Origin of the sequence: Nocardia sp. NPDC051833 (assembly GCF_040681225.1) — a bacterium.
GTDB lineage: Bacteria > Actinomycetota > Actinomycetes > Mycobacteriales > Mycobacteriaceae > Nocardia.
The window spans coordinates 1-115,343 of the sequence record NZ_JBFAYK010000006.1; the positions used below are offsets into that span (position 1 = coordinate 1).

Here is a 115,343-nt window from a genome sequence, read left to right on the forward strand (position 1 = left end):
CGTCAACCGGGGGGTATGAGAGGCCGGAACCAATAATAATATTGGCACTGACATTCATCGACACACTATTGAGTTCTCAAAGAACACACGCACAAACATCCACCCGCAACATTTCGTAGGGGCTTCAGCAGGGCAAGGGTTCAAACTTTAGCGCGGGCGATCCACCGAAGCAAGTCCGGAAGACAGTGAGCCCGCACACATGATCAGTCAGGCGCTCATCGTCCTACCTCGTTTCCCTGTGCGATCCGCTAGCCTCGAGGGGCTCGGCGGTTCGGCACCGGGTCGGTGTCCGTGTCGCTCTGACTCGAATTAAGTTACGCATCGCCGATCATGAAGTCAAATCGGCTGGTCAGCGGGCGTTTCGTCGACGATCGGTGATCATCGGGGCGCCACTCAGGGCCGCCAGCCGGCGGGGAACCAGCTCGGGGCGGTCGCGGTGAACCGCTCGCGGTCCCATCCCCCGGCGCCCGCGGGGATCGCGCCGAGCAACGGGGTCTCGGTGACGCGCGGCAGATCGTCGCGATTGCACTGCGAGGCGAGGTCGGGCTCGGCCGGCCAGGAACCGATGACCAGTCCGGCGCACGGCACACCGGCGGCGGACAGGGCGCGGGTCGTGAGTTCGCTGTGGTTGAGGGTGCCGAGTCCGGCGGCCGCTACGACGAGGACGGGGGCGCCGAGTTTCTGCGCCAGGTCGAGGAGGGTGAACTCCCCCATCCGTACGAGCAGGCCGCCCGCGCCTTCGACCAGGACCAGGTCGGCATCGCGCTGCGCGTCGATCGCGGCGACGGTCTCGTCCAGGGACAGCAGCGGCATACCGGCGCGGCGGGCGGCGGTGTCGGGGGCGAGCGGTTCCGGGTAGCGGGCCAGCTCGACGGTGCGGGTCAGCCCGGTGAGGCGGGTGACCTCGGCGAGGTCACCCGGGGCGCCGGGGGCGACGCCGGTCTGCGCGGGTTTGCAGACCGCGACCGAGCGGCCCGCGGCGTGCGCGGCGGCGGCCACGGCCGCGGTGACGACGGTCTTGCCGACGTCGGTCGAGGTGCCACTGATCAGCAGGAGGCTCATGCCGTCACCGGTTCCTTGCCACGGGCCGCGGCGAGCACGTCGCCGAGGACCTCGGCGATGGTGTCGAGTTCGGCGGGGGTGAGGTTGGCACGCGCGGTCAGCCGCAGGCGCGAGGTGCCCTCGGGGACCGACGGCGGGCGGAAGCAGCCGACGTCGAGGCCGCGGGCGCGGCAGGCCTGCGCGGCGTCGAAGGCGAGCTGCGCTTCGCCGAGGACCACCGAGACGACGGCGGAGTCCGGTTCGGATACCCCGGCGATGCGGGCGATATCGGCCGCGCGGTCGAGCACCCGCGACGCCATCGCGGGATCGCTGCGCAGCAGACCGAGCGCCGCGCGGGCCGCGCCGACCGCGGCGGGCGCAAGGCCGGTGTCGAAGATGAAGGTGCGGGCGGCGTCGATGAGGTGGGCGCGGATGCGCGCGTCGGCCAGGACGACACCACCCTGCGCGGCGAAGGCCTTGGACAGGGTGGCGGTGATGACCAGGTCGGGCTCACCGGCCAGGCCCATCTCGTGCACCAGTCCGCGACCACCGGCGCCGCGGACGCCGAGCCCGTGCGCCTCGTCGACGATCAGCACCGCGCCGTGCGCCCGGCACACCCGGTGCAGGTCGGCGAGCGGGGCGAGGTCACCGTCGGCGCTGAAGACGGAGTCGGTGAGGACCAGCGCGCGCTCCTCGGCGCGTTCGGCGAGCAGGCGTTCGACGGCGGCGACATCCCGGTGCGGGGCGATCTCCACCCTGGCTCGGGACAGCCGGCACGCGTCGACCAGGGACGCGTGACTGCCCGCGTCGGAGACGACGAGGGTGCCGCGACCGGCCAGCGCGGTCACCGCGCCGAGATTGGCGGCGTAGCCGGAGGCGAACACCAATCCGCTTTCGGCGCCGACGAATTCGGCCAGTTCGGCCTCGAGCTGGGCGTGCTCGGCGGTGGTCCCGGTGACGAGGCGCGAACCGGTGGACCCGGCGCCCCAGCGGCGCAGGGCCGCGATGGCGCCCTCGACGACCTCGGGATGGCGGACCAGGCCCAGGTAGTCGTTGGACGCGAGGTCGATCGCGGACGACTCGGCGGCGCGCGGGCGCAGGTGTCGGCGCAGCCCGGCGTCGACCCGCTCGGCCGCGCGCTCGTCCAACCAGCTCAACGGATCCGTACTCACAGCTGGGGAGCTTACTTGAACGCCGTTCAGGGGATGCGGTCGCGGCGTCATCCGAGGCTCGCCTTCACCGCGGCGCGCACGGCGCCGGTGATGGTGGCGATGTCCTCGGTGGTGCTGATGAACGGCGGCATCGTGTAGACGAGGGTGCGGAACGGGCGCAGCCACGCGCCCGCGTCGACGGCCGCGTCGGTGGCGGCCCGCATGTCGACGGGGTCGTCGAGCTCGACGACCCCGATCGCGCCAAGCACCCGCACGTCGGCGACACCGGGCAGCGCGGCCAGCGGCTCCAGACCCACCCGCAACTCGGACTCGATCCGGGCGACCTCGCCCCGCCAGTCCCGCGAGCGCAGCAGCTCGATCGAGGCGATCGCCACGGCGCAGGCCAGCGGATTGCCCATGAAGGTCGGCCCGTGCATGAGCCCGCCGTGCGCGGCGCTGATCGTCTCGGCGATCCGCGCGGTGCACAGGGTGGCGGCCAGGGTGAGATAACCGCCGGTCAGTGCCTTGCCGACGCACATCACGTCGGGGGCGACGCCGACGTGGTCGGCGGCGAACAGCTCGCCGGTGCGCCCGAAGCCGGTGGCGATCTCGTCGAAGACGAGCAGCACGTCGTTCTCGTCGCAGATCCGGCGCAGTTCGGTGAGATAGCGCGGGTCGTGCCAGCGCATCCCGCCCGCGCCCTGGACCACCGGTTCGACGATCACCGCGGCCAGCTCGTCCCGATGACTCGCGACCGCCCGTTCGAGCTCGGCGACATAGTCGGCGTCGAAGCCGACGGGCGGCGCGGGGACGAAGACCTGCTCGGTGAGGACGTCGGTCCACAGCGCGTGCATGCCGCCGTCGGGGTCGCACACGCTCATCGGGGTGAAGGTGTCGCCGTGGTAGCCGCCGCGCCAGGTGAGCAGCCGGTGCTTGCCCGGCTTGCCGACCCCCCGCCAGTACTGCAGGCACATCTTCGCGGCGACCTCGACCGAGACCGAGCCGGAATCGCAGAGGAAGACCTTGTCCAGACCGGCCGGGGTCAGCTCGACGAGCAGCTGGGTGAGCCGGGTGGCCGGGGCGTGGGTGAGGCCACCGAACATGACGTGGCTCATCCGCTGCGACTGCGCGAGCAGCGCCGCGTCGAGGACCGGGTGCCGGTAGCCGTGCACCGCCGCCCACCACGAACTCATCCCGTCGACCAGCTCGCGGCCGTCGGCCAGCGTCAGCCTGGTGCCCGCCGCGCTCGCGACGACCAGCGGTTCGGTGGTCGCCGGGAAGCCGCCGTAGGGATGCCAGACGTGCTCGGCATCGAGGGCACTGATCTGCTCGGGGGTCAGGTCCACAGGGTTTCCTCGTCGTCGCCCGGTTGCCGTCGCCGACGGCCTTGAACACCGTTCAAGTTAGCACTCTCGCTCAGGGGTCGAGAGGCCGATCGGCGATCGCCGCGGGAATGCGCGCCAGCGCCGCCCGCACCGCGGCGAGCTCGGGACCGCCGAGCGCCGCCGCGACGGCCGCCTCGATCCGGCGGATGTGCTTGCCCGCCAGCGCGAGCGCCGCACCGCCCGCCGCAGTGGTCACGATCAGGCGCGCCCTGCGGTCGGCGGGATCGGGGCGGCGTTCCACGTAACCGCACCGCTCGAGGTGGGTGACCAGCTCGCCCATCGACTGCTGGGTCATCCCCGCCGCCTCGGCGAGGGCGGTCACCCGGGAGCCGGCCGGTTCCAGGTACCGGAAGACCGCGTAGTGCGCGGGCCGCAGCTCGGGACCGAGTACAGCGCACAGTTCCCGGTCCAGCTCGCGTTCATAGGCGTCGGCCGCATGGACCAGCAGTTTCAGCAGCGTGGGCGCACTGTCCGTTGACATAATAGGAAGGTTACCTTTATACCTGGACTATGGCTGACATCGGCACCGTCCTCACCTTCCGCAACGGGCACCGCGTGACGCTCGTCGACCGCGGCGCCGACGCCGAAGGCGCCTATCTCCGGCTCGAGCACGTGCTCCCCCACCCCGGCAGGCAGGCGGGCCCGCACTGGCATCCCGAGATCGCCGAGACCTGGACCGTGCGGGCAGGCCGCATCCGGTTCCGCGTCGACGGCACCGAGATCGTCGCCGGACCGGGCGACACAGTGACGGCGCCGCCGCGCGCCGTGCACGAGTTCTGGAACGAGGCCGAGAACACCGTCATGGACCACGTCATCCGCCCGCCGCTGCGGCACTGGGCGATGTTCGAGTTCTGGAGCGGCCTGGACAACAGCGGCCGGACCACCGCGAGCAGACTGCCGCGCAATCCGCTCGCCCTCGGCCTGCTCTGGGAGTACCAGGACGGCTACCTGGCCGGGCCGCCCGTTCCGCTGCAACGGCTGATCTTCGGCGGCCTGGCCGCGCTGGCCCGGCGCACCGGCTATGCCCGGCGCCTGCTCGCGGCCGCTGACCAGGGGTGACGAAGCACCCACGCGCACCGCGCGCGGGCGGGGACCGGATTCCTCTACTGTCGTAGCATGTCGAGCCCGTACGACCGATCCGGTGAGGTGACCCCACTGGGCGTGTGGCCGGGCACCGCGTATCCGCTGGGCGCCACCTACGATGGCGCGGGCACGAATTTCTCGGTGTTCTCCGAGGTCGCCACGAGGGTGGAACTGAGCCTGATCGCCAAGGACGGCGCCGAGACCCGGGTCGAGCTCGACGAGGTCGACGGGTACGTCTGGCACGCCTACCTCCCCGCGATCACGCCGGGTCAGCGCTACGGTTTCCGCGTCCACGGACCGTACGAGCCCGAGCTCGGACTGCGCTGCGATCCCAGCAAGCTGCTGCTCGATCCGTACGGGAAGGCCTTCGACGGGCAGTTCGTGAACGATCCGTCGCTGTACACCTACGGCCTGGATTCGCTGGGCCACACCATGACCGGCGTGGTGATCAACCCGTTCTTCGACTGGGGCGCCGACCGGCCGCCGAACCGGCCCTACCACGAGACGGTGATCTACGAGGCGCACGTCAAGGGCATGACGATGACCCATCCCGACGTGCCGGAGGAACTGCGCGGCACGTACGCGGGTCTCGCGCATCCGGCGATCATCGGGCATCTGAAGAGCCTGGGCGTCACCGCGATCGAGCTCATGCCGGTGCACCAGTTCTTCCACGACCACGTGCTGACCGATCAGGGACTGCGCAACTACTGGGGCTACAACAGCATCGGCTACCTGGCCCCGCACAACCAGTACTCGGCCCGCCCGCGCGGCGACGCCGCGGTCGCCGAGTTCAAGGCGCTGGTGCGCGCGATGCACGCCGAGGGCATCGAGGTGATCCTCGACGTGGTCTACAACCACACCGGCGAGGGCAACCACCTCGGGCCGACGCTGAGCCTGCGCGGCATCGACAACGCCGCCTACTACCGCCTCGACGAGACCGAGCCCGCGCACTACAAGGACTACACCGGCACCGGCAACAGCCTCAATGTGCGGCATCCGCACACCCTGCAGCTGATCATGGACTCCCTGCGCTACTGGATCCTGGACATGCACGTCGACGGCTTCCGGTTCGACCTCGCCGCCACGCTGGCCCGCGAATTGCACGATGTGGACCGGCTTTCCGCGTTCTTCGACCTGGTGCACCAGGACCCGGTGGTGAGCCAGGTCAAGCTCATCGCCGAACCGTGGGACGTCGGCGAGGGCGGCTACCAGGTCGGCAACTTCCCGAGTCTGTGGACGGAGTGGAACGGCAAATACCGCGACACCGTGCGCGACTACTGGCGTGGTGAGCCCGCGACGCTGGGCGAGTTCGCGTATCGGCTCACCGGATCCTCGGACCTGTACGAGTCGACCGGACGCCGCCCGAGCGCCAGCATCAACTTCGTCACCGCGCACGACGGCTTCACCCTGCGGGACCTGGTGTCCTACAACGAGAAACACAACGACGCCAACGGCGAGGGCAACCGCGACGGCGAGAGCCACAACCGGTCGTGGAACTGCGGCGTCGAAGGGCCGACCGACGATCCGGCGATCCTGGAACTGCGGGCGCGCCAGCAGCGCAATCTGCTGGCCACGCTGATCCTGAGCCAGGGCACGCCGATGCTGGCGCACGGCGACGAGATCGGGCGCACCCAGCTCGGCAACAACAATGTGTACTGCCAGGATTCGCCGCTGTCGTGGATGGACTGGTCGCTGGCGGACACCAACGCCGATCTGCTCGAGTTCACCCGCTCGGCGATCGCGCTGCGCACCGCGCATCCGATCTTCCGGCGCCGCCGCTTCCTCGCCGCCGGGCCGGGTGACGGCGAGGGCCGCAATCGCGAGATCGCCTGGTTCACCCCGGCCGGGGCCGAGATGACCACCGACGACTGGCACAGCGGCTTCGGAAAGTCCCTGGCCGTGCTGCTCGACGGCGACGGCATTCCCGAGCCGGGACCGCGCGGCGAACGGATCAGCGACGACTCGTTCCTGCTGTGCTTCAATGCGCACGACGAAGCACTCGATTTCGTGCTGCCAGGACCGGAGTTCGGTGCCGAATGGACACCGGCCCTGGATTGCTCGACCCCCACCGGAACGGCCGACGGGGTCTTTCCCGCGGCCGCGACCCTCCCCGTCCCCAGCCGCTGCCTGCTCGTCCTGCGCCGAACCGCCTAGCCGAAACGATGACCGAGACCTACGTGACCGATCCGCTGACCCTGCTGCACCGCGCGCCCATCCGGCCGAGCACGGTGCGCAGCACCTACCGGCTGCAACTGCGCCCGGACGCGCTCACCTTCGCCGATGCCCGCGCCATCGCCGAATACCTGCAGCAGCTGGGGATCTCGCATCTGTATCTGTCGCCGATCCTGACCGCGGCGCACGGCTCGACGCACGGCTACGACGTCACCGATCCCACCACGGTCTCGGCCGCGCTGGGCGGGCCGACGGGGCTCAAGGCACTCTCGGACGAGGTGCGCAGTCGCGGGATGGGCTTGATCGTCGATCTGGTGCCCAATCACGTCGGCGTGGCCGATCCGCGGCAGAACCCGTGGTGGTGGGATGTGCTGCGCAACGGTCAGCAGTCCAAGTACGCCAAGTACTTCGACATCGACTGGAGTCCGGGCAACGGCGCGGGTGGACGGCTCGCGCTGCCGGTGTTGCAGAGCGAGAACGATCCGGCCGCGCTGTCGGTCGACCGGTCCGGTCACGAACCGATGCTGGCGCTGCACGATCTGCGCTTCCCGATCGCACCGGGCACCGACGGCGACAACGCGTTGCGCATCCACGATCGCCAGCACTACCGGCTGGTGAGCTGGAAGGCCGGCGTGTGCACCTACCGGCGATTCTTCGCGGTGAGCAGCCTGGCCGCGGTCCGGCAGGAGGATCCCGAGGTCTTCGAGGCGACCCACCGCGAGCTGGCCGCCTGGTGCGAACACGATCTCATCGACGGTGTGCGGGTGGATCACCCCGACGGGTTGTCGCACCCGAGCGCCTACCTGACCCGGCTGCGCAGGCTGATCGGCCCGCAGCGGCTGCTGCTGGTGGAGAAGATCCTCGCCAACCGGGAGCCGCTCGACGCGACGCTGCCGGTCGACGGCACCACCGGCTACGACGCGCTCGCCGATCTCGGCGGTGTCCTGATCGATCCGGCCGGCGAGGCCGCGATGACCGAGCTGTCCCAGCACGTCGCCGGGCACGGCAGCGACCGCGCCTGGTTCGGTGAGACCGAGCACCGGATCAAGCGCGCCGTCGCGGAAACCATTCTGGCGCCGGAGATCCGGCGGCTGGTCGCGGCGATCAAACGCGACGGCAACGCGGGCAGCTTCGACACCCTCGCGGTGAGCAACGCGACCATCGAGGTGCTGGCGTTCATGCCGGTGTACCGGGTGGACTACGCGCCGCTGGCCGGGATCACCGCGGCCGTCGTCGCGGAGGTGGAGAAGCGCAACGCCGAGCTGACGGCGCCGCTGTCGGTGCTGGTGACCGCGCTGTCGGTGGGTGGGGAGGCGGCGATCCGGTTCTCCCAGGTGTGCGGCGCGATCACCGCGAAGTCGGTCGAGGACACCATGTTCTATCAGGGCGCGCGGCTGGTGTCGCTGCAGGAGGTGGGCGGCAATCCGGCGCGCTTCGGCCACACCGTCAACGACTTCCACCTGTCCAACAGCGAGCGCTCGCAGCGCTGGCCCGCCACCATGACGACGCTGTCGACCCACGACACCAAGCGCGGCGAGGATGTGCGCGCCCGGATCGGGGTGCTGTCGCAGGTCGCCGAGATCTGGTCGCAGCGGGTGCGCGGCTGGCTGGAGACGACGCCCGCGCCCGACGGCGCGACGGCGCTGTTCCTGTTGCAGAACATGTTCGGGGTCTGGCCCGCCGACGGGCGGCCCGCGTCCTCGGTGCCGGGCTTGCGGGATCGGCTGCATCTGTTCGCGGAGAAGTCGATTCGCGAGGCCGGGACCAAGACGTCCTGGGAGGAACCGGACGCGGAGTTCGAATCGTCGGTGCACGGCTGGCTGGACGCGGTGATCGACGGCCCGGTCGGCACCGGCATCGGCGACCTGGCGCACGAGCTGGCCCCGCACGCCTGGTCGGACGCGGTGTCGCAGAAGCTGTTGCAGCTGTGCGGGCCCGGTATCCCGGACATCTATCAGGGCACCGAACTGTGGGAGGACTCCCTCGTCGACCCGGACAACCGCCGCCCGGTGAACTTCGCCGTGCGCGCCGGTCTGCTCCAATCCCTCACCGAGCCACCGACATTGGACACCACCGGGGCGGCGAAGATGTGGGTCGTCGCCTACGCGCTGTGGTTGCGCCGGGAACGGCCGGAGTGCTTCGTCGGCGGGATGTACCGGCCGCTCTACGGCGCCGGGGAGCACGCGCAGCGGCTGGTCGCCTTCGGGCGCGGACCGGCGGGTGAGACGCCCGAGGTGATCGTCGCGGCGACCAGGCACTCGGTCGGGCTGGCCGCGACCGGCTGGCTCGACACCACCCTGCATCTGCCGGAAGGCACGTGGGTCGACCGGCTCACCGGCTCCACGTTCGCGGGCAGTGTCCGGCTGGACAAGCTGTTCACCCGGCTGCCGGTGGCCCTGCTGGTGCGCTGAGCGGCGTCACGGCCGGTGCGCGAGCACCGCGAACATGGTGACCGACATGTGGTAGTCGCCGGTGGCGACGCCGTGCGCGATCGCGGCGGTCAGCTCGTCGGCCTGCGCGGCGGTGATCACGCCCGTGGCGCGGCCGGTTGCGACCATCTGCCCGACCAGCGGTATCGCGGTGTCCGCGTCCCAGATCACCGCCTGGGAGGCCTGGTCGTCGATGACGAATCCGGCCCGGACCAGCAGCCCGCGCAGGCGGCGGCCGGAGCCCGGGTTGGCGGTGTCGGCCCGCATCCGTTCCGACAGCGCGGCGACCACGGCCGGGTCACCGGGGTGCAGGATCGCGGTGTACCAGTCGCTGTCGACGAGGCAGACCCGGCCGCCAGGACGCAGGACGCGGGCGATCTCGGCGGTGGCGGCGGCGGGGTCGTCGAGGTGCTGGAAGACCCGCTCGCAGCGGACCAGATCGACGGAATCGTCCGGCAGCGGGAGCGCGGCGGCGGTGCCCTCGGCGAATTCGGCGGCGGTGCCGCGCGCCCGCTCGCGGGCGATCGTGAGCATGGCCGGGTTCGCGTCGACGCCGACGGCCCGGCCGTGCGGGCCCACCCGGGCGGCGAAGGCGAGGACCTCCGAGCCGGTCCCGGAGCCGATGTCGAGGGCGGTGTCGCCGGGTCGCGGTGCCAGGACGTCGAGCACCCAGCGCCGCATCCGGACGACGCCGGACAGCTCGGCCTGCCGGTCCAGCAGGGTGATCAGCAGGTCGTCGGCCGCACCGGCGGCGTCGACGTGGAAGGACGGTAGCTGATCGTCGGGAACGGCCATACCTCCGACGCTACGCCGCGCGAAACGCGAGGCCACGATGGTCGTGGCCCCGCGTTTCGAGATTCGCTGCTCAGTGGCCGGTGCCGCGCAGACCGCGGTACTGCAGGGCGGCGAAGGCGCCGACGGTGACGGCTTGCAGCACTCCCCACACCGACCCGGCCACGGTCAGTCCGAGGACTCCGGTGACCACGGCGACCAGGCTCGCGACCACCCAGGTCGCGTTGCCGATCGCGACCGCCGCCGCCTGGTACCGGACCACCGGCGACTTCCGGCCGACCACCGCGACCGCGAGGCCGTAGGCGGTGAGGAAGGCGCCGATCGCGAGGCCGGCCCGGGTGTCGAGACCGAGCAGCCGCTCCAGCAGCGGTGCCAGGGCGAGGTAGGCGACGCCGTTGACGGTGGTGACGACGGCGTCGAGGCGCAGCGAGAGCAGCAGCAGCGGCTCGCCCGGGGTGAGCAGGGTGGACAGGCGGGACGGGGCGGTGGCGGTGGTCATGGCGGATCTCCTTGGCGGTGTCGGAAGTATCAGGCGGACGCGGGGACCTGGTCGAGGAAGCCGTAGACGCTGTCGATGCGACCGTCGGCGAGGACGGCGACGTCGAAGCCGATCACCACGGCGTCACCGTCGGCGGGGCCGAGTCCCCAGGTGAAGCGCACCTGGTCGTGGTGGGCGTCGACCGGGCCTGCCAGGCGGAAGGTCCAGTCGGGGAACTGGGTCTGCACGCCGGCGATGGCGGCCTCGAGTTCGGCGTGGCCGGTGACGGCGACCAGCGGGTCGACGTAGCGCGCCTCGGGGGTGAACAGGCGGGTGACCGCGGCGCGGCGGGCACCGGGCTCGCGGGTGTTCCATGCCTCCAGGTACTGCGCGACGACGGTGTTCATCTCGACCTCCGAAAATGTGCTGTGAGCTGGTGTTTCGCGGGTTGTTCCTGCGATGACACCTACGTTATGGCGCGACGGGGGTAGGTCGAATCAGTCGTCTATAGGTACTTCTCGCGACACGCGAACCGCCGGTACCGGTACGGCGCTACCGTGGTGCGCATGCTGCACGGACGCGAACCCGAACAGGCCACGATCGATGACCTGCTCACGGGCGCGCGCGCCGGGCGCAGCGGGGCGCTGGTGCTGCGCGGCGAGGCCGGGATCGGCAAGTCCGCCCTGCTGGAGTACGCGGCGGCGCAGGGCATTCCGGCGATTCGCAGTGCCGGGATCGAGTCCGAGGCCGAATTGCCTTTCGCGGCACTGCATCTGCTGGTGCGCCCGGCGATGGAGCTGGTCCGGCGGCTGCCGCCACGGCAGCGCGACGCGATGGACGCCGCGTTCGGCCTGGGCGACAGCACGCCAGCGGACCTGATGCTGATCGGCCTGGCCGTGCTGACGCTGCTGGCCGAGGAAGCGGCCGACGGCCCGCTGCTGGTCCTGATCGACGACGCGCACTGGCTGGACCGGGCAACGGCGCAGACCCTGCTGTTCGCCGCGCGCCGGCTCGACGCCGAGGGGGTGGTGATCCTGTTCGCCACCCGGTCCGGCCCCGATGACTTCCCGGCGCCGGGACTGCCCGAACTGGCCCTGTCGGGGCTGCGCGCCGAGGCCGCCGCCGCGCTGCTCGACGCGGGCCCGACCCGGCTCTCGCCCACGACGCGCTATCGCCTGCTCGCCGAATCGGGGGGCAATCCCCTTGCCCTGCTGGAACTTCCGGCCGCGGCGGGCAACGCGGAGGATCCGAATCCGCTGCCGCTGACCCAGCGGCTCCAGCTGGCCTTCCACGGCCGGGTCGCCCGGCTGCCCGCGCCGACCCGGACGATCCTGCTGATCGCCGCGGCCGCGGGCGCCGAGGATCTGGCGCCGGTCCTGCGCGCCGCCGCGACCCTCGGCGCGGGACTCGACGACCTGCAGCGGGCCCAGGACGCCGATCTGGTGCGCACCGACGGGCAGGTGCTGACCTGGCGTCATCCGCTCTCCCGGGCCGCCGTCTACCAGGGTTCGGCGCTCACCGAGCGGCTGGCCGCGCACCGCGCCCTCGCCGCCGCGCTCGACGACGCCGACTCCGCCGACCTACGGGCCTGGCATCTCGCCTGCGCCGCGACCGGACCCGACGAAGCCGCGGCGACCGCGCTGGAGCGCACCGCCGATCGGGCCAGGCGGCGCACCGGATTCCACGGCGCGGTCGCCGCCTACGACCGGGCCGCGGCACTCAGTGCCGACGCCGACGCCCGGTTGCGCAGGCTCGTCCTGGCCGCCGAGACCGCCACCGAGGCCGGGCTCACCGACCAGGCCGCGCGGCTGGCCGAGCGCGCCGCGTCGATGTCGACCGACGCGGCGCTCGAGTCGCGCCTCGAACTGGTGCGCGCGCAGGCCGAATTCGCCGCGGGCAAGCCGGGTTCCGCGCATCGGCGGCTGATGGCGGTGGCGGCGCGGGAGACCGATCCGCGGGCCGCGGCGCGCATCGTCACCCGGGCGGTGCACACCGCCTGGTACCTCGGTCCCGCCGAGCTCGACGAGGTGGCGGCCTTGCTCGCCACGCTGCGGCTCGACGCGGGCGATCCGGTCACCCCGATCGTGCGCTACCTGACCGGCTCGGTGGCCGGGCTGCGCACGGTCGACCTGCGGACGGCGGCGGACGCGGCCCGCGCGAACGGCGCCGACAGTCCCGCCGACCTGGTCCAGCTGTGCGGCAGCGGACTCGTCGTCGGTCAGGACGACCAGGTCGGCGAGCTGGCCGACGTGCTCATCGGCGAAGCCAGGGAGCAGGGCCGGATCGCGCTGCTCGCACCGCTGCTGTTCTTCCGCGCCGAAGCCGAACTGTTCGGTGGCCGCCCCGGCGAGAGCCGGATCGCCGCAGAGGAGGGGCTGCGGATCGCCGAGGACATCGGCCAGCCGCAGTGGATCAGTCAGCTCACCGCGTTCTTGGCATACGCGGCCGCGCTGCGTGGCGACGAACAGTCCTGCCGTGACTACGCCGATCGCGCGGTCGCCGAGGCCTTCGGCGGGGCCCAGGCGGTGGGCGCGCCGTGGGCGCACGCGGCGCTGGCGCTGCTCGCGCTCGGGCAGGGCAGGCTGGATCAGGCGCAGGCCGAGCTGGACCACATGACCGTCGAACCGGCCCGGCATCACGTCAGCGGGCTGCGCACCCTGGCCGACCAGGTGGAGGTGGCCGCGCGGCTCGGCGACACCGGCCGGGCCGTCGCGGCGCGGGAACAGCTCGACGCGTGGTCGGCGCGCGCCGGTCAGGAGTGGATCGCGGCCCTGGCCGCCAGGGCCGCGGCGATCCTCGCCGAGGGCGCCGACGCCGAGCGGCACTACCTCGCCGCGCTCCCGGCCCAGCGCCCGTTCGACGAGGCCCGCACCCGGCTGCTCTACGGCGAGTGGCTGCGCCGGGACAAACGCAAGGTCGACGCGCGGACCCAGCTCGAACAGGCACTGGAGCTGTTCGACCGGCTCGACGCCGCGCCGTGGCGGGAACGCACCCGCACCGAACTCGCCGCGCTCGGCGTCGGCGCCGCCGCCCGCCCGGCGGGCGGCCCGCTCAGCGTGCTCACGCCGCAGGAATCACAGATCGTGCGGCTGGCGGCGCAGGGCCTGTCGAACCGGGAGATCGCGGCGCGGTTGTTCCTGAGTCACCGCACGGTCGGGCACCACCTGTACAAGGCGTATCCGAAATTGGGGGTGCTCTCCCGCGGGGAGCTGCGCGAGCTCGACCTAGCGGAGTGAGTGTGCCCTGGCGGCACCGACCGACCAGCGCAGCGCGGCCACGGCGGCCGCGGCGAGCACGGCCGACTGGGCCGAGCCGAGGATCAACAGCAGCAGGGCGCCCACGACGAGCCCGGCGACCAGCGCCTCGAGCTTGTAGACCGGCCAGGCACTGCCCGCGATGTCGACCGTCGCGGTTGCTGCCGATGGGGTGACCACTGCCATGCACACAGGATAGACGGACATCGAAGTTCGGGCTACCGAACTTTCCCGTCCGGGCCTATCGGGAACATCACACCGCGACGGATCGTTGTGCAGGTCATGCCACTGACAGGAGAGTACGCACCGAGCACTTCGGACTGGGCTCGCACCCAGGCCGAGACCTACGAGAACTCCGGCGGAGCCGAGGGCACCTCACTACAGGGCAAGCCGGTCATCCTGCTGACCACCAAGGGCGCCAAGACCGGCAAGCTCCGCAAGACCCCGCTGATGCGCGTCGAGCACGACGGCGAGTACGCCGTCGTCGCCTCGCTGGGCGGCGCGCCCAAGCACCCGGTCTGGTACTTCAACATCAAGGCCGAGCCGCACGTCGAACTGCGCGACGGCACCGTCAGCAAGGACTACACCGCCCGCGAGGTCACCGGCGACGAGAAGGCGCTGTGGTGGGACCGGGCGGTCGCGGTGTGGCCCGACTACGCCGAGTACCAGAAGAAGACCGATCGCCAGATCCCCGTCTTCGTCCTCACCCCGCGCTGACGCCCCGGTCGCCGGGCCCGTCGTCGCGGCGGATCCGGCGACGGGAGGCGCGCTCTCGGCGCGCCCGACCCCCTCGGTAGCATTTAGCGGGTGTCCCCCATCGCTGACGTCGCCGAAGTGTCCGTAACCCGTCCGCCGCTGACCGCGGACGAGATCGACGCTGCCGCCAAGCGAATTTCCGACATCATCGAGCCGACACCGCTGCAGTACTCCGCGCGGCTGTCGGCGAGCACCGGTGCGCAGGTCTACCTCAAGCGCGAAGACCTCACCGCGGTGCGCTCGTACAAGCTGCGCGGCGCCTACAACCTGATGGTCCAGCTCACCGCCGCCGAACGCGCGGCCGGTGTGGTCGCGGCCAGCGCGGGCAACCACGCCCAGGGCGTGGCCTTCGCCTGCCGGGCCATGGGCGTGCGCGGGCGCATCTACGTGCCGACCACCACCCCGAAGCAGAAGCGCGATCGCATCCGCGTGCACGGCGGCGAGTTCGTCGAGCTGATCGCCGTCGGCGAGACCTACGACGCGGCCGCCGCGGCCGCCGCCGACGACGTCGCCCGCACCGGCGCGACCATGGTGCCGCCGTTCGACGATCCGCGCACCGCCGCGGGCCAGGGCACCATCGCCGCCGAGTTCCTCGAGCAGCTGGGCGCCGCGCCCGATCTGGTCATCGTCCCGGTCGGTGGCGGCGGGTGCCTGGCCGGCATCGGCACCTACCTGCGCGAACGTGCGCCGCAGGCCGGCCTGCTCGGCGTCGAGCCCGCTGGCGCGGCCTCGATGACCGCCGCGCTGGTGGCGGGTGGCCCGGTAACGCTGCCCGAGATCGACCCGTTCGTCGACGGCGCCGCGGTGCGCCGCATCGGCGACCTGCCGTACCAGGCGGCGTCCTCGTTCGGCGGCCGGGTGGTCTCGCACGCCTCGCTGCCGCTGCTCACCACCACCGAATCCCCCACCGGCACAGCCTCTTTCCGGATGATGCAGGTCGACGAGGGTGCGATCTGCACCGCGATGCTCGACCTGTACCAGAGCGAGGGCATCATCGCCGAACCCGCGGGCGCGCTGGCCACCGCGGCACTGGCCGAGATCGAGATCGAGCCCGGCTCGACCGTGGTCGTGCTGGTCTCCGGCGGCAACAACGATGTCTCCCGCTACGGCGAGATCATCGAGCGCTCGCTGGTGCACCGGGGCCTCAAGCACTACTTCCTCGTCGACTTCCCGCAGGAACCCGGCGCGCTGCGCCGCTTCCTCGACGACGTGCTCGGCCCCGACGACGACATCACCATGTTCGAGTACGTCAAGCGCAACAACCGGGAGACCGGGGCGGCACTGGTCGGCATCGAACTCGGCGCCACCGACGATCTGGCGTCGCTGCTGCATCGCATCGAGGAGTCCCCGATCCAGGCCGAACGCCTGGAACCGGGTTCTCCGGCGTATCGCTACCTCACCTAGGCGGGGCTCGCCCAGGCCCGGACTACGCCGCGACGCGGTCCGGGCGCTGCGTGCCGGAGCGGGACGCGCGGGCGCCCGCCACGGCCAGCGGCAGCAGCCAGCTCATCGCCAGCTGGTCGTAGGGCAGCAGGCCCTGGTCGAGCCGGTTGTGCACGAAGGCGATCGAGAGTCCCGACTGCGGGTCGACCCAACCGAAGGACCCGCCGAGCCCGATATGGCCGAAGGCGTTGCGCGCGCCGGGCACCGGCATCGAGTGGTAGCCGAGGTGCCACATCATCGGGATGTAGAACAGGGCGTGGTCGAGGCGGTAGGTCTGCACGCGCCGGATCGACCGGTGGGTCCCCGGCGTCAGGAACGGCCTGCCGTCGACGGTGAGCCCGTCGGCCAGTGCCGCGTACATCCTGGCCAGCCCCGGCGCGGTGCACACGCCGTTGCCCGCGGGCATCTCGGAGTCGAGGATCGCCGGGTCGTCGCCGTCGAGGATGCTGTCCAGGCCGGGCACGAACAGGCAGCGGGCCGCCGCGCCGAGCGGGCCGGGGATCCGCTGGCCGATCCGGTCCAGGAATCCGGCGGCGATCGGGTTGCCCAACACGCTCAGGTGCGTGCCCGCCAGCCGCGCGTACTCCGTCGGCGAACCGGCGGCCGGACGACCCAGGTGGATGCCGTCGATGCCGAGCGGATCGGTGACCTCGCTGCGGATGAGCTCGCTCATGCTCTGCCCGGTGACGGCCCTGGCCAGCCCGGCCAGCAGCCAGCCGTAGGTCAGCGCGTGGTAGGTCGGGGTGCCGAGCAGCCGGTCGGGCGTGGCCAGCGCGAGCCGGTCCTCCATGAGTTCGTGATCGAGGGATTCGGCGGCGGTGGTGGCGACCGAGGGCAGCGAGGACAGGCCGGCGCGGTGGGTGAGCACGTCGGCGACGGTGATCGCGCCCTTGCCGTGCGCCGCGAATCGGGGCCAGTACTCGGCGACCGGAGCCTGGTAGTCGATCAGGCCGCGATCGGCGAGCCGGTGGATGACGGTGGCGGTGACGCCTTTGGTCGCGGAGAACACGATGGGCGCGGTGTCCGCGGTCCACGGCCGTTCGCCCGCGCTGCCGGTCCACAGATGGGCCAGGGGTTCGCCGTGCCGATAGATCGCGATGGCGCCACCCGCGGCGCGGCGATGGCCGATCAAGGTGACGAAGGCGCGCACCAGCGGACCGAATCCGGCCGCGGCGAAACCGCCGACACCCGCCGGAAGGGCAGCACTGTCCTGCCCGTAAGCGTCGTTGCTCATCGTTCAACCGTACGGACGTCTGTTCGCTTGGGCAACGGTCGGCCGCCGACCGTGGCCGAGCCGTGCCCTGGCCGGATCACTCGGTGACCACGGCCCCCGCGCCGTCACCCTCCTCCAGCACGGCGAAGCTGTGGCCCGAGATGAGTATTCCCGCACCGGATTCGGTGGCGGGCGCCCAGGCCAGCAATACCCTTCCGTGCACCGGGATCACGGCCTCGTCCTCGGACAGGTTGCAGACCACCGAGATCCGGCCGCGCCGCAGCACGAACCAGCGGTTCGCCTCGTCGTAGTCGGCCCAGACCCGTTCCAGCCAGGGGTCGGTGAACTCGGACCTGGCCGCGCGCAGCGCGAGCAGGGCGCGATAGCAGGCGAGCAGCCGGGCGTGCGGTTCGCGGGTCGGTTCGGTCCAGTCCAGCTTGGAGCGGGTGAAGGTGTCCGGGTCCTGCGGGTCGGGGACGTCGTCGGCGGCCCAGCCGTGGTCGGCGAACTCGGCCCGGCGTCCGGCCGCGGTGGCCGCGCCGACGGCTGGGTCGGTGTGCGAGGTGAAGAACTGGAACGGGGTGCGCGCGCCCCATTCCTCGCCCATGAACAGCATCGGCGTGCTCGCCGAGAGCAGCACCAGCGCCGCCTTCACCGCGAGCTGCCCCGGCGTGAGGTAGGCGCTGGGGCGGTCGCCGACAGCCCGGTTGCCGATCTGGTCGTGGGTGCAGGTGTAGCCGAGCAGGGCGCTGCCGGGGATCAGGTCGCGCGGGATCGGCGTGCCGTGGGTGCGGCCCCGGAAGCTGGAATAGGTTCCGGCGTGGAAGAAGCCGTGGGTGAGGGTCTGGGCCAGGCAGGCCAGGGAGCCGAAATCGGCGTAGTAGCCCTGCCGTTCGCCGGAGACGGCGGTGTGCACGGCATGGTGCAGGTCGTCGTTCCACTGGCCGGTCAGGCCGAAGCCGCCCGCCGCGCGCGGCGTGATCAGGCGGGGATCGTTGAGGTCGCTCTCGGCGATCAGGCTCAGCGGACGGCCCAGATGCGCTGCCAGCGCGGTGGTCTCGACGACGAGTTCCTCGAGCAGATGGGTCGCGGTGCGGTCGACCAGCGCGTGCACGGCGTCGATGCGCAGCGCGTCGATGTGGAAGTCGCGCAGCCAGCGCAGGGCGTTGTCGATGATGTGGCGGCGGACGGCGTCGGAGCCGGGACCGTCGAGATTCAGGCTCTGCCCCCACGTGTTCCGGCCCGCGGCGAGGTAGGGACCGAAGCGGGGCAGGTAGTTGCCGGACGGGCCGAGGTGGTTGTAGACCACGTCCAGGCAGACCGCCAGACCACGCGCGTGGCAGGCGTCGACGAAGCGCTGCAGGCCGTCGGGACCGCCGTAGCTCTCCTGCACCGCGTACCAGAGCACGCCGTCGTAACCCCAGTTGTGGGTGCCGTCGAAGGCGTTGACCGGCATCAGCTCGACCGTGGTGACGCCGAGGCCGACCAAGTGGTCGAGCCGTTCGATCGCCGCGTCGAAGGTGCCGTCCGGCGTGAAGGTGCCGATGTGCAGTTCGTAGAACACCGAACCGGCCAGCTGCCTGCCGGTCCACCGCCGGTCGGTCCAGACCGCCGGATCGAGGTCGTGCACGGCGGAGAGTGCGTGGACGCCATCGGGCTGGCGCGGGGAGCACGGGTCGGGCAGCACGGTCGGGTCGTCGTCGATCAGGAACCCGTAGCGGGCGCCCTGACCTGCGTCGATGGTGACCGACCAGCGCCCGCCCCCATTGCGCCGCATCGCATGGGTCACCCCGTCCAGTTGCAGCCGCACCGCCCCCGCCGCCGGCGCCCACACCCGAAACTGCCTCATCGCCCCAGCATCGCACGCGCGCGGTCATCGGGCAGGGCGACCGGTGTCTCCGCGCTGCCCGGCTCCCGCCATGCCCGGCACGGGTCTGCTCGGGCGCTCGGTACGAACCGGCCGCCGGTGCGTCTTCGGTGTCACCCCGCACGAGCAGTCGGCGGTCAGTCGTGGGCGACGACTCCGACCGGCCCCGCGCCGAAGCACAATTCGAGGCCGGGAGTCAGCGCGCGGACGCGCAAGGCCGTGCCACCGCCGAGCATGCGGACGTAGACCGGGTGCAGCCCGGACCTGACCTCGGCGACGGTCTCGGCGGCGCCCTCGAACGAGACGGCGATGGCGCCGTCGCGGTCGGCCAGGTAGTTCAGCTGAGCGGTCCACTCGCGGATCTGCATCGGCCCGTCCAAGGGCAACCGGACCGCCTCGCCGGGCGTCATCCGGTAGCCGCAGCCGGGTTCCGGGGCGGGCACGATCGAGCGGTTCCACCACACCTGCGCGTCGACGAGTTCCCCCTCGTCGGTGAACATCCGCAGGTGCGGTGTCGACCGGGCGAAGGTGTCCGGCCCGGCGAGCGCGGCGAATACCTGGTCGGTCATGTTCTGCGGAAAGGCCAAGGGGTTCAGCACATTCCACGGAACCTCCTGCGGCAGCAGCGGCGCGTCGGCACCCGGCAGTGCGGTGCGTACCCCGGTGACGTAGGCGCGCGCCGGACTCGGCTCCCACGAGCGGGTGAAGGTGACGGTCGAATACACGCTGCTCACGAGGAAGATCACGGTCGCCACCACCGCCACGACAGCTCGCACCGGAAGACCCCGCGCCAGGAGCAGGCCACGTGCAGTGGCACCGCTTCGCATGTCGCGGGGCGCGCGGTGTGGGGCGGTCATGATCAGGGCGAGGCCGAGGCAGGCGATGACGGCGACGTCCGCGAAGTAGCGGATGGATTGGAGCAGCAGCGCGGCGGTGCCCGGGCCGTCGCGGAGGACCACGACGGGCGCGACGGTCACGACGACGTAGGCGGCCGCGCACACCCAGATCACGCCGACCCGGGCGCGGGTGCGGATCGTCCACGCCGCGAACAGGATCAGCGCCGTCCAGCACAGGGCGACGGCCACGCCGGGCGGGTCGGCCCACGGGGTGGCGGGCTGCCAGCGTTCCCATCGCCAGGGTCCGCCGGACAGGGCGGGGACCAGTCCGTCCGAGAGTGCTCGGCTCAGCAGGGCGGTGGGTTGTTCGGGGCGCGACAGTCCGCGCGGACGCTGGATGACCAGCAGGAAGAACGCCGACCAGGCCAGCAGCACCGCACCCGCCGCGGTCCACAGCGCGGCGCCGCGGCGGACGGCAGCGCGCACCGATTCTCCGGCGACGTAGGCCGACAGCGCCACCACCGCGACCGCGACCGGCAGCACCACCACCGCCTTCTCGAAGCACAGCAGCGCCACCGCGGAGACCGCGGCGCCCGAGACCGCGTACCGCCCGCGCCCGGTCCGCACGAGCTGGACCGCGTCCGCGCTCACCCAGGCGAGCGCGATCTGCAATGGCAGCGCGTTCACCGCGGCCGACCACCAGGCGAAGGCGGGCACCGTCAGCGGAACGAACAGGTAGCAGGTCAACGGGACCAGCAGCCGCGGCCCGGTCCCGAGCAGCACGACCGACAGCCGCAGCACCGCGAGTGAGGCGAGCAGCTGCAACAGCACCAGGACGGCCGCCGCCACACCCCACTCGAACGGCGCGATCGCGGTCACCGCCCAGGTCAGCGCGAACGCCAACGGCATCACGTGGCCGTCGTGGCTGGTGAACAGCAATTCGGTCGACCACAGCGGATGCCGGCCCACCTCACCGATCAGGATGAAGTCGTCCCAGTAGAAGAATCCCGACGCCGCGACCCAGCCGCGCAGGACCAGCTGGGCCACGATCAGCGCGGCCGCGACGAGCAGCACGGCCCGCGGCGGTACGCGCGGGCGCGGGCGTCGCACGGGGTGTGGGGGCGAATCGAGCCGAGTCGCTGACGTCACGCCTCTCGACGCTAGCCCGTCGCCCGCCGGGTTTCGATCAGCACCCGCCGAGACACCGCGAGCGCACCCGGCCCGACCGCGCTCCCAGCGCTACCCGACCACCGGGAACGCGACCGCACTGCGAGATCCTCGACCGCGATCGCCTCCGGCTCAGCCCAGGCAGCCGGGACCGAGCAGTGCCTTCAGGTCACCCATCAGCGCCGAGGACGGGCTCACCCGCCAGCTGTCGTCGAGCTTGAGCAGGGTGGTCTTCTCCCGTGCGCCGACATGGCGGACATGCACGTCGGAGGTGCCGGGATGGCGGGAGAGCACCTTCTTGAGCTCACCGATCTTGTCCGGCGTGCACATCCGGGTCGTCATGACCACCGCCACCGGCTTCGCCACCCCGATCGCCGAGAGATCCGGCACCACGAGGTCGTTGGCGATCAGCGAGATGCGGTCGTCGCGCACCGACACGCGCGCCTTGACCAGCACCACCGCGTCTTCGACCACGTCCATGCCGTAGACCGAGTACGACTGCGGGAAGAACAGCACCTCGACGCCACCGGTGAGGTCCTCGAGCTGGGCCGAGGCCCAGGCCAGGCCGTTCTTGTTGATCCGCCGGTTGACCGAGGCGAGGATGCCGCCGATGGTCACCTGCGCGCCGTCCTTGACGTCGCCTTCCAGGATCGCCGGAATCGGGGTGTCGACCTGGGCGGCCAGCACGTGCTCGACGCCGTTGAGCGGATGCCCGGAGACGTAGAGGCCCAGCATCTCTCGTTCGAGGGCGAGCTTGTGCTTGGTCTCCCATTCGTCCTCGGGGACCTTCACGTTGAACACCGAGGCGACCGAGTCGTCGCCGTCGTCCAGGCCGCCGAACAGGTCGAACTGGCCGATCGCCTCGGCCTTCTTCGTCGACATCACCGCGTCGATCGCGTCGGAGTGGATCAGCAGCAGGCCCTTGCGGGGATGCCCGAGCGAGTCGAAACCACCTGCCTTGATGAGCGATTCGGTGACCTTCTTGGAGCAGGCGATCGCGTCGATCTTGTTCAGGTAGTCGGAGAAGTCGGTGAACTTCGACTTCTCCTTGCGCGCGGCGATGATCGAGGACACCACGTTGGCGCCGACATTGCGGACCGCGCCCAGACCGAAGCGGATGTCCTTGCCGACCGAGGCGAAGTTCTGCTCGGACTCGTTGACATCCGGCGGCAGCACCGTGATGCCCATCTTGCGGCAGTCCGACAGGTAGATCGCGGCCTTGTCCTTGTCGTCACCGACGGAGGTGAGCAGACCGGCCATGTACTCGGCCGGGTAGTTGGCCTTGAGGTAGGCGGTCCAGAAGGAGACCAGGCCGTAGCCCGCGGCGTGCGATTTGTTGAACGCGTAGCCGGCGAACGGGAGGATGGTGTCCCACAGCGCCTTGATCGCGGGCTCGGAGAAGTCGTTCTTGAGCATGCCCTCGCGGAAACCCGCGTAGGCCTCCTCCAGCACCGAGAGCTTCTTCTTACCCATGGCGCGGCGCAGGATGTCGGCCTGGCCGAGCGAGTACCCGGCGACCTTCTGCGCGATCTGCATGATCTGTTCCTGATAGACGATCAGGCCGAAGGTGTCGGCCAGGATCTCTTTCAGCGGCTCTTCGAGCTCGGGGTGGATCGGTTTGACCTCTTGGCGGCCGTTCTTACGGTCGGCGTAGTCGTTGTGGGCGTTCATGCCCATCGGGCCGGGGCGGTACAGCGCGAGGACGGCGACGATGTCCTCGAAGCCGGTGGGCTGCATGCGGCGCAGCAGATCGCGCATGGCACTGCCGTCGAGCTGGAACACGCCGAGGGTGTCGCCGCGGGCGAGCAGTTCGTAGGTGGCCGGGTCGTTGAGCGGCAGGTGATCCATGTCGAGATCGACGCCGCGGTTGGCCTGGATGTTCTCCAGGGCGTCACCGATGACGGTGAGGTTGCGCAGACCGAGGAAGTCCATCTTCAGCAGGCCGATGGCCTCGCACGACGGGTAGTCCCAGCCGGTGATGATCGCGCCGTCCTGCGCGCGCTTCCACACCGGGATCGCGTCGGTGAGCGGCTCGGAGGACATGATGACCGCGCAGGCGTGCACGCCCGCGTTGCGGATCAGGCCCTCCAGGCCACGCGCGGTCTCGTAGATCTTGGCGACATCGGGGTTGGAGCCGATGAGCTCGCGGACCTCGGCGGCTTCCTTGTACCGCTCGTGGTCGGGGTCGGTGATGCCCGAGACCGAGATGTCCTTGGCCATGATCGGCGGCGGCAGCGCCTTGGTGATCTGGTCGGCGATGGCGAAACCGGGCTGGCCGAACAGGACTCGCGCGGAGTCCTTGATCGCGGCCTTGGTCTTGATGGTGCCGAAGGTGATCACCTGGGCGACGCGGTCGCTGCCCCACTTCTCGGTGGCGTAGCGGACCATCTCACCGCGGCGGCGATCGTCGAAGTCGATATCGATATCGGGCATCGACACGCGCTCGGGGTTGAGGAACCGCTCGAACAGCAGGCCGTGCGGGATCGGGTCGATATTGGTGATGCCCATCGCGTAGGCGACCAGCGAGCCGGCGGCCGAACCACGGCCGGGGCCGACGCGGATGCCGACGTCGAGGGCGTGCCGGATCAGGTCACCGACGACGAGGAAGTAGGCGGGGAAACCCATCTCGCAGATGACGCCGAGTTCGTAGTCGGCGCGGGCGAGGTAGTCCTGCGGGGGGCCGTCGGGGAACCGGCGGTCGAGGCCGTCGAGGACTTCCTTGCGCAGCCAGGTGGCCTGGGTGTGGCCTTCGGGCACCGGGAAGATCGGCATCCGGTCGCGATGGGCCCACACGTCGTCGTAGGACTGCACCCGCTCACCGATGAGCTCGGTGTTGTCGCAGGCGCCGGGGACCTCCGCGTCCCAGATGGCGCGCATCTCCGCGGCCGACTTCAGGTAGTAGCCGTCACCGTCGAACTTGAAGCGGGTCGGGTCCGAGAGCGTCTTGCCGGTCTGGATGCACAGCAGCGCTTCGTGATTGGTCGACTGGTCCTTGGTGACGTAGTGGCAGTCGTTGGTGGCGATCGGCGGGATGTCGAGCTGCTTGCTGACATTGATCAGGCCCTCGCGGACCCGGCGCTCGATCGATAGACCGTGGTCCATCACCTCGAGGAAGAAGTTGTCCTTGCCGAAGATCTCCTGCCACTTCGCGGCGGCCTCGAGCGCCTCGCGTTCGTGACCGAGGCGCAGCCGGGTCTGCACCTCACCCGACGGGCAGCCCGTCGTGGCGATGATGCCCTCTGCGTACTGCGCGATGATCTCCTCGTCCATGCGCGCCCACTTGCCCAGCTGGCCCTCGATGGAGGCCAGGCTCGACAGCTTGAACAGGTTGCGCAGACCGGTCGCGTTCTCGGCGACCATCGTCATATGGGTGTAGGCACCCGAACCCGAGACGTCGTCGCTCTTCTGGCCGGGATCACCCCACTGCACCCGCTTGGTGTCGAACCGCGAGCCCGGTGCGATGTAGGCCTCGATGCCGATGATCGGCTTGATGCCCGCCTTCTTGGCGCTGTTGTAGAACTCCGAGGCGCCGTACATGTTGCCGTGGTCGGTCATGCCGACGGCGGTCATGCCCAGCCGTTCCGCCTCCGCGAACAGCGGCGAAATCTTCGCCGCACCATCGAGCATGGAGTACTCGGTGTGGTTGTGCAGGTGAACGAACGATCCGGACGGAGCCAAGACGGTCCTTCCTCCCATGGTGTCGACGGGGGTTGGCCTAGGCATTCTAGGCACGTGGGTCCGACAACTTTTCGCGTGCCACACGGGCATCGCGCCCCCGCCCTGGCCTGGTTCGGCGTGTCGTGGCGAACGTCACCGGCGAGTCCTCAGCAACCGTCTGTTTTCCGCTAGTTCATGATCGGAAACCCGGCGCGCGCGCCCGTCGGCGATCATCGGACCACCGAGACCGCGGGCGGCGATAATCGGCGGATGTCCGCGCGAGGGGTGCGGCCGTCGTCGAACCGGGCCGGTTCGCGGCGCGAGTAGACGGGAGTGACCGGTGACGACCACGGCGGTGGTGCTGGCGGGTGTCGCGATCGTGCTGGTCGTCGCGTGGCTGGTGTGGCGGCGGACGCAGCGGGTGGTGACCACGCCCGCGCAACGGGCGGTGCATCAGGCCCTGCACACCGCGTCGCTGGCGGCGGTGCCGTTGCGGCGGGGGTTGACCGAGGAGGCGGCCCGGGAGGCGGCGCCGCATCTGCGGGCGCTGGCCGGGGCCGAGGCGCTGGGGGTGATGGACGCCGACGCGACGCTGCTGGCGTGGGACGGGCCGCACGCGGGGATGGCCGCAGTGTTCGACGAAGCGGCGCGGCGGGCGATCGCCGAGGAGCGGGCGGTGCTGGTCAGCGGGGACGAGCATTCGCTCATCGCGCAGCCGCTGCTGATCGACACGGGGGCGGCGGTGGGGGCGCTCGGGATGGTGACCACCGGGAAGCCGGGGCCCGGGATGCTCGGGGCGGCGGGCGAGGTGGCCCGGTACGCGTGCGGGCAGCTCGAGCTGGCCGAGCTGGACGCCTCGCGGGCCCGGGTCGATCGGGCCGAATTGCGGGCGCTGCGGGCGCAGATCAGTCCGCATTTCATCTACAACGCGCTCAATACGATCGCGTCGTTCGTGCGGACCGATCCGGATCGGGCCCGGGAGCTCATTCTCGAATTCGCCGACTTCACCCGCTACTCCTTCCGTGCCGCGGGCGAATTCACCGTCCTCGCCGACGAACTGCGCAATATCGAGCGCTATCTGGCCCTCGAACAGGCCCGCTTCGGCGACGCCCTGGAGGTCCGCCTGCGGATCGCGCCGGAGGTGCTCGGCGTGGTGCTGCCGTTCCTGGCGCTGCAACCCCTGGTGGAGAACGCGGTGCGGCACGGGCTCGGCGGCGGCGGGCGCGGCGGCCAACTCAGCATCGTCGCCACCGACGCCGGGACCGACTGCCTGATCAGCGTCGAGGACGACGGCATCGGCATGGACCCCGACCTCCTGCGCTCCGGCGCCTTGGACGCCGTCGACACCGACACCGGCCCCGCCCGCACCGGCGAAGCCGCCCACGTCGGCCTCGCCAACGTCGACGACCGCCTCCGCGCCGCCTTCGGCAACGACTACGGCCTGGTCGTGGAAACCGCCCCCGGCGCGGGCACCAAAGTCAGCATGCGCGTCCCGAAATTCCGCCCGGGCATCCACGCCTGACCGCCCCCGAACGACATCGCTCACGGGCGCACGCTCCCCTACCCGGCGCCGCCGAGGGTTCCGGCGGAGTTCGGCGACTCGCCCGGTTACCATGGACAGGTTGTGACCTGGAACACCGATGAGAACTCGACCGCACTGCGGGTGCTCGCTGTCGATGACGAGAAGCCGGCGCTCGACGAGTTGGTGTATCTGCTGAGTACGCAGGTGGGGGTCGGGGAGATTCATCGGGCGGGGGAGGCTACCGGGGCGCTGCGGTTGTTGCGGGCGCATCCGATCGACGCGGTGTTCCTGGATATCGATATGCCGGGGCTCACGGGGATGGAGCTGGCGGGGATTCTGTCGGAGTTCGCCGAGCCGCCCGCGGTGGTGTTCGTGACGGCGCACGACGATCACGCGGTGGCGGCGTTCGATCTGGGGGCGGTGGATTATCTGCTCAAGCCGTTGCGGGGGGCGCGGCTGGCCGAGGCGGTGCGGCGGATCGTGGCGGCCCGGGTGCCGGTGCCCACGGCGGCGCCGCCGGAACCCGCGCATCCGAGCGAGGTGATCCCGGTCGAGCTGGGCGGGGTGACCACGCTGGTGAACCGGGCCGATGTCGCGTGGGTCGAGGCCGACGGTGACTACGCGCGGCTGCACACCGGCACGGGCTCGCATCTGGTGCGGATTCCGCTCTCGGCGCTCGAAGCCCGGTGGGAGGACGCGGGATTCCTGCGCGTGCACCGGTCGTACCTGGTGGCCTTGCGGCTGGTCACCGGGATGCGCAGCACCGGAACGGGGACCGTGGTCTGTCTGCGGGCCGAGGGCGCGGGCGGCGCAGTGGAACTGCCGGTGAGCAGGCGCCAGGTGCGCGAACTCAAGCAGCGGCTGGTGCACGGGCCGCGGCAGAACTGGTCCCAGCGGTGACGGGTCCGCAGCGGCCGCCCAGGGAACGGGTGGTGCTGGCGCAGCGGCGAGGTGCCCGCCAGATCCGCACCCGGACCGAGGTGGTGGAGCAGACCGATCTCGGTGCGGCGCTCATCGGGGGCCTGATCCGGGCGCAACTGGGGTTGGCCCTGCGCCTGAGCCTGGTCGTGGTCGCGGTGTTCGGCTCGCTGCCCGTGCTGTTCGGGATCGACGCGATCGCCGCGACGACCGTCCTCGGTATCCGGCTGCCCTGGATCGTGCTCGGCGCGCTGGCGTTCCCCGCGCTGTATGCGGTGGGCCGCCTCTACGTGCGGCTGGCGCAGCGCAACGAGGACGACTTCCTCGAACTGGCCGGGGACTGACGCGTGCGGACCACGAGGCGACACCGATGACACCGGACAGTCCGGCGCTCACCATCGCGGCCCTCCTGCTGGCCGCGCTCGCCACCATCGGGATCGGCTTCTACGGAGTCCGGCTCTCGCGCACCACCTCCGACTTCCTGGTCGCCTCGCGCACGGTGGGTTCGCGGTGGAATGCCGCCGCGATCTCGGGCGAATACCTGTCGGCCGCTTCGTTTCTCGGCGTCGCGGGCCTGATCGCCAAGTACGGCGCCGACGCGCTCTGGTATCCGGTGGGTTTCACCGCGGGATATCTCGGCCTGCTGATGTTCGTCGCCGCTCCCCTGCGCCGCTCCGGCGCCTACACCGTCCCGGACTTCGCGGAGTTCCGGCTCGGGTCGATCCGGTTGCGGCGCATGGCCGCCGGGCTGGTCGTCGTGGTCTGCGCGGTGTATCTGATTCCCCAGTTCCAGGGTGCGGGGCTGACCCTGCACCTGCTGCTCGGGGCCCCGCCGTGGGTGGGGGCCGTCGCGGTCGGAGCGATCGTGCTGGCGAATGTGATCGGCGGCGGTATGCGGTCGGTGACCCTGGTGCAGGCGTTCCAGTACTGGCTGAAGCTGACGGCGGTGGCGGTGCCCGCCCTGGTGCTCGGTCTGCACTTCCTGGCCGACGAACGGCCGGTCGGCACCCCCGCGCCACCGACGGTAGACCAGCGCACCACCGTCGACATCTCGACCGATGTGGTGGTGCACCTGGATGTGTCGCAGCAGGTGCGCGTCACCGGCACCCTCGACGGCCGGGCCGAGGACGGGCCGGTCCTGCTCACCCCCGGCGACCACACCCTGACCGAGGGCTCCGAGCTGATCCTGGAGCCGGGCTCGGCGGTGCCGGTGGTCGCCGGCGCGCCCGCCGACGGCGCGAGCTGGGTGGCGCCGGGCGGTGGGTTCGGTGGCGAACATCCGCAGTACCAGGTGTTCTCGCTGATCGTGGCGACCTTCCTCGGCACCATGGGCCTGCCGCATGTGCTGGTCCGCTTCTACACCAATCGGGACGGTCCGTCGGCCCGCCGGACGGCGCTGACGGTGATCGGGCTGGTCGGGGTCTTCTACCTGTTCCCGATCCTGCTCGGCGTCTTCGCCCGCCTGTACGTGCCGCAATTGCTGATCACCGGCGCCTCCGACGCCGCGGTGGTCCTGTTGCCGGGCGCGGTGCTCGGCGGACTCGGCGGGCAGCTGCTGGCGGCGCTCGCGGCGGCGGGGGCGATCGCGGCGTTCCTGTCGACCTCGTCGGGGCTGCTGGTCAGCCTCGCCGGCGTGCTCAGCACCGATGTGCTGCGCGGGCGGATCCGGGATTTCCGGGCCGCCGCGCTGGTCGCCGGGCTCGTCCCGCTGACGCTGGCGCTCACCGTCGCCTCGCTCGACCTGTCCCGCACGGTCGCGCTCGCCTTCTCGGTGGCCGCCTCGACCCTGTGTCCGCTGCTGGTACTCGGCATCTGGTGGCGCGGGCTGACCGCGGCGGGCGCGGCGAGCGGGCTGCTCACCGGCGGCATCACCGCGGGTGGCGCGACGGTGCTCGCGGTTCTCGGCGGCGTCTCGCCCGAGCTGGCCGGTGGCTGGCCGTCGGCGATCGTGGACTATCCGGGCGCGGTCAGTGTGCCGCTGGCGTTCGCGGTGACGATCGTGGTCAGCCTGGTGACCCAGGGGCAGGATCAGCGCACGGTCGCGGGGATCTTCCTGCGCCTGCACGCACCGGAACGCCTCGGCATGAGCGCCGACCGCGAGCCGGAAACCGCCGTCGACCGCTGATCTCACCCCGACCGTTCGTCGCGCCACAGCGACCGTTCACCGCACCGGCGGCCACCTTCACCGAGTGACCCACGCCACATCATTACACGCTCATACTCCGCGTTCTACGGTCATCGCACGCACGACACTCCGCACGCTAGGACATCACCGCATGACCGAAACCGACACCGAAGAAGCGCCCGACCGGCGCACGCCGAGTGCCGACGAATGGCTCGCCGTGCAGGCGAGCCCGCAGTTCCAGGATCTGCGCAATCGCCTGCGCCGCTTCGTCTTCCCGATGACCGCGCTGTTCCTGCTGTGGTACCTGAGCTATGTGGTGCTCGGCGCGTATGCGCACGACTTCATGGCCACGAAGGTCTTCGGCAACATCAATGTGGGTCTGCTGCTCGGCCTCGGGCAGTTCGTCTCCACATTCCTCATCACCGGGCTCTACGTCCGTTTCGCCAATCGTGAGCTGGATCCGCGCGCCGCGGCCATTCGCGAATCTCTCGAGGAAGGCCGCGCGTGAACCTCCTTGCCGCGGACACGACGGTGGGTAACCCCGTCGCCAATATCGCCATCTTCGCGCTGTTCGTCGCGGTCACCATGGTCGTGGTGATCCGGGCCAGCCGCAACAACGCCAGTGCCGCCGACTATTTCACCGGCGGCCGTGGCTTCTCCGGTCCGCAGAACGGCATCGCCATCGCCGGTGACTACCTGTCGGCGGCCAGCTTCCTCGGCATCGCGGGCGCGATCGCCGTCTACGGCTACGACGGGTTCCTGTATTCGATCGGCTTCCTCGTCGCCTGGCTGGTCGCGCTGCTGCTGGTGGCCGAGATGCTGCGCAACACCGGCAAATTCACCATGGCCGACGTGCTCAGCTTCCGGTTGAAGGAGGGCCCGGTGCGCACCGCGGCCGCGCTGACCACGCTGACCGTGTCGCTGTTCTATCTGCTGGCGCAGATGGCGGGCGCGGGTGGCCTGGTCGCGCTGCTGCTCGACATCTCCAGCCGCGCCGGTCAATCGGTCGTGATCGCGATCGTCGGCGTGCTGATGATCGTCTACGTGCTGGTCGGTGGCATGAAGGGCACCACCTGGGTGCAGATCATCAAGGCAGTGCTGCTGATCGCGGGCGCCGCGCTGATGACGGTGCTGGTGCTGGCCAAGTTCGGCTTCAACTTCTCCGACATCCTCGGCGCCGCCCAGGAATCGGTGAGCGAGTCGACCAACAAGGCCGTCGCCGCGCGCGATGTGCTCGCGCCCGGCGCCCAGTACGGCGGCAGCGACACCTCGAAGCTGAACTTCCTGTCACTGGGTCTGGCGCTGGTGCTGGGCACCGCGGGTCTGCCGCACGTGCTGATGCGCTTCTACACGGTCCCGACCGCGAAAGAGGCGCGGCGCTCGGTGGTCTGGGCGATCAGCCTGATCGGCGCGTTCTACCTGTTCACCCTGGTGCTCGGGTACGGCGCGGCGGCCATCGTCGGCCCGGACAAGATCCTCGCCGCGGCGGGTGGCCAGAACTCGGCGGCGCCGCTGCTGGCGTTCGAGCTCGGCGGTGTCATCCTGCTCGGCGTGATCTCGGCGGTCGCGTTCGCGACGATCCTGGCCGTGGTCGCCGGTCTGACGATCACCGCGTCGGCCTCGTTCGCCCACGACATCTACGCCAGCGTGATCAAGAAGGGCAATGTCGACGAGCGCAAGCAGGTGCGGGTCTCGCGGATCACCGCCGTGGTGATCGGCGTGCTCGCGATCGGGCTCGGCATCCTCGCCAACGGCCAGAACATCGCGTTCCTGGTGGCGCTGGCGTTCGCGGTGGCGGCGGCGGCGAACCTACCGACGATCCTGTACTCGCTGTTCTGGAAGCGCTTCAACACCACCGGCGCGCTGTGGTCGATGTACGGCGGCCTGATCTCGACCATCGTGCTCATCGTGTTCTCCCCGGCGGTGTCGGGCACCAAGACCTCGATGATCACCGGGACCGATTTCCACTGGTTCCCGTTGTCCAACCCCGGCATCGTGTCCATTCCGCTGGCCTTCGTACTCGGCATCGTCGGCACCTACGCCGGTGGCCGCGGCGAGCAGGTCGACACCGCCAAGGCCGCGGAGATGGAAGTCCGGGCACTGACCGGCGTCGGTGCGGAGAAGGCGATCTCGCACTGACGTTGCCCCAGCCCGTGCCGGTGCCCTCCCACCACCGGCACGGGCTTCACCCCTGTTCGTTCGAAGGAGATTTCTTGTGACCGGTGCAGTCACCGACCCCACCCGGCCCGACCACGCGACCAGCTACCCGCCCGCCGCGGAGTTCGTCGCGCAGGCGAATGCCGATGCCTCGCTCGCCGAGCGGGCCACCATCGATCGTGCCGGTTTCTGGGCCGAGCAGGCGAACCGGCTGCACTGGCACACGCCCTTCACCCAGGTACTGGACTGGAGCGACGCCCCGGTCGCGCGCTGGTTCGCCGACGGCGAGCTCAATGTCGCCTACAACTGCGTCGACCGCCACGTCATCGACGGACACGGCGACCAGGTCGCCATCCACTGGGAAGGCGAACCCGGCGACTCACGCGACATCACCTATCGCGAACTGCTCGAGGAAGTCTCGCGCGCCGCCAACGCGTTCACCGCGCTCGGGCTGGTGGCGGGCGATCGCGTCGCGATCTACATGCCGATGGTGCCCGAGGCGATCGTCTCGATGCTGGCCTGCGCGCGCCTGGGGCTCACCCATTCGGTGGTGTTCGCCGGGTTCTCGCCGACGGCCCTGCGGCAGCGCGTCGACGACGCGCAGGCGCGCCTGATCGTGACGACTGACGGGCAGTGGCGGCGCGGCAAGCCCGCCCCGCTGAAGTCGGCGGTGGACGAGGCCCTCGGCGACGAGCCGACCTCGGTCGAGCACGTGCTGGTGGTGCGGCGCACCGGGCTGGACGTGCCGTGGACGCCGGTGCGCGACCTGTGGTGGGACGAAACCGTCTCGCTCGCTTCGCCCTCCCACGAAGCCCAGCCCTTCCCCGCCGAACACCCCCTGTTCATCCTCTACACCTCCGGCACCACCGGAAAACCCAAAGGCATCCTGCACACCACCGGCGGCTACCTCACCCAAGCCGCCTACACCCACCACAACGTCTTCGACCACAAAGCAGGCCAGGACGTCTACTGGTGCACCGCCGACATCGGCTGGGTCACCGGACACAGCTACATCGTCTACGGACCCCTCGCCAACCGCGCCACCCAGGTCGTCTACGAAGGCACCCCCAACTCCCCCAACGAACACCGCCACTTCGACATCATCGAGAAGTACGGCGTCACCATCTACTACACCGCCCCCACCCTCATCCGCACCTTCATGAAATGGGGACGCGAGATCCCCGACGCCCACAATCTGTCCACCCTGCGCCTGCTCGGCTCGGTCGGTGAACCGATCAACCCCGAAGCCTGGCGCTGGTACCGCGACGTCATCGGCGCGAACAAGACCCCCATCGTCGACACCTGGTGGCAGACCGAAACCGGCGCCATCATGATCTCCCCCCTGCCCGGCGTCACCGACACCAAGCCCGGCGCGGCCACCGCACCGCTGCCCGGTATCTCGGCGAAGGTCGTCGACGACGACGGCACCCCGCTGGGCAACGACGCCTCGGGCTTGCTCGTGCTGGATCAGCCGTGGCCGTCGATGCTGCGCGGCATCTGGAACGACATGGATCGGTTCCGTGAAACCTATTGGCAGCGTTTCGCTTCCGAGGGCTGGTACTTCGCCGGTGACGGCGCCAAGCTCGATGCCGACGGCGACCTGTGGATCCTCGGCCGGGTCGACGACGTGATGAACGTGTCCGGCCACCGGATCTCCACCGCCGAGGTCGAGTCCGCGCTCGTCGGGCACCCGGCCGTGGCCGAGGCCGCCGTCGTCGGCGCCAGCGACGCGACCACGGGCCAGGGCATCGTCGCCTTCGTCATCCTCACCGGGTCGGCCGAGCGCACCGACGCGCTGGTCACCGAGCTCAAGGCCGCCGTCTCGCTGGAGATCAGCCCGATCGCCCGGCCGCGCGAGATCCACCTCGTCCCCGAACTGCCCAAGACCCGCAGCGGCAAGATCATGCGACGGCTGCTGCGTGACGTGGCCGAGGGCCGCGAACTCGGTGACACGTCCACGCTGGTCGACCCGACCGTGTTCGAAGCGATCGCGAAGGGATGACCCGGCGATCCGTCGCGCACGCATGTCGGAGGGGCACGGTGTCCGTGACAGCGGGCATGCTGTGAGGGTGGAGATCCCTATGTTCCCGCTGGGCGCGGTCCTGCTGCCCGGCGAGCCGCTGTCGTTGCAGATCTTCGAGCCGCGCTATGTCGCGCTGGTCGAGGACTGCCTCGACGGCAGGCGGGAGCCGGAGTTCGGTGTGGTCCTGATCGCGCGGGGGCACGAGGTCGGTGGCGGTGAGGTTCGTACCGATCTCGGCGTCTTGGCCCGGATCACCGATGTCGTCGAGCTGTCGGGCTCACGGTTCCGGTTGCGCTGCGCGGGCACCGAACGGATCCGGGTCGACGAGTGGCTCCCCGACGCGCCCTACCCGCGCGCCGAGGTGACGGCGTGGCCCGACGAGATCGGCGCCGACGACAGCGAACTGCTGGCCGACCTGCGCAAACGCGCCGATCGGCTGCACACGCTCACCGCGCAGCTCGCGCGCCGCTCCGGGATCCGGCGGCCACCGCCGTCGGCGTCGCTGGAGGACCTCTCCGACGACCCGACGGTGCGCTCCTACGAGCTGGCCGCGCGCCTGCCGATCGGGCCGACCGACCGGCAGGCGGCGCTGTCGGCGCCCGACCCGTACACCCGGCTGGAGAATCTCATCGTCGCGGTCGACGACGCGATCGCGATGATGGAGTTCCGCCTGCAGTGACGGCGCTCAGCCGACGGTGATCGCGACCTTCGCCCTGGCGTGCTCGGTCTCCAGGTAGTGGATGGCGGCGGGGACCTCGTCGAGGGGGTACGCCCGGTCGATGATCGGCCGTACCCGGCCCGCGTCGATCAGGGCACGGAGTTCGTCGAGCGCCGCGCTGCTCTGCTTCGCCGTCGGCACCCGGACGGTGGGGCGCACGAACGGGCGGCTGAGCTGGGCGCGGGCCATGAGCCCGAGCGGACCGAAAAGGCTGCCGCCGGTGTAGTTTCCGCCACCGGACAGCACCAGGGTGCCGGTCGGCTCGACCAGGCGCAGCAGCTCGCGCAGACCCCGGCTGCCCGCCAGATCGAGGACGGTGTCGTAGCGGCCGGTCACCGTGTCGCGGGTGTAGTCGACGACCCGGGCGGCGCCGAGCCCGCGGATCAGCTCGACATTGCGGGTGCTGCACACCCCGGTGACCTCGGCGCCCGCGGCGAGCGCGAGCTGCACGGCGAAGGTGCCGACCCCACCGGACGCCCCGATGATCAGCACCCGCTCCCCCGCTGTCACATGCCGCAGGCAGGTCAGCGCGGTGTTGGCGGCCAGCGGCACGGCCGCCGCCTCCGCGAAGCTCAGCCCCGCGGGTTTGCGACCCACCACCGACCGGTCCACCGCCAGGTACTCGGCGAACGCGCCGCTGGTCGACTCGCCGTACACCTCGTCACCCGGCCGTAGATCCGTCACCCCGGCGCCGACTGCCTCGACGGTCCCCGCGAAGTCGCCGCCGTGGATCGGCCGCGCGGGACCGCGCCGCCCGAACACCGACCGGTCCACCCACCGCACGATCTTCGGATCGCCCCGCATGATGTGCCAGTCCCGCGCGTTCACCGACGCCCCGCGTACCCGCACCAGCACCTGCCCGTCCCCCGCCACGGGCCGCTCGACCTCCGCGACCTCCAGCATCGCCGAAGATCCGTATACCTGCTGCACGATCGCCTTCACGTGCGTGACAGTAGGCCCGTGCCGGTCCCACCCACATCGGGGAAGTCCCCGAGAAATGGTCCCGGATCATCCGCCGGGAGTTCGAACCGGGGACCCGCCGATCCCGTTGAACCGATAAGGAGCGGTCGGACCGCCCGGCCACCGCCTACGTCGCTAGTTCCGATCGGAGTTCCACGATGACCAGTAACGAGATACAGCTCGACCGCAGGACCGTAGTCGTCGGCGCGGGGGTGCTCGCCGCGGCCGCGACCGTGGCCGCCTGCGCGGGCAAGGACGAGAGTGCGCCCGCGGCGGCGCAGGCCCCCGTCGGCGGGCCGACGGGGGCGTTGGCGAAGACCGCCGATGTGCCGGTGGGGGGTGGGGTGATCGTCGGGGACACGGTGATCACCCAGCCGTCGGCGGGGACCTTCGTCGGATTGTCCTCGACGTGCACGCACGCGGGCTGCCGGGTCGGCTCGGTCGCCGACGGCTCGATCAACTGCCCGTGCCACGGGAGCCGGTTCGGCCTCGACGGCAGCGTCACCGCGGGTCCTGCCACGGCGCCGCTGCCGGCGAAACCGGTACGGGTGGAGGGTGATTCGATCGTGCCCGCCTGAGGCCGCGATCAGCCCGCCGCGTTCATCATCTCGTCCATGCGGCGCTGCATCTCTTCCGGCGTGACGTCTTCGATGTGGGTCGCCACCGTCCAGCGGTGGCCCCACGGGTCCTCGAAGGAGCCGCTGCGGTCGCCGTAGAACTGGTCGGTCATGGGGTTGATCTCGGTGGCGCCCGCGCCGAGGGCGGCGGCGAACGCGGCGTCGGCATCGGGGACGTAGACCATCAGGTTGACCGGCGAACCACCGACCTCTTTCGGATCGGGGAACCCGATCTCCGGCGCCGGGTCGCCGACCATGAGAACAGAGTCGCCGACGAGGAGTTCACAGTGCGCGACGGTGCCGTCCGGACCTGGCATGCGCATGCGCTCGGTGGCGCCGAACACGGCGATGTAGAAATCGATCGCGGCACCGGCGCCCGCACACGAGATGCCAGGACAGATACGCGGATAACCAGCGGGAAACGGGGAAACATCAGACATCGGATACCTCCGGGTCGAGGTTGATGCTCGGACCGTTCAGAGCCTATTCCCCTCCACTCGCCGGGGAAAGGTCATCCGGTGAACGGTCTTCCGGCAGGCCCGAAAGACTGGTAGAACTTGTTTCAGTTTTGTTGTCTGATCCGGAGGGCCGGAACATGCGCTACGGGCTCGTGTTGTTCACCAGTGACCGGGGCATCACGCCCGCCGACGCCGCGCTGGCGGCCGAGAACGCGGGCTTCGACGCGTTCTACGTCCCCGAGCACACCCATATCCCGGTGGTGCGGGCCGCGGCACATCCGCAGACCGGAGACTCCTCACTGCCCGACGACCGCTACCTGCGCACCCTCGATCCGTGGGTCGCGCTGGCGACGGCGGCCGCGGTGACCGAGCGGATCACCCTGTCGACGGCGGTCGCGCTGCCCGCCGAGCACCATCCGATCACCCTCGCCAAGACCATCGCCTCGCTCGATCATCTGGCCGGCGGCCGGGTCGAGCTCGGCGTCGGATTCGGCTGGAACACCGACGAACTCGCCCACCACGGCGTCCCGCCCAAGAAGCGGCGCACCGTGCTGCGCGAGCACCTCGACGCGATGCGCACGATCTGGTCGCAGGAGGAAGCCGAGTTCGAGGGCGAATTCGTGCGGTTCGGGCCGAGCTGGTCGTGGCCGAAGCCGACCAGCCCGACGATCCCGGTCCTGCTCGGCGCCGGCGGCACCGAGAAGTCCTTCGGCTGGCTGGCCCAGCACGCCGACGGCTGGATCACCACCCCGACCGAGGGCGACCTCGGTGAGAAGATCGCGCTGCTGCACCGGGTCTGGCGGGAGGCGGGCCGCGAGGGCACGCCACGCGTGATCGCGCTGGCCGGCCGCTACGACGCCGCTCAGCTCGCGCAGTGGGAAGAACTCGGCGTCACCGAGGTGGTCTTCGGGATGCCGGACCGCTCCGCCGACGAGGTGCGCGGCTACATCGCCCATCTCGGCGGCAAGATCGCGCCGCCGGTGCCCGCCGCCAGCTGAGGCGCCTCAGCCGCGCAGCTTGCGCACCTGCGCGGCGGTGAGGTCGGCGAGCACCCCCGGGTCCACGGTCTCCGGCGCGGTGACCACGACCTGGACCAGGGTGTTGCCGACCTGCACCAGGGCCGTCGCGGAGGTGAGCGTCAAGCCTTCGCTGGTGGCGGTCAGGGTGAAGGCCGAGCTCGCGTCACCCGCGGGCGGCTGGCTGAGGGCGGTGGTGCGGTAGTCGATGTGCACGCCCGCGTCGTCGCCGGTGTAGGCGGCGCAGCGCCGCGGCTGCGCCTGTACCGCGTCGAAGGCGGCCGCCAGCGCGGCATCGGGGTAGCTCGCGGCATCGATATCGATCGTGGCGTAGCTCGGCCCGGCGAACTGGACCGACGCGGCCGCCGACGAGCCGGGCCGCTGCTCGGCGATCGAGCTGAGCAGCCGGCCGCAGTCCGGCGGATCGGTGGGCGCCGCGGGCGGCACGGCCGGGCCGTCGTCGCCGGTGCGCGGCGGGACCACACTGAAGTCGCCGGGCAGATCCGGTGCCGCCAGCAGCCCGGCCGCGAGCTGGGCGGGATCGCGCATCACCGTGCCGCTGCCCGGCGCCGCCGTGGCGGCCGCGGGGAAGGAACCGGCGGGCTCGTCGTCGGAACCACAACCGACGACACCGGCGAGCGCGGCGCAGGCCGACGCGGCCGCGCTCGCGCGCAGCAGGGTCGACCGCATCATTCGGTCCAGGAGACGCGCGTCGACTGGGTCTGCACGAGGGTGCTCACGCTGCGCGCGTCGCGGTAGATCTGCTGACCGCCGACATCGATGGCCCCCGAGACCGGCAGCGGGAGGCCGAGATCGACGGTGATCGTGCCGGTGCCCTCCATGACGTAGCCCTCGATCTCGAGCGAGCCCGCGTTGTTGGGCAGCATCCACACCTTCTCGGTCGGGGTCTGGGTCACCTGCAGGTCGATGGTGAGCCGGTCGCCGTCGCGGCTGGTCAGGGTGGCGGTGGTGATCTGGTCGAGGGTGACGCCGCCGGTGATCTCCTGGTGCACCGTCCATACCGCACCCACGCCGACCGGCGCGTCGGGGAACGCGATCGAGCGGTACACGGCCTGGTAGAAGGCCTGTTCCAGGGCGGCGCGCGCCGTGTTGGGGGTATCCGGCGACGGCGCGAGGCGCAGTTCGGTGATCGCGCCGAGGTCGCTCATCTCCAGGCCCGCGTGCGAACCGTCGGCGGTGGTGAACGCCTTGTTCAGGACCGGGTCCGGCGTGGTGACGGTGCCGACGGTGACGTCGACCCCGTCGGTGCCGGCGCGGGCGGTCATCGGGATGGTCAGCGCGGCCGGCGAGAAGTCGCGGGCGGGCTGATCGTTGACCTGCTGCTGGATCCGGTAGTCGGTGCACAGCGTCACCTCCTGCGTGGTGCCCGCCGGGTAGCGGGGACGCAGCAGATCGCGCGGCTCGTCGCCGGCCGAGACCAGGGTGGTGACGGCGGCCGTGATCGGCACCGTCACTTCCTTACCGATGCCGAGCGGCTCGGTGCCCTCGACATCGGCGGGCGATGCCGACCGGTCGGCGCACCCCGCGCCGAAGGTCGCGAACCCGAGCACGAGCGCCACGAGTAACACCCCGGGACGCGCGATGCGGGGTAAGCGAGAACTAGACAACACCGTCACAGCCATCAGGGTACGACCGCTTCCTGAGTAACAGCTGGGACTCCCGGGCACCGCGGCGCAGCGCGGATCGCCACTAGGGAATGATGGTCGCGTGAGTGAAGACCGGCCATCCGACAACGCTGCCGTTCCCGAGACGGGCGACGACTCGGCGGCACCGGCCCCCGACGCCGCGCCCGAGCCCACCGGAACGGACAAACCCGCTGGTCGCCGCCGGTTGACGACGCTGCTGATCATCGCCGTCGTGCTGTTCGGCCTCGACCTGCTGACCAAGTGCCTCGCCGTGGCCTTCATCGATCCCGGCGAATCGGTGCCGATCATCGGCGATTTCGCGCGGTTCACCCTGGTGCGCAACCCGGGCGCGGCGTTCTCGATGGCGACCGGCATGACCTGGCTCCTGACCCTGATCGCCGCGGCCGTGGTGATCGGCGTCATCCGGATCGGGCGCACGCTGCGCTCGCTGTGGTGGGCGATCGGCCTGGGCATGGTGCTCGGCGGCGCGCTGGGCAATCTGGTCGACCGGATCTTCCGCTACCCCGGCCCGCTGCAGGGCCATGTCGTCGACTTCGTCGCCGTCGGCTGGTGGCCGGTGTTCAACGTCGCCGACTCGGCCATCGTCTGCGGCGCGATCCTGCTCGTCGCACTCACCGTGTTCGGGTTCGAGCCGGACGGCACCCGCAGCGGTCGCAAGCACCCAGAGGAGACCGCGTGAGGGAAACCAGGACGATGCCCGTTCCCGACGGGCTGGACGGGATGCGGGTCGACGCGGGCCTGTCCCGGCTGCTCGGGTTGTCGCGGACCGCGGTCGCCGCGCTGGCCGAGGAGGGCTCGGTGCAGCTCGACGGCGTCGCCGCGGGCAAGTCGGACCGGCTGACCGCGGGCGCGTGGCTGGAAGTGGTGTTCCCCGAACCGAAGCGCGAGCTGACGGTGGAGGCCACCCCGGTGGAGGGGATGAAGATCCTCTACGCCGACGACGACATCGTCGCGGTGGACAAGCCGATCGGCGTCGCCGCGCACACCGGTGTCGGCTGGACCGGCCCGACCGTGGTCGGCGGCCTGGCCGCGATGGGCTACCGGATCTCCACCTCGGGCGCGCACGAGCGGCAGGGCATCGTGCATCGCCTGGATGTCGGCACCTCGGGCGTGATGGTGGTCGCCCAGTCCGAACACGCCTACACGATGCTCAAGCGCGCCTTCAAGCAGCGCACGGTGGACAAGCAATACCATGCGCTGGTGCAGGGACATCCCGATCCGAGCAGCGGCACCATCGACGCGCCGATCGGGCGGGCGCGCGGCAACGACTGGAAGTTCGCGGTCACCGGCGACGGCAGGCCCAGTGTCACCCACTACGACACGATCGAAGCCTTCCAGTCGGCCAGCCTGCTCGATGTCCACCTGGAGACCGGCCGCACCCACCAGATCCGGGTGCACTTCTCGGCCGTCCGCCACCCCTGCGCCGGTGACCTGACCTACGGCGCCGACCCGACCCTGGCCAAGCGCCTCGGGCTGGAACGGCAGTGGCTGCACGCGCGTCAGCTCGGTTTCCACCATCCCGCCGACGGTCGCTGGCTGGAGATCACCAGCGAGTACCCCGACGACCTGGCGGGCGCACTGGACGTACTGCGCAATGCCTGACGACCCGCGGTCGTCCGAACCGGTGCCGGACCCGGCACCGGACGACCGCGGGAGCGCCGGGGATCGCCGCGTAGCGGGGCGGACGGCGCTGTTCGTCGCCGCGGCCGTGGTGCTGGCTGTGGTCGTCGTCGTGCTCGGCATCCTCAATCCCCGCCCGCCGATGGGCGTGACGACCGATCGGCTCGGTCCCGCCCAGGGCGAGCAGGTCGAGGACTATCTGCGCGAGGCGCGCGCCTCGCTCGACGGCGCCGACACCGATCCGCACTGGGCGCTGGTGTCGTTCACCGACTACCTGACCGCGCAACAGATCCCGGCCGCCGCCGACGGCCTGCGGGTCGCGGGTGTGATCCAGCACGTCCCGATCGACCGGGTCCAGACTCCGGTGATCACCGTCGCGACCCCGGCCGGTGACGAACCGGCCGTGCGCTCCGCCGACGCGGCGGCGGGACTGGTGGCCGCCCAGCGGTTCCGGGATCAGCGCAGTGCCGATATCGCCCGGGTCACCGAGGCCAGGTTGCGCGCGGGCTGCGCGTGCACGGCCGGGCTGGTCGTGCGCGGTACCCTCCCCCAATTGCGGGAGCTGGCAACGCGACCCGGTGTCCGCGCGGTGCAGGCGCTGCCCGCCGACGCGATCGCGGGCCGCTTCGCGGTGGCTCCGCTGCTGCCGGAGTCGACCGGGGTGATCGCGCCGACGCCCGACGACGGCCCGGTCCCCGCCGAGTAGCCCGAACCGGTCGGCGACAGGCGCCACCGGCCAGCGGGGTCACGCCGCGACGGCGGCGTGACCGATGGTGATGTTGCCGTACATGTTCCGGGCGAAGACGCGCACCGCGTGCTCGCTCTGCGTGGGGACCGCGGCGATGTCGTTGGCGACCGAGCCGCAGGCCGCGAAGGTCTCCAGGTGCGCGGCGGTACCGGCCCGGACACCCACCACCAGCTCGCCCATCGACGTCTCCAGCTGGAACACCCCGCGGGCGGCTTCGCCGATCCGGATGTCGCCCTTGGCCGTCTTCGCGGTCACCGACCCGCGCGGGCGCTCGACCGTGATGTCACCGGCGGCCACTTCCAGGTCGCACTCGCCGAGATCGCCCGCGCCGACCAGGCGACCGAGCGCGGTCGAGGCCTTCACTTCGGAACCGGCCGGAACCTCGATGCGCACCTCGACCGAGGACTTGCCGCTGAACGCACCGGAGTACCACTTGCTCTTCGGCGAGCGCACGGTCAGCGCACCCGCGGCGAACTCGACCCGCACCTGCTCGGCGGCGCGGACGTCGCTCTTGCTGGACGGGTCGGCGGGACGGACCTCGACGACGGTGTCGGTGCGGTCGGAGGCGGTGACGACCACGTCACCACACGGCACGTCGACGGTGACGGTGATCGGGTCCGGGGTCTGAAAAGTAGACATGGCGATACTCCTGGGAAGGGGTGGAAGGAACGTGCCGGGCTGACTCCGATGCGGTTCCGCTCCGGCTACGTCCAACTATATGTAGAAGTATACGTATACACAAGGCTGAATCGGAATCGTTCCTGTTTTCGCAGATGAGGCAGGCTTTTCGTGACCGGCCTAGCCCGGACCCGGGATGACCAATCCGGCTTCGTAGGCGGCGATGACGAGCTGTACCCGGTCGCGGGCCAGCAGTTTGGCGAGGATCCGGCTCACGTGGGTCTTCACCGTCAGCGGGCTCACCACCAGGGTCTCGGCGACCTCGGCGTTCGACATCCCCTTGGCGACGAGGATCAGCACATCGAGTTCGCGGTCGGTGAGAGTGCCCAGCGACGGTCGCGGCGCGGGATCGGGCACGGCCCGGACCCGGGCGATGACGGCGGCGGTGGCGCTCGGCGAGAGCAGCGACTCCCCCGCGGCGACCGTGCGGATCGCGGCGAGCAAGGCGGCGGGCCTGGTGTCCTTGATGAGGAATCCGCTGGCGCCCGCGCGCAACGCGGCCAGGACGTTGTCGTCGGTGTCGTAGGTGGTGAGCACCAGCACGCGCACCCCGGCCAGGTCCTCGTCGGCGGCGATCCGGGCGGTGGCGGCGATGCCGTCGAGTTCGGGCATCCGGATGTCCATCACGACCACATCGGCGCGTTCGGACCGGGCCAGCGCGATCGCCTCGGCGCCGGTGGCGGCCTGCCCGACGACGGTCAGGTCCGGTGCCGAGTCGACCAGCAGCGCGAAAGCTTCGCGGACCAGTGCCTGATCGTCGGCGAGCACGACACGGATCATGGTGCGCCCCTGCCGGATTCGACAGCCGCCGAGGACAGCGGCAGGTCCGCGGTCACCGTGCAGCCGGTGGCCGTGCCGTCTACCCGCAAGGTGCCACCGATCGCCTCGGCGCGCTCGGCCATCCCCCTGATCCCGAATCCGGTGGTCGTCGACCGTGTTCCGCGGCCGTTGTCGGCGATGGTGACGATCAGCCGGGTGTCGCGATAGTCCAGGCCGACCCGGACAGCCTGCGCGCCCGAATGTTTTACGACATTCGTCAGCGCCTCACCGATGATCCGGTAGGCGACCAGTTCCACGGTGCGCGACAGAGCCCGGACCCGGCCGGTGCCGGTCGTGGTCACCACGACACCCGCAGCCGCGACCGTGTCGGTGAGCACCGGGAGGTGCTCGAGCGTCGGCAGCGGCGAGCGCGAATCGCCGCCGGGCGCGCGCAAGACACCCACGGTGGCCCGGAGTTCGGCCCTGGCGTCGACGCACGCGTCGGTGATCGTGTCGAGCGCGGCGCCGAGCACGGCCGGGTCGTCGTGCCCCTCGGCGAGCAGGTGCCCGGCGACCCCGGCCTGCACCTGGATGACGGTGATCGTGTGGGCGAGCAGGTCGTGCAGATCGCGGGCGATGCGCAGCCGTTCCTCGGCGACCCGGCGCTCGGCCTCCTCGTCGCGCGACCGCTCGGCGCGTTCGGCGCGGGCCAGTACCTCACCGAGGTAGGCGCGATGCAGCCGGACGGCCTCGCCCGCCACGCACGACACCACGATCCAGCCGGTCGTGCCGAAGGCCTGCAGCGGCAGGTTCTCACCCAGTTCGGGCGAGGCGAGCATGCCGCCGACCCCGAGCAGGACCACCGCCGTGATCACCACGAACGTGCGGCGGCGATTCCCGTCGGCCGCCACGGTGTAGAGCGCGACCATCGTCGACGGGAACGCGGCCTCGTGCGGGTACTCGAGCGTGTGATAGCCGAGCGCGAACAGCACGTGCACGGCCAGCACGATCATCGGCGCCCGGCGCCGGGCGACCAGCGGCACCGTCGTGCCGGCCAGCAGCGCCACCCCGACCACGTCGAGCGGGCGCTGTTCGGCGAACGCCCGCGCGAGGACCAGCTCCCCGACGAACACCGCCGCGGCGAGCGCGCCGTCGGTCCACCATCGCCTGTGCATCGCCGTTCATTGTCCGGCAGCCGCGAGCACCGTGCGTACTCCGCGCGGAGTATCCGCGAGACCGGCCCGTGGGCGGACGATTCGGCGCGGATCCGGCGCGACGCTGCTCGCATGAGATTCCTGTTCCCCTCGAAAGCACGCGCGTGGCTGCTGATCGGGCTGTGGGTCGCGGCGGTACTCGCCCTGTTCCCGCTGGCCGGTTCGCTCGACGCGGCGAAGTCCGACAAAGAAACCGACTATCTCCCGGCGGCGGCGCAATCCACCCTGGCCGAAGAACTCTCGGCGACGCTGCCCGGCGGCACCGAGAACACCTTCCTGGTGGTGTATCACCGGCCAGGCGGGCTCACCGAGGCCGATCGGCAGGCGGCGACCGGCCATTACGCCTCGCTCCGTGCGGAATACGGCAGCACCGCCGGTCCCGAGCAGCCCGTGACCGCCGAGGACGGCGCGGCGGTGATGTATCCGCTCCTGGTGGCGGCGACCCATGGCGAACCAGCCGAGTACCTCGCCGATCTGCGGTCCGTGGTCGCCGAACATCCTGCGGGACTGTCAGTTTCGGTGACCGGTCCCGGCGCTCTCGACGGCGACTTCGAGGGCGCGTTCGACGGGATCGACGAGCGGTTGCTGATCGTCACCGTGCTCGTCGTCACGGTGATCCTGCTGCTGACCTACCGCAGTCCGCTGCTGTGGCTGCTCCCGCTGATCTCGGTGGTGGTGGCGAATGTGGCCGCGATGGCGGCGGTGTACGGGCTGACGCGCGCGTTCGGCATCACCGTCAACGACCAGAGCGCGGCGGTGCTGACCATCCTGGTGTTCGGCGTCGGCACCGATTACGCGCTGCTGATCGTCGCCCGGTATCGCGAAGAGCTGCGCACCACGGCCGAGGTCGGGGCGGCCATGGTCGCGGCGTTGCGGCGCACCGTCCCCGCGATCGCGGCCTCGGCGGCCACGGTGAGCCTGGGCCTGCTGTGCCTGCTGGCGGCGGACATGAACAGCGCGGCGGGCATGGGGCCGGTCGGGGCGGCGGGCATCGTCTGCACGGTCGTGGTGATGGTGACGCTGTTCCCGGCGATCCTGGTGGTGTGCGGGCGGTGGATCTTCTGGCCGCGCATTCCGCGACCGGGCACCGCCGCGCCGACCACCTCGGGGCTGTGGGTCCGGATCGGGACCGCCATCGCCGACAGGCCCGCGATCAGCGCGGTCGCCGCCCTGGCGGTGCTGGGCGGGCTGAGTCTGGGCCTGCTCGGCAACACCGACTCGCTCTCTCGCGCCGACCAATTCGTGAACGCGCCCGAGTCGGTCACCGGCCTGCGGGTGATCGCCGAGCACTTCCCGGCCCGCGCGGGCACCCCGCTGACCATCGTGAGCCCCACCGGATCACGGGACGCGGTCGTGGCGGCGGTCCGCGCCGATCCCGGCATCGCCGAGGTCGAGGACGGGCGCAACGGCGCCGGGATCAGCGAAATCACCGCGCTCCCGCGCGATCTCGCCGGCACCCCGGCCGAGACCGCGACCATCGACCGGCTGCGCGGTGCCCTCGCCACGACCGCGCCCGGCACCGTCGTCGGCGGGCCGAGCGCGGCGAACCTGGACACCGCCGAGGCCTCGGCGCACGACCGCAGGGTCGTCATCCCGCTCGTGCTGCTGGTGGTCACGGTGGTGCTCGCGGTGCTGCTGCGCGCGCTGGTCGCGCCGATCGGGTTGGTGCTCACCGTGGTGGCGTCCTTCGCGGCGGCGCTGGGGGCGAGCGTGTTGGTGTTCGAGCACGTCTTCGGATTCCACGGCCTGGATTCCGGATTGGTGCTGATGGCGTTCCTGTTCCTGGTCGCGCTCGGCGTCGACTACAACATCTTCCTGGTCAGCCGGGCGCGCGAGGAAGCGGCGGACGTGGGAACCAAGGCGGGCATGCTGCGCAGTCTCAGCGTCACCGGCGGGGTCATCACCTCGGCGGGCATCGTGCTGGCCGCCACCTTCGCCGTACTCACCACGCTGCCGGTGGTCTCGCTGGCGCAGCTGGGCTTCACGGTCGCGTTCGGGGTCCTGCTCGACACGCTGCTCGTGCGCACGGTGCTGGTCCCGGCGCTGACCTTCCTCGCGGGTGATCGGGTGTGGTGGCCGCTGGGCAGGCCGACCCGATCGGAGCTACGGGAGGATCGCCGGGAGCCGGTGGCGGACAGCCTGTCCCGGGTCACCTAGCGGCACCAGCGCGGTACGACGGCGCCCGTCCCGGCCGGAGGGGCGCCGCTCGTGTGCGTGAGATGCGGCGCGCGACCAGGCTCAGTCGGGCAGGGTGACCACACCGTCGAGGTAGCGGCGGCAGCGTCCGAGCAGCAGCACCCGGTCGTCGGCGAGCTCGGCGCGCAGCGTGCCGCCCCGCCGGGACAGCTGACGGGCGGTCAGCGTCGTGCGGCCGAGCTCGCGGCTCCACAGCGGGACCAGCTGGGCGTGCGCCGAACCGGTGACGGGGTCCTCCGGGATGCCGACACCGGGGGCGAACAGGCGCGAGACGACATCGGTGGCGGTGCCGGGCGCGGTGATGATCGCGCCACGGGCCAGGGCCGGAAAGGCACCGAGATTCGGTGCGGCGGAGCGGACTTCGTCCTCGGAGGCCAGGACGATCACCTCGTCCTGGCCGGTGAAGGCGCGGACCGGGGTGACGCCGAGCGCGGCGACCAGGGCCGGATCGGGGTCGACCCGCACCGAGGCGAGCGCGGGCAGATCCAGGACGTACTCGTCGTCATCGGTGCGGTCGACGTGCAGCCAGCCCGAGCGGGTGTAGAAGCTGACCCGATCGTGCTCGGGGTGCAGGTCCTCGATGATCTGGGTGGCCGAGGCCAGCGTGGCGTGCCCGCACATGTCCACCTCGACCGCCGGGGTGAACCAGCGCAGGTGGAACGCGGGCCATTCGCCGGGCGGGCCGCCGGCGTCCGGGGGTAACTCGGAGGTGTAGAACGCCGTCTCGGCGAGGTTGTTCTCCTCGGCCAGCTGTTGCAGCAGCGCGTCCGGCAGCCAGCGGGGCAGCGGCATGACCGCGGCCGGGTTGCCCGAGAACGGTGCGTCGGCGAACGCGTCGATCTGGTGCAGCAATACCTCCATAGTGCGCAAAGGTACTCCAACACCGAATGTGCGTCCGGCGCAAGGGTTCTCGAGGCAAACCCGGCCTGGTCAGCGCGGTCTCAGGCGCCCTGGGCACCCACCGCGGGCGCGAACTTGCCCGCGTTGCCGGACAGTCGCGCCTGCACCCACCACGCCAGCTCCACCAGCACGATGCCCACCGCGCCGCAGACGAACGCGGCCAGCGTCAGCCGGGGGTTCGACGGGTCGAGCTTGAAGAACTCCCGGGTGAACGGAATCGTGAACAGCGCGATGTAGGCGAGCACCGACACCGCGATCAGCACCACCTTCCACCAGGTGTACGGCCGGGCGACCAGCGCCAGCACCCACACCGCGATCATGATCAGGGTGATCAGCGCGGTGGTGCCCGCCTGGATCTTCTGCGTCTCCGTGGCTTCCGGCCCGGCGTAGGCGATGAGGTAGGCCACGAACGTCGCCACGCCGATCACCACGCCCGAGGGCACCGCCAGGCGCATGACCCGGCCGACGAACCCGGTGCGGGCGCGCTCGTTGTTCGGCGCCAGCGACAGGATGAACGCCGGGATGCCGATGGTGAACCAGGCCGCGATGGTGACGTGGCGCGGCAGGAACGGATAACCGATCGGGTCGTAGCCGAAGATCTGCGAACCGACCCCGGCCAGGCCGACCAGGAACGCCAGCAGCACCGAGTACACGGTCTTGGTGAGGAACAGATTCGAGACCCGCTCGATATTGCCGATCACCCGGCGGCCCTCGCCCACCACATACGGCAGCGTGGCGAACTTGTTGTCCAGCAACACGATCTGGGCCACCGCGCGCGTCGCCGGGCTGCCCGCGCCCATCGCGACGCCGATATCGGCGTCCTTGAGCGCGAGCACGTCGTTGACGCCGTCGCCGGTCATGGCGACGGTGTGCCCGCGCGACTGCAGCGCGCCGACCATGGCGCGCTTCTGATCCGGGCGCACGCGGCCGAAGGTGGTGTCGCGCTCGAGGACGTCGGCGAGTGCGTCGCGGTCCTCGGGCAGCGAGCGCGCGTCGACGGCGTGATCGCCGCCGGGCAGGTCCAGCGAGGAGGCCACCGCGCCGACCGAGACGGCGTTGTCGCCGGAGATCACCTTGATCGAGACGTGCTGGCTCGCGAAGTATTCCAGCGTCCCCTTGGCGTCGGGGCGGACCCGCTGTTCGAGCACGACGAGGGCGGCGGGCTCTACCCGGCCGGGCGCGTCGTCGGCGTCGACCGGGCGATCGGAGCGGGCCAGCAGCAGCACACGCAGGCCCGAGGAGCCGAGGTGTTCGGCCCGCTCGGCGTCGGCGGAGCTGGGATCGAGCAGCACGTCGGGCGCGCCGAGCAGCCAATCACCGTGGGCGCCATAGGAGATGCCGCTCCACTTCTTGGCCGAGGAGAACGGGGCGATGGCGGTCTGCGACCAGTCCGGCGACTCCGGGAAGGCTTCGGCGATGGCCTGCACGCTCGCGTTCGGGCGCGGGTCGTCGCCGGCGAGGGCGGCCAGCACCTGCCGCACCTGGTCCTCATCGAAGGCGCCGAGCGGTTCGATCTGCGACAGCCGCATGCCGTTCTCGGTGAGGGTGCCGGTCTTGTCGGCGCACACCACGTCGACGCGGGCCAGGCCCTCGATCGCGGGCAGTTCCTGCACCAGGCAGTTGCGCTTGCCCAGGCGCACCACGCCCACCGCGAACGCGATGGAGGTCATCAGGACCAGACCCTCGGGCACCATCGGCACCAGCGCCGCGACCATGCCGGTGACGGCGGGCCGCCAGGACTCCTCGCTCGAGACCAGCTGGTTGTAGATGCTCAGCGCCCCGGCCGGGATCAGCAGGTAGGTGATGAACTTGAGGATCTTGTCGATGCCGGAGCGCAGCTCCGAGTGCACCAGGGTGAACTTGCTGGCCTCCTCGGCCAGCTTGGCCGCGTAGGCGTCCTTGCCGACCTTGGTCGCGCGGTAGGCACCCGACCCCGACACCACGAAGCTGCCCGACATCACCGGGGCGCCGACGCCCTTGTCGATCGGGTCGGCCTCGCCGGTGAGCAGCGATTCGTCGACCTCGAGCGCGGCGGCCTCCTCGACCTCGCCGTCGACGACGATCTGGTCGCCCGGGCCCAGCTCGATCAGGTCGTCGAGCACCACCTCGCCCGGCGCGACCTGTTGGGCGACGCCGTCGCGGCGCACCGTCGGCTTGGCCTGGCTGACGATCGCCAGCTGATCCAGCGTCCGTTTTGCCCGGATCTCCTGGATGATGCCGACCGCGCTGTTGGCCACGATGAGCAGGCCGAACATACCGTCGATGATCGAGCCGGTGGACAGCACCAGCAGGAACAGCACACCGAGAATGGCATTGATCCGGGTGAAGACGTTCGCGCGCACGATCTCGCGCACGGACCGGCTCGCTCTGGCCGGGACATCGTTGGTTCGCCCGTCGCGGCGTCGTTCCTCGACCTGTGCTGCGGTGAGCCCGGTCGCCGCGGGCTCCTGCACGGAAATGGACATGCTCGTCAGGCTACGTCAGTCGTAACATGGGATGAATGCAGCGCAGCCCCTCCCCGCCCGGTGTCGTCTTCGGTACCGGCGCCTATCTGATCTGGGGTCTGTTCCCCGCGTTCTTCGGGTTGCTGGCGTTCGCGTCGGCGGCCGAGGTGGTGGCCCAGCGCATCATCTGGACGCTGGTCGTCGTGCTGATCGTGCTGGCGCTGACCGGGCGGCTGCGGGCGATGCGCGGGATCGACGCGCGGACCTGGCGGCTGGCGGCCGCGGCCTCGGCGGCCATCGCGATCAACTGGGGCACCTATGTGTACGGCGTGAATTCCGGGCATGTCGTGGAGTGCGCGCTGGGGTACTTCATCAATCCGCTTGTCACGGTGGCGTTCGGTGTCGTGCTGTTCCGGGAGCGGCTGGCCCGCGCGCAATGGGTGGCGCTGGGACTCGGCGCGCTGGCCGTGGTGGTGCTCACCGTCGACTACGGCAGGCCGCCGGTGATCGCGCTGGTGCTGGCCTGTTCGTTCGCCACCTACGGTCTGGTCAAGAAGGTGATCCCGCTCGACGCGCTGCGCGGCATCGCCGCCGAGGGCATCGTCGCGGTGCCGTTCGCGGTGGCTTTCCTGATCGCGCTGATGGCCACCGGCCGCACCGAATTCACCTCCACCCCCGCCCATTTCGGTCTGATGCTGGCCACCGGACCGGTCACCCTGATCCCGCTGCTGCTGTTCGCGGTCGCCGCCCAGCGGGTCCCGCTGTCGACCATGGGCATCCTCCAGTACCTCACTCCCGCGCTCCAGATGGCCTGGGGCGTGGCCGTCATGCACGAGCCCATGCCCGCCTCCCGGTGGGCCGGCTTCGCCCTCATCTGGGCCGCGCTGGCCGTCTTCACCACCGACGCCCTGCGCCGCGCGCGACGGACGCGCCGCGAGAGCGCGGTCCCCGCGCCCGCCGACGAGGTCACCACGCCCTGACCGGGCCGAATCCGCCGCGCGACACGGGCGCGCCGGGGGCGAAAGCTTGGTGTGTCTCACAATCCGACCGGTAGGGTCGACAGCTGGACAAACGGCGAGCGGGCGCCCGAGAGGGGTGGGTTCGGTGCATGATGCGGGGTTCTCTGATCGGGTCGCGGGGGTGCTCGTCGGCGGGGCCGCGGGGGACGCGCTGGGCGCGGGCTACGAGTTCACCGTGCCGGGTCCGGGGGCGGTGATCGACATGGTCGGCGGCGGGCCGTTCCACTGGGCACCGGGCGAGTGGACCGACGACACCTCGATGGCGCTGGCGATCGTGCTGGCGGCGGTGAACGGGCCCGGGATCGACCTGGACGCGGTCGCGGCGGGGTTCGTCGCCTGGTACGACAGCGTGCCGCCCGACATCGGGAACCAGACCCGGAATGTGTTGTCGGCCCGGCCTTCGTCGGCGCTGAGCATGCAGGCGGTGGCGATGTCGCTGTCGGGCCGCACCGGGGGCAACGGCTCGCTCATGCGGACCGCGCCGGTCGCGCTGGCCTATCTGGACGATCCCACGGCCTGTGTCGCGGCGGCGGGCCGGATCGGGATGCTGACGCACTTCGACGAGCACGCCGTCGAGGCGTGCAAGATCTGGACCTACGCCGTGCGGCATGCGGTGCTGCACGCCGACTTCGACGGTGTGCGTGAATATGTCTGTGGCTCAACACAAGCCGCGTACTGGAACGAACGCCTCGACGAAGCCGAGAAGGGCACCCCCGCCGACTTCCCGAACAACGGCTGGGTGGTGCACGCCCTGCAGACGGCCTGGTGGGCGATCACCAGCACCGACCAGTCGACGCCCGAGCACCTGCCCCGCGCGCTGGAAGCCTGTGTGCGCGCGGGCAACGACACCGACACCACCGCCGCCATCGCGGGCGGTCTGCTCGGTGCGCGCTGGGGCGCGTCCGCGGTCCCGGCGCGCTGGCGGTCGCTGCTGCACGGCTATCCCGGCCTGACCGGCGCCGATCTACCGGATCTGGCACAGCGTATCGCCGCCCACTCCCGCTGACGGTCCCGCCCGGCGCCATCTCCCACGGGTCGGCCATGCCGACATCGACGCACGAACGCTGCCGCCGCGGACGACATATCGCCCGCCCCGACGCCGCCGATCTCCCGGCGCGGGTACATCTCCGCGCCGGGTTACCCGATCACCAGGCGGTGATGATCGGGCCGGGAGTCCAGGTACCCCAGCGGTTCTCGGAGTCCACCTGCGGGCGCGCGGGCACCGCGGTGGTGTCCAGGGGCAGGTACTGCTCGATCGAACCCCAGTCCCGATCCCAGTCGTTGTTCAGGTAGGTCGGCAGGGTGCGGGCGGTGAACAGCAGCTGGGTCCAGCCGAGCGGGCCACCACCGTCGTGGCCCTGCCACAGATTGGTGATGGTGGCGCCGTTGCGGTCGGGCAGGATGCGGTAGGTGGGCAGGTCCGCGATGCCGTTGTAGGTCGGCAGGTGGTTCTGGCACGGGAAGTGCAGGCCCACCGCCCAATCCAGCAGCACCGGCGTCTCGCTGCCGACGAGGGCGTTGAGCGTGGTGGTCTGCGGCATGCGCGGCGGGGTCACCGCCAGCCACTGGTCCGGGCCCAGGTCCTTGTCCTGCGCGACCAATCGCACCACGCTGGTGTCGGCGGGCAGCTGGTCGAGCGGGACACGCAGGTTGCGCCACATGGGCGCGGGACCGATGTCGATCGGCGCCACCTGCCCGGTCACCGTGACGGTGCCGTCGGCGGCCGCGGTGCCGTATTCGACAGCCAGTTCCTGGCCGGGGTGCACGATCCCGTCCGCGTCCACCGAGCGGATCCGGCCCGCCACCGACACCGCGAGGATCGGGCCACGCGGACCCTCGGGCAGGCGGAACCAGCCGGTGGTCAGCGCGGCGGGCTCCTGCGCGCCCGCGCGGTAGCTGCCGAGCACGGGCGTGGTCGCGGGGTCGAGGCCGAACGGCAGGGCCAGCGAACCCTGCCGGGACTCCGAGCCGGCCGAGGTCGACGCGTCCCGCAGCTTGTCGGGATCGTCGGAGACCGAATTCGCCTGACCCATGGTCGATTCCACCTCGTCGGAGGTCAGGACCGGCGCCACGCCGTCGGGACGGAAACCGGTCGAGTCACCGGCCATGGCGCTCGCCACGTCGCCGGTCAGCGGCGCCAGCATCGACGCGTTCGGGTCGGTCTCGACGAGCACCTCGTCGGCCATGCCGCAGCCACCGCCGAAGGCGGCCTCGAGGTTCGAGCCCGCCAGCGAGTACGCCGGGTACTGCGCGACGGTCGCCTTCGCGAACGAGGCCACCTCGAACAGCACCATCATCGCGGCGACCACCGCCAGCACCGGCACCCGCGCCAGCCGCCCCGAGCGGGTGGCCGGGCTCGGATGGATGTGGAACCACGCCGCGATCGCCAGGCACAGCACGGTCAGGCCGACGAAGGCGGTCGAGACGCCGTAGCCCGCGATACTCGGCGGCTTGTCCCACCAGGGGATGCCCCACGACGAGACGTACCAGTAGCCGTTGGCGCCGACGAAGGTCATCGAGAGCGCGAAGAACACCGCGGCGGCGAACAACGCGCGGTTGCGCAGCGGCCGCAGCACGGCCGGGCTCACCGCCACCGCGGTCACCGCGGCGACGCAGGTGGCCAGGCCGGCGAACACGCCGAACTGGTGGGTCCACTTGGTCGGCGAGAACATCATCAGCACCATGGCGGCGAGGGTGATGCCCAGCAGCCTGCGGGTCGGGCCGACCGCCGTGCCGGGGATGTGCCCGCCGCGGCGCAGCATGGTGGCCGCGCAGACGATCAGCCCGAGCAGCATGGCGAAGACACCGAAGCGGCGGGTCAGCCAGCCGTCGGCATTGAGCTGGAGCAGGTACTGGTAGCGCAGGAACTCGAAGAACCAGGACTCCCCCGGCCCGATCTTGCCGTGCACCTCGAACATCTCGCGCACACCGGCCAGGGTCCGGTCGGCGAACACGACGGTCAGCACCAGCGTGCCCGCGGCCAGGATCGGCAGCAGCTGCGCCAGGTAGCCCACCGTTTTGGCCCGCCGCACGATCACCGCGGTGACGACGCGGGCACCGGCCACCAGCGCACCCAGGCAGATCAGGCCCGACGGCGCGCCGGTCAGGGTGAACGCCGCGACGATCACCGCGACCGCGAACGGCAGCAGCCGCCGGGTCGCGATGGCCCGCTCGACCGAGACCCAGGTGACCAGCACACCCAGCGCGACGACGAACTCCGCGCGCAGGCCGTTGTTGTAGGGCAGCCAGAAGGCCAGGAACACCAGCGCCGCGGTCCAGGTCGCGACCCGCTGACGCCGCACCGCCGTCCCGAGCCGGGGCAGCACCTCGCGGCTGATCAACCACCAGGTCAGCAGGCCCGCGCCGAGCGCGGGCAGCCGCACCAGCGGGCTGACGGCCGAAATATGGGTGATCCAGCCGATGATGTCGGTGTAGGGCGTGTAGAACGGCCCCTCGTCGACGCTGAACCAGCGGTAGTAGTTCGACATGGTGCCCGAGGAGCGAGCGCCCCTGGCCATGCCGAGGATGTAGCCGTCGTCGGAGGTGTTGGCGCCGATGAAGTGCCAGACGACCAGCACCGCGAACACCAGCCAGTCCACCGGCCGCAGCCGCCACCAGCGCTGCGGCAGGAATCGGCGGGCCGAGCGGCCGTCGAGCGCGTCCAGGCGGTGCAGCGCGAACAGCGAGAGCGCGGTCGCGAGCAGGCACAGCGCGATCACGCCGAGCTTGAGCCAGGTCGGCGAGGTGGTGTAGCGCGAGTCGGCCACCACCCGCACGTCCAGGCCGGCGGGCGGCGCGCCGGTCAGCTCGCTGAAGACGCCGACCACCTGGGGACGCAGATCGTTGGGCACCACCGCGCCGGACGCCCCGAGACCCGTCGTGGTGACGGCGGCTTCCTGTGGCGTGAGGGCGACCGAGAGCGCGCAGCCGCTCCCGAGGACCTCGGCGAGCGGCACCGTCCACAGCAGGGTCGAGCGGGACACCACGTCGACGCGCCCCGCGCGCTCGGGCGTGTCGGCGACGACCTTGACGACGAAGCCGTACTTCTCCATGTCGGCCGACTGGTGCGGGATCGTCGACACCGCGACGCCGCCGGTCTCGGCGAGCGAGCTCAGCGCCGCGCACGGCACGGTCGCCGTCAGCTCGGCGGGCGCGTAGGCGACCAGCGGGGATTCGATCGAGGTGGTCGCGCCGCGCTGCGGCCAGGACACCGTCGCGGTGTCGACGCGGACCGGCAGGAACGGGATGGCGATCGCGCTGAGGACGCCGACCAGCGCGGCCACGATCGCGACGACGCGGACCCAGCGGTCGGGCCCGGCCCGTCGCGCGGAGTCCGAAACATCCTTGGGCGGATGCCCCTGCCGCACGATCGTCTCTACCACGGGGCCCGATAGTAGCTGCGCCGCCGACGGCCCGCGAAACACGTGCTGGTCACTCGCGATCGCGCGAGCTCGCCGAACGCGCGAACCCCGGCCGCGACGAGGTCGGGCCGGGGTTCGCGGCGGGCGGTCAGACGCAGGCGACCGACTGCTGACCCAGGTTGGTCAGCATGGTGCACGCCCAGGCCTTCTGGACCTTCCACTTGCCGTCCTCGGCCACGAACGGCACATCGACCACATTGGTCTGACCGTTCACCGTGAAGTTCGCCTTCGCGTTCACACTGTCACCGAACGAGGTCACCTCGGTGACCTGCACCTGCACATTGGCGTCCTTGGCCGCCTGGGCCAAGCGGTTCGGCAGCTCCGGGTCGGCCGAGCCGCCCTGCACGAAGTCCAGCTTCTCCTCGTTGGGCACCGAGGGGTCGAGCGCGGTGTTCAGCTGCGCGTTCAGCTGCTCCACGGTCGGCACCGCGGGCAGGTTCGCGGCGGCCGAGGCCGAGGTCTTGACGCTGGTGGTGGTCTTGGCGGCGGGCTTGTCACCCTTGTCGTCGCTGCACGCGCTCAGGCCAAGTGCGGCGACAACGGCCAGTCCGGCGATCGCGACACGTCCGGTCGTACGAAGCTTCAACTGCTCGTCCTTTGCGTTCGGTGGGAGGGTTCCATCGCGGTTGCCGAGGCTACCGGAGATCGCTCGGCGTGCGGACCGACGGGCAACTTGCGCAGGCGCAGACCGGAGTTCGGCCCCGCCCGCGCGCTCACGCGAGGCTGTCGAGCGGGTCGGCCCTGACGAGGTTCTCGTCGTCGGCGGCGAAGGTCCGCGCCGGGCCGGGGCCGGTCGAACTGGTCTCGAACCGCACCGTCACCACGCCGTAGCCCGCGCCCTGCACCCAGCCGTGCCCGAAGTCGGGATGGCGCACATCCATCCCCGGAAACCACTGTCCCGCAGGCGGATTCCGCGCCTCCTCGGGCTCCGGCACCGGTGCGGGCTCGGTGACCGGATCGGCGCCCAGATCCTCCGGCACCGCCTGATCCAGTTCCGGGAACAGCGATTCCTGACGCACCAGCGACAATCCGCCGTAGCCGACCCCGACGAGCCGGATCGGGCCGAGTTCGGCCGGATCGATCGCCGAGCGCTGCGCGGCCGCGGCCAGGGTGGTCAGGTCGGCGGTGGCGTAGGGCAGGGTGAACGACCTGGTCACAATGCTCATATCGGACTTCTTGAGCTTCAGCACCACGGTCCGGGCGGCGCGGCCGTCGCGCTCGAGCCTGCGGTGCGCGGCCGCCGCCATGGCGGTGACGGCGGCGCGCAGATCGGGCAGGGTGACGATATCGCGCTCGTAGGTGTTCTCGGCGCTGATCTGCTTGGCCTCGGCGCGCTCGGCGACCGGGCGGTCGTCGACGCCGCGGGCGAGCCGGTGCAGGGCCGCGCCGACACTGCCGCCCAGGATCGAGGCGGCCTCCGATTCCGGCAGCGCCGCGAAGGCGCCGACCGTCTCGATGCCGAGACTGCGCAACCTGCCCTCGGCGACCGGGCCGATCCCCCACAGCTTGCGCACCGGCAGCCCGGCCAGCAGCTCGCCCTGTTCGGCGGGCGAGATCACCCGCATGCCGTCGGGTTTGGCCAGGCCGGAACCGATCTTGGCCAGCTGCTTGCCGGTGCCCGCGCCGATCGAGGCGGTGAGTCCGGTCCGCGCGGTGACCAGGGCGCGCAGCAGCGCGCAGTACCGCTCGACCTCGGCGACGCTCGCGCCGGCCAGTTCGGCGGGCTCGGCGAACGCCTCGTCGAACGACAGCGTCTCCAGCACCGGAATCCGGCCGCGCAGTGTGTCGAACACCGCGGCACTGAGCACCGAGTACACCGCGCCGCGCGGCGGCACCACCACCGCCGACGCCCCGATCAACCGCCGGGCCTGATGCATCGGCATCGCCGAGCGCGCGCCGAAGACCCGCGCCTCGTAGCTGGCCCCGGCGACCACCCCGCGCTGCCCCGCGCCGCCGACGAGCACCGGCCTGCCGCGCAGCGTCGGGCGGGTGAGCTGTTCGACCGAGGCGAAGAACGCGTCCATATCGATGTGCAGCACCCAGCGGCGGGCGGTGACCGCCGCATCTGCCCTGGCCGGGACGCCGGCGGTGTCGGCATCGGTGCGCACGCCCGCAATCTACGCGGCGCCGCCGACATATTTCCGACAGCAGGTCGACAGCCGTGGCACAGCGATCACCCAGTCGGATATGTGATGATCGGTGGATGAAGATCCGCAAGGCTGTCATTCCGGCTGCGGGAATCGGCTCCCGGCTCCTTCCGCTGACCAAGGCGACGCCGAAGGAGATGCTGCCGGTCGGCGACAAGCCGGTCATCGAGCACACCGTCCGTGAACTGGTCTCCTCCGGGATCACCGATATCACCATCGTCGTGAGCAGCGGCAAGTCGCTGATCCAGGACCACTTCCGCCCCAACCCGGCGCTGGTCGCGCAGCTGCGCGCCGACGGCAAGTCCGCCTACGCCGACGCGGTCGAGGAAGTCGGTGAGCTCTCGCGCGCCGGTCACATCACCTACCTCGACCAGCACGGCCCGTACGGCAACGGCACCCCGGTGCTCAACGCCGCCCGGCACCTCGGCGACGAGCCGATGCTGGTGCTGTGGCCCGACGACGTCTTCGTCGCCGAGGTCCCGCGCGCCCAGCAGCTCATCACCGCCTACGAGTCCACCGGCTGCCCCGTGCTGGCCCTGCTGCCGATGGCACCGGGCGAGTCGCAGCGCTACGGCGTTCCGGTGGTCCGCGAGGACCTCGACAACGGGCTGCTGCGCATCTCCGGCCTGATGGAGAAGCCCAAGCCCGAGGACGCCCCGTCGGCGTTCGCGGCGATCGGCGGCTACGTGGTCACGCCCGGCATCATCGACGAGCTGAGGACGCAGACCGACAACTGGTACACCCACCGGACCGGCGAGGTGTACCTGACCGACGCGATCAACACCTACGCCGCCAACCACGCGGTGTACGGCCAGGTCATCCAGGGTCGCTGGTACGACACCGGCAACCCGGCCGACTATCTGGTCGCCCAGTTCGCCTCCGCGCTGGCCCACCCCGAGTACGGGCCGCTGCTGCGGCAGCTGGTCGACTGACGCTCAGAAGCGCCGGATCGTGAAGATGTCGAATTCCCGCAGGGGATGCAGCCCGACCGGAACGCCCCAGTCGTGGGCGTCGAGGATCTGGCCGAGCCCCGCGTAGATGCCGACGTGCGAGCCGTCGCCGTTGAGGATGACCACATCGCCGGGCGCGAGCCCGCGGAAGGTCACCGGCATGCCGACCTTCGCCTGCTCCCAGGTGGTGCGCGGCAGGTCCACCCCGACCTGCCGGAACGCCCACTGCACCAGCGCGGAGCAGTCCCACGAGTGGGGCCCCATGGCGCCCCACTCGTAGGGTTTGCCGATCTGGGTGGCGGCGGCGGTGAGCGCGCCGATCCCGGTCGCGCTGGGTAACGGGAGCGCGCCGGAGCCGCTGGAGCTACCGGACGAGGAACCACCCGAGCCGGACGCGCTCCCGGTTTGCGACCAGGCCGGCCCGGCGAGGACCAGCGTGGTGATGGTGGTGGCGACGAACCCGAAGGCCAACCGTCGCAAGACTTTTCGCCGCATATGCTGTTCCGCCTCCCCGCGTTTCCTACCGGACGTAAGAGCGTGGCGAGCAGCTCGCCGAGCCGACGACCCGGTACCGGGGTGACCCGGCGAACTACCCGTGTTCGGACGAGATCAGACGTAACACACAGCTACTGCCGCCTCAGCGGGTTCCATGCGCATCAGCAGTAACACTGTCGATTGTGCGCGAAGATCACCGAGCTGTCACACACATTCAGCAACTTGTCAGCATCGTTATCATCGGCCGGGCGGGCGCACACGAACGGGGCGGGACCGAAAGTCGGTCCCGCCCCGTCGTTGTCGTCGATCAAGCCTTGCGCACGACCGCCTTCACGCCGCCGGTGAGCTCGGCCGCGTCCGCTTCCGCCGCACCGAAATCGAGCGTGGTGGCGAGGACTTCACCGGCGATCAGCTCGCGGTGGGTCTGCGCCCAGGCCAGCCGCTCGGCCGGGACCTCCAGGGTGACGGCGATCCGGTCCGACACCTCGAGACCCTGCGCCTTGCGGGTCTCCTGGAGATCACGGATGAGATCGCGAGCCCAGCCCTCGGCCTCCAGCTCCTCGGTGACCACCGAGTTCAGCACCACCAGACCGGCATTGGCGGGCAGCGCGGCGGTGGACTCGGGTTCCGCGGCCACCAGGCGCTGGGTGTACTCCTCGGGCAGCAGGGTGATCCCGGCGGCGGTGACGACTCCCTCGGCGGATTCGCTCCACTCCCCGGCCTTGACCGCCTTGATCACCGTCTGGACCTGCTTGCCCAGCCGCGGACCGGCGGCACGCGCGTTGACGACCAGCTCGAAACGGCCGTGCGCGTCGACATCGGTGGTCAGGTCGACCTTCTTGACGTTGACCTCGTCGGCGATCAGCTCGGCGAACGGCGTGAGCCGCTCGGCGTCGGCCGCGGCGATGGTGACCTCGGCCAGCGGCAGCCGCACCCGCAGGTTCTGCGCCTTGCGCAGGCTCAGCACGGTCGAGCAGACCACCCGCACCTCGTCCATCGCCGCGACCAGCTCCGGATCGTGCGGCAGCTCGGTCTCGGCGGGCCAGTCGGTCAGGTGCACCGAGCGCTCCCCGGTGAGCCCACGCCAGATCACCTCGCTGATCAGCGGCAGCAGCGGCGCGGCGAGGCGGGTGACCACCTCGAGCACCGTGTGCAGCGTGTCCACCGCGTCCCGGTCCTCGGACCAGAACCGCGACCGCGACCGGCGCACATACCAATTGGTGAGCGCGTCGGCGAACGAGCGCAACTCGTCGGTGGCACCGGCGATGTCGTAGCTCTCGAGCGCCTCGGTGATCACGTCCCGGGTGACCGCGAGCTTGGCCAGGATGTACCGGTCGAGCACGTGCGGCGAATCCGTGCGCCACACACCGGGCTTCGAGGCGTAGAGCTGCAGGAAGGTCCACGCGTTCCACAGCGGGCGCAGCGCGTGGCTGACGCCTTCGCGGATGCCGCGCTCGGTGACGATGAGATTGCCGCCGCGCAGGATCGGCGAGCTCATCAGGAACCAGCGCATCGCGTCGGAGCCGTCGCGGTCGAAGACCTCGTTGACGTCGGGGTAGTTGCCCTTCGACTTCGACATCTTCAGGCCGTCGTCACCCAGCACGATGCCGTGCGCGGCAACGGTTTTGAACGATGGCGAGTCGAACAGCGCGGTCGAGAGCACGTGCAGCGTGTAGAACCAGCCGCGGGTCTGCCCGTTGTACTCGACGATGAAATCGCCGGGGAAGTGACTGTCGAACCACTCCTTGTTCTCGAACGGGTAGTGCACCTGGGCGAACGGCATCGAGCCCGACTCGAACCAGCAGTCGAGCACCTCCGAGACCCGGCGCATGGTCGACTTGCCGGTCGGATCATCGGGATTCGGCCGGGTCAGCTCGTCGATGTAGGGGCGGTGCAGGTCGGTCGGGCGCACGCCGAAATCGGCCGCCAGCTCGTCGAGCGAGCCGTAGACGTCCAGGCGCGGGTAGGCCGGGTCGTCGGAGACCCACACCGGGATCGGGCTGCCCCAGTAGCGGTTACGGCTGATGTTCCAGTCGCGCGCGCCCTCGAGCCACTTGCCGAACTGGCCGTCGCGGATGTGCTCGGGCACCCAGCTGATCTGCTGGTTCAGCTCGACCATCCGGTCGCGGAACTTGGTGACCGCGACGAACCAGGACGGCACGGCCATGTAGATCAGCGGCTGGCCGGAACGCCAGCTGTGCGGGTAGGAGTGCTCGATCGTCTCGTGCCGCAACAGCTTTCCGGCGGCCTTGAGGTCCTTGATGATCACCGGGTTGGCGTCGAAGACCATCAGGCCCTCGTAGGGCGGCACCATCGAGGTGAACTTGCCCGCCGGGTCCAGCGGCTGGACGATCTCGATCCCGTTCGCCGAGGCGACGTCCATGTCCTCCTCACCGAACGCCGGTGCGAGGTGGACGATGCCGGTGCCGGAATCGGTGGTGACGTAGTCGGCGGTGAGCACGCGGTGCGCGTTCGGGTGACCGACGAAGAAGTCGAACGGCGGCGCGTAGGACAGGTCGGCCAGCGCCGCGCCGTCGTACTCGCCGAGCACCTCGGGCTCCTCGCCGAATTCCCGCGCGTAGTGCGAGACCCGTTCGGCGGCCAGCACATAGCGCTTGCCGTCGGCGGCGCGCAGGTGCACGTAGCGCACGTCGGGGTGCACCGCGATCGCCAGGTTGGACGGCAGAGTCCACGGCGTGGTGGTCCAGATCAGCGCGTTCGCGCCGTCGAGCGCGGCGAAGGGGTGCTCGGCGGGCACGCTCAGCACCATGTCGACGGTGACCGCCGGGTCCTGGCGCATCTTGTACGCGTCGTCGAGGCGGGTCTCCTGGTTCGACAGCGGCGTCTGCTCGTACCAGCTGTAGGGCAGCACGCGGAAGCCCTGGTAGATCAGGCCCTTGTCGTAGAGCGACTTGAACGCCCACATCACCGACTCCATGAAGTCGAGATCGAGGGTCTTGTAGTCGTTGTCGAAGTCGACCCAGCGGGCCTGGCGGGTCACGTAGTCGCGCCACTCGCCGGTGTAGCGCAGCACCGAGGACTTACAGGCGGCGTTGAACTCGGCCAGCCCCATCTCGTCGATCTGCGACTTGTCGGTGATGCCGAGCTGCTTCTCGGCTTCGATCTCGGCGGGCAGACCGTGGGTGTCCCAGCCGAAGCGGCGGTCGACCTTGTGGCCGCGCATGGTCTGGAAGCGCGGGATCAGGTCCTTGACGTAGCCGGTGAGCAGGTGGCCGTAGTGCGGCAGGCCGTTGGCGAAGGGCGGGCCGTCGTAGAAGACGAACTCGGTGTCGCCCTCGCGGTTGGCCAGGCTGGCGCGGAAGGTGTCGTCGCGCGCCCAGTAGTCGAGTACCCGCTGTTCCAGTTCCGGGAACGACGCGCCGGAACCGGCGCCGAAGTCGACCCGGGGGTACGCACCGGTGGTTGTCTCGTCCGCCATCGCGGATCTGCTCCTCGTGCCGCCGCGCCGTCGGCGCGAATCCTGGGCACGGGGACGATGCCGGCGCCGGTGCGCCGTACCGCGGTACCACCCCGTTTGCCCGTTCCGTCCCCGAGGGAGCGGCGCGGGCCTCTCGTTGTGTGAGCTGTGACGGGCTCACCCGTTCGGTTCTACTGAGCGCGAACGCCGTTCTTCCGAAGGCTCCCCGGTGATGGCCGGATCGGTGCCGTGTGTAGTTCGATTCTAACCGGGACCGTCCAGCCGATATTTCGCGCCGTCAGTCCCGCCGGGCGTGTCGGCCGGGTGGGACCGGGTCGTTCTCGGGTTTTCGGGTGGCCAGCGCGCTCACCAGCAGCGTGGCGGCACCGACGACACAGATCAGAATGCACCCCCACGCCCACAGCACCGAACCGGTGGCGAGCGCCGCGACGAGCAGACCGAAACCGATAGCCGCGAGGACGAGCGTCAAGACGAGCATGCTGACTCCCAAGAACCCGAGCAGCCCGACGAAAGCTGGGCGTTTCCCTGGTCACACAGCGTGCCGTGTGACCAGGGTCCAGTTTACTTGGCGCCCTTGGCGAAGGAGGCAGGAGCCAGACTGTTGGCCGAACCGTTGGTTTCGCCGGCGAACTCGCCACCGTCGACCGGGACGGCCGAGCCGCGGTTCTCCAGCTCCTCCAGCTGCGACTCCAGGTACGACTTCAGCCGCACGCGGTACTCGCGCTCGAAGGTCTTCAGCTGCTCGATGCGGCTTTCCAGCACCGTGCGCTGCTGGGTGATGGTGGCCATGATCTCGGCATGCTGGCGCTCGGCGTCGGCGGTCAGCGCCTCGGCCTTGTCCTTGGCCTGCCGGATCTGGGTGTCGGAGCGGTTCTGCGCGTCGGTCAGCATCGCGTCGGACTTCTGGCGCGCGTCGGCGATCATCGCTTCCGAGCGGGTGCGGGCGTCGCCGACCAGTCGCTCGGAGTTTGCCCGCGCGTTCGAGAGCAGGCCCTCGGCCTCGGTCTTGGCGTCGGTGGTGAGCCGGTCGGCCATTTCCTGCGCCAGGGTGAGCACCTTCGCGGCCTGCATGTTCGCGTCCGGGCCCGAGTTGTCGCGCACCGGAGCGGCGACCGGCATCGGCGCGGGCGGTGCGGGTGGCACCGGCGGCGCGATCGGTTCCGGAGCCGGTGGCGGGGCCTGTTGGACAGGCGCCTTGACGGCGTTGACCGGCGCGGACGCGCGGTTCTTCTTGGCGTCGGCCAGCTCGGTGTCGAGTTCGGCGACCCGCTGACGCAGGTCGGCGTTCTCTTCGATCAGGCGCGAGAGCTCCTGCTCGACGAGATCCAGGAAGGCATCTACCTCGTCCTCGTTGTAGCCGCGCTTACCGATCGGCGGTTTGCTGAACGCGACGTTATGCACATCGGCGGGAGTCAGCGGCATCGAAGGATCCCTTCACGCGTCTTTTGGAGATCTAGCAAGCGGTCTTCTCGATTCAGTATGTCACACGGAGGTCACGGGCTGCCCGAGCCTACCCACGATGGACATCAGGATGAACACCACGAAGAGCAGGACCATTATCGACAGATCGAGCCGAATGCCCCCGAGATTCACAGGAGGTATCAACCGCCTCAGGAGTTTCACCGGCGGGTCGGTCACCGTGAAGATCACCTCGAGGATGATCACCACCACACCGGTCGGGCGCCAATCGCGCGCGAAACTGCGAATGAACTCGACGATCACCCGGCTGATCAGCAACAGCCAGAAGATGAAAAGCACCAGGTACAGAACCGCGAACAGGGCCACGTCTTCACTCTGCCGCAAAATCGGCGGCGTGCAAAATGGCCGCGCCGCGCAGTGCGCGGGCGGCCATCACGGCGTTGCGGAGGTGGTCGCTATTTCTGGTTGTAGAAGCCGTTTTCGGCGATCCGGCGGCGCTCTTCCGCTGATACGTCGACATCGGCCGGTGAGAGCAGGAACACCTTCGTCGCCACCTTGTCGAACGAACCACGCAGCGCGAACGCGAGCCCGGCCGCGAAATCGACCAGCCGTTTCGCATCGGCATTGCTCAGGTCGACCAGATCCATGATCACCGGGTTGCCCTCACGGAAACGCTCACCGATGATCCTGGCCTCGCTGTAGTCCCGCGGACGCAGCGTGGTGATCTTGGACAAGGGACCTCCGTCCTCGAAGATCCCAGGCCGCCGCGCGGCAGCAGGCTCGGGGCGCATGCGCTCCTCCAGCCTGCGCTCCTCGGCGTCGGGATCGACCGCGAGCGCGCCACGGGTGGAACCGCGCATGCCGGGTGCGACACCGCCCGCCCGGAACGAGCGCCCCGATGACGGCGCGGTCTCGATCCTGGTGGGGCGACGTGGCGTCTCATAACGATCGTCGGCGTAGGTGTCGGCGACGTAATCGTCACGACGCGCCTGGTAGGCCGACTTGTAGGCCGGCTGCGGGTAGTCGTCGGCCTCGTCCTCGAAACGGTCGGCGCCGTATCGGTCTTCGGCGTAGCGGTCGTAGCTGCGCGGGCGAGTGCGGCCCGCGCGCTCGTCGGCGCCGCGAGGGGCGTGATCGTCGACGTAATCGTCTTCGTACTCGTCGAGCGGAACCATGCCGAAGTACGCCTTGAACTTGTGCAGCGTGCTCATCTGGTCGACCTTCCTTCGGCCCCGGTGGCGGCCGGGTGTTGAAGTTCTTGCTCAGCGCCTCGTCGGCCCAATCGTATGTGTCGAATGTGACTGATGAGGTTTCTTTGCTACGCCGAGGTTATCGGTCGCGCGCCCATCAAGGCGGTACCGACACGCACACACGTCGAACCGTGTTCGACCGCAACTTCCAAATCACCCGACATACCTGCAGAAAGTTCGGTGGCGTCGGCGTGTCGAGCCAGCAGCGAAGTGTGCAAAGTCGCAAGATTCGCAAAGGACGCATCACTGGCGGCGTCAAGGGGCGGAATCGCCATCAGACCGGCCAGATGCAGGCCGGGGGCCTTCGCCACGAGGTCGGCCAGGGCGGGCAGATCGGCCGGAGCGACACCCCCGCGACCGGGGTCGTCGTCCAGGCTCACCTGGAGCAGGACGCGCAGGGGCGCGGTACGCTCGCCGGCTGCCATGGCGTCCTGCGCGGCCCGGTCCAGGGCGGTTGCCAGGCGTTCGCTGTCGACCGAGTGCACGGTGTGCGCCCAGCGCGCCACCGCGCGCGCCTTGTTCCGCTGTAGACGGCCGATCATGTGCCATTCGACGTCGTCGTAGCCCAGCTCGGTGACCTTGGCCGAGGCCTCCTGCTCCCGCGACTCGCCGAACTCGCGCCTGCCGAGGCCGTAGAGGATGTCGACGTCGGCGGCGGGGAAGAACTTCGTCACCGGCAGCAGCCGGACCGCACCGGCCGGTCGGCCCGCGGCCGCCACGGCGGCATCGATGCGGGCCAGCAGGCCGTCGAGGCGGGCCGAGAGTTCCTGGGCGCGGGTGGTCTCGCGCGCCGCGCTCACGCGGTGGGGTCCATCCAGATCACGCCGGCGATGCGGCCGGTCGGGGCGCCGCGGCGGTGGCTGAACAGGGTCTTGTCCTCGATCGTGCAGCGCGGGTCCAGCGCGATGCCGCCGACGCCCGCCTCGGTGAGCTGCCTGCTGATGCCGGCGCGCAGGTCCAGACCGGGGGTCTTGCGGACCGTGGTGGTGGCGCTGCCGGGCAGGTGGGCCTCGACGTCGGCGCGCATCGCGGCGGGGACCTCGTATTGGCGGCCGGAGGCGGCGGGGCCGAGGAAGGCGCCGATCCGCTCGACCCGCGCGCCCACCGACACCATCGCCTCGAGCACCCGCGGCACGATCCCGATCCGGGCGCCGATGCGGCCCGCGTGCACCGCGGCGATGACGCCGGCCTCGTCGTCGGAGAGCAGGATCGGCACGCAGTCGGCGGTGAGCACCACCAGGGCGAGGTTCGGCACGGTGGTGACCAGCGCGTCGGTGACCGGGACCGGTTCGGCGCGCGGCCCGTCGACGATCTCCACGGCGCGCCCGTGCACCTGCTCCATCCACACCAGCCGGTCCGGGGTGAGCCCGATCCCCTCGGCCAGCCGAACCCGGTTGCGGCGCACGGCTTCCGGATCGTCGCCGACGTGATCGCCCAGGTTGAACGAGTCGTACGGGGCGGCGGAGAAGCCACCGGCGCGGGTGGTGGTCACCCGGCGAACGGTCACGGTGGGAGGTGCGGAAGTCATGACTTCGAGCGTAGTGCCGTCCGGGCGGGGTGCGGCGCCCGTGGGTGGTGACGTCGGTCAACCCAGGGCGCCGTGCCAACCCGGGCACCGGACAGCAGGCGAGCCCGGTCCGCGCGCTGTGGGTTCGGCACCGCTCGGCACCGCTCGGCACCGCTCGGCACCGAGCACAACTCAGTGGCGCGAGGCCGAGGGGACGGACGGGGTGCTCGGGCCGCTCAGCTCGTCGAGCTTGCGGGCGATGCCCGCGCGACTGGTGAGGCCGAGCTTGCGCAGGACGCGGCCGAGGTGGTCCTCGACGGTGCGGGGGCTCAGGTACAGGTGCGCGGCGATGTCCTTGTTCGCGTAGCCCAGCGCCGCCAGGTCGGCGACTTCGCGTTCGCGCCTGGTCAGGATGGAGACAGTGGGTGAGCAACTACCGGCCAGGCGGCGCTGGGCGGTGGTGGTCTCGGCCAGCAGCCGCTGCGCGCCCGCGTCGGCGAAAGTCGCCCGCGCCGAGGCGAATCGGCTGGTCGCCTCGCCGAAATCGCCGCGACGGCCCGCGACAGTGCCGGCCAGCAGTTCGGCCTGCGCGCGGTTGACCGCCATTCCGGCGCGCGTGAACGCGGCGATCGCCCGCTCGGCCGCCGCCGCGGCGGCACCGAGATCACCGATGGCGGCGGCATAGTCGGCCATGGCCAGCGCGGCCGACCCGACCTGACTGCCCAGACCCCCGTGCGACACGAAGGCGCCGCCCGGGTCCTCGTGCGCGGTGCTCCGACTGCCATCAGCCGGATGCGGCGCGTGCGCACCGGCAGCCGAGCCCCCGTCTGCGGTGCTCCGACTGCCGTCGGCCCGATGCGGCGCGTGCGCACCGGCAGCCGAGCCCCCGTCTGCGGTGCTCCGACTGCCGTCGGCCCGATGCGGCGCGTGCGCACCGACGGCCGAGCCATCCGGTGCGGTGTGCGGCACGCCGGGAGCACCGCCCGCGAGGCGCGCGGCACCGACTACGGTCGGCTGCGCGGCGCGACCCGGACTGCTCGGCCGCCGGTCCGCCGGGGTGGAGCCGTCATCACCCGCGACGGTTTCACCGACACCGATGGCCGACATCTGGGCGGTCGCCGCGGCGGCCGCCCGGGCGACGAGGTCAGCGGCTCTCATGAGGTCACCGTCGGCGATGGCGGCGTGGGCTGCCCTGGCGAGATGCGTGGGATGCAGCGGGCCGGGGCGGGTGTCGAGGGCGGGCAGGGGCGGTGCCGAATCCCTGGGAAGCGCGGGGACGCCGGACGCCGGAACACCTGGGACCGGCGGAACGGTGGGCGGGCGCCCCAGGTCGGAGACCTGGTCACCGGGCGGTCGAAGGTCCGAGGACGGGAGGACCAGGAGGCGGGCGGTTTCGGCGAGGGTGGTCTCGACGACCTGGCGCCACCAGCGCATGGCGGGGCGCGGCAGGGCGGCGACGGCGTGCCACTGGGTGGTGACGGTGTCGGTGGGGGCGGTCAGGAGCAGGGTGCGGAGTTTGACCGCGCCGGCGAAGGAGAGCAGGTCGGGGTGGTGGAAGGTGGTGGCGGCCTCGGTCGCGTCGTCGGCGGCGGCGATCGCGGCGTGCAGGCGACCGAGTTTGGCCAGCGAGTACGCGCGGACGGTCTGGAGTTCGGCGAGGGCGTAGCTGCGGCCGAAGCGGTGGCTGACCCGCAGCGCGCGGTCGAGGTGGACGAGACCGTCGCGGTCGTGGTCGAGGAAGTAGGCGCACCAGCCCAGGGCGGGGATCGCGTGGACGACCTCGCGGAAGCCGGCGTCGGTGAGGTCCTCGAAGGCCCGGTGGCACCCGGGATAGAGGTCGGCCGCGGTCCGGATCTGGCCGTCGGCGACGAAACCGAGGCAGCGCAACGCCAGCGCGGCGGCGCGGACCGCCGGGTCCTCGATCTCGGCGGACCCGAACAGGGCGTTGAGGCGGGCGTGGCCCTCGGCGTCGCGGTGGTCCTGCAATTCCAGGATGGCCAGTTCCAGCTGGACCGGGCCGTCACCGGCGCGGCGGGGCAGGGTCGCGGCCGTCGCGAGCAGCGTCCTGGCCTGCTCGACCCGGCCGCGCATGCGGGCACACCGGGCCGAGAGCAGCAGCGCTTCCAGCTGGTGTGGGCCCGGCTCGGCGGCGGCCGGGTCGAGCGCCGCCGCCGCGCGCTCGCCCGCGCCCGCCAGCAGCAGCGCCCGGCCGAGCGCCACCGCGTCGGCGAGCGGATCGGCGACCGAGGGCGCGATCCGGTGCGCGAGCGCGAGCCAGCGCGCGGCCGAGGCCGGGGCGTCGGCGAGGACCTGGTCGGCGGCCAGCCGCAATTCGGCTCCCGCGATCTCGTCCCGGCCGAGCAGCGCGTGTTCGAGTTGCGTGGCCCGCGCGGTCATCGGCGCGGCGCGGGCACGCAGGGCCGATGCGGTGCGGCGGTGGGCCAGGGTCAGCCAGCCCTGCCCCGCCAGGCGGTAGGCGGCGGTGCGGATCAGCGGGTGGACGAAGGTCACCGTGCCGTCGACCGCGCGGACGACGCCGCGGGCGGCCAGACCGTCGAGCGCGCCCGCCACCGACGCGGCGGGAAGATCCGCTGTCGCGGACAGCAGTTCGAGGTCGGGCGGCGCACCGCACACGGCGACGGCCTGCGCGACCGACCGTTCGAGCTCGGGCAGCTGGGCCAGTTCGGCGCGGATCGTCCGGTCGACGGCCGCGTAGTCGGTCGATGCGGGATCCGGGTTCTCCCCGCGCAACGCCCGGTCCAGCTCCCGGTCGGGCAGGTCGGCCAGCAGGGACAGGTACAGCGGATTGCCCTGGGACGCGTCGAGCAACCGCGCGCGCCGCCGCGGGTCCTCCCCCGGCAGCAGTCCGTCGACCTCGACCCGGGTGAACGGCGGAACCAGGATCTGCGCCGAGCGGACCCGCGGCGCCCGCAGCAACCGGGCGATCGACGGCGGACAACCGCCGTCGCGGAACGCCAGGAGCAACCGGAACCCGCCCACCGGCCGATTGCGGATCAGGAAGGCCAGCAGCCGCACCGATTCCGCGTCGGCCCACTGCGCGTCGTCGACGACCAGCAACGTCTCCGCCGCGCCGAGCGCGCGCCGCAGCCACCGGGCGAGCGCGAGGTCGGCGAGCAGTTCCGCCGCGGGCACACCGGCTTCGGGGTCGTCGAGCGGCGGCATAGCGCGACCCGCGTCGGCGAGATCGGCCTCCGGGCGGTGGCCGACCGCCGCGCCGCGCGCCCGGGCCGAGTCGACGTCACCGAGTTGTTCGACGAGATCGTCGGCGAGATAGCGCGGTTGGGTGCGGGCGTCCTCGGCACCGGTGATCGAGAACACCCGACACGGTGCGGCCTGGGCGAAATGGGTGATCAAGCGGGACTTGCCGATTCCGGCGGGCCCCTCCACCAGCAGCAGCCAGGGGGCGTCGGGACCGGTGAACGTCGAGGTCAGGGTGGCGAGTTCGGGAGCCCGGCCGACGAAGGCGCGTTCGATCACCGTCACCACCCCCTCTCCTGCCCGGATTGTCCGGGGTGAGCCTAACCCGGGCCGCCGACGCGCGAATGCCGTGGTTTCCCGGATGCTCCGGAGACGGCCGTGGGGTTGGGTGGGCGAGGCCGATCACCGCCGAAGGGTCCGCGGTGAGGTTCTTCAGAAAGAAGGTTCGCATGACATTCACCGGCAAGGGCAAGGTTTCGCGGTTCGCGCTCGCACTGCTGGCGGTCTCGGCACTCGGCGCCGCTGGCTGCTCGGCCGTGGACAAGGTCACCGAGGTGGCCAAGGACGCGGGCAAGTCCGACACCGCCCGCTCGAAGGTCGGTGACTGCATCAACGTGATCTCGGCGTCGATGATCGACTCCAAGACCGAGCCGGTCGATTGCTCGGCCGAGACCGCCGTCTACAAGGTCGTCCAGGTGCACGATCAGAAGGTCGAGTGCCACGAGGACTACACCTCCTACGAGGAGACCTTCGGCAGCGGCGGCACCCTCGCGTTCCTCTGTCTGGCCCCCAACTTCAAGGAGGGCAGCTGCTACAACGAGGGCATGATGACCGGCTACAAGTTCGTGCCGTGCACCGCCACCGAGGCCGACTTCAAGGTCGTCTCGCGGATCGACGGTCAGGTCGACGAGCAGCTGTGCGGCGCGGACGCCGACTCGGTGCTGGTCGTCAACGACCCGAAGACCACGTTCTGCCTGGGCAGCGCCAAGGGCTGAGCCCCGGAGAAACGAGAAGCGCCCGGACTCCGTGGAGTCCGGGCGCTTCTCGTTTGTCTCTGCCTATCGGCGCATGAAGATCGGCACTTCGATGTCGTCGTCATCGTCGCCGTCGTCGCCCTGGTCGGGGTTGTTGACGCGGTTCATGGCCTGCTCGGTGACCCGCTGCCGCTCCGATTCCCGGTAGCGCTCGGTGTCGCGGTAGCTCGGCGCACTGGTGCGCCCGCTCGACACCCCGCTGGTGGCGGGCTCGGTCGCCCGGACCGGCGCCTCGCTCGTGCGCGCCTGGCCGACCTCGCCCGCCCGCCCGGCACCGATCGGGCCGGACCCGACCCGGGTGTGCGATTCGGGCGCGGCCCGCCGGGACGGACCGCCACCGTCGAAACCGGCCGCGATGACGGTGACGCGCACCTCGTCGCCCAGCGAATCGTCGATGACCGTACCGAAGATGATGTTGGCCTCGATGTGGGCCGCCTCCTGCACCAGCGAGGCCGCCTCGTTGATCTCGAACAGACCGAGGTCGGAGCCGCCGGCGATCGAGAGCAGCACGCCGTGCGCGCCGTCCATCGACGCCTCGAGCAGCGGCGAGTTGATCGCCGTCTCCGCGGCCTTCACCGACCGGCCCTCACCGCGCGCCGAGCCGATGCCCATGAGCGCCGAACCGGCGCCGGACATGACGGACTTGACGTCGGCGAAGTCGACGTTGATCAGACCCGGGGTGGTGATCAGGTCGGTGATGCCCTGGACACCGTTGAGCAGCACCTCGTCGGCGGAGCGGAACGCGTCCATCAGGCTCACCGCCGCGTCGCCCAGCTGCAGCAGCCGGTCGTTCGGGATGACGATGAGCGTGTCGCAGGACTCGCGCAGCAGGTTGATGCCGACCTCGGCCTGGTTGCCACGGCGCTTGCCCTCGAACGAGAACGGCCGGGTGACGACACCGATGGTCAGCGCGCCCAGCTTCCGGGCGATGCTGGCGACGACGGGCGCGCCACCGGTACCGGTGCCACCGCCCTCGCCCGCGGTGACGAAGACCATGTCGGCGCCCTTGAGCACCTCTTCGATCTCGTCCTTGTGGTCTTCGGCGGCCTTGCGGCCGACTTCCGGATCGGCACCGGCACCGAGGCCGCGGGTCAGCTCGCGGCCGACATCCAGCTTGACGTCGGCATCGCTCATCAGCAGGGCTTGGGCGTCGGTATTGACCGCGATGAACTCGACTCCCTTGAGTCCCTGTTCGATCATTCGGTTGACGGCGTTCACGCCGCCGCCGCCGATACCGACGACCTTGATCACCGCAAGGTAGTTGTGCGGGGGCGTCATGGGCTCTCGCCTTCCTTCGATCTTAAACCCTCAACCTCAACCATAGGGTTGGCGTTATGTCAAGTATCCGACTGCTGCGGAACGCTATTCGCAGCCACTGCGATCCCGGCGCAGGCGCGCCGAGACGAGAGCCAGAATCTTGTGCCACAAAGAGTGTCGCTCACTTTACCGTGACCAGATTCGGACTCGACACGTCGAACACGGTCCCCTCACGGGTCAGCAGCGGCAACACGACGGCAGCTTTGCGCTCGCCGTCGCCCGTGCCGCCCCACACTACCTTCCTACCGTCACGTAGGTTCAACGAGACGTCCGAAATCGACCGCGCGACAACCTCGCCCACCTGCACCGACAGCGCGGGCGGCAGCGTGACCAGCACATCCACCGCGGCCCTGGCCGCCGCGGGCCCGGTGAAGGACCCCTCGGTGAGCAGCCTCGGCACCCCGATCGGCGATGCGGGCTCGATCGCGAATTCGACGCTCTCGGCGTCGATCAGGTGCGCGCCGTCCGGTGATTCGATGTACAGCACCGGTGTTCGTTCCACCACGCTCACGAGCACGGTGGAGGGGAACGTGCGCTGGACCCGGACCGAACGCACCTTCGGGATCGCGGCCACGCGCTGGGCGATCGAGGTGGTGTCGATGCGCAACATCGAACGGCCGTCCGGGATTTCGAGCCGTGCGCGGACCTCTTCCTCGGAGACCGCGACCAAGCCGTCGACGCGCACGGTACGCACCGACAACACCGGGGTGAACCAGGCGAGAACAACGAGCACCGTCACCACGAGGAGGCCGACCACCGTCCAGAGGCGGTAGCCGCGCCACCCGCGCGCGGCGGGCATCGGCAATCTCACCGGCCGCCCTGTTGCGGCCGGGCGCGCAAGCCGTCGAGGATCTGGCTGCCGAGCATGGTGACATCGCCGGCGCCCATGGTGATCACGACGTCGCCGGGCTGCGCGAGCGCGGCGACCTGCTTGCCCACCTTCGACATGTCCGGCTGGTAGTGCACCGGGCTCGTCACGGCCTGGGCCACCAGCGCACCGTTGACGCCGGGCAGCGGCTCCTCGCGCGCGCCGTAGACGTCGAGCACGACCACCTCGTCGGCCAGGCTCAGCGCGGCGCCGAACTCGGTGGCGAAGGTGGCGGTGCGGCTGTACAGATGCGGCTGGAACACCACGATCACCCGGCCGCGCGTGGTCCGCGCGCCGTCGCGTGCCTCCTGGGCGACCAGCTGGGCGGCGGCCTCGAGCACGGCGCGTACCTCGGTGGGATGGTGGGCGTAGTCGTCGAAGACGCGCACGCCGTTCTCCCGGCCGGTGAACTGGAACCGGCGGTGCACGCCACCGAAACCCTCCAGGCCCTGCACGATCTCGTCGATATCGGCGCCGGTGGCCCTGGCGGCCAGCAGCGCGGCCAGCGCGTTGAGCGCCATGTGCCTGCCCGGCACCGACAGCCGCACCGTGCGCGGGGTGCTCTCCCCCGCCAGCTCGAACTCGACGATGCCGCCGACATCGCGCGGCTGCCAATCGATCAGGCGCGCGCCCACCGGCACCGGAGCCGCCGACAGGTCGCCGGAGCCGTAGCCGAGGACCTCCACACCGCGCTCACGCAGTCGCGGAGCGACCCGATGCGCCAGCGCCAGCGAGCCCGGATCGTCCAGGCACACCACCAGCAGACCGCCCGGCGCGAGCCGGTCGGCGAAGTCGTCGAAGACCTGGATGTAGGCCTCGTCGGTGCCGAAGAAGTCCAGGTGATCGGATTCGATGTTGGTGACCACGGCGACGTCCGGGTCGTATTGCAGCAGTGAGCCGTCGGACTCGTCGGCCTCGGCGACGAAGATGTCACCGCTGCCGTGGTGGGCGTTGGTGCCCGCCTCGTTGAGCTCGCCGCCGACCGCGAACGACGGATCGGCGCCGCAGTGCTGCAGCGACACGATCAGCATCGAGGTGGTCGAGGTCTTGCCGTGCGTGCCCGAGACCAACAGGGTCTTGTGCCCGCGCATCAGCGCGGCGAGCACGGTCGGGCGCAGCAGCACCGGGATGTGGCGCCGATTCGCCTCGACCAGTTCCGGATTGGTCTTCGGGATCGCGGCGTAGGTGGTGACGACGACCGTCGGGCCGCCGGGCAGCAGGTCGAGCGCGTCGGCGTCGTGGCCGATGCGGACCTGCGCGCCGCGCGCCCGCAGCGACAGCACGCCGCGGCTCTCCCGCGCGTCCGAGCCGGATACCGCGCCGCCGCGGGCGAGCAGGATCCGGGCGATGCCGGACATGCCGGCGCCGCCGATGCCGACCATGTGCACCCGTTCGAGTTCGGGTGGCAGCGCCGTAGCGAGTTCCTCGCCGCTCGAGCTGCGTCCACTGCCGATGATCGGGCGGCCTGCGTGGTCACGCTCCGCTGCCGCCTCCGGCCGCTGACCGCTCATCGGGCGACCTCGGTGACGATCCGGGCCACCGTGTCGGCAGCGTCGCGATGGCCCGCGCCTGCGGCGGCGCGGCTCATCTCGGCGAGTCGAGCGGGGTCGAGCAGCAGCGGAATCACCTCATCGATCACGTATTTCGGGGTCAGGTCGGCGTCGGCGACAATTCTGCCACCTCCCTGCGCGACCACGGGCCTGGCGTTGAACTCCTGCTCGCCGTTGCCGTGCGGCAGCGGCACGTAGAAGGCGGGCAAGCCGACCGCCGACACCTCGGCCACGGTCATCGCGCCGGAGCGGCAGACCACCGCGTCGGCGGCGGCGTAGGCCAGATCCATCCGGGACAGGTACGGCACGGCGACATACGGCGCGTCCGCGTCGGCGGTGCTCACCTCGACGCTGTTCTTCGGGCCGTGCGCGTGCAGCACCGCGATCCCCGCGGCCGCCAGCTGCGGCGCGGCGCCGGAGACGGCCTCGTTGAGGCTGCGCGCGCCCTGCGATCCGCCGAACACCAGCAGCACCGGGCCCTCGGCGGGCAGGCCGAAGTGGGCGCGGGCCTCGGCGCGCAGAGCCGCGCGGTCCAGACCGGTGATGGAGGCGCGCACCGGGATGCCGACGACCTGGGCGTCGGCCAGGCCCGAATCGGGCACCGCGGCAAGCACCTTCGCGGCGAGTTTGGCGCCGACCTTGTTCGCGATGCCCGCCTTGGCGTTGGCCTCGTGCACCACCACCGGCACGGCGCGCTTGCGGCCGAACAGGCCACCGCGCGCGGCGAGGTAGGCGGGCAGGGCGACGTAGCCGCCGAAGCCGATGATCACGTCGGCCTGCACCTCGTCGATGACGGCCCTGGTCGCCTTCACCGAGGCGCGCACCCGGCCGGGCAGGCGCAGCAGGTCGGCGGAGGGCTTGCGCGGCAACGGCACCGGCGGGATCAGCTCGAGCGGGTATCCGCGTTCGGGAACCAGCTCGGTCTCCAGACCGCGTTCGGTGCCCAGCGCGGTCACCCGGATCGAAGCGTCGAGCGCGCGCAGGGCGTCGGCGACGGCGAGCGCGGGTTCGATATGGCCTGCGGTGCCTCCGCCTGCGACGATCACCGACAACCCGGGACGCGGGTGACTCACTTGGATCTACCTCGTTCTTTCGCGTGTGGCATCGGATAGGTCGGTTCCCATGCTCGGGTCGACCGTAGCGAACTGGTGCCGCGGCTCTGGGGGGCGCGTCGGCGGCGCGGGGCCGGGCTCTCGCGGCGCGCGGCCGGACGCGGCCGCTCGGCCTTGGCTTTCGGGGCGGGCCTGCGCGGTGCGTCGGCCTTGAAGGGCGTGTACACCTCGGGCACCGGCAGCCGCAGCATCCGGCTCACCCGCCCGTCCTGCCCGGCCTGCAGGGCCGAGACCGCCTCCGGTTCGTGCCGGGCGGCGCTGGCGATGATGCCGAACATGAACAGCGTGATGGCCAGCGAGGATCCACCGGCCGAGACCAGCGGCAGCTGCAGACCGGTCACCGGCAGCAGCCCCACGACGTAGCCGATGTTGATCAGCGCCTGCGCGGTGATCCAGGTGGTGGCGGTCGCGGTGAGCAGCCGCAGGAACGGGTCGACCGAGCGCAGCGCGATCCGGATGCCCGCGTAGACGAACAGCGCGAACAGGGCCAGCACCAGCATGCAGCCGAGGAAGCCGAGTTCCTCGCCGATGATGGCGAAGATGAAGTCGTTGTGCGAGTTGGGCAGGTAGCTCCACTTCGCGCGGCTCTGGCCGAGGCCGCGGCCCCAGATGCCGCCGTCGGCGAGGGAGTACTTGGCCTGGCGCGCCTGATAGTTCACGCCCTGCGGGTCGTCACCGGGGTTGAAGAACGCGCGCACCCGATCGGAGCGATACCCGGCCGACAGCGCCAGCACCGACGCCGCGACCACCCCGGTGACCATGATCCCGACGAACAGCCGCACCGGCAGCCCGCCGAACCACAGCAGCGCCATCAGCACGATGCCGAGCGCGATGGTGGTCGACAGGTTCGGTTCCAGCACCACCAGCAGGCACACCAGCAGACCGGCGGGCACCAGCGGCACCAGGATGTCCTTGAGCTGGGCGCCGCGCCGCGAAGCCAGCAGATGCGCGCCCCACACCACCAGCGTCACCTTGACGACCTCGGACGGCTGGATCGACAGCGGGCCGATGTCGAACCAGCGCCGCGCGCCACCGTGGATGGCGCCGATGCCGGGGATGAGCACCAGCACCAGCGCCAGCACCGAGATGCTGAAGATCGGGAACGACCACTGCCGCAGCAGCCGCAGCGGCAGCCGCAGCGCGATATAGAAGGCGACGGCGCCGAGCGCGGCGAACATGGCCTGCTGGATGAACAGCGCGTACGCCGACCCGCCACCGGCGTACGCCTCGACACTCGACGCCGAGAGCACCATGACCAGGCCGAGCACGGTCAGCAGGGTCGCGATGGTGACGATCAGGTGAAAGGACGCGAGCGGACGGGCCAGCCAAGCGCCGAAGCGCTCCCCCGCCCAGCCGGTCCGCCGCGTCTCTGTCATAGGGCCCGCCCGATGTCACCGTCTTCCAGTGCCGTCACCGCGTCCACGAAGCAGCGTCCGCGGTGGGTGTAGTCGTCGTACATGTCCAGGGAGGCGGCCGCGGGGGCGAGCAACACGGTGTCTCCGGCGCGGGCCAGACCCGCCGCGGCGCGGACCGCGCGGCCCATGACCGCTTCGGCACGCTGGGATCTCGACGACTCCATGCCTGCATCGTCTCGCGCATCCAGCTCGATGACCGGGACCTCGGGTGCGTGTCGCGCCAACGCGGCGGCGATCACCGGCGCGTCGGCACCGAACAGGACCGCGCCGACCAGCCGGTCGCCCACCTCTTCGATCAGGTCGTCGACGCTCGCGCCCTTGAGCAGGCCGCCCGCCACCCAGACCACGTGCGGGTGCGCCAGGATCGCGGCGCGCGCGGCGTGCGGGTTGGTGGCCTTGGAGTCGTCGATGAAGTCGACCCCGCCCAGTTCGCGGACGAACGCGGTGCGGTGCGGGCCCACCTTGTGCTCGGCCAGGCCCTCCTTCACGAACTGCGGCGCCACATCGATCGCCCTGGTCAGCGCGGAGGCGGCGAGGGCATCCGCGATGCCGGCCGGGCCCTGCGGGCTGATGTCGGAGGTCTCGGCGAGGATCGCGGCCTTGGTGAACGCGCGGTCGAGCAGCTTGCCGTCGACCACGCCGAGTTCGCCGTCGGCGGGCACCCCGATCCGGAAGCCGACGGTGCGCCGGGCCTTGGCCTTGCGCGCCAGCGAGCCCGCCACCGGATCGTCGAGGCCGACGACGCCGACCCGCCCGGTCAGCGCGCGCGCCTTGGCGGCGGCGTAGGCGTCCAGGCCGCCGTGCCAATCCAGGTGGTCCTCGGCGACATTGAGCACGACCCCGGCCTCCGGGCGCACCGACGGCGCCCAGTGCAGCTGGAACGAGGACAGCTCGACGGCGAGCACCTGCGGGCCGGGATTGCGGCGCAGCGCGTCCAGGATCGGCAGGCCGATATTGCCGCAGGCCACGCTGGCGATGCCGGCGGCACGCAGGATCGAGTGCGTCATGTTGGTGGTGGTGGTCTTGCCGTTGGTGCCGGTGATCACCAGCCACTTGCGGACCGGACCGTAGATCCTGGCCTGGTCGACCCACCAGGCGAACTCGACGTCACCCCAGACCGGGATGCCCTCGGTGACGGCGGAGACCAGCACCGGCGAGTCCGGCCGCCAGCCCGGGCTGGTGATGACCAGCGCGAACCGGCTCAGATCGGCGTTCTCCAGCTCGACGCTGGTGGCGACCTCGAGACCCAGTTCGGCGGCCTCGGCCAGCGCCTTGGCGCCGCTGTCGGTGACCACCGGATGCGCGCCGATATCGCGCAGCGGTTCGATCAGTGAGCGCCCGGAGACGCCCCAGCCCGCGACGAGAACGTCACGGCCACGCAGGAATTCGAGCATGGGGCCCGGGGAGCGGAGGGCGCGGGGAGAGTGTTCGACCATGTTCGTCCTCACCCGACCTGCGAAAGGTATTCGCTGTAGAACAGTCCGAGACCCACGGCGGCGGCGATGCCGGCCAGGATCCAGAACCTGATGATCACCGTGGTTTCCGCCCACTTGCTCAATTCGAAGTGGTGATGGAACGGCGCCATCTTGAACAAGCGGTTGCGGGTGGTGCGATACACCGCCACCTGCAACACTACCGACGCCGCCTCGGCGACGAACAGCGCGCCGATGACGACCATCAGCAGCTCGGTGCGGGTGGTGACCGACAGCCCGGCCAGCATGCCGCCCAGGGCCAGCGACCCGGTGTCGCCCATGAAGATCTTGGCGGGCGCGGCGTTCCACCACAGGAAGCCGATGCACGCGGCGGCCGCGGCGGCGCACACCAGCGCCAGGTCCAGCGGGTCGCGCACGTCATAGCAGCCGGCCTCGGGGCTGGTGGAGCACGCGTTGCGGTACTGCCAGAAGGTGATGATCACGTACGCGCCGAGCACCAGGCTCATCGAACCGGCGGCCAGACCGTCCAGGCCGTCGGTCAGGTTGACCGCGTTGGACCAGGCCACCACCAGCAGGCAGACGAAGACGACGAACACGATCGCGCCCATCGACACCGTCGAGATGTCGCGCACATAGGAGATGTGCTTGCTGCCCGGGGTGAGCCCGTTCTGGCCACGGAACTGCAGCACCAGCACCGCGAACAGGACCGCGGCGCCGATCTGGCCGATGTACTTGCCCGCGGCCGACAGGCCCAGGTTGCGCTGCTTGCGCAGCTTGATGAAGTCGTCGAGGAAGCCGACCACGCCGAGCGCGGTGGTCAGCCCGAGCACCAGCAGACCCGAGGCCGTCGGGCCCTCGGCGTCGTAGCCGATGCCGATCAGGTGCGAGCCGAGGTAACCGGCCCACATGCCGATCAGGATGGCGACGCCACCCATGGTGGGGGTGCCGCGCTTGGCCTGGTGGCTGGCCGGGCCGTCGACCCGGATCTCCTGGCCGAAGCCCTGTCTGGCGAAGACCCGGATCAGCAACGGCGTCAACAGGATCGACACCGCCAGTGCGATCCCCGCCGCGAAAAGAATCTGCCTCATCGAGCCGCCTCCGTGCTACCTTCCCCTGCCCTGGTCAGGTGCTCGGCGACGGCCCACAGGCCCACCGCCTTCGACGCCTTGACCAGTACCACATCGCCCGCGGCGATCTCGTCGTCGAGCAGCGCGATCGCCGCCTCGATATCGGGCACGAGGATCGACTCCTCGCCCCATGAGCCTTCCATCACCGCGCCCTGGTGCATTCCCCGGGATGGCCGTCCGGTGCCCACCACGATCAACCGGTCGACGTCGAGGCGGACCGCGAGGCGGCCGATCGCGTCGTGCTCGATCACCGAGGTGTCGCCGAGCTCGCCCATCTCGCCGAGCACGGCCCAGCTGCGGCGCGGCTCCTCACCCGCCTTGGCCAGCGTGACCAGCGCCTTGAGCGCGGCCTTCACCGAGTCCGGGTTGGCGTTGTAGGAGTCGTTGATGACAGTGACGCCCTCGGCCGTGGTGCGCACGTCCATCCGGCGCGCCGAGGCCGCGGTGGCGCCCGACAGCGCCTGCGCGACGGTGGCCAGGTCGGCACCGCACTCCAGCGCGACGGCGGCCGCGGCCAGCGCGTTGCCGACCTGGTGCTCGCCGTGCACGGCCAGCCGCACCGGCACGGACTCGCCGCGCGCGTGCAGGGTGAACCGGGCGCGGGCCTGCTCGTCGGTGACCACGTCGGTGGCGCGGATGTCGGCGTCACCGGCCAGACCGACCTTCACCACGCGCGCCTTCGTCCGCGAGGCCATGGCGGCGACGTTCGGGTCGTCGGCGTTGAGCACGGCCAGTCCCTCGGCGGGCAGCGCCTCGACCAGCTCACCCTTGGTCTGGGCGATGGCCTCGCGGCTGCCGAACTCACCGAGGTGCGCGGTGCCGACATTGAGCACGACGCCGATGCGCGGCGGGGCGATACGCGCCAGCGCGGCGATGTGACCGGGTCCGCGGGCGGACAGCTCGAGCGCGAGGAACTTGGTGTCGAGGCCGGCGCGCAGCGCGGTCCAGGGGTGCCCGAGCTCGTTGTTGAACGACCCGGGCGGGGCGACGACCGGACCCAGCGGCGCCAGCACGGCGGCCAGCAGGTCCTTGGTCGAGGTCTTGCCGGAGGACCCGGTGACGCCGACGACGGTCAGCCCGGTGCGCGCGGCCAGCCGCTCGGTGCTGGCGCGCGCCAGCTCGGCCAGCGCCGCGAGGACGGCGGCGCCGGAGCCGTCGGCGTCGGCGCTGAGCGCGACCGAGGTCGCCGGGACCGAACCGCGGTCCGGCGCCACGACGATCGCGGGCACACCGACCGGCCGGGCCGCCAGCACGGCGACCGCGCCCGCGGCCACCGCGGCGGCGGCGTAATCGTGTCCGTCGGAGGTGGCGCCCGGCAGCGCGAGGAACAGATCGCCGGAACCGATTCGGCGCGAATCGAATTCGACCGAACCGGTCACCAGTGCCTGAGGGTCGGGTACGTCGTGCAGCTCGCCGCCGACGACGTCCGCGATCTCCCGCAGTGTCATCTCGATCATGAAACCGTCAAGTCCTCCGAGTCCGTCTGCGGACTGTGTCGTGTCTGCAGGGTTTCCAGCGCCGCCGCGACCACCTCGCGGTCGTCGAAGGGATGCTTGACGCCCTGGATCTCCTGACCCGCCTCGTGGCCCTTGCCCGCGATGAGCACCACGTCGCCGGACCGCGCCCAGGCGAGGGCGGCGGCGATGGCCGCCGCGCGGTCACCGATCTCGCGGATCTCGCCGCGGTCGGTGGCCGGGAGTTCGTGCGCACCGGCCACCACGGCGGCCCTGATGGCCGCCGGGTCCTCGGTGCGGGGATTGTCGTCGGTGACGATCAGCAGGTCGGCGCCGCGCGCGGCGGCCGCGCCCATCAGCGGGCGCTTGGCCGCGTCGCGGTCGCCACCGGCGCCGACGACGACGGCCAGCCTGCCGTGCCCGGCCTCGGTGAGGTGACCGCGCAAGGTGGCCACCACCGATTCGACCGCGGCGGGCTTGTGCGCGTAGTCGACGACGGCGAGGAAGTCCTGGCCGCGCTCGACCCGCTGCATGCGGCCGGGGACGTCGACGGTGGCCAGCGCGGGCGCGGCCACGGCCGGATCGACCCCGGCGGCGGCGCAGGTCGCGACGGCCAGCAGGGCGTTGGCGACGTTGTAGCGGCCGGGCAGCCGCAGCCGCACGGTCAGTTCGCCGTCCGGGCCCGCCGCGGTGAACTCCTGCTCGCCGCCGGTGGCGTCGACGTCACCGGTGACCTGCCAGGTGGCCGGGCCGGTGGTCGAGACGGTGACCGGCGCGGTGAGATCGCCGGCGAGCCGGGTGCCCCACTCGTCGTCGACGCAGATCACCGCGGTGCGCGCGGCGACCGGCGAATCCGCGTCGAAGAGCTTGCGTTTGGCGGCGAAGTAGTCCTCGAAGTCGGCGTGGAAGTCGAGGTGGTCCTGGGACAGGTTCGTGAAGGCGCCGACGGCGAAGCGCACGCCGTCGACCCGGCCCAGGGCCAGGGCGTGGCTGGAGACCTCCATCACGACCGCCTGCACGCCCTGCTCGACCATCGCGGCGAACATCGCGTGCAGCTGCGGCGCCTCGGGTGTGGTGAGCGCGCTGGGCACCCGCCTGCCGCCGATGCGGGTCTCGATGGTGCCGATCAGCCCGGTCGACAGGCCCGCCGCGGCGAGCCCGGCCTCCACCAGGTACGAGGTGGTGGTCTTGCCGGAGGTGCCGGTGATGCCGATGATGCGCAGGCGGTCGCTCGGGTGGCCGTAGATCTCGGCCGAGAGCTCGCCGAGCACGGCGCGCGGCCGCTCGCGCACCAGGACCGGCACGGCGACCTCGCCGATCAGGGCGGCGCCTGCGGCGTCGGTGTACACGGCCACCGCGCCGCGGTCGATGGCGTCGGCGGCGAAGCGCGCGCCGTGCGCGTTCGCGCCGGGCAGCGCGGCGAACAGGTCACCGGGGCGCACCGCGTTGGAACGCTGCTCGATGCCGGTGACGGTCGGTTCGGTGGTCACCGGGGTCGCCACCGTGGCGCCGGTGAGGTCCAGCAGGGCCCGCAGCGACGTCGACGGCGGCGTGGTGGGCCGGAGCGCGTGCGGGCTGGACTGCGCGGGCACAAGGCTCCTCTCTGAGAGTGATCGAGCGCGTGGGCGAGACGAGCAGTCAGGTTACCGACGCGCGGTGTCGGATGGACAACGCGGGTTGTGCCTAGGCGGAGGAGTTAGAGCCCGGCCTCCAGCACCAGCCGTTTGGGCTCCGGCGACGGCGGCACGCGGTCACGCTGCAACGCCCAGGAGGCGATGCTGTGGAACAGCGGCGCGGCCGACCCGCCACCGCTGCCGTCGGAGCTGCGGATCGGCGCGTCGAGCATCATGCCGATCACATAGCGGGGGTTGTCGGCGGGCGCCATCCCGGCGAAGGTGATGTAGAACGACGAGGACGAATAGCACCGGCAGCCCGGGTCGACCTTCTGCGCGGTGCCGGTCTTGCCCGCCACCTGATAGCCCTCGATGGCGGCCGGGGCGCCGGTGCCCATCTGGTAGCCCATCGGGTCCTTCTGCACGGTCGCCTGGAAGACGGTGCGCAGCGTGTTCGCGGTCTGCGGGCTCACCACCCGCACGCCGTCGGGCTGCAGTTCCTCGGTGCGGGTGCCGTCGGGGGCGATCCTGGCCTTGACGATGCGCGGCGGGATGCGCAGTCCGTCGTTGGCGATGGCCTGGTACATGCCGGTCATCTGCAGGGTCGTCATCGACAGGCCCTGGCCGATGGGCAGATTCGCGAAGGTGCCGCCGGACCACTGATCACGCGCGGGCACCTGGCCGGGGCTCTCGCCGGGCAGGCCGATCCCGGTGCGCTTGCCGAGCCCGAAGCGGTCGACCATGTCGGCGAAGCGATCCTCGCCCACCCGCTGCGCGAGCATGAGCGTGCCCACGTTGGAGGACTTTCCGAAGATGCCGGTGGTGGTGTACGGCGCGGTGCCGTGCTGCCACGCGTCGTTGACGGTGACCCCCGCCATCCGGATCGAGCCGGGCACCTGCAGCACCTCGTCGGGCGTGGTGAGCCCGTACTCGATGGCGGCGGCCGCGGTGACGATCTTGTTCACCGAGCCGGGCTCGAACGGTTCGGCGACCGAGGGGTTGCTCATGTCGGCCGAGGCCCAATGCTGCGGTCCCAGTGCGGGATTGAAGGTGTTGTCGTTGGCCATCGCCAGCACCTGGCCGGTCTTGGCGTCGAGCACCACCGCCGAGGCCGAGGACGCGCCGGAGAGCTGCTTGGCCTGCTGCACCTGCTGCTGGACGTAGTACTGCATGTCCTCGTCGAGGGTCAGCTCGACGCCGTAGCCGTTCACCGCGGGCTGCTGGTCACGGTAGCTGCCGGGGATCACCGCGCCGTCGGACCCGCGATCGTAGGTGCGCGAACCGTCGGTGCCGGCGAGCACCGAGTCCAGCGCGGATTCCAGGCCGATCTGGCCGTGCCCGTCCCAGCCGGTCGCGCCCACCACATTGGCCGCCAGGGCGCCGCCGGGGTATTCGCGCAGGTCCTGACGTTCGGCGCCGACCTCGGGGAACTTGGCCTGGATCTCCGAGGCCACCCGCGGATCGACATTGCGGGCCAGGTAGGTGAAGGTCTTGTCGCTGCGCAGCTTGTCCAGCAGCTCTTCTTCCTTGGGCGCCGCGGCGCCGAGCTTCTCGTGGACGAACTTCGCGATGTCCTTCAGGCGCTGCTCGGGGTCGGGCGCGCTCGGCTTGGTCTTCTTGGCGTCGGCCAGCTGCTGGCGCACCCGGACCGGCTGGAAGGTCAGCGCTTTCGCGGTGATGGTGAAGGCGAGCTGGTTGCCGTGCCGGTCGGTGATCGGGCCGCGCACGGCGGCCTCGGTCTCCTTGGTGGTGCGCTGGGACGCGGCCTGCGCGGAGAGCGCGGGCGCCGCCAGACTCTGGATGTAGAGCAGCTGCAGTGCCACCACCGCCAGCGTCGCCAGCAGGGTGACCCGGCCGACGCCGAGGCGCAACCGGATCGGCCGGTCCGGCGAGAGCGACCCCGATCGGCGGGCCCTCGACGAGACCGGCCCGCGTCGCTGTCGCGACGCGGGCCCGCTCTGCCTCATCGACCGCCCTCCGGAGCGACGATCCGCGGTGACTCGCTCGGCGGCCCCGCGACCCGGCCGGGTAGGCCGGCCGCGACGCCCGGGGCGGGCGGCGGCGAGTCGGCCGGTGCGACCGGTTCGCCCTGGTCGGTGGGGGCGGCGACGTCGACCCGGTCGGGCACGGTGACCGGAGCGATCGGTGCGGGCGCCGTGCCCTCGGCGGGTGCGGGTGCTGGTCCCTCGGCGGGTGCGGGCGCCTGGCCTTCGGCGGGTGCGGGTACGTCGGCGGGTGGGGCGGCGTCGACCGGGGCCAGCGGCGCAGGCGCCGGAGCGACGGCGGGCTGCGGCGCGACCACCGGGGCCTGCGGCGCGGCGGGCGCCGGTGCGGGCGCCGCGCCCTGAGCCGCAGGCGCGGCGAGCACGTTCGCCGGGGTACCGCTCGGCGTGGCCGGACCCGTGGTCGAGGCGCCCGGCTGCACCGGAACCACCCGCTCACCCTGCGCCTGGGCATGGCCCGGCGCGGGGTTGGGAGTGATGGTCGGCGGACCGTTCAGCGGCGGCACCGGCGCGCCCTGCGCGGGCGTCGGCGTCCCGATGACGGTCACCTCACCGCCGGGGCCGAGCACCAGCCGGGCCGGGTCCTTGGCCGGGATCATGCCCAGTTCCCTGGCGCGCGCGGCCAATTCGGGCGCGGAGTCGGCGGCCGCGACCTCACGCTGGAGCGCGGCCCGCTCGTCGGCGAGCTTGCGGTTGACCGTCCTGGCGTCGCCGAGCTGGTAGCTGTCCTCGGCGGCGCGCGTGGTCAGCAGGAGGGTCAGCGCCAGGCCGCAGCCGAGCAATCCGATGATGGCGGTGACGAACGGGATCCGCCCGGCCATCGTCGAGGCCCGCTCGGGCAGCTCGATCCCGTCGAGCAGCTGCTCCCTGGTGCGCTTGCGCGCGTAGGCCCGCTGCGCGGCACCGGATTTCACCCGTTCGGCCGCCTCGACGCGACGGGCCGCACGCCCCGGCACGGCGACGGTGCTCGTCCGCACGCTCATCGTGTCCCCTCCTGTGTCCTCCCTGACCTCTCCGCGATCCGTTCGGCCGCGCGCATCCGCACCGGCGCGGATCGCGGGTTGACCTCGATCTCGGACTCGGTCGCCTTCTCCGCACCTCGGGTCAGCATCCGGAATTCCGGTCCCATGCCGGGCAATTCGACCGGCAGGTCCATCGGCGATCTGGACACGATCCGTGGCGCGAACTCCTGCTTGACCAGCCGGTCCTCCAGCGACTGGTACGACATGACGCAGATCCGCCCGCCCACGCGCAGCGAGTCGAGCGCCGCGGGCAGCGCCGCGCGCAGCGAGTCGAGCTCGCCGTTGACCTCCACCCGCAGGGCCTGGAACGTGCGCTTGGCCGGATGACCGCCGGTGCGCCGCGCCGCGGCCGGGATGGTGTCGTAGAGCAGCTCGACCAGCTCGGCGCTGGTGGTGAACGGCTTGACCGCCCGCCTGCGCAGCACCTCGGAGGCGATCTTGCCCGCGAACCGTTCGTCGCCATAGGTTTTCAGCACCCGGGCGAGGTCGCCGTGACTGTAGGTGTTGAGCACGTCGGCGGCGGTCGGGCCGGTGGTCGGGTCCATCCGCATGTCCAGCGGTGCGTCGACGGAGTAGGCGAAACCGCGATCGGCCTCGTCGAGCTGCATCGACGACACCCCGAGGTCCATCAGAATCGCTGACACCGCGCCGATCTCGGGCAGGCCCGCCTGACTCAGCGCGTCGGCGATGCCGTCGTAGCGGGTGTGCACCAGCGTGATCCGGTCGGCGTAGGGCGCGAGCCGCTCGCCCGCCAGTTTCAGCGCGGTGGTGTCGCGGTCGAGCCCGACCAGGTGCGCGTTCGGATAGGTGCGCAGGAAGTGTTCGGCATGGCCGCCGAGGCCGAGCGTCGCGTCGATGTAGACGGCGCCCGGTTCGCTCAGCGCGGGGCCGAGCAGGTCGTCGGCGCGTTCGAGCAGGACCGGCACATGACGGGGGTTCTCGGTGTCATGGTTCACCTCGACCTCCCGGGATACTGCCTCGCGTCGCAGACGGGTCGCCTTGCCACACAGTGCTTTTCGAATGAGATTGCGGTCTGAATGAAGCCGTTCCACCGCCCTTGCGATGGAACCGGCGAATGCGTCGAGGTCTCTGACCGAGGCGCGGCACCTGGCGTCGGGGAAGTACGTCAGGGTCCGCGCCCGGGCAGAGGCCTCGCAGCACTCGCGTGCTCCGAGCTAGAAGATCCCGCCCAGCGACTCGTCTCTGGCTTGCGCGTAGTCCTCCTCGTGCTCGGCGAGGTAGGACTCCCACGCCTGCTTGTCCCATATCTCGAGGAAGTCGACCGAACCGATCACCACGCAATCTCGCGTGAGATCGGCATAGCGTCGATGGTCCGGCGACAGCGTGATCCGGCCCTGTGCATCCGGACGTTGCTCGTCGGTGCCCGCCGCCAGCGCTCGGACGAAAGCCCTTGCCTGCGGGTTGCTTCGAGACGCCGCGGCGGCCCGCCGCGCGAGCGCGGTGAACTCGTCCCTCGGGTACACGGCCAGGCTGTGGTCTTGACCTTTGGTGACCATCAACCCTCCCGCCAGTTCGTCTCGAAACTTCGCAGGCAACGTCAGTCGCCCTTTGTCGTCCAGGCGGGGGGTGTAGGTACCGAGGAACATCTCGGCCACCTCCCTACTGGATCACCTCGCCGTACGGCCTCTCCTGTAGTGCGCGACCCACATTACCCCACTTTCCCCCACTTTCAATCGAAACCCCGGGTGATCTCGCTCCCCGCCAACACAATTCCGCAGGTCATGCCAGCTATCACCGAGATTCGGTGTTATCGCGTGTTCGGGCAACCCGCGCGGGTCGGCAACCCGTGGTTCCGACAACGTTCAGCAAACATCGCAGGTGCCACCGGCGGCGGCGCGGGCCGTGGGGGCGCGGTGGGGAACGGTGGGGAAAGTGGGGGAACCGCCCTGACCATCGATCGGGCGGCCCCACCACCGTGAAAACAGGCGAAGGCGGCGCCGCACCCGATCGGGTGCGGCGCCGCCTTCGATGCCGTGATGTCTCGGCTACAGCCGAGTTACTCCTGCTCGAACCTTCGACGGAAGCGGTCTTCCATCCGCTCGGAGAAGCCGCCGGACTTGCGCGGACGACCGCCGCGTCCGGTCGAGCCGCCCGTGGGGCCGGAGCCCGCGCCGGGGGTCTCGGTCGAGTCCGGCCGAGCGGACCTGCGCGAGTTGCCGATCATGAGCAGCACGCCGGCACCGAACATGGCGATGAATCCGACGAGGCTGATGATCGGGAAACCGCCCGGCTTGAACGGGGCGGCGATGCCGGCGACGAGCAGGAACAGGCCGATGGCGAACAATGCCGCCGCCTGCAGTCTGCGTCGACTCGACGTGGAGCGAAGACGTCCGCCGCGGACGGACGAGGCGAACTTCGGATCCTCAGCATAGAGAGCGCTCTCGATTTGTTCGAGCATGCGCTGCTCGTGCTCGGAGAGTGGCACGGTACCTCCCCCGGCACTAGGCGTGGCTGGTCGCCTCCGGGTAGGCGACGGGTAGCCGACCTTGGCGGCTATCTGCTCCCCATGATACGAGTTCGATCGAAGCCGTACCACCTACTCGGTGATAACTAAGCGGTCATGTCCCGGTCGCGACTCGGCTGCGGGCGTGTCTTGGCGGCGGCGACCAGCGCATCGTCGATGTCGTAGAGGAATGCGCCCACCCGTGAGCAGAACTCGTCGGCGCGGGTGTCGGTCACCGCGCGGTCCAGCCCGGCCTCCAGATCGGCCCGCAATTGCGAGTGCGCCTCGAAGTAGTCCGCCCACATCGCGAACTCGGGACTCGCGCGCCGCAGCAGCACCCAGGCGCTGCGCGAGCGCGCCCGGGGCGCCCGATCGGCGCCGGTGAGCGCGATCATCGCGCCCGCGCCGCGCAGGGCAGCCAGGTAGGCGGTGCGGAACCGCTCACCCGGGTCGTGTTCCCAGGCCGAATCGGTGAGCAGGGCGTCGGCCTGACGTAGCAGCCCGCCCGCGCGACCGTCGTGCCCCGCGTGCTCCCGACCATCGTTGCGACCAGCCATCTGCTGCCCCTTTCGCCCCTCGCACAGATCGAACAAGCATTCGAACGTTTGAATTGAGATTGAATATAGGGACACCCACCGACAACTTCCGCGCCAGCGCGCCATCGACGAGAGCCATGACAGCCGTCAAGCCGAATCACACCCCCGCACCCGTCGTCGTCGACCTCAGCGTCGCCGCCCTGCGCGCGCGCCTGCACGACGCCCTGTCGGTGTATGTCGCCGCCATGGACTATCCACGCGGCACCGAGCATCACCGCGCCCCGATGTGGACCGAGCACACCACCCGGGCGGGCTGGCGTGCCGTGGCCGCCGTGCTGCCGGACGACTCCGGCGCCGTCGACCTGCGCACCGCCCCGATCCTCGCGATCGCCTACGGCTACAGCGGCGCGCCGCGGCAGTGGTGGCATCAGCAGGTGCACACCGGGATGCGCCGCTGCGGCTGGCCAGAGGCCGCGGCCCGCGAACTGCTCGCCGACTACTTCGAACTCACCGAGTTGCACGTGCATCCGGCCGCGCAGGGCCGCGGCATCGGCTCGACGCTGCTCGAGCGGCTGCTGGCCGACCGCACCGAGGCCGCGGTGCTGCTGTCGACGCCCGAGGTGCCCGAGGAGGACAACCGGGCCTGGCGGCTGTACCGGCGGGCCGGATTCACCGATGTGATCCGCAATTTCGTGTTCGCGGGCGACACCAGGCCGTTCGCCATCCTGGGACGGCGGCTGCCGCTGCCCGCGTCCGGCGCGTGAGGACGGCAGGCACGACGGTCGTCGTCGGTTCCGGGCACAACGCGCTGGTCGCGGCCTGCTACCTGGCCAAGGCCGGACAGTGGGTGCAGGTGCTCGAACGCGACGAGGTGCCCGGCGGCGCGGTCTCGACGGTCGAGCGGTTCCCCGGCCACCTGGTGGATCGGGGGTCCTCGGCGCACATCATGATCCGGCACACCGGGATCATCGAGGAGCTCGAACTCGACCGGTTCGGGCTGCGCTACATCGACTGCGATCCCTGGGGTTTCACGCCGTCGGACGGCGTGCGCCCGCCGATCGTCTTCCATCGCGATCTCGACCAGACCTGCGCCTCGATCGCCGCGGCCTGCGGCGCGCGCGACGCCGACGCCTACCGCCGCTTCGTCGGGGTGTGGGGCGAGCGCAGCGCGCGGGTGATGCGCGCGTTCGGCGGTCCGCCGACGCCGGGCAGGCTCGTTCGCTCGTTCTGGGGGCTGGACGCGCGCGCGGGCGGCAGCGCACTGTCCCGGGAGTTCCTGCAGACCGGGGACGCGCTGCTGGACTACTGGTTCGACGACGAACGCCTCAAGGCGTCGCTGGCCTGGTTCGGCGCGCAGTCGGGCCCGCCGATGTCGGAACCCGGCTCGGCGCCGATGGCCGGTTTCGCCGCGCTCATGCACACGCTGCCGCCCGGCCGGGCCGTGGGGGGAAGTGGGGCGCTCAGCGCGGCCCTGATCGCCCGGCTGCGCGCCGACGGCGGCGAACTGCACACCGGCGACGCCGTCACCGCCCTGCGCCGCACCGGCGACGGCTGGCGGGTCACCACCGCCGCGGGCCGGAATCTGCGCGCCGACACCGTGATCGCGGGTTCGCACATCCTGGCGACCCTGGAGCTGCTGCGCGCGGGCGACTTCGACGCGGCCACCCTGGACGACTGGCAGCGCCGCATCCGGGTGGGCCCCGGCATCGGCATGGTGGTGCGCCTGGCCACCGACCGGCTCCCCGAGTACCCCGGCGCCTCCGCCGCCGAATCCGCCCGTGGTCTGCAATTCCTCGTTTCGGACCGGAATCAACTGCGGCGCGCGCATGGTGCAGCGCTCGGTGGTGACCTGCCGCCACGACCGGTGGTGCTGGCGATGAGCTTCAGCGCGCTCGACCCCACCATCGCGCCGCCCGGCGAGCACCAGCTGTCGCTGTGGGCACAGTGGCATCCGTACGCGCTCGCCGACGGCAGCGACTGGGCCGACCACGCCGAACACGAGGCCGACCGGATCGTCGCGGAGGTCGAGCGGTACGCGCCCGGCTTCGCGTCGTCGGTGCGGCAGCGGTTCGTGCAGACACCCGTCGATCTGGAGCGCGAGATGGGTTTGCGCGGCGGCAATGTCATGCACGTGGAGATGTCGCTGGATCAGATGATGCTGTGGCGGCCGCTGCCGGAGTTGTCGGGGCAGCGGGTGCCGGGGGCGCCCGGGCTGTATCTGACGGGCGCGTCGACCCATCCCGGCGGCGGCGTGTCCGGTGCCAGTGGGCGCAGCGCGGCGCGGCTCGTGCTCGGCGATCGCCGGATCCGCCGGTTCTCGCTGTCGCGCGGGCGATGAGGGCCGGACTCGCGGCGCGCGGCTCGGCACCGTCGCGCGCGTCCCTCGTGACCGACAGGCGACACCGATGATCGGCACTCGGGGCCACCAGCTCGTCGACCGGCTCGGACAGGGCGCGGCGGTGTTCGGTCGATGGTTGCGGGCCGAGCCGTCGCGGGCGCTGCCGACCGCCACGGCGATCCTGCTGGTCCTGGTCCAGATCGCGTATCCGTTGAGCGCGGGCGTGATCCGGGACCGGATCACGATCGTCGTCGTCGCGCTGTCGGCGGCGACCGCCCTCGCGCACGCGGCGACGACGCGGGGCGGGCGCTGGGCCGCCGGGTTCTTCGTCATCGTCTCCGGGCTCGGGCTCACCGCCGAGATCGTCGGGACGGCCACCGGGTTCCCGTTCGGCGCCTACGCCTATGCCGTCGACCGGATCGGGCCCGCGCTCGCCGAGGTGCCGCTGGTGGTCCCGCTGGCCTGGACCGGCGGGCTCTATCCGATCTGGATCGTCGCGGGGATGCTCGTGCGCGGCGCTGCGGGCCGAGCCGGGCTCTTCGTGGTCGGCGCGGTCGGCTGGGATCTGTTCCTCGATCCGCAGATGGTGGCCGACGGTCAGTGGACCTGGGCGGTCACCGATGCCGGGCTGCCCGGTCTCCCCCAGATCCCGTACACCAACTACCTCGGCTGGGCGCTGGTCGCCACGCTGATGGCGGTGCTGCTGACCGTGCTCGACCGCCGGGTGCCGCCCGCGCACGACCCGTCGGTGGCGGTGCCGGTGGCGGTGTTCGTCTGGACCTGGCTCGGCTCGGCCCTCGCCCACGCGGTGTTCCTCGGCCTACCCGCCTCCGCCTGCTGGGGTCTCGCGGGGCTCGCGCCGCTCGGCGTCCCGCTGCTGCTGCGTGCGCGGGACCTGGCCCGCGACCGCGCGCGCTGAGTCGGCGGAGTACCCGAATCCGACGGGAAATGCCTGTTCGGCGCGGATGCGCGCGACCCGGTGGGCCCGTCGTGTGGGTTCTCGGGCCCGGGCCTGGCACGATGTCACCCGTGCAGCCGAGTCTCGTCGCCGACATGCCCACTCCGTCGCCACGTCGTCGCGTGCCCGCGCGGCGCGTCGCCGCGGTCGCCGTCCTGCTGGCGCTGCTGGTGCCCGCGCTGGCCGGGTGCCTGCGCGTGCAGGTGTCGATGGGCGTGTCGTCCAACGACCGGGTGTCGGGGCGCATCGTCGCCGCGGTGGTGCCGACCGGCCCCACCGACAAGGGCCCGCAGCTGAAGGCGCCGGACCAGCTGGCCGCCAAGGTGCGCATCGAGAACTACAACCAGGACGGCTTCGTCGGCACCCAGGTGTTCTTCGACGATCTGACCTTCGGCGAGGTCGGCCAGCTCGGCGGCCTGTCGGATCAGACCCAGGGCATGTTCACCCTCGAGTTCCAGCGCACCGGCGATCTGGTGAGCCTCAAGGGCCGCGTCGACCTGGAGTCGGTGCCGCCACAGGGCTCGGACGTGCAGTTCTCCATCGCCTTCCCGGCCCGCGTCGCCAAGACCAACGGCACCCGCGAGGGCGACAACACCGTGTCCTGGAAGCTGCCCGCCGGCGAGACCTCGACCCTGCGCGCCGAGGTGAAGTACGCCGACCCGAACACCCGCTCGTTCGCGGGCTGGGCGGGCATCGTCGGCGGCATCACCCTCGCCGTCGCCGCGCTGATCGCCGGGCTGGCCTTCCGCGACCGCAACCCCGGCCCGCCGAACGCGCCGCGCGGCGGTTTCTCTCCGCAGGAGATCTGGCGCGACATCGCCGGCCGCAGGCTGGGCCGCTGACATGGGCGCGGCGGGCCGCTACCTGACCTGGGCGGGCACCGGTCTCGCCGCGCTGGGCGCGACCACCGCCGCCTACAACCTGGTCACGTTGCGCAGCCTGCCGCGCCGGGTGGCGGGCGTGATCGAACCGGTGACGGTCTGTGTGCCCGCCCGCGACGAAGCCGAGCGGCTGCCCGAACTCATCGGTGACCTGCGCGCCCAGACCGGCGTCCCCCGGCTGCGCGTGCTGATCCTCGACGACGCCTCCACCGACCGCACCTACGAGGCCGCCCTGGCCGCGGTCGGCGGTGACGACCGGTTCACCGTGCTGCGCTCGGCCGCCCACCCGGCGCCCGGCTGGACCGGCAAGGCCGCCGCCTGCGCCCGGCTCGCCGCCCGCACCGACGCGGCGGCCCTGGTCTTCGTCGACGCCGACGTCCGGCTCGCCCCGTCCGCCGTCGCCGCGTCGGTCACCGAATTGCGCAGGCGCGGAGCCGGTCTGGTGTCGGCCTGGCCGGTGCAGGAGTCGGCCTCGACCACCGAGCGCCTGGTCCAGCCGCTGCTGGCGTGGGCGTGGGCCTCGACGCTGCCGGTCGGTCCGGCCAATCACAGTCTGCGCCCGTCGACCGCGGTCGCGTGCGGGCAGTTCCTCGCCGTGGACGCCGCGGCCTATCGTGCCGGTGGCGGGCACGCGGCCGTCGCCGCCAGCGCCACCGAGGATCTCGACCTGGCCAGGGCGCTGCGCCGGGCCGGGCATCGCACCGCCCTGGTCGCGGCGGGACCCAGCGCGCGCACCCGGATGTACACCGGCGCGGCCGAACTCACCGACGGCTATACCCGCTGGCTGTGGTCGGCCTACGGCGGCCGGGTCGACGCGGGCGCCGCGGTGGGCGCCCTGGCGGCCCTGGCCTACTGGATTCCCCCGCTGGCGGCACTGTGTGCCTGCGGCCGGGTCCGCCGCGCCGGGCTGCTCGGCTACCTCGCCGCCGTGGCGGGCCGCCTCGCCGCCCGTGCCACCGAGACCCGCCGTGCCCCCACCCGCACCGACCTCACCTCCGCGATCGCCCACCCGCTTGGCGTCGCGCACTACCTCGCGCTGTGGACCCGCTCGCACTACCGCCACCGCACCGGCACCCTGCGCTGGAAGCAGCGCCCCCTCGTCGCCCCGGAGACCGTCAGCGCACAGCAGGCCTGAGCTCAGCGGTCGACGATCCGGAACGCGAACTCGCGGCCCCTCCCCTGCCCCATCGCCAGGGTCAGCTACAGCCGCATCACGCCGTCGACGACCTCGTGATTGCCTTCGCCGACGAAGACCGGCCGCAGCCCGACCGCGGCGACGAGATCCTCGACCGCCGCGCGGTCCGCAGCGGTACAGGAATAGAACAGGTCCGCGGGCGCACCGTCGAACGTCGGGTCGGCGAAGGCCTCCGCGCCGAGGTTGTTGAACGCCCGCGCGTATCGGGCCGTCGGCACGTGCTCGGCGAAGGTGGCTGCCGCGTTGGCCGGTCCGGCGCCGAAGCTGTTGGTGGCGTCGAGCACCAGCTTGCCGTCGAGCGCGGCCGCGTGTTCGCGGGCGAGACCGTCGACGGCCTCGGCCGGAATCGCGACCAGCACGACCGTGCTCTCGGCGAGTGCCTCGGCGACCCCGACCCGCCCGTCACCCGGCGTGCGCGACCCGTAGACGACCCGCCGTCCCGCCGCGGCGAGCGCCGTCCCCACCGCCGTACCGACCCGACCCGTTCCGATGACTGCGATCGTCGCAGTGCTGCTGTCCATGCCGAGAACGGTAGGCGCACACCACCGATCGGCGCTTCTTCGTTCCTGACCGGTGACGCGGCTCAGGGGACCTCGGTGATGCCGACGGTCGGGAAGAAGAAGCAGGAGCGGCCCGCGTTGTCGGTGGTGCCGAAGACGGCGGCCAGCACGGTGCCCCGGCCGGTCTCGACCGGGACCGCGCGGACGCCGCCGACCGGGATGGCGGCGAAGAGGAAGTCGCGGATGGCGGTTTCGGCGATCGGGCGCAGTTCGACCGGGACCTCGGGCGGGACCAGGGCGCGCACCACATCGGCGATCGAGCCCATCGAGGCCATCCCGCCGCGGCCGGTGCTGATGTTGAGCCAGGCCACCTGCATGCCGGAGGTCGTGGTGGCGGCGGTGTCCGGCGACAGGCCGTAGGGCAGGAAAGTGAACATCGTCTGCCCCGACTTCACGGCGGTGAGGTCGAGGCCGGGGATCTGCACGCTGTTGGCGGGCCACGGTCCGGGCACCGCGCCCGCCACGGCGGGCACGAGGCCGAGGCCGTCGCCGCCGCAGTTCGCGGCGACCGTCGGGTAGAGGAACGGCTGGATGCCCAGCGCTTCGAGTGTGTCGACGACGGTCCGGTACGCGCCGAGCAGGTCGCCGGGGCCCGCGGTCCGCACGGCGGGCGCATCCCTGGTTACCGTCGCGGGCGCGGCCGCCGCGGTGGGCGCGGCCAGCAGCAGCGCGGCGGCGCAGGCCGCCAGCGTGGTCAGGGTGGTGCAACGACGCGGCTCGGTCACGACGCACTCCTCATCGACGCGGAGACATCCGACGCTACGCCGGTATCCGGCGGAATCCCCGCAGGTGAGGCGCACCGATTCGTCGGCGCGTCGCGGACAGTGTGCACCAGCGCCGTCCCGGTTCCAAGCTCTGCGCTCACGCTGATCCTTACCGTTGTGAAGTATCGCGGCAGTGCCACATGCTGATTCGGTACCGGCCCCTGTGGCCGGTCACAACCATCCAGAGCGACCGAGAGACCTGGCTCCACGACGTCGCAGCAACCCGCCCGTTCCCGGGTGTGGGTGCTTCCGCCGGGTTCGATGGAGGAGCACGAGTGGCGAGGTCTGCTGTCGCATGAAGTTTCTGTTGTTCACGCTGGTGACGCGGGTCCCCGACCCGATCACCGGCATCGTCCCCGAGACGCGGGACCGCTTGCGCGAGGTGGTCGACCAGGCCCGGCTGGCCGAGGAACTCGGCTACGACGGTTTCGCCGTCGGCGAGCGCCACGAGGACCCGTTCCTCTCCGCCGCTCCCCCGGTGCTGTTGAGCCACCTGGCCGCCGTCACCTCCCGGATCACGCTGTTCACCGCCGTGACCACGCTGAGCCTGCTCGACCCGGTCCGCGCGTTCGAGGACTACTCGACGCTGGACAACCTGGCGGGCGGCCGCCTGGAACTGATCATCGGCAAGGGCAACGGCGCCGCGCAGGCGCAGCTGTTCCAGGTCACCACCGCCGACCAGTGGGACCGCAATCGCGAAGGCTACGAACTGTTCCGGGCGCTGTGGGCCAGCGACGAGGTGACCTGGTCGGGCCGGTTCCGCCCGTCGCTGACCGCGGCGAAGGCGCTGCCGCGCCCGTGGCAGCCGCGCCTGCGGATCTGGCACGGCAGCGCGACCAGCCGCGAATCGGTGGAACTGGCCGCGCGCCACGGTGATCCGCTGTTCTCGGCGAATGTCACCAATCCGATCGAGCCGTACGCCGAACTGGTGCGCCACTATCGGGAGCAGTGGGCCGAGCACGGCCACGACCCCGCCGACGCGCTCGTCGGCGCCGGCACCGCGGGCTTCCACGTCGCCCCCACCTCGCAGCAGGCCAGAGCGGTCTACACGCCGCTGTTCGAGGCCCGCCGCGCACTGGCCCGCAAGCTGGGCCTGCCCGTCGTTTTCGACACGATCGAGGACTTCCTCGCCCGCAGCTCCGCGCTCGTCGGGAGCCCGCAGGAAGTGATCGACAAGGTCGGCCGCTATCACGAGCAGTTCGGTCACGAGGTGATCCACCTCTCCGCCGAACGCGACGGCCGCACCGACCCCGACTACCTGGGCAGCCTCGAGCTGTTCCAGGCCGAGGTGGCGCCCGAACTGCGCCGCCGTATTCCCAGCCGTCCCCTGGCCGCAGGCCGCGAATTCTCTGGAGTCACCCCGTGATCGGTCCCCGTCATCGTCTCGCCGCCGTCGCCGGCGTCCTGGCTGTCGCCACCTCCGTGGTCGCGTGCGGCAGCGACACCGGCGGCTCGGGTGGGCAGGCCGGTCCGCCCCAGCCCGGCGGCACCCTGCGCTACGGGCTGTCCCAGGCGCCGTCGTGCTCGGATCCGGCCCAGGCCGGGTCGAACCAGACCATCTATGTCGCCCGCCAGATCGTCGACTCGCTCACCGATCAGGACCCCGAGACCGGCGCGATCACGCCGTGGCTGGCCCAGAGCTGGGAGGTCAGCCCCGACGCGAAGGTGTTCACCTTCAAGCTCGCCGACGGCGTCACCTTCAGTGACGGCACCCCGCTGACCGCGGATTCGGTGCGCGAAACCTTCGACGCGATCATCAAGCTGGGTGGCGCGAAGGCGCCGCTCGGCGCGAGCTACCTGACCAACTACGTCGGCACGACCGCGGTCGACAAGCTCACCGCCCGGGTCGAGTTCAGCCGGCCCAACGCCCAGTTCCTGCAGGCGTCCTCGACGCCGCAGCTCGGCATCCTCGGCCAGGCGACCAATGCCAAACCGGCCGAGGCCCGGTGCGCCGGCGACAACATCGGCAGCGGCCCCTTCACCTACGCGGCCTACAAGCAGGACGTCTCGGTCACCCTGGCCAAGCGGGCCGGATACCGCTGGGGCTCGGCGGTGTTCGGGCATCAGGGCGAGGCCTACCTGGACCGGATCGAATTCACCGTCGTCCCCGAGTCCGGCGTGCGCACCGGCAGTCTGGTCTCCGGCCAGCTCGACGCGATCAGCGACGCGCTGCCCCAGGACGCGCCGCAGATCGAGGCCGTCGACGGCCGGATCCTGTCCACCTCGAACCCCGGCACGCCGTTCGGCTTGCAGCTCAACGTGAATCGCGGACCGCTGCGCGACCCGGCGGTGCGCCAGGCGCTGCTGCCCGCGCTGGATCGCCAGCAGCTCGTCGACACCGTGCTCGGCCCGCAGTTCAAGTTCGCGACCTCGTCGCTGGCCTCGGCGACCCCCGCCTACGCGGACCTGTCGGCGACGCTGCCCAACGACCCGGCCAAGGCGAAGTCGATCCTGGACCAGGCGGGCTGGACGCCCGGCGCGGACGGCATCCGCGCGAAGAACGGTGAGCGCCTGAGCTTCTCGGTGACCTTCAGCCAGGTCTTCGCGGGCAACCAGGCGATTCTCGAGCTGGTACAGCAGCAGCTGCGCCAGGTGGGCGTGGAGCTGAAGCTCGATCTGGTCTCCGGCCCGGAGAGCACCGCCAAGATGAACTCCAAGGACTACGACTCCTTCTACAGCAATTCCACCCGCGCCGACGGCGACATCCTGCGCACCTCGTTCTCGCTCACCGGCCGTAACCTCAACGCGCGCGGTCCGATCCCGGCACTGGACGAGACCCTGGACAAGCAGCTCGCCACCAACGATCCCGCGGCCCGCGCCGCGCTGATCAAGACGGCGCAGCAGCAGATCCTCGACAACGGCCTCTACGTCCCCACCGTCGAACTGTCGCAGGCGATCGGCGCGGCCGCGAACACCCAGGACCTGAAGTTCGAGGCCTCGGCCCGGCTGCAGTTCTTCGACACCTGGCTGAGCGGGCGCTAGTCATGGGCCGCTATGTGGGTTCGCGCGTGCTGCAGGCGATCTGGGTGATGTGGGCGGCGTTCACCATCTCCTTCGTCGTGCTGTATCTGCTGCCCGCCGACCCGGTGTCGATGGCCGCCGACGGCGGCGGCCCCGGCAGCGCCGTCGACAAGGCGGCGATCGCGGAACTGCAGGCCCGCTACGGGCTGGACAAGCCCCTGTGGGAGCAGTATGTGACCGCGCTGGGCAACGCGGTGACCGGTGATCTCGGCCGGTCCATCAGCACCGGGCAGCCGGTCACCGACGCCCTGCTCGACGTGCTGCCCGCCACCCTCGGCCTGGCGGCGCTGGCCCTGCTGTTCGCCACCCTCGGCGGCGTGGTGCTGGCCTTCGCCGCCACCTACACCCGTCGTCCGTGGCTGCGCAACACGCTGAGCGCGCTGCCGCCACTGGGTGTTTCGGTGCCGACGTTCTGGACCGGCCTGATCCTGTTGCAGCTGTTCTCCTTCCGGCTGCACTGGTTCCCGGCGTTCGGTGGGACCGGGCTGCGCGGCACCCTGCTGCCCGCGCTGACCCTGGCGCTGCCGATCGGCGCGGTGATCGCCCAGGTCCTCGCGGCCGGCTTGCAGCAGACCTGGCGTCAGCCGTTCACCGAGGTGGCGCTGGCCAAGGGCGCGTCGCGCTGGTGGGTGCAGCGGCGCCACGTCGCCCGGCTCGCCGCCGTCCCCGCGTTCACCATCGCCGGTGTGCTGGTCGGCACCATGCTGGCCGGCTCGGTGGTGGTGGAGTCAGTGTTCGCCCGCGCCGGGGTGGGCAGGCTGACCCAGACCGCCGTGCTCAACCAGGACATCCCGGTGGTGCAGGGCGTGGTGCTGCTCTCGGCGCTGATCTTCGTCGTGGTGAATCTGACGGTCGATCTGCTCTATCCCCTGCTCGATCCGCGCATCACCGGCGCCGGGAGCAAGCGCGCCAAGGCGCGTTCCGGCGCGCTCCCCGACACCAAGGCCGACGTCGCCGCGAAGGCGGCGCACAGTGCCTGACCCCACCGAGACCGAAGGGAACACCCATGGTTGACATCCTCGTGCGCCGTGGCTCGGTCGCCGAGCGGCCCGGCACGGCCGACGACAGCACCGCGTGGACGCGACGGGCCGCCGAGATCGCGCGCTGGGTCCGTGGACATCCGGGCCTGGTGCTCGCCGGCCTGGTGCTCGCCGTCGCGATCGGCTGGGCGGCGGCGCCGTCGGTGTTCGCGCCCGGCGACCCGCTGACCGGCGTGCCCGCCGAGAAGTTCCAGGCGCCCAGCGCGGCGCACTGGTTCGGCACCGACAATCTCGGCCGCGACCTCTACACCAGGATGGTGCACGGCGCCGGGCTCTCGCTCACCGCGACCCTGACCGCCGTCGGCATCGCCCTGGTGGTCGGCGCGCTGCTGGGGCTGTTCTCCGGCGCGGCGGGCGGGATCGTCGACACCGCGATCATGCGGGTCGTCGACGTGCTGCTCTCGATCCCCGCGCTGCTGCTGTCCCTGGCGCTGGTGACCGCGCTGGGCTTCGGCACCCGCAATGTCGCGCTGGCCGTGGGCATCTCGCTCATCGCGAACTTCGCCAGGGTGATGCGCTCGGAGGTGCTGCGGGTGCGGCACGCGCCGTACGTGGAGGCCGCGCACGCGTCCGGGGTGCGCTGGTACGCGGTGCTCGCCAAGCACGTGCTGCCCAATGCGTTCCAGCCGGTGCTGGCGCTGGCGGCGGTGGAGTTCGGCATGGCCGTGCTGGCGGTGTCCTCGCTGAGCTTCCTCGGCTACGGCACCAAACCACCCACCCCCGAATGGGGTTCGCTGATCTCGGAGGGTCGCAACTTCCTCGCCTCGGCGTGGTGGCTGACGACGCTGCCGGGTCTGGTCATCGTCGCGGTCGTGCTCTCGGCACAGCGCCTCGGCCGATACGTCGGAAAGGCGGAGACCCGATGAGCGAGTCGGCGGCCACGCACACGACGCCGGCCGAGGGCACGTCCGCCGCACACACGGAAGCCGTACCGACGCAGGCCGGTCCCCTCCTGCGGGTCGACGAGTTGCGCATCAAGTACCGCGCGAGTTCCGGCCCGGTCGACGCCCTGCGCGGCGCCTCGATCGAGGTCGGCCGCGGCGAGGTGGTGGCGCTGGTCGGGGAATCCGGCTCGGGCAAGTCCACCCTGGCGCACGCGGTGATCGGCCTGCTCGGCGAGTCCGCGCGCTACGTCTCCGGCGGGATCGAATTCGCCGGGGAACAGGTCGACCCGACCGACGAGAAAGCCCTGCGGCGCCTGCGCGGCGCCCGGGTGGGACTGGTGCCCCAGGACCCGGGTCTGTCGCTGAATCCGGTCCTGCGCGTGGGTGATCAGGTGGCCGAGGCACTGCTGGTGCATCGGCTGGCCGATCGGCGCGGCGCCCGGTTGCGGGCCTTGGACCTGCTCACGGAAGTCGGCCTCGACCGCCCCGAGCTGCGCGCCCGGCAGTATCCGCACGAGCTGTCCGGCGGCCAGCGGCAGCGGGTGCTGATCGCCATCGCGCTGGCCTGCGGTCCGGAGCTGATCATCGCCGACGAACCCACCAGCGCGCTGGACGCGACGGTGGCCCGGCAGGTACTGGACCGGCTGGCCGAACGGATCGCCGCCCGCGGCACGGCCGTGCTGCTGATCACCCACGATCTGGCCGTCGCCGCCGAGCGGGCCGACCGGCTGGTGGTGCTCGAGCGCGGCGAGGTGGTCGAATCCGGCCCGGCGGCACAGGTTCTCACCCATCCGCAGCACCCGTACACGCGCCGGTTGCTGGCCGCCTCCCCCGCGCTCGCGCCCGCCGGATTCCGGCCGCCGCGCACCAGGGCCGAGTCGCCGCTGCTGTCGGTGCGGGCCCTGCACAAGCGGTTCCACGCGGCCGATGTCACCGCGGTCGACGATGTCGAGTTCACCCTCGACCGGGGCGAGACACTCGCGCTGGTCGGCGAATCCGGTTCGGGCAAGTCCACCACCGCGCGGATCGCGCTGCGGCTGACCGACCCCGACAGCGGCACGGTGACCTTCGACGGGCACGACCTCACCAGCGCGCGCAGGCGCAGGCTGCGCGCGCTGCGCAGGCGCTTCCAGGTGGTGTACCAGAACCCGTACTCGTCGCTGGATCCACGCTGGCAGGTCGGCGACATCATCGCCGAACCGCTGCACGCCTACGGCGTCGGCGACCGTGCCGCGCGGGCCCGACGGGTGGGCGAACTGCTCGACCAGGTCGCGCTGTCGGGCGAGTTCACCGCGCGCAGGCCCGCCGAACTGTCCGGTGGCCAGCGCCAGCGCGTCGCCATCGCCCGCGCGCTGGCCCTGCGGCCGGACCTGCTGGTGCTCGACGAGCCGGTCTCGGCGCTGGACGCCTCGGTGCAGGCGCAGATCCTCGACCTGCTCGACGGGCTGCAGCGAGAGCTCGCGCTCGGCTATCTGTTCATCTCCCACGATCTGGCCGTTGTCCGGCAGATCAGCGATCGGGTGGCGGTGATGCGGCACGGTCGCATCGTCGAGACGGGCCCGACCGCCACCTTGTTCACCGATCCGCGGCACGACTACACGCGCGAACTGCTCGCCGCGATCCCCACGCCGGGCGTCCGGATCGACCCTCTCGACGGAAAGGACCTCACCCGATGAGCGAGAACGCCCTGTTCCTCGGCATCGAGACCGCGGGCACCGGAACGCATCCCGCGTCCTGGCGACGCGCGGACTCGCGTGCCGAGGACCTGTTCACGGCGGGCTACTGGATCGACGTGGTGACACGCGCCGAACAGCTCGGCGCCGACGCCGTGTTCCTGCCCGACGCGTTCGGCGTGCAGGACGGCGGCACCGCGGTGACCCGCGGCAGGCTCGACGCCGTCGCGATCGCCGCCCGCGTCGCGCCGCGCACCCACCGGATCGGGCTGATCCCGCAGGCGCCGGTCACCCACACCGAACCGTTCCACGTGTCCAAGGCGATCGCCGCGCTCGACTTCGCGAGCCTGGGCCGGGCCGGCTGGGAAGTCGGCGTCTCGACCACCGCCACCGAGGCGAAGGCGTTCGGCCGCAAGCTGGTCCAGGACGCGGCCGACCTGTGGCACGAGGCCGACGACGCGGTCGAGGTGGTGACCCGGCTGTGGGACAGCTGGGAGGACGACGCCGAGATCCGCGACGTCCCCACCGGCCGGTTCATAGACCGGGATCGCCTGCACTACATCGACTTCGCCGGTGACCACTTCTCGGTCAAGGGCCCGTCGATCACCCCGCGCTCGCCCCAGGGTCAGCCCCTGGTCACCGTGCGCGCCGACGAGACCGCGGCCACCGACGTCGCGGTCCGGCGCGCCGACCTGCTCCGGATCAGCGCGCCCGATACGGCGACGGCCGCCGCCCGCCGCGCCGCCCTGCGCGCCGCCGTCGCCAGGGCCGGCCGTGATCCCGACACGGTGCGCGTGCTGCTGGATCTGCCGGTGCACCTGGCCGATTCGGCCGAGCGCGCCCGTGCCGAGGTCGACGAGCTGGACCGATGGTCCGGCACGACCGGCGACCCGTCCGGCCTGCGGCAGGTGGGCACCGCGGCCGAGCTGCGCGACCTGCTCGCCGCGATCGCCGCCGACGACATCGCCGACGGCGTCGTCCTGCGCCCACTGGCGCTGCACGCCGCCCTGACCGCACTCACCCCGATCGGATCCGGCGCCGGTGCGGTCGATCCCGAGGCCACCGCGACAGCTCAGCGCCGCACGCTGCGCGAGCGCCTCGGACTCCCCCGCCCGACCAGCCGCTACGCCGAGAGCACGCAGGGAGCCGCGCTGTGAGCACGAAGCCACGCAAGCAAGTCCACCTCGCCGCGCACTTCCCCGGCGTCAACAACACCACCGTCTGGGCCGATCCGGCGTCGAAGTCGCAGGTCGATTTCGCGTCCTTCGAGCACCTGGCCCGCACCGCCGAACGCGGTCTGTTCGACTTCTTCTTCCTCGCCGAGGGCCTGCGGCTGCGCGAACACCGCGGCCGCATCCACGATCTCGACGTGGTGGGCAGGCCGGACACGCTGACCGTGCTCAACGCGGTCGCCGCGGTCACCGAGAAGCTCGGGCTGGCCGGCACCATCAACAGCACCTACAACGAGCCGTTCGAGCTGGCCAAGCAGTTCGCCTCGCTCGATCACCTCTCCGGCGGACGCGCCGCCTGGAACGTCGTCACCTCCTCCGACGCGTTCACCGGCGAGAACTTCCGGCGCGGCGGCTATCTGGAGCACAGCGACCGCTACCGCCGCGCCGCCGAGGTGGTCGAGGCGACCAAGACGCTGTGGGACAGCTGGCCCGCCGACGCGCTCGTGATCGACCGGGAGCGTGGCGTCTTCGCCGACGACGTGCCCGCCACGGCCGTGCGCAGCAGCCAGTTCGACCTCGAGGCGCCGTTCGTGCTGCCGCGCAGCCCGCAGGGGCATCCGGTGCTGTTGCAGGCGGGCGACTCCGAGGAGGGCCGCGAGTTCGGCGCGAAGGCCGCCGACGCCATCTTCACCGTGCACGGCACCCTCGAGGCCGGGCAGGCGTTCTACGCCGATATCAAGGGCAGACTGGCGAAATACGGCCGCTCCCACGACGAACTGCTGGTCTTCCCGGCGGCGACGTTCGTGCTCGGCGACAGCGAGGCCGAGGCGCACGAGCGGGCCAGGCACATCCGCTACCAGCAGGTGAGCCCGCAGACCGCCCTCGCCTTCCTCGAACAGGTCTGGGGCCGCGACCTTTCCGGCTACGACCCCGACGGCCCGCTGCCCGACCTCGAGCCCGACACGACGACCGAGATCACCCGCGGCCGGGTGCGGCACGCGAAAGATCCACTGGCCGTGGCGAAGGCGTGGCGCGAACGGGCCGAGGCCGGGAACCTGAGCATCCGCGAACTGATCATCGAGGTCACCACGCGGCAGCAGTTCATCGGCACCCCGGTCCAGGTCGCCGAGCAGATCGACCACTACGTGCAGTCCGACGCGGCCGACGGCTTCATCCTCGTCCCGCACCTCACGCCCGCGGGGCTCGACGAATTCGTCGACCGGGTGGTGCCGGAACTGCAGGAACGCGGCAGTTTCCGCACCGAGTACCAGGGCACCACGCTGCGCGACCACCTCGGTCTGCGTCATCCCCATCACCCCACCGTCGCCGAAGGAGCACGCGCGTCATGACGATCACCGTCGATACCACCAGCACCGCAACCACGTTCACCGACGACTGGCACCGCTGGCACGATGCCCGCGAGGACGGCCTGCGCGACCCGCTGGGCTGGCTCAGCCTGGCCGGCCTGCACTGGCTCACCGACAGCCCCGAGCGCATCGACGGCCTGCCCGGCACCTGGTGGGTGACCGACGAGAAGGTGTTCATCACCGCCCAGCCCGCCGACCGGCTCGATGTCGACGGTGAGCGGATCGGCGGCGTGCAGATCCTGGTCCCCGCAGAGGGCGCGCCCGGACTGAGCGTGTTCAACGAGGAGCGGGTCTTCGAAGTGATCCGCCGCTCCGGGCAGTTCGCGGTGCGGGTGCACGACCCGGCCGCGCCGACGCTGGCCGCGTTCACCGGGGTTCCCGCCTACGCCGCCGATCCGCGCTGGGTCGTCACCGGGCGGTTCACCGCGTTCGACACCGCGCGCACCGTCACCACCGGCGCGGTCGTCGACGGGCTCGAGCACCACCACCGTGCCGCGGGCATCGTCGAATTCCGGATCGGCGACACCACCGAGACGCTCGTCGCCTTCGGCACGCCCGGGGATCTGAAGGTGCTGTTCACCGACGCCACCAGCGGCGTCACCACCTACCCGGCGGCGCGGTCGCTGGCGATCGGGGCGGTCGAGGCCGACGGCACCGTGACGCTGGACTTCAACCGGGCGGTCAACCTGCCGTGCGCCTTCACCGACTACGCGACCTGCCCGGTCGCGCCGGCCGAGAACCGGCTGCGGGTGGCGATCGAAGCGGGAGAACAGGATCCGACGCTGTGACCGTTCCGCTATCGATCCTCGACCTCTCGCCGATCAGCGCCGGGTCCTCCGCCGCGCAGGCCGTGCGCAACACCCTCGATCTGGCCCGGCGGGCCGAACAGTGGGGCTACCACCGGTATTGGCTGGCCGAGCACCACTTCGTGTCGGTGGCCAGTTCGTCGTCGCTGACCCTGCTCGGCCTCGTCGCGTCGGCCACCTCGCGCATCCGGGTCGGCACCGGCGCGGTGCAGGTGGGCCACCACACCTCCGCCTCGATCGTCGAGGCGTTCGGCACCGTCGACGCGGTGGCCCCGGGCCGGCTGGACCTGGGGCTGGGCCGGTCCGGGCATCGGCGCAGCCAGTTCGGTGCCGAGGTCTCGACCACCAAGGGCAGCCGGCCGGTGCTCGACGCGCTCGTCGGGCGCACCGAGATCCGCGACGGGGTGGTGGTGCCGCCGCCGTTCGATCCGCGCGGGATCACCGACCGGTCCAAGTTCATCGCCTCGCTCGCGGCGCTGCAGCAGCCGGGTGCGGAGGCGCAGGCCTTTCCCGAGCAGGTCGGCGAGGTGCGCGCGCTGTTGGCAGGCAGCTACGTCGGCGCCAACGATGTTGCGCTGCACGCCGTTCCGGGTGAGGGTGCCGAGGTGGAGCTGTGGTTGTTCGGCAGCACGGCCGGGGAGAGCGCCGAACTGGCGGGTCGCCTCGGGCTGCCGTTCGCCGCGGCCTACCACGTCGCTCCCGGTACCGCGCTGGACGCGGTCGAGGCGTACCGGGCGGCCTTCCGGCCCTCGGCCACCCTCACCGAACCGCACGTGATCGTCTCGGCCGACGTGGTCGTCGCCGCCGACGCGGCCACCGCCCGCCACCACGCGAGCACCTACGGCCACTGGGTGCACAGCATCCGCAGCGGTTCCGGCGCGAGCGAATACCTCGACCCCGACACCGCCGCCCCCCTCACCCCCGACCAGCTCCGCCTCGTCGAGGACCGCCTGGCCGCCCAGATCGTCGGTACCCCCGACACCGTCACCGAACGCCTCCAGGCCCTCGCCACCCTCACCGACGCCACCGAACTCCTGGTCACCACCATCACCCACCACCACCACGACCGCCTGGAGTCCCACCGCCTCCTGGCCGACGCCTGGGGCCTTCGCCCCGCCCGCGCGGCCTGAGTATCGAGGGACGGGACCGCGACCTACCGCGGCCCGTCCCTCGGTGTCTCACGAAATGAGTCGAATCAGTCGAAGATGTCGGCGGTCATGGCGGCGTCGATCGCGCGCTTCAGCCAGGTCTCGAGTTGGTTCATGTCTCGGCAACTCTCGATACGAGCCCGCTGCTCGTCGGAGACAACGAGTCGACGCGCACCGAGAACGGTGAGGATGCTGGCCGCGGTAGCTTCTTCGCGGCCCTGCTCGACGTACTTGCGGGCGATTCGGCCCTGGTATTCGTAGGTCATCGTCATCAATTCCTCCAACCGTCGGCTGGCCGCCTCGGACAACACCTCATCGACCAGGTCATGGTACATCCGCGCGCGTTCGTCGTCGGTCTTCGTCAGGCCGACGAGGAGGGCGGTGAAGACCTCGTCGGAGTGGGGTCCGTTGCCGTGCGCCATGGCCGAGAGGACAGCGCGTTCCGGGGAGGACGCGGCTTCCATGGGGTCGGTCACCAGCGGCACGCGGTCAGGGCCGACGACTAGGGGGCGCAGGGCGAAACCCGGGTGGCCGATATCGATCGGTTCGGCCGCCCAGGCGGCCACGCGGGCCGTGGGGACCACGACCAGAAGCACTACGGGACAGCGCAATCGGGCGCGCAGAGTGGTCAGGTAGACCGGCCAGCTCCATTGCTTGTGTGGCTTCTCCGAGAGCTGGACCTCGACACAGATGCCGAGCACGGCCACACCGTCGGCGTCGTGGAGACTCAGCGCCAGATCGCCGCGGAATTCCTTGGGGCCGATATCGGAGAAGTCGCACTGCTCGGTGGTCGCTCCGGTGTAGCCGGGAACGGGGACATCGCAGACTTCGGCGATGAGGGTGGCGGCCAGGGTGAGATCCGCGCGGACCAACTCCAGGACACCTTCGTGCAGGTAACTGGGCATGCTGGGCACCCTAGGTCGCGAATTCCGTGATGCGCCAACAGCGTTCGGCGAGTCCGGTGTGCCACGCCGTTGCTGTCCGAATTATCCGGAGTCTTATCGGCTCAGGCACAAACGTGTCCGCCGCCCGCACGCGCCGACACGATCGCCGGATTCCACCGCCGCCCCGAATCAGATCTATACGTAGGCGTACAACAGGGGTACGCTCTCTCCATACGCATCCGTACGGAGAGAGGGTTCTCATGCGAGTTCCGGCTGTGGCGCACACGGGGCGGGGGTGGCGCATTCACGAGATCGCCCCGGATTTCGAGGTCGAGGATGTGTGGCGGTTTCGGACGCCGGGTGGGCGGGCCGGGGATTTTCCGGCGTTGCTCGCGGCGTTGCAGGCGGCGCGGGCATCCGAGTCGTCCGGCGTCACCGGGGTGTTGTTCGCGATCCGCTGGAAGCTGGGCGAGGTGTTCGGGTGGGATCGGGAGTCGGCCGGAACGGGCAGGCGGGTGGCGTCGCTGCGGGATCGACTACCCGCCGACCTGCGGGACACGCCGGTGCCCGAGGACACGGACAGCCCGCTCACCAGCGTGTATGTCCTCGACGACGAATACGCCGCCGAGATCGCCAACGGCACCATGCACGGGGTGATGCACCTGGGGTGGGTGCCCGACGACGACGGGCCCGGCTACCACCTGCAGATGGCGGTGCTGGTGAAACCGAACGGATGGTTCGGACGCGCCTACATGGCCTTCATCAAGCCGTTCCGGTACCTGATCGTCTATCCGGCGATGACCAGGAACTGGGAGCGGGTGTGGACCGAGCTGACGCTCACGCGCTGAGCGGGGCCGCCGTCACGCCGTAGCCGAGGTTGGTGAGGACCTCGCTGGTCGCCTTCGCGAAGTTCAGGGTGATGAAGTGCAGGCAGGGGGCGCCCTCGTCGATCAGGCGCTGGGCCATCTCGGTGGCGATCTGGATGCCCTCGGCGCGCACGGCCGCCTTGTCCTCCTCCGGGCCGGTGCCCGCGGCGCGGGTCAGCCGGGCCAGCACCGACGGCTCGAGCGGACGGCCGCACAGCTCCTCGGCACGCTGCACGGTGCGCAGCGAGGTGATCGGCATCAGCTCGGGGATGATCGGCTTGGCGCCCTCGACCGGGTCCATCGCCACCACCCGGTCGCGCAGCCGCAGGTAGTGCTCGACGTCGAAGAACATCTGGGTGATCGAATACTCCGCGCCCGCACGCAGTTTCGCGGTCAGCTGCCGGGTGTCGTGGTCGAGGTCGGGCGAGCGGTGGTGCCCCTGCGGGAACGAGGCGACACCGACGTGGAAATCGCCCAGGTCGCGCACGATGCGCACCAGTTCCTCGGCGTACTCGACGCCCTCGGGATGCTTGCGCCACTCGCCGAGCGGATCGCCCGGCGGGTCGCCGCGCAGGACGAGCAGGTTACGGATGCCGGAGTCGGCGTAGGAGCCGACCAGCGCGCGCAGCTCGTCGATGCTGTGCCCGACGGCGGTGAGGTGGGCGACGGGGAGCAGCGTGGTCTCGGTGGCCAGCTCACCGGTGATCCGCACGGTGCGGTCCTTGGTGGAGCCGCCGGCGCCGTAGGTCATCGACACATAGGCCGGGTGCATGCACTCGAACTCGCGGACCGCGCGCCACAGCCGGGCCTCGCCCGCCGCGTCGCGGGGCGGGTTGAACTCCACCGAGAAGGGCACGCCGCTGCCCGAGTGGGCACGCAGGCTCTGCACCACCGAGGGGGTGTTCGAGACGATCGACTGCTTCCGGGCGGGTCGATCAGGGGTCGAACGTCCCCGTCCATCGTCGAATGTCACCGGTTCAGTGTAGTGGTGCGCCCCGACGCCGCGGCGCCGACCGGGAATCGACGGCCACGGCCACCCGAAATCGGGCACGGACCAGCCGCTCGACCGTCAAGTCCGCTGAACGCGGCCTACGGACCGCGCAGACGCCGCCGAAACGCCGGGTGTGGGGTCGGTCGCAGCGGCCCTGTGCGCCGACGACACCCCCGCGCCACCCGCGTATTCTGCGACAGAACCCCGGTGATCGCGCCGCCGCGTGCGATCGGCGTCCATCCGCTCGCCCACTCCCGCACCTGGAGGCCACCCTGTCCGCCGGAATCGGTACCCCGCTGTCCCGGTCCGTCGCCGACACCTCGGAGACGGTCGATCTCGCCACGCTCACGCCGGGCACGCCCGCGTTCGTCGCCGCGGTCGAGCAGGTGCTTGCCGATTTCTTCGCCTCGCGGCGCGAGATCGTCGAGCCGCTCGGGCCGGTCTTCGTCGACGCCGCCCTGGCGCTGGAACAGTTCGTCATCCGGGGCGGTAAGCGCACCCGGCCCGGCTTCGCCTGGACCGGGTGGCTCGGGGCCGGCGGCGATCCGGCCGGACCGGACGCGGCCGCGGTGCTCACCGCCTGCGCGGCGCTGGAACTGGTGCAGGCGTGCGCACTGGTGCACGACGACATCATCGATTCCTCGCAGACCCGGCGCGGCTACCCGACCGTGCACATCGAGTTCGAGGACCGGCATCGCGCGGCGGGCTGGCCCGGCGACGGCGCCGAGTACGGCCGGGCCGTCGCCATCCTGATCGGCGATCTCGCCCTGGCCTGGGCCGACGACCTGGTGCACGAGGCCGGGCTCGCCCCCGCGGCGCTGGCCAGGTTCGCCCCGGTCTGGGCGCGGATGCGCACCGAGGTGCTGGGCGGGCAGCTGCTCGACATCAACGGCGAGGCGGGCGGCGACGAATCGGTGGAGGCCGCGCTGCGGATCAACCGGTACAAGACCGCCGCGTACACCATCGAGCGCCCGCTGCACCTGGGCGCCGCGCTGGCCGGGGCCGACGACGCCCTGGTGGCGGCGCTGCGCACCTACGGCACCGACGTCGGCATCGCCTTCCAGCTGCGCGACGACCTGCTCGGCGTGTTCGGCGACCCCGCCGTCACCGGCAAGCCGTCCGGCGACGACCTGCGCGAGGGCAAGCGCACCGTGCTCATCGCGGAGGCGCTGCGGCGCGCGGAGCCGGAGCCCGCGGCCCTGATCCGCACCGGACTCGGCACCGATCTCGACGACGCGGCGGTCGACCGGCTGCGCGCGCTGCTCACCGAGCTCGGCGCGGTCGACGAGGTCGAGCGCCGGATCACCGAGCTCACCGACACCGGCCTGCGCGCGGTGGCCACGAGCAGCGCCACCGCGCAGGCCAAGCGGTTACTGCACGACATGGCGCTGGCCGCCACCCGCCGCACCGCCTGAGCCCGCGATGAGAAGCGTTGTGGGACAGACGAATCATGTCGTCGTGGTCGGCGCGGGGCTGGCCGGGCTGGCCGCCGCGCTGCATCTGCGCGGCGCGGGCCGCGAGGTGACCGTGCTCGAACGGGCCGATCATCCGGGCGGCCGGGTCGGGCGCTACCGGTTCGGCGACTACGAGATCGACAACGGGGCCACCGTGCTCACGCTGCCGGAGCTGATCGACGAGGCGCTGGCCGCGGTCGGGCAGACGCGGGAAGACGTGGGCCTGCGCATCCACCGCCTCGCGCCCGCCTATCACGCGCGCTACGCCGACGGCACCGACATCCGCGTCTTCGACGACGCCGAGGAGATGGCCGCCGAGGTAGCCCGCGCCTGCGGACCGGCCGAGGCCCGCAATTACCGGCGGCTGCGCGCCTGGCTGGGGCGGATCTACGACGCCGAATACGACGAGTTCATGGACGCGAACTTCGATTCGCCGCTGGACCTGGTCCGCAGCGCGTCCGCGCGGGCCGGGCTGACCAGGCTCGCCCGCCTCGGCGGCTTCGGCAAGCTGGGGCCGCGGGTGCGGTCCTATCTGCGGGACGAGCGGCTGGCCCGGCTGTTCACCTTCCAGGCGCTCTACGCGGGCACGGTGCCGGACAAGGCGCTGGCGCTCTACGGCGCGATCCCCAACATGGATACCTGCCTCGGCGTCTACTTCCCCGAGGGCGGCATGCGCGCGATCACCAGCGCGCTCGCCGACGCGTTCACCGCGGCGGGCGGCAACCTCGTGCTCGGGGCCGAGGTCGTCGGCGTCGACTACACGACCGGCGCCGGGTCGTCACCCGAACGGTCTCCAGACTCGAGCACCGGGCGTACCCGGTCGCCCGCAGGCCGCCGCGCATCGGCGGTGCGCACCGCCGATGGGCGCGGATTCGCCTGTGACGCCGTCGTCCTGACCGCCGATCTCGGGTCGCTGCCCCGATTCGGTCTGCGGTACCGGCGCGGGTTGCGGGCGTCGCCGTCGGCCGTGGTCGCGCACGGCACCGTGCCCGCCGAGGTCGCCGCGCGGTGGCCGGTGCAGGCGCACCACACGATCGATTTCGGCGCCGCCTGGGCGACGACCTTCACCGAGATCTCCGCGCGCCGCGGCCGCGGCCGGGTGATGAGCGACCCGTCGCTGCTGCTGACCAGGCCCGCGCTCACCGATCCCGGGCTCTACGTCGACCGGGCCGACGGCAGGCACGAACCGTTCTCGCTGCTCGCGCCGTGCCCCAATCTGGACGCCGCGCCGCTGGACTGGGATCGCCTCGCCCCCGCCTACCTGCGCGAGCTGCTGGCGGAGCTGGAGCGGCGCGGCTACACCGGCGTCGCCGAGCATTTCCGGATCGACCACGTCGACACCCCGGTCACCTGGGCGGCGCAGGGCATGATCGCGGGCACACCGTTCTCGGTGGCCCACCTGTTCCGCCAGACCGGTCCGTTCCGGCCGCGCAACCTGCCAAGGGGCGTGGACAACGTCGTTCTCGCAGGTTGCGGCACCACTCCGGGGGTGGGTGTACCCACCACGTTGCTGTCGGGCAAGCTGGCCGCGGTACGAATCACCGGCAGCCGGACGCGCAACGCCACCGACCACCGGGCTAGTGTTCCAAGGTGAAGCCGTAAACTGACGGCCGACTTATCAGCTCGCGGTTGCGACCGCCGACCATCCGGGGGGACCGACCGAACATGCCGCCCCCTGAGACGACCGTAGGCCCCATGGACACCACGCGCACCCTCGAGCCGCAGCGCCACCTGCCCACCGGGACCGATCCCGGCGTCCGGTCCCGGCTACGGACCGCGGGCGACTTCGTCCGCAGTCCCGAAGGTCACGCGGCCGTCATGGGCTTCTTCGGCGCGGTGATGATCACCTTCGGCGGGTTCGGCGCGGGCGCGGTGCGCAAGCGCGACCCGCTGCTCGAGGCGCTGCACCTGTCCTGGCTGCGGTTCGGCCACGGCTACGCGCTCTCGACGATCGTCATCTGGCTCGGTGTGCTGATGATGATCACGGCGTGGGTTCGGCTGGGCCGCAACACCCTCGGCAAGGACGGCGCGCAGGTCACGCTGAACGAGCTGCGGGCCATCGTCGGCATCTGGATCACGCCGCTGCTGTTCGCGGCGCCGATGTTCAGCCGCGACGCCTACTCCTATCTCGCCCAGGGCGCGCTGTTGCGCGACGGTTTCGACCCCTACCAGGTGGGTCCCGTCGCCAATCCCGGTGTGCTGCTGGACAACGTGAGCCCGGTCTGGACCACCACGACCGCGCCGTACGGCCCGATGTTCCTGCTCATCGGCCGCGTGCTCACCATGATCACCGGCGACAACGTCATCGCGGGCACCATCGCGCTGCGGATCGTCATGCTGCCCGGCCTGGCGCTGATGATGTGGGCGGTGCCGTACCTGACCAAGCACCTGGGCGGCAAGCCCACCGTGGCGCTGTGGCTGGCGGTGCTCAACCCGCTCGTACTGGTGCACCTGATCGGTGGCGTGCACAACGAGATGCTGATGGTCGGGCTGATGTGCGCGGGCATCGCGCTGGTGCTCGAGCGCCACCATGTGGCCGGCATCGTCGTGGTCGCCATCGGCGTCGCGATCAAGGCCACCGCGGGCGTCGCGCTGCCGTTCCTGGTGTGGATCTGGATCCTGCACGAGAAGGAACGCCGCGCCGCCGAACGGGGCGCCACCGATCCGGAAGTGTCCGAGGACCAGAAGCATCCCGACGCGGCCCGTCCGTCGGCGGACATGCCGCATCCGCTGTTCGTCTTCGCCAAGATCGCCGGTATCGGCGTCGGCGTGTTCGCGCTGGTGTTCGGCGCCGCCTCGGCGATCGCGGGGGTCGGGTTCGGCTGGGTCACCGCGCTGCAGGGCTCGAACAAGATCATCAACTGGCTGTCGCTGCCGACGATCCTGGCGCACATGGTCACCTGGGTGACCCCGCTGCGGCTGGACTCGGTGCTCAGCGTGACCAGGGAACTGTGCAAGTTCGCCCTGGTGGCCCTGCTGGTCGCCATCTGGTGGCGGTTCCGGCACTCCGAGCGCGAGGCCGTGCTCGGCATCGTCATCGCGTTCGTCGCGATCGTGCTGCTCTCCCCCGCCGCGCTGCCCTGGTACTACTCGTGGCCGCTGGCGCTGGCCGCCGGTTTCGCGCTGTCGACGGTGACGCTGCAGTGGCTGGTCGGGTTGTGCACCTGGCTGATGCTGGTGTTCCAGCCGGACGGGTCGATCGGGCTGTACAACTTCTGGCACGTCGCGCTGGCCACCTTCGCCGCCGTCGTCGCCGCGCTGTCGCTGCGCCACGTCGACCCGTTGCACCTGCGCTCGGCCAGTTCCCGCCGGGCCATCAGGGAACCGGCGCCCACCGTCCGGGCATGAGTCGTCAGCGTCCGGGTGCGCCCGCCGACCCGGCGGCGCGTCCCATCCGCTCGGCCGGCGAGAACGCGCCGACCACCGGACCCGACGCCACCGTGGACTCGCTCGACGCGGCGTACGCGAGCTGCCGCCGCGTCGCCGCCGAGCACGGTCGCACGTACTACCTGGCGACCACCCTGCTCACCCCACCGCGACGACGAGCGGTGCACGCGCTCTACGCCTTCGCCCGCATGGTGGACGACATCGTCGACCACGCCGACGACCCGGCCCGCGTGCTCGACCCGCGCGACGGCGCGTTCGTCGCGGCGGCGGACGGCCCCGCCGCGATCAGCCCGGCCCAGCACCTCGACCTGGTGGAGAAGCAGCTCCGCCTCGCCCTCGAACACGGCGACATCGACAGCGGCGACCCGCGCCGCCGCCAGATCCTCACCGCCGCCGCCGACACCATCGCCCGCTACGACATCGCGCACACCCACTTCTGGACGTTCCTCGACGCCATGCGCATGGACGTGCCCGGCACCGCGGGCCACCGCACCCGCTACGCCACCATGACCGAGTTGCGCGAGTACATGCGCGGTTCCGCGGCCGCCATCGGTCTGCAACTGCTGCCGGTGCTCGGCACGGTCGTCCCGGTCGCCGACGCGGAACCGGCCGCCGCCGCGCTGGGCGAGGCGTTCCAGCTCACCAACTTCCTGCGCGATGTCGCCGAGGACCTCGACCGCGACCGGATCTATCTGCCGACCGAGGAATTGGCCGCGTTCGGTGTCGACGAAGCCCATCTGCGCGCGTGCCGCGCCCGAGGGCGCGTCGATCAGCCGCTGCGCCGGGCGCTGGCGCATCTGATCGCCGTCAATCGCGATATCTACCGCCGTGCCGAACCCGGTATCGAGCTGCTCAAGCCTCGGGTCCGGCCGGCGATCCACACCGCCGCCGCGCTCTACGCCGAGATCCTCGACCGCATCGAAGCAGCGGAGTACCAGGTCTTCGAGCGGCGGGCGACGGTACCCAATCACCGTCGAATCCTGGTCGCCGCCAAGGGATTCGCCACCGCCGTACCCCTACCTGACCGGGGCGCACGGTAGCGCGCACGCGACCGCACGACCCGGCATCGCGTCGTCAGCGAGCAGCTGGGTGCGCCGGATCGTGTCGGCCCCTGGGCCGTTCGCCGAGGCGACCGCCAGGAGACCGCGATAGCGGCGGCTCAGCCCGCGATCTCGGGACGCTCGGCGAGGCCGAGCCGCAGGTGCTCACTGTGATAGACGGCCTCGTCGAGCAACTGGGCGACGTGCTGGTCGTAGAGGCTGTACACGATGCTTCGCCCGGCGCGGGTACCGGTGACCAGGCCCAGGTTGCGCAGCAGCCGCAGCTGATGCGAGACGGCGGACTGCTCCATCCCCACCGCCTCGGCGAGCTCGGTGACCGGGCGCGGGCCCTGGCGTAGCTCGGACAGAATCAACAGTCTGCTCGGGGTGGCCAGCGCCTGCAGGGTGGTCGCGACGTGCGCGGCGGCCGCGGCGTCCAGCCTGGTCACCGGCCGATCGCTTTCCACACCGTGTCCCATGGCGTGGAGTTTAGCGGACCCTATCACATGAATATCTCTTCATATGATCTGTTATTCTCGGGTCCCCTGTTGCCCCGCCTCGGAGGTGCCCCCGTGGTCTCGTCCACCGCCTCACCGCCCCGTCCCGCCATCACCGCCGCGCGCGGATCGACCGCGC

97 protein-coding genes and 1 riboswitch (1 of these 98 running past the window's edge) are annotated in these 115,343 nt (G+C 71.3%); of the genes, 44 read left to right on the forward strand and 53 right to left on the reverse strand.

The genetic code is table 11. From position 1 onward, the window contains the following. Positions 1–393 precede the first annotated feature (393 nt). The 4 genes from bioD to AB0L91_RS31960 form a co-directional block, all read right to left on the reverse strand. Positions 394–1,062 carry a dethiobiotin synthase gene (gene bioD, locus AB0L91_RS31945; RefSeq protein ID WP_365016322.1) on the reverse strand — a complete coding sequence of 223 codons (669 nt, stop codon included), beginning with the start codon at positions 1,060–1,062 and terminating at the stop codon, positions 394–396. Beyond that, positions 1,059–2,264 (reverse strand): 8-amino-7-oxononanoate synthase, encoded by a 1,206-nt coding sequence (locus tag AB0L91_RS31950; protein WP_365016324.1) that lies wholly within the window; start codon positions 2,262–2,264, stop codon positions 1,059–1,061. Before AB0L91_RS31950 ends, bioD begins: the two co-directional genes overlap by 4 nt. Continuing rightward, on the reverse strand, positions 2,261–3,538 hold the full coding sequence (locus AB0L91_RS31955; protein ID WP_365016326.1) for an adenosylmethionine--8-amino-7-oxononanoate transaminase: 1,278 nt from the start codon (positions 3,536–3,538) through the stop codon (positions 2,261–2,263). The genes AB0L91_RS31950 and AB0L91_RS31955 overlap by 4 nt, the downstream gene beginning before the upstream one ends. A gap of 70 nt (positions 3,539–3,608) precedes the next feature. Then, positions 3,609–4,058, reverse strand: a complete 450-nt coding sequence (locus tag AB0L91_RS31960; protein ID WP_365016327.1) for a MarR family winged helix-turn-helix transcriptional regulator — start codon at positions 4,056–4,058, stop codon at positions 3,609–3,611. Between the two features lie 29 nt (positions 4,059–4,087). On the opposite strand from AB0L91_RS31960, the gene AB0L91_RS31965 reads away from it, so the two are divergent. The 3 genes from AB0L91_RS31965 to treY are packed head-to-tail and all read left to right on the forward strand — an operon-like array spanning position 4,088 to position 9,243. After that, a complete protein-coding gene (locus AB0L91_RS31965; protein ID WP_365016329.1) occupies positions 4,088–4,636 on the forward strand; it encodes a cupin domain-containing protein in 549 nt (182 codons plus the stop codon). A gap of 57 nt (positions 4,637–4,693) precedes the next feature. Further along, on the forward strand, positions 4,694–6,814 hold the full coding sequence (gene glgX, locus AB0L91_RS31970; RefSeq protein ID WP_365016331.1) for a glycogen debranching protein GlgX: 2,121 nt from the start codon (positions 4,694–4,696) through the stop codon (positions 6,812–6,814). 8 nt (positions 6,815–6,822) lie between these two features. After that, positions 6,823–9,243: a malto-oligosyltrehalose synthase gene (gene treY / locus AB0L91_RS31975; protein ID WP_365016333.1), complete on the forward strand. Its 2,421-nt coding sequence runs from the start codon at positions 6,823–6,825 to the stop codon at positions 9,241–9,243. 6 nt (positions 9,244–9,249) lie between these two features. Here the strand turns inward: treY and AB0L91_RS31980 are convergent, their stop codons facing one another. The 3 genes from AB0L91_RS31980 to AB0L91_RS31990 all read right to left on the reverse strand — a co-directional run bounded on the left by AB0L91_RS31980 (position 9,250) and on the right by AB0L91_RS31990 (position 10,938). Further along, a complete protein-coding gene (locus AB0L91_RS31980; protein WP_357349116.1) occupies positions 9,250–10,056 on the reverse strand; it encodes a methyltransferase domain-containing protein in 807 nt (268 codons plus the stop codon). A 70-nt stretch (positions 10,057–10,126) separates the two neighbouring features. Next, a complete protein-coding gene (locus AB0L91_RS31985; protein WP_357349118.1) occupies positions 10,127–10,552 on the reverse strand; it encodes a hypothetical protein in 426 nt (141 codons plus the stop codon). A gap of 29 nt (positions 10,553–10,581) precedes the next feature. Further along, entirely contained in the window at positions 10,582–10,938 is a 357-nt protein-coding gene (locus AB0L91_RS31990; RefSeq protein WP_355284269.1) for a nuclear transport factor 2 family protein, read from the reverse strand. Between the two features lie 159 nt (positions 10,939–11,097). Here AB0L91_RS31990 and AB0L91_RS31995 point away from each other — a divergent pair, with 159 nt between their 5' ends. Then, entirely contained in the window at positions 11,098–13,767 is a 2,670-nt protein-coding gene (locus AB0L91_RS31995; RefSeq protein WP_365016336.1) for an AAA family ATPase, read from the forward strand. Here the strand turns inward: AB0L91_RS31995 and AB0L91_RS32000 are convergent. Further along, positions 13,756–13,971, reverse strand: coding sequence for a hypothetical protein (locus AB0L91_RS32000; RefSeq protein ID WP_355284274.1), 216 nt, complete (start codon positions 13,969–13,971; stop codon positions 13,756–13,758). The genes AB0L91_RS31995 and AB0L91_RS32000 overlap by 12 nt on opposite strands. A gap of 96 nt (positions 13,972–14,067) precedes the next feature. Here AB0L91_RS32000 and AB0L91_RS32005 point away from each other — a divergent pair, with 96 nt between their 5' ends. After that, positions 14,068–14,502, forward strand: a complete 435-nt coding sequence (locus AB0L91_RS32005; RefSeq protein WP_365016338.1) for a nitroreductase family deazaflavin-dependent oxidoreductase — start codon at positions 14,068–14,070, stop codon at positions 14,500–14,502. A gap of 90 nt (positions 14,503–14,592) precedes the next feature. Continuing rightward, positions 14,593–15,945 carry a threonine ammonia-lyase IlvA gene (gene ilvA / locus AB0L91_RS32010; protein ID WP_355284277.1) on the forward strand — a complete coding sequence of 451 codons (1,353 nt, stop codon included), beginning with the start codon at positions 14,593–14,595 and terminating at the stop codon, positions 15,943–15,945. A 22-nt stretch (positions 15,946–15,967) separates the two neighbouring features. Here ilvA and AB0L91_RS32015 read toward each other — a convergent pair whose 3' ends face one another. The 4 genes from AB0L91_RS32015 to dnaE form a co-directional block, all read right to left on the reverse strand. Further along, a complete protein-coding gene (locus AB0L91_RS32015) occupies positions 15,968–17,218 on the reverse strand; it encodes a serine hydrolase domain-containing protein (RefSeq protein ID WP_365016341.1) in 1,251 nt (416 codons plus the stop codon). A gap of 76 nt (positions 17,219–17,294) precedes the next feature. Beyond that, complete coding sequence (gene treZ, locus AB0L91_RS32020) at positions 17,295–19,046, reverse strand: malto-oligosyltrehalose trehalohydrolase (RefSeq protein WP_365016343.1); 1,752 nt, start codon at positions 19,044–19,046, stop codon at positions 17,295–17,297. 155 nt (positions 19,047–19,201) lie between these two features. Further along, positions 19,202–21,049: a hypothetical protein gene (locus tag AB0L91_RS32025; RefSeq protein ID WP_365016345.1), complete on the reverse strand. Its 1,848-nt coding sequence runs from the start codon at positions 21,047–21,049 to the stop codon at positions 19,202–19,204. 150 nt (positions 21,050–21,199) lie between these two features. After that, positions 21,200–24,763 (reverse strand): DNA polymerase III subunit alpha, encoded by a 3,564-nt coding sequence (gene dnaE / locus AB0L91_RS32030; RefSeq protein ID WP_355284287.1) that lies wholly within the window; start codon positions 24,761–24,763, stop codon positions 21,200–21,202. Between the two features lie 301 nt (positions 24,764–25,064). Between dnaE and AB0L91_RS32035 the strand changes: the two genes are divergently transcribed. The 8 genes from AB0L91_RS32035 (at position 25,065) to AB0L91_RS32070 (ending at position 34,148) form a co-directional block, all read left to right on the forward strand. Continuing rightward, a complete protein-coding gene (locus AB0L91_RS32035) occupies positions 25,065–26,246 on the forward strand; it encodes a histidine kinase (protein WP_365016347.1) in 1,182 nt (393 codons plus the stop codon). Between the two features lie 102 nt (positions 26,247–26,348). After that, positions 26,349–27,146 (forward strand): LytTR family DNA-binding domain-containing protein, encoded by a 798-nt coding sequence (locus AB0L91_RS32040; RefSeq protein WP_357349132.1) that lies wholly within the window; start codon positions 26,349–26,351, stop codon positions 27,144–27,146. Continuing rightward, complete coding sequence (locus AB0L91_RS32045; RefSeq protein ID WP_357349134.1) at positions 27,143–27,508, forward strand: hypothetical protein; 366 nt, start codon at positions 27,143–27,145, stop codon at positions 27,506–27,508. The genes AB0L91_RS32040 and AB0L91_RS32045 overlap by 4 nt, the downstream gene beginning before the upstream one ends. Before the next feature lie 26 nt (positions 27,509–27,534). After that, the gene (locus AB0L91_RS32050; protein ID WP_365016350.1) at positions 27,535–29,289 is read left to right on the forward strand and encodes a cation acetate symporter; all 1,755 of its coding nucleotides are present in this window, start codon (positions 27,535–27,537) and stop codon (positions 29,287–29,289) included. Positions 29,290–29,440: 151 nt separating this feature from the next. Next, positions 29,441–29,797, forward strand: coding sequence for a DUF485 domain-containing protein (locus AB0L91_RS32055; RefSeq protein WP_355284299.1), 357 nt, complete (start codon positions 29,441–29,443; stop codon positions 29,795–29,797). Continuing rightward, a complete protein-coding gene (locus AB0L91_RS32060) occupies positions 29,794–31,428 on the forward strand; it encodes a cation acetate symporter (protein WP_365016352.1) in 1,635 nt (544 codons plus the stop codon). The genes AB0L91_RS32055 and AB0L91_RS32060 overlap by 4 nt, the downstream gene beginning before the upstream one ends. A gap of 76 nt (positions 31,429–31,504) precedes the next feature. Beyond that, positions 31,505–33,448 carry an acetate--CoA ligase gene (gene acs / locus AB0L91_RS32065; RefSeq protein WP_365016354.1) on the forward strand — a complete coding sequence of 648 codons (1,944 nt, stop codon included), beginning with the start codon at positions 31,505–31,507 and terminating at the stop codon, positions 33,446–33,448. A gap of 79 nt (positions 33,449–33,527) precedes the next feature. Beyond that, positions 33,528–34,148 carry an LON peptidase substrate-binding domain-containing protein gene (locus tag AB0L91_RS32070; protein ID WP_357349458.1) on the forward strand — a complete coding sequence of 207 codons (621 nt, stop codon included), beginning with the start codon at positions 33,528–33,530 and terminating at the stop codon, positions 34,146–34,148. 6 nt (positions 34,149–34,154) lie between these two features. Here the strand turns inward: AB0L91_RS32070 and AB0L91_RS32075 are convergent, their stop codons facing one another. Then, positions 34,155–35,129, reverse strand: a complete 975-nt coding sequence (locus AB0L91_RS32075; RefSeq protein ID WP_365016356.1) for an NAD(P)-dependent alcohol dehydrogenase — start codon at positions 35,127–35,129, stop codon at positions 34,155–34,157. A 176-nt stretch (positions 35,130–35,305) separates the two neighbouring features. On the opposite strand from AB0L91_RS32075, the gene AB0L91_RS32080 reads away from it, so the two are divergent. Next, a complete protein-coding gene (locus AB0L91_RS32080; protein WP_355284308.1) occupies positions 35,306–35,725 on the forward strand; it encodes a Rieske (2Fe-2S) protein in 420 nt (139 codons plus the stop codon). Between the two features lie 8 nt (positions 35,726–35,733). Here the strand turns inward: AB0L91_RS32080 and AB0L91_RS32085 are convergent, their stop codons facing one another. Then, positions 35,734–36,204, reverse strand: coding sequence for a VOC family protein (locus AB0L91_RS32085; RefSeq protein WP_357349144.1), 471 nt, complete (start codon positions 36,202–36,204; stop codon positions 35,734–35,736). A gap of 155 nt (positions 36,205–36,359) precedes the next feature. Between AB0L91_RS32085 and AB0L91_RS32090 the strand changes: the two genes are divergently transcribed. Beyond that, a complete protein-coding gene (locus tag AB0L91_RS32090) occupies positions 36,360–37,220 on the forward strand; it encodes a TIGR03619 family F420-dependent LLM class oxidoreductase (protein WP_357349146.1) in 861 nt (286 codons plus the stop codon). 6 nt (positions 37,221–37,226) lie between these two features. Here the strand turns inward: AB0L91_RS32090 and AB0L91_RS32095 are convergent, their stop codons facing one another. Together AB0L91_RS32095 and AB0L91_RS32100 are read right to left on the reverse strand one after the other, a co-directional pair. Continuing rightward, complete coding sequence (locus AB0L91_RS32095) at positions 37,227–37,931, reverse strand: hypothetical protein (RefSeq protein ID WP_365016357.1); 705 nt, start codon at positions 37,929–37,931, stop codon at positions 37,227–37,229. Continuing rightward, positions 37,928–38,818, reverse strand: coding sequence for a hypothetical protein (locus AB0L91_RS32100; RefSeq protein ID WP_355284324.1), 891 nt, complete (start codon positions 38,816–38,818; stop codon positions 37,928–37,930). Before AB0L91_RS32100 ends, AB0L91_RS32095 begins: the two co-directional genes overlap by 4 nt. A gap of 148 nt (positions 38,819–38,966) precedes the next feature. On the opposite strand from AB0L91_RS32100, the gene lspA reads away from it, so the two are divergent. From lspA to AB0L91_RS32115, 3 genes are read left to right on the forward strand one after another with little or no spacing between them, the layout of a single operon-like run. Further along, entirely contained in the window at positions 38,967–39,584 is a 618-nt protein-coding gene (lspA, locus tag AB0L91_RS32105) for a signal peptidase II (RefSeq protein ID WP_357349150.1), read from the forward strand. After that, positions 39,581–40,507 carry an RluA family pseudouridine synthase gene (locus tag AB0L91_RS32110; RefSeq protein ID WP_357349152.1) on the forward strand — a complete coding sequence of 309 codons (927 nt, stop codon included), beginning with the start codon at positions 39,581–39,583 and terminating at the stop codon, positions 40,505–40,507. The genes lspA and AB0L91_RS32110 overlap by 4 nt, the downstream gene beginning before the upstream one ends. Then, positions 40,500–41,231 carry a hypothetical protein gene (locus tag AB0L91_RS32115; RefSeq protein WP_365016359.1) on the forward strand — a complete coding sequence of 244 codons (732 nt, stop codon included), beginning with the start codon at positions 40,500–40,502 and terminating at the stop codon, positions 41,229–41,231. The genes AB0L91_RS32110 and AB0L91_RS32115 overlap by 8 nt, the downstream gene beginning before the upstream one ends. 39 nt (positions 41,232–41,270) lie before the next feature. Here the strand turns inward: AB0L91_RS32115 and AB0L91_RS32120 are convergent, their stop codons facing one another. From AB0L91_RS32120 to AB0L91_RS32130, 3 genes are all read right to left on the reverse strand, one after another. Continuing rightward, entirely contained in the window at positions 41,271–41,912 is a 642-nt protein-coding gene (locus AB0L91_RS32120; RefSeq protein ID WP_365016360.1) for a hypothetical protein, read from the reverse strand. Positions 41,913–42,071: 159 nt separating this feature from the next. Then, on the reverse strand, positions 42,072–42,731 hold the full coding sequence (locus AB0L91_RS32125; protein WP_357349158.1) for a response regulator transcription factor: 660 nt from the start codon (positions 42,729–42,731) through the stop codon (positions 42,072–42,074). Beyond that, complete coding sequence (locus tag AB0L91_RS32130) at positions 42,728–43,885, reverse strand: histidine kinase (RefSeq protein WP_365016362.1); 1,158 nt, start codon at positions 43,883–43,885, stop codon at positions 42,728–42,730. Before AB0L91_RS32130 ends, AB0L91_RS32125 begins: the two co-directional genes overlap by 4 nt. A gap of 111 nt (positions 43,886–43,996) precedes the next feature. Between AB0L91_RS32130 and AB0L91_RS32135 the strand changes: the two genes are divergently transcribed. Next, a complete protein-coding gene (locus tag AB0L91_RS32135) occupies positions 43,997–46,081 on the forward strand; it encodes an MMPL family transporter (RefSeq protein ID WP_365016363.1) in 2,085 nt (694 codons plus the stop codon). 81 nt (positions 46,082–46,162) lie between these two features. Here AB0L91_RS32135 and AB0L91_RS32140 read toward each other — a convergent pair whose 3' ends face one another. Then, a complete protein-coding gene (locus tag AB0L91_RS32140; RefSeq protein WP_365016365.1) occupies positions 46,163–46,981 on the reverse strand; it encodes a PhzF family phenazine biosynthesis protein in 819 nt (272 codons plus the stop codon). Between the two features lie 80 nt (positions 46,982–47,061). Then, a complete protein-coding gene (locus AB0L91_RS32145) occupies positions 47,062–49,485 on the reverse strand; it encodes an HAD-IC family P-type ATPase (protein ID WP_365016367.1) in 2,424 nt (807 codons plus the stop codon). A gap of 35 nt (positions 49,486–49,520) precedes the next feature. Between AB0L91_RS32145 and rarD the strand changes: the two genes are divergently transcribed. Further along, positions 49,521–50,444 (forward strand): EamA family transporter RarD, encoded by a 924-nt coding sequence (gene rarD, locus AB0L91_RS32150; RefSeq protein ID WP_365016369.1) that lies wholly within the window; start codon positions 49,521–49,523, stop codon positions 50,442–50,444. A gap of 115 nt (positions 50,445–50,559) precedes the next feature. Continuing rightward, a complete protein-coding gene (locus tag AB0L91_RS32155) occupies positions 50,560–51,489 on the forward strand; it encodes an ADP-ribosylglycohydrolase family protein (RefSeq protein WP_365016371.1) in 930 nt (309 codons plus the stop codon). A gap of 139 nt (positions 51,490–51,628) precedes the next feature. On the opposite strand, the gene AB0L91_RS32160 is transcribed toward AB0L91_RS32155, so the two are convergent. From AB0L91_RS32160 to AB0L91_RS32170, 3 genes are all read right to left on the reverse strand, one after another. Then, a complete protein-coding gene (locus AB0L91_RS32160; protein ID WP_365016373.1) occupies positions 51,629–54,865 on the reverse strand; it encodes an arabinosyltransferase domain-containing protein in 3,237 nt (1,078 codons plus the stop codon). A 127-nt stretch (positions 54,866–54,992) separates the two neighbouring features. Continuing rightward, positions 54,993–55,490, reverse strand: a complete 498-nt coding sequence (locus tag AB0L91_RS32165) for a hypothetical protein (protein WP_357349174.1) — start codon at positions 55,488–55,490, stop codon at positions 54,993–54,995. Positions 55,491–55,617: 127 nt separating this feature from the next. After that, the gene (locus AB0L91_RS32170; protein ID WP_365016374.1) at positions 55,618–57,012 is read right to left on the reverse strand and encodes a DNA polymerase IV; all 1,395 of its coding nucleotides are present in this window, start codon (positions 57,010–57,012) and stop codon (positions 55,618–55,620) included. Positions 57,013–57,107: 95 nt separating this feature from the next. Here AB0L91_RS32170 and AB0L91_RS32175 point away from each other — a divergent pair, with 95 nt between their 5' ends. Beyond that, positions 57,108–57,983 carry a UTP--glucose-1-phosphate uridylyltransferase gene (locus tag AB0L91_RS32175; protein ID WP_355284362.1) on the forward strand — a complete coding sequence of 292 codons (876 nt, stop codon included), beginning with the start codon at positions 57,108–57,110 and terminating at the stop codon, positions 57,981–57,983. Positions 57,984–57,986: 3 nt separating this feature from the next. Here AB0L91_RS32175 and AB0L91_RS32180 read toward each other — a convergent pair whose 3' ends face one another. The 9 genes from AB0L91_RS32180 to AB0L91_RS32220 form a co-directional block, all read right to left on the reverse strand. Next, positions 57,987–58,496: an NlpC/P60 family protein gene (locus tag AB0L91_RS32180; RefSeq protein WP_365016376.1), complete on the reverse strand. Its 510-nt coding sequence runs from the start codon at positions 58,494–58,496 to the stop codon at positions 57,987–57,989. A gap of 307 nt (positions 58,497–58,803) precedes the next feature. Then, positions 58,804–61,935 (reverse strand): isoleucine--tRNA ligase, encoded by a 3,132-nt coding sequence (ileS, locus tag AB0L91_RS32185; RefSeq protein WP_357349179.1) that lies wholly within the window; start codon positions 61,933–61,935, stop codon positions 58,804–58,806. Between the two features lie 277 nt (positions 61,936–62,212). Then, positions 62,213–62,413, reverse strand: coding sequence for a hypothetical protein (locus tag AB0L91_RS32190; RefSeq protein WP_355284370.1), 201 nt, complete (start codon positions 62,411–62,413; stop codon positions 62,213–62,215). 83 nt (positions 62,414–62,496) lie between these two features. After that, a complete protein-coding gene (locus tag AB0L91_RS32195; RefSeq protein ID WP_355284373.1) occupies positions 62,497–63,357 on the reverse strand; it encodes a DivIVA domain-containing protein in 861 nt (286 codons plus the stop codon). Positions 63,358–63,417: 60 nt separating this feature from the next. Continuing rightward, on the reverse strand, positions 63,418–63,720 hold the full coding sequence (locus tag AB0L91_RS32200; RefSeq protein ID WP_019046242.1) for a YggT family protein: 303 nt from the start codon (positions 63,718–63,720) through the stop codon (positions 63,418–63,420). An 89-nt stretch (positions 63,721–63,809) separates the two neighbouring features. Beyond that, positions 63,810–64,565 carry a cell division protein SepF gene (gene sepF, locus AB0L91_RS32205; protein ID WP_355284375.1) on the reverse strand — a complete coding sequence of 252 codons (756 nt, stop codon included), beginning with the start codon at positions 64,563–64,565 and terminating at the stop codon, positions 63,810–63,812. A 107-nt stretch (positions 64,566–64,672) separates the two neighbouring features. Continuing rightward, a complete protein-coding gene (locus tag AB0L91_RS32210; RefSeq protein WP_365016380.1) occupies positions 64,673–65,404 on the reverse strand; it encodes a YggS family pyridoxal phosphate-dependent enzyme in 732 nt (243 codons plus the stop codon). Beyond that, positions 65,401–66,132 (reverse strand): peptidoglycan editing factor PgeF, encoded by a 732-nt coding sequence (gene pgeF, locus AB0L91_RS32215; RefSeq protein ID WP_355284381.1) that lies wholly within the window; start codon positions 66,130–66,132, stop codon positions 65,401–65,403. The genes AB0L91_RS32210 and pgeF overlap by 4 nt, the downstream gene beginning before the upstream one ends. A 171-nt stretch (positions 66,133–66,303) precedes the next feature. Continuing rightward, a complete protein-coding gene (locus tag AB0L91_RS32220; protein ID WP_365016382.1) occupies positions 66,304–69,615 on the reverse strand; it encodes an AAA family ATPase in 3,312 nt (1,103 codons plus the stop codon). 164 nt (positions 69,616–69,779) lie between these two features. Between AB0L91_RS32220 and AB0L91_RS32225 the strand changes: the two genes are divergently transcribed. Further along, positions 69,780–70,325 (forward strand): hypothetical protein, encoded by a 546-nt coding sequence (locus tag AB0L91_RS32225; protein WP_355284854.1) that lies wholly within the window; start codon positions 69,780–69,782, stop codon positions 70,323–70,325. A gap of 63 nt (positions 70,326–70,388) precedes the next feature. On the opposite strand, the gene ftsZ is transcribed toward AB0L91_RS32225, so the two are convergent. The 15 genes from ftsZ to AB0L91_RS32300 all read right to left on the reverse strand — a co-directional run bounded on the left by ftsZ (position 70,389) and on the right by AB0L91_RS32300 (position 88,299). Beyond that, the gene (ftsZ, locus tag AB0L91_RS32230; protein WP_357349190.1) at positions 70,389–71,642 is read right to left on the reverse strand and encodes a cell division protein FtsZ; all 1,254 of its coding nucleotides are present in this window, start codon (positions 71,640–71,642) and stop codon (positions 70,389–70,391) included. Between the two features lie 160 nt (positions 71,643–71,802). Continuing rightward, positions 71,803–72,480: an FtsQ-type POTRA domain-containing protein gene (locus tag AB0L91_RS32235; RefSeq protein WP_365016383.1), complete on the reverse strand. Its 678-nt coding sequence runs from the start codon at positions 72,478–72,480 to the stop codon at positions 71,803–71,805. Positions 72,481–72,488: 8 nt separating this feature from the next. After that, positions 72,489–73,931: a UDP-N-acetylmuramate--L-alanine ligase gene (gene murC / locus AB0L91_RS32240; protein WP_365016463.1), complete on the reverse strand. Its 1,443-nt coding sequence runs from the start codon at positions 73,929–73,931 to the stop codon at positions 72,489–72,491. A gap of 125 nt (positions 73,932–74,056) precedes the next feature. Further along, a complete protein-coding gene (gene murG, locus AB0L91_RS32245) occupies positions 74,057–75,172 on the reverse strand; it encodes an undecaprenyldiphospho-muramoylpentapeptide beta-N-acetylglucosaminyltransferase (protein WP_365016385.1) in 1,116 nt (371 codons plus the stop codon). Further along, positions 75,169–76,587: a putative lipid II flippase FtsW gene (gene ftsW / locus AB0L91_RS32250; RefSeq protein WP_355284867.1), complete on the reverse strand. Its 1,419-nt coding sequence runs from the start codon at positions 76,585–76,587 to the stop codon at positions 75,169–75,171. The genes murG and ftsW overlap by 4 nt, the downstream gene beginning before the upstream one ends. Continuing rightward, the gene (gene murD / locus AB0L91_RS32255) at positions 76,584–78,020 is read right to left on the reverse strand and encodes a UDP-N-acetylmuramoyl-L-alanine--D-glutamate ligase (protein WP_355284878.1); all 1,437 of its coding nucleotides are present in this window, start codon (positions 78,018–78,020) and stop codon (positions 76,584–76,586) included. The genes ftsW and murD overlap by 4 nt, the downstream gene beginning before the upstream one ends. A 50-nt stretch (positions 78,021–78,070) precedes the next feature. Then, positions 78,071–79,147 (reverse strand): phospho-N-acetylmuramoyl-pentapeptide-transferase, encoded by a 1,077-nt coding sequence (gene mraY, locus AB0L91_RS32260; protein ID WP_218716002.1) that lies wholly within the window; start codon positions 79,145–79,147, stop codon positions 78,071–78,073. Beyond that, positions 79,144–80,643, reverse strand: a complete 1,500-nt coding sequence (gene murF, locus AB0L91_RS32265; RefSeq protein ID WP_357349196.1) for a UDP-N-acetylmuramoyl-tripeptide--D-alanyl-D-alanine ligase — start codon at positions 80,641–80,643, stop codon at positions 79,144–79,146. Before murF ends, mraY begins: the two co-directional genes overlap by 4 nt. Continuing rightward, positions 80,640–82,232 carry a UDP-N-acetylmuramoyl-L-alanyl-D-glutamate--2,6-diaminopimelate ligase gene (locus tag AB0L91_RS32270; protein WP_357349198.1) on the reverse strand — a complete coding sequence of 531 codons (1,593 nt, stop codon included), beginning with the start codon at positions 82,230–82,232 and terminating at the stop codon, positions 80,640–80,642. Before AB0L91_RS32270 ends, murF begins: the two co-directional genes overlap by 4 nt. Positions 82,233–82,336: 104 nt before the next feature. Continuing rightward, positions 82,337–84,220 (reverse strand): penicillin-binding protein 2, encoded by a 1,884-nt coding sequence (locus tag AB0L91_RS32275; protein WP_365016388.1) that lies wholly within the window; start codon positions 84,218–84,220, stop codon positions 82,337–82,339. Continuing rightward, positions 84,217–85,239: a hypothetical protein gene (locus AB0L91_RS32280; protein ID WP_365016389.1), complete on the reverse strand. Its 1,023-nt coding sequence runs from the start codon at positions 85,237–85,239 to the stop codon at positions 84,217–84,219. The genes AB0L91_RS32275 and AB0L91_RS32280 overlap by 4 nt, the downstream gene beginning before the upstream one ends. After that, a complete protein-coding gene (gene rsmH / locus AB0L91_RS32285) occupies positions 85,236–86,234 on the reverse strand; it encodes a 16S rRNA (cytosine(1402)-N(4))-methyltransferase RsmH (protein WP_365016391.1) in 999 nt (332 codons plus the stop codon). The genes AB0L91_RS32280 and rsmH overlap by 4 nt, the downstream gene beginning before the upstream one ends. A 219-nt stretch (positions 86,235–86,453) precedes the next feature. Beyond that, complete coding sequence (gene mraZ, locus AB0L91_RS32290) at positions 86,454–86,885, reverse strand: division/cell wall cluster transcriptional repressor MraZ (RefSeq protein ID WP_357349461.1); 432 nt, start codon at positions 86,883–86,885, stop codon at positions 86,454–86,456. A 410-nt stretch (positions 86,886–87,295) separates the two neighbouring features. Next, positions 87,296–87,724: a DUF3040 domain-containing protein gene (locus tag AB0L91_RS32295; RefSeq protein WP_355280169.1), complete on the reverse strand. Its 429-nt coding sequence runs from the start codon at positions 87,722–87,724 to the stop codon at positions 87,296–87,298. A 125-nt stretch (positions 87,725–87,849) separates the two neighbouring features. Next, positions 87,850–88,299 carry an SAV_6107 family HEPN domain-containing protein gene (locus tag AB0L91_RS32300; RefSeq protein WP_355280167.1) on the reverse strand — a complete coding sequence of 150 codons (450 nt, stop codon included), beginning with the start codon at positions 88,297–88,299 and terminating at the stop codon, positions 87,850–87,852. Positions 88,300–88,415: 116 nt separating this feature from the next. On the opposite strand from AB0L91_RS32300, the gene AB0L91_RS32305 reads away from it, so the two are divergent. The 5 genes from AB0L91_RS32305 to AB0L91_RS32325 all read left to right on the forward strand — a co-directional run bounded on the left by AB0L91_RS32305 (position 88,416) and on the right by AB0L91_RS32325 (position 93,590). Then, positions 88,416–89,042, forward strand: a complete 627-nt coding sequence (locus AB0L91_RS32305; RefSeq protein WP_355280165.1) for an N-acetyltransferase — start codon at positions 88,416–88,418, stop codon at positions 89,040–89,042. Continuing rightward, entirely contained in the window at positions 89,039–90,616 is a 1,578-nt protein-coding gene (locus AB0L91_RS32310; RefSeq protein ID WP_365016393.1) for an NAD(P)/FAD-dependent oxidoreductase, read from the forward strand. The genes AB0L91_RS32305 and AB0L91_RS32310 overlap by 4 nt, the downstream gene beginning before the upstream one ends. 67 nt (positions 90,617–90,683) lie before the next feature. Beyond that, complete coding sequence (locus tag AB0L91_RS32315; protein WP_365016395.1) at positions 90,684–91,535, forward strand: carotenoid biosynthesis protein; 852 nt, start codon at positions 90,684–90,686, stop codon at positions 91,533–91,535. 134 nt (positions 91,536–91,669) lie between these two features. Then, a complete protein-coding gene (locus AB0L91_RS32320; protein WP_355280191.1) occupies positions 91,670–92,416 on the forward strand; it encodes a DUF3153 domain-containing protein in 747 nt (248 codons plus the stop codon). A gap of 1 nt (position 92,417) precedes the next feature. Further along, positions 92,418–93,590 (forward strand): glycosyltransferase, encoded by a 1,173-nt coding sequence (locus AB0L91_RS32325; protein WP_365016397.1) that lies wholly within the window; start codon positions 92,418–92,420, stop codon positions 93,588–93,590. A 65-nt stretch (positions 93,591–93,655) separates the two neighbouring features. On the opposite strand, the gene AB0L91_RS32330 is transcribed toward AB0L91_RS32325, so the two are convergent. Both AB0L91_RS32330 and AB0L91_RS32335 read right to left on the reverse strand, forming a co-directional pair. Then, entirely contained in the window at positions 93,656–94,276 is a 621-nt protein-coding gene (locus AB0L91_RS32330; protein ID WP_365016464.1) for an NAD(P)-binding domain-containing protein, read from the reverse strand. Further along, on the reverse strand, positions 94,234–94,935 hold the full coding sequence (locus tag AB0L91_RS32335) for a hypothetical protein (protein ID WP_365016399.1): 702 nt from the start codon (positions 94,933–94,935) through the stop codon (positions 94,234–94,236). Before AB0L91_RS32335 ends, AB0L91_RS32330 begins: the two co-directional genes overlap by 43 nt. A gap of 213 nt (positions 94,936–95,148) precedes the next feature. After that, positions 95,149–95,242, forward strand: a riboswitch (SAM riboswitch). Positions 95,243–95,269: 27 nt separating this feature from the next. Here AB0L91_RS32335 and AB0L91_RS32340 point away from each other — a divergent pair. From AB0L91_RS32340 to AB0L91_RS32380, 9 genes are read left to right on the forward strand one after another with little or no spacing between them, the layout of a single operon-like run. After that, the gene (locus AB0L91_RS32340; protein ID WP_365016401.1) at positions 95,270–96,340 is read left to right on the forward strand and encodes an LLM class flavin-dependent oxidoreductase; all 1,071 of its coding nucleotides are present in this window, start codon (positions 95,270–95,272) and stop codon (positions 96,338–96,340) included. Further along, on the forward strand, positions 96,337–97,956 hold the full coding sequence (locus AB0L91_RS32345) for an ABC transporter substrate-binding protein (RefSeq protein WP_365016403.1): 1,620 nt from the start codon (positions 96,337–96,339) through the stop codon (positions 97,954–97,956). Before AB0L91_RS32340 ends, AB0L91_RS32345 begins: the two co-directional genes overlap by 4 nt. Positions 97,957–97,958: 2 nt before the next feature. Then, positions 97,959–98,975 carry an ABC transporter permease gene (locus AB0L91_RS32350; protein ID WP_365016405.1) on the forward strand — a complete coding sequence of 339 codons (1,017 nt, stop codon included), beginning with the start codon at positions 97,959–97,961 and terminating at the stop codon, positions 98,973–98,975. Positions 98,976–99,001: 26 nt separating this feature from the next. After that, on the forward strand, positions 99,002–99,901 hold the full coding sequence (locus AB0L91_RS32355; protein WP_365016407.1) for an ABC transporter permease: 900 nt from the start codon (positions 99,002–99,004) through the stop codon (positions 99,899–99,901). After that, positions 99,898–101,595, forward strand: coding sequence for an ABC transporter ATP-binding protein (locus AB0L91_RS32360; protein ID WP_365016409.1), 1,698 nt, complete (start codon positions 99,898–99,900; stop codon positions 101,593–101,595). The genes AB0L91_RS32355 and AB0L91_RS32360 overlap by 4 nt, the downstream gene beginning before the upstream one ends. Further along, positions 101,592–102,749: an LLM class flavin-dependent oxidoreductase gene (locus tag AB0L91_RS32365; protein ID WP_365016411.1), complete on the forward strand. Its 1,158-nt coding sequence runs from the start codon at positions 101,592–101,594 to the stop codon at positions 102,747–102,749. The genes AB0L91_RS32360 and AB0L91_RS32365 overlap by 4 nt, the downstream gene beginning before the upstream one ends. Then, positions 102,746–104,113 (forward strand): NtaA/DmoA family FMN-dependent monooxygenase, encoded by a 1,368-nt coding sequence (locus AB0L91_RS32370; protein ID WP_365016413.1) that lies wholly within the window; start codon positions 102,746–102,748, stop codon positions 104,111–104,113. The genes AB0L91_RS32365 and AB0L91_RS32370 overlap by 4 nt, the downstream gene beginning before the upstream one ends. After that, positions 104,110–104,919, forward strand: coding sequence for a DUF1684 domain-containing protein (locus AB0L91_RS32375; protein WP_365016415.1), 810 nt, complete (start codon positions 104,110–104,112; stop codon positions 104,917–104,919). The genes AB0L91_RS32370 and AB0L91_RS32375 overlap by 4 nt, the downstream gene beginning before the upstream one ends. Continuing rightward, complete coding sequence (locus AB0L91_RS32380) at positions 104,916–106,067, forward strand: LLM class flavin-dependent oxidoreductase (RefSeq protein ID WP_365016417.1); 1,152 nt, start codon at positions 104,916–104,918, stop codon at positions 106,065–106,067. The genes AB0L91_RS32375 and AB0L91_RS32380 overlap by 4 nt, the downstream gene beginning before the upstream one ends. 65 nt (positions 106,068–106,132) lie before the next feature. On the opposite strand, the gene AB0L91_RS32385 is transcribed toward AB0L91_RS32380, so the two are convergent. Further along, positions 106,133–106,990, reverse strand: a complete 858-nt coding sequence (locus tag AB0L91_RS32385; protein WP_365016419.1) for a hypothetical protein — start codon at positions 106,988–106,990, stop codon at positions 106,133–106,135. Between the two features lie 239 nt (positions 106,991–107,229). Here AB0L91_RS32385 and AB0L91_RS32390 point away from each other — a divergent pair, with 239 nt between their 5' ends. Then, positions 107,230–107,817 carry a DUF2867 domain-containing protein gene (locus AB0L91_RS32390; protein ID WP_365016421.1) on the forward strand — a complete coding sequence of 196 codons (588 nt, stop codon included), beginning with the start codon at positions 107,230–107,232 and terminating at the stop codon, positions 107,815–107,817. Here the strand turns inward: AB0L91_RS32390 and AB0L91_RS32395 are convergent. Continuing rightward, positions 107,807–108,727: a methylenetetrahydrofolate reductase gene (locus AB0L91_RS32395; protein WP_365016466.1), complete on the reverse strand. Its 921-nt coding sequence runs from the start codon at positions 108,725–108,727 to the stop codon at positions 107,807–107,809. The two genes, AB0L91_RS32390 and AB0L91_RS32395, sit on opposite strands and share 11 nt — an antisense overlap. A 485-nt stretch (positions 108,728–109,212) precedes the next feature. Here AB0L91_RS32395 and AB0L91_RS32400 point away from each other — a divergent pair, with 485 nt between their 5' ends. From AB0L91_RS32400 to AB0L91_RS32415, 4 genes are all read left to right on the forward strand, one after another. After that, entirely contained in the window at positions 109,213–110,241 is a 1,029-nt protein-coding gene (locus tag AB0L91_RS32400; RefSeq protein WP_355280188.1) for a polyprenyl synthetase family protein, read from the forward strand. Positions 110,242–110,248: 7 nt separating this feature from the next. Next, positions 110,249–111,874 (forward strand): phytoene desaturase family protein, encoded by a 1,626-nt coding sequence (crtI, locus tag AB0L91_RS32405; RefSeq protein WP_365016422.1) that lies wholly within the window; start codon positions 110,249–110,251, stop codon positions 111,872–111,874. A 101-nt stretch (positions 111,875–111,975) separates the two neighbouring features. Beyond that, the gene (locus AB0L91_RS32410) at positions 111,976–113,628 is read left to right on the forward strand and encodes an alpha-(1->6)-mannopyranosyltransferase A (RefSeq protein ID WP_365016423.1); all 1,653 of its coding nucleotides are present in this window, start codon (positions 111,976–111,978) and stop codon (positions 113,626–113,628) included. Next, a complete protein-coding gene (locus AB0L91_RS32415; RefSeq protein ID WP_365016425.1) occupies positions 113,625–114,707 on the forward strand; it encodes a phytoene/squalene synthase family protein in 1,083 nt (360 codons plus the stop codon). The genes AB0L91_RS32410 and AB0L91_RS32415 overlap by 4 nt, the downstream gene beginning before the upstream one ends. Positions 114,708–114,826: 119 nt before the next feature. On the opposite strand, the gene AB0L91_RS32420 is transcribed toward AB0L91_RS32415, so the two are convergent. Further along, positions 114,827–115,186, reverse strand: a complete 360-nt coding sequence (locus tag AB0L91_RS32420) for a metalloregulator ArsR/SmtB family transcription factor (protein WP_355280132.1) — start codon at positions 115,184–115,186, stop codon at positions 114,827–114,829. A gap of 129 nt (positions 115,187–115,315) precedes the next feature. Here AB0L91_RS32420 and AB0L91_RS32425 point away from each other — a divergent pair, with 129 nt between their 5' ends. Beyond that, positions 115,316–115,343: the 5' portion of a heavy metal translocating P-type ATPase gene (locus AB0L91_RS32425; RefSeq protein ID WP_365016469.1), read on the forward strand. It continues 2,102 nt past the right edge of the window; 28 of the gene's 2,130 nt are visible here — the first part of the coding sequence; its start codon is at positions 115,316–115,318; its stop codon lies beyond the right edge, outside the window.

Bases quoted from the DNA above. Each gene is read 5' to 3' on its own strand.
- ftsW (WP_355284867.1), bottom strand. From the start codon at position 76,587: ATGACAGAGACGCGGCGGACCGGCTGGGCGGGGGAGCGCTTCGGCGCT.
- AB0L91_RS32140 (WP_365016365.1), bottom strand. From the start codon at position 46,981: ATGGAGGTATTGCTGCACCAGATCGACGCGTTCGCCGACGCACCGTTC.
- AB0L91_RS32115 (WP_365016359.1), top strand. From the start codon at position 40,500: ATGCCTGACGACCCGCGGTCGTCCGAACCGGTGCCGGACCCGGCACCG.
- AB0L91_RS32130 (WP_365016362.1), bottom strand. From the start codon at position 43,885: ATGCACAGGCGATGGTGGACCGACGGCGCGCTCGCCGCGGCGGTGTTC.
- mraY (WP_218716002.1), bottom strand. From the start codon at position 79,147: ATGAGGCAGATTCTTTTCGCGGCGGGGATCGCACTGGCGGTGTCGATC.
- AB0L91_RS32070 (WP_357349458.1), top strand. From the start codon at position 33,528: ATGTTCCCGCTGGGCGCGGTCCTGCTGCCCGGCGAGCCGCTGTCGTTG.
- AB0L91_RS32000 (WP_355284274.1), bottom strand. From the start codon at position 13,971: ATGGCAGTGGTCACCCCATCGGCAGCAACCGCGACGGTCGACATCGCG.
- AB0L91_RS32365 (WP_365016411.1), top strand. From the start codon at position 101,592: ATGAGCGAGAACGCCCTGTTCCTCGGCATCGAGACCGCGGGCACCGGA.
- AB0L91_RS32340 (WP_365016401.1), top strand. From the start codon at position 95,270: ATGAAGTTTCTGTTGTTCACGCTGGTGACGCGGGTCCCCGACCCGATC.
- dnaE (WP_355284287.1), bottom strand. From the start codon at position 24,763: ATGGGAGGAAGGACCGTCTTGGCTCCGTCCGGATCGTTCGTTCACCTG.
- AB0L91_RS31980 (WP_357349116.1), bottom strand. From the start codon at position 10,056: ATGGCCGTTCCCGACGATCAGCTACCGTCCTTCCACGTCGACGCCGCC.
- treZ (WP_365016343.1), bottom strand. From the start codon at position 19,046: ATGAGGCAGTTTCGGGTGTGGGCGCCGGCGGCGGGGGCGGTGCGGCTG.
- AB0L91_RS32390 (WP_365016421.1), top strand. From the start codon at position 107,230: ATGCGAGTTCCGGCTGTGGCGCACACGGGGCGGGGGTGGCGCATTCAC.
- AB0L91_RS31965 (WP_365016329.1), top strand. From the start codon at position 4,088: ATGGCTGACATCGGCACCGTCCTCACCTTCCGCAACGGGCACCGCGTG.
- AB0L91_RS31960 (WP_365016327.1), bottom strand. From the start codon at position 4,058: ATGTCAACGGACAGTGCGCCCACGCTGCTGAAACTGCTGGTCCATGCG.
- AB0L91_RS32325 (WP_365016397.1), top strand. From the start codon at position 92,418: ATGGGCGCGGCGGGCCGCTACCTGACCTGGGCGGGCACCGGTCTCGCC.
- AB0L91_RS32125 (WP_357349158.1), bottom strand. From the start codon at position 42,731: ATGATCCGTGTCGTGCTCGCCGACGATCAGGCACTGGTCCGCGAAGCT.
- AB0L91_RS32085 (WP_357349144.1), bottom strand. From the start codon at position 36,204: ATGTCTGATGTTTCCCCGTTTCCCGCTGGTTATCCGCGTATCTGTCCT.
- rarD (WP_365016369.1), top strand. From the start codon at position 49,521: ATGCAGCGCAGCCCCTCCCCGCCCGGTGTCGTCTTCGGTACCGGCGCC.
- AB0L91_RS32175 (WP_355284362.1), top strand. From the start codon at position 57,108: ATGAAGATCCGCAAGGCTGTCATTCCGGCTGCGGGAATCGGCTCCCGG.
- murC (WP_365016463.1), bottom strand. From the start codon at position 73,931: ATGGTCGGCATCGGCGGCGCCGGCATGTCCGGCATCGCCCGGATCCTG.
- AB0L91_RS32410 (WP_365016423.1), top strand. From the start codon at position 111,976: ATGGACACCACGCGCACCCTCGAGCCGCAGCGCCACCTGCCCACCGGG.
- AB0L91_RS32350 (WP_365016405.1), top strand. From the start codon at position 97,959: ATGGGCCGCTATGTGGGTTCGCGCGTGCTGCAGGCGATCTGGGTGATG.
- ileS (WP_357349179.1), bottom strand. From the start codon at position 61,935: ATGGCGGACGAGACAACCACCGGTGCGTACCCCCGGGTCGACTTCGGC.
- AB0L91_RS32015 (WP_365016341.1), bottom strand. From the start codon at position 17,218: ATGAGCAACGACGCTTACGGGCAGGACAGTGCTGCCCTTCCGGCGGGT.
- AB0L91_RS32135 (WP_365016363.1), top strand. From the start codon at position 43,997: ATGAGATTCCTGTTCCCCTCGAAAGCACGCGCGTGGCTGCTGATCGGG.
- AB0L91_RS31990 (WP_355284269.1), bottom strand. From the start codon at position 10,938: ATGAACACCGTCGTCGCGCAGTACCTGGAGGCATGGAACACCCGCGAG.
- AB0L91_RS32225 (WP_355284854.1), top strand. From the start codon at position 69,780: ATGACATTCACCGGCAAGGGCAAGGTTTCGCGGTTCGCGCTCGCACTG.
- AB0L91_RS32120 (WP_365016360.1), bottom strand. From the start codon at position 41,912: ATGTCTACTTTTCAGACCCCGGACCCGATCACCGTCACCGTCGACGTG.
- pgeF (WP_355284381.1), bottom strand. From the start codon at position 66,132: ATGACTTCCGCACCTCCCACCGTGACCGTTCGCCGGGTGACCACCACC.
- AB0L91_RS32420 (WP_355280132.1), bottom strand. From the start codon at position 115,186: ATGGGACACGGTGTGGAAAGCGATCGGCCGGTGACCAGGCTGGACGCC.
- mraZ (WP_357349461.1), bottom strand. From the start codon at position 86,885: ATGTTCCTCGGTACCTACACCCCCCGCCTGGACGACAAAGGGCGACTG.
- AB0L91_RS32415 (WP_365016425.1), top strand. From the start codon at position 113,625: ATGAGTCGTCAGCGTCCGGGTGCGCCCGCCGACCCGGCGGCGCGTCCC.
- AB0L91_RS32080 (WP_355284308.1), top strand. From the start codon at position 35,306: ATGACCAGTAACGAGATACAGCTCGACCGCAGGACCGTAGTCGTCGGC.
- AB0L91_RS32360 (WP_365016409.1), top strand. From the start codon at position 99,898: ATGAGCGAGTCGGCGGCCACGCACACGACGCCGGCCGAGGGCACGTCC.
- AB0L91_RS32090 (WP_357349146.1), top strand. From the start codon at position 36,360: ATGCGCTACGGGCTCGTGTTGTTCACCAGTGACCGGGGCATCACGCCC.
- AB0L91_RS32195 (WP_355284373.1), bottom strand. From the start codon at position 63,357: ATGCCGCTGACTCCCGCCGATGTGCATAACGTCGCGTTCAGCAAACCG.
- AB0L91_RS32280 (WP_365016389.1), bottom strand. From the start codon at position 85,239: ATGAGCGTGCGGACGAGCACCGTCGCCGTGCCGGGGCGTGCGGCCCGT.
- sepF (WP_355284375.1), bottom strand. From the start codon at position 64,565: ATGAGCACGCTGCACAAGTTCAAGGCGTACTTCGGCATGGTTCCGCTC.
- crtI (WP_365016422.1), top strand. From the start codon at position 110,249: ATGAGAAGCGTTGTGGGACAGACGAATCATGTCGTCGTGGTCGGCGCG.
- murD (WP_355284878.1), bottom strand. From the start codon at position 78,020: ATGCTCGAATTCCTGCGTGGCCGTGACGTTCTCGTCGCGGGCTGGGGC.
- AB0L91_RS32190 (WP_355284370.1), bottom strand. From the start codon at position 62,413: ATGCTCGTCTTGACGCTCGTCCTCGCGGCTATCGGTTTCGGTCTGCTC.
- glgX (WP_365016331.1), top strand. From the start codon at position 4,694: ATGTCGAGCCCGTACGACCGATCCGGTGAGGTGACCCCACTGGGCGTG.
- AB0L91_RS32180 (WP_365016376.1), bottom strand. From the start codon at position 58,496: ATGCGGCGAAAAGTCTTGCGACGGTTGGCCTTCGGGTTCGTCGCCACC.
- AB0L91_RS32055 (WP_355284299.1), top strand. From the start codon at position 29,441: ATGACCGAAACCGACACCGAAGAAGCGCCCGACCGGCGCACGCCGAGT.
- AB0L91_RS32375 (WP_365016415.1), top strand. From the start codon at position 104,110: ATGACGATCACCGTCGATACCACCAGCACCGCAACCACGTTCACCGAC.
- murF (WP_357349196.1), bottom strand. From the start codon at position 80,643: ATGATCGAGATGACACTGCGGGAGATCGCGGACGTCGTCGGCGGCGAG.
- AB0L91_RS32305 (WP_355280165.1), top strand. From the start codon at position 88,416: ATGACAGCCGTCAAGCCGAATCACACCCCCGCACCCGTCGTCGTCGAC.
- bioD (WP_365016322.1), bottom strand. From the start codon at position 1,062: ATGAGCCTCCTGCTGATCAGTGGCACCTCGACCGACGTCGGCAAGACC.
- AB0L91_RS32145 (WP_365016367.1), bottom strand. From the start codon at position 49,485: ATGTCCATTTCCGTGCAGGAGCCCGCGGCGACCGGGCTCACCGCAGCA.
- AB0L91_RS32355 (WP_365016407.1), top strand. From the start codon at position 99,002: ATGGTTGACATCCTCGTGCGCCGTGGCTCGGTCGCCGAGCGGCCCGGC.
- AB0L91_RS32050 (WP_365016350.1), top strand. From the start codon at position 27,535: ATGACACCGGACAGTCCGGCGCTCACCATCGCGGCCCTCCTGCTGGCC.
- AB0L91_RS32235 (WP_365016383.1), bottom strand. From the start codon at position 72,480: ATGCCCGCCGCGCGCGGGTGGCGCGGCTACCGCCTCTGGACGGTGGTC.
- AB0L91_RS32385 (WP_365016419.1), bottom strand. From the start codon at position 106,990: ATGCCCAGTTACCTGCACGAAGGTGTCCTGGAGTTGGTCCGCGCGGAT.
- AB0L91_RS32315 (WP_365016395.1), top strand. From the start codon at position 90,684: ATGATCGGCACTCGGGGCCACCAGCTCGTCGACCGGCTCGGACAGGGC.
- AB0L91_RS32275 (WP_365016388.1), bottom strand. From the start codon at position 84,220: ATGAGGCAGAGCGGGCCCGCGTCGCGACAGCGACGCGGGCCGGTCTCG.
- AB0L91_RS32300 (WP_355280167.1), bottom strand. From the start codon at position 88,299: ATGGCTGGTCGCAACGATGGTCGGGAGCACGCGGGGCACGACGGTCGC.
- AB0L91_RS32320 (WP_355280191.1), top strand. From the start codon at position 91,670: ATGCCCACTCCGTCGCCACGTCGTCGCGTGCCCGCGCGGCGCGTCGCC.
- ftsZ (WP_357349190.1), bottom strand. From the start codon at position 71,642: ATGACGCCCCCGCACAACTACCTTGCGGTGATCAAGGTCGTCGGTATC.
- AB0L91_RS32005 (WP_365016338.1), top strand. From the start codon at position 14,068: ATGCCACTGACAGGAGAGTACGCACCGAGCACTTCGGACTGGGCTCGC.
- AB0L91_RS32095 (WP_365016357.1), bottom strand. From the start codon at position 37,931: ATGATGCGGTCGACCCTGCTGCGCGCGAGCGCGGCCGCGTCGGCCTGC.
- treY (WP_365016333.1), top strand. From the start codon at position 6,823: ATGACCGAGACCTACGTGACCGATCCGCTGACCCTGCTGCACCGCGCG.
- AB0L91_RS31950 (WP_365016324.1), bottom strand. From the start codon at position 2,264: ATGACGCCGCGACCGCATCCCCTGAACGGCGTTCAAGTAAGCTCCCCA.
- AB0L91_RS31995 (WP_365016336.1), top strand. From the start codon at position 11,098: ATGCTGCACGGACGCGAACCCGAACAGGCCACGATCGATGACCTGCTC.
- AB0L91_RS31985 (WP_357349118.1), bottom strand. From the start codon at position 10,552: ATGACCACCGCCACCGCCCCGTCCCGCCTGTCCACCCTGCTCACCCCG.